A 115,343-nucleotide genomic window follows, 5' to 3' on the forward strand; every position below is an offset into this window, starting at 1 on the left:
TAGAGAATGAAAACGGGCAGATTTTGTTTGCCAATAAGATGATTGAAACGGCAAGCGGTCATTATTCCGTGGCACAATTAGCCCAGTCTTTTGCACCTTACCTGATAGCCAACCGCAATACCGAGAAACATACGCTTCATATTTCGCTCAATCCTGACCCGAACGACAAGGTAAGCGATGATAAGTTTAGGGAAATGGCAGAACAGTATATGCGGGAAATGGGTTACGGCGAACAGCCTTTTGTCGTGTTCAAACACACGGATATTGACCGCAGCCATATACACATTGTATCGGTTTGCGTGGACGAGCAGGGCAAAAAGATTTCGGACAAATTCGAGAAAATGCGGTCTATGAATGTATGCCGTGAACTGGAAAGAAAACACGGGTTGATACCCGCAACAGACAAAGAGCGCAATCAGAATGATAAGGTTTTCCGTCCGGTAGATTATCGGGCAGGCGATGTAAAAAGCCAAATTGCTTCGGTCGTTCGCCACCTCCCGAATTACTACCAGTACCAAACTTTGGGCGAATACAATGCCCTGCTTTCCCTGTTCAATATTACCGCCGAGAAAATCGAGGGCGAATTGCAGGGAGAGATGAAGCAGGGCTTAATATATATTCCGCTAAATGAAAAAGGCGAAAGAGCCGGGCATCCGTTCAAGGCTTCGCTGTTCGGAAAGAGCGCAGGGCTTCCGGCTTTGGAACTGCATTTTGCGAAATGCAAAACGGCTTTGAAAGATAGCCCCACCAAACAGACCCTAAAATCTGCCGTTACCATTGCCCTGAAAACCACGAGCGATGAACAGGCATTTAAAAAGCAGTTGGCGGAACAGGGTATTAACGTTGTGGTGCGCCGAAATGATACAGGGCGTATTTATGGCATCACATTTATAGACCACAATTCCAAAGCAGTTTGGAACGGTTCACGTTTGGCAACAGAACTTTCTGCCAACACCTTTAATGATTATTGGAACAATAACATCAAACCGAATATTAAAGAACCTGCCGTTTTACAACCCAAATTATCCACATCAAATGATGCGGATCTTCCTGCGGAAGAACCACACCATTTGTTCGACTTCTTACATACTGAAAAACACGAAGACGGTTTGATTGAAGCACTGGGCGGCTTGCTTCCCGAAGCCCAGGGCGAAGATTACGAAGAACAGGACTTTGCCAATAAAATGAAGAAGAAAAGAAAACGCCAAAGAGGTCAGAAGTAATATTCAGCCAAACACTGCCACAGAACGCCACTGGCTGCCACATTCTTAGAGCCACTCCATAGAGCCTTTAAATTCACGCCCGAACATTAAAACTTTAGATAATGCAGGGAGAAGACGATTTAAGAGGGCTTGCCAAGATAATGGCTTTTATGCGGGCAGTCAGTATTCTTTTGGTGCTGATGCACCTTTATTGGTTCTGCTACGGTTTCTTTTTAGAACGTGGTTGGACGTTGGAAGTAATCAACAAGATATTAGGCAATTTCGACCGAACGGCGGGTTTGTTTTCACACACTCTTTACACCAAAGTATTCGCTTTGGTCTTACTGGCTTTAAGCTGTTTAGGGACAAAGGGCGTAAAGAACGAAAAGATAACCTGGACTAAAATTTACGTGGCGTTGGGCGTTGGCTTTGTGCTGTTCTTCCTGAACACACCTTTGTTAAAGCTATCTCCGGCAACAGGCACATTCCTGTATATGCTTACTATCTCATTAGGTTATATCGCCTTGCTGATGGCGGGCGTATGGATGAGCCGCCTGCTTCGTACCAACCTGATGGACGACGTATTTAATAATGAGAATGAGAGCTTTCAGCAGGAAACCAAACTGATGGAAAACGAGTATTCCGTTAACCTGCCCACCAAATTTTACTACAAAGGCAAATGGAACAACGGTTGGATAAACATTGTAAATCCATTCAGGGCATCAATAGTGTTGGGTACTCCCGGTTCCGGTAAATCTTATGCCATCGTAAACAACTACATCAAGCAGCAGATTGAAAAAGGCTTTAGTATGTATATCTACGATTTCAAGTTTGACGACCTTTCTACTATTGCCTATAATCACTTACTGAAGCATCGGGATAAATACAAAGTTCAGCCGAAATTTTACGTGATAAATTTCGACGACCCACGCAAGAGCCACCGTTGCAACCCACTCAATCCCGATTTTATGACGGACATTTCTGATGCTTACGAAGCGGCATATACTATAATGCTAAACCTTAACAGGTCGTGGATACAGAAGCAAGGGGATTTTTTCGTGGAAAGCCCAATTATTCTTTTGGCTGCGATTATTTGGTATCTGAAAATCTACGAAGATGGTAAGTATTGTACGTTCCCTCACGCCATTGAATTACTGAATAAAAAGTATTCGGATGTATTCACGATTTTAACTTCATACCCGGATTTGGAAAATTATTTGTCGCCCTTTATGGATGCGTGGCAAGGTGGAGCGCAAGACCAGTTACAAGGACAAATCGCATCGGCAAAAATTCCGCTATCAAGGATGATTAGCCCACAACTTTACTGGGTAATGACGGGCGATGATTTTACGCTTGACATCAACAACCCGAAAGAACCTAAAATTTTGTGCGTGGGTAACAATCCCGACCGTCAAAATATTTATTCCGCAGCTTTGGGTTTATACAATTCGAGGATTGTAAAGCTGATAAACAAAAAGGGACAGCTAAAGAGTTCCGTTATCATAGATGAGTTGCCCACAATTTATTTCAGGGGACTGGACAATCTTATCGCAACGGCGAGAAGTAATAAGGTAGCGGTATGTTTGGGCTTTCAGGATTTTTCGCAATTAACAAGGGATTACGGCGACAAGGAAAGCAAGGTAATACAGAATACTGTCGGTAATATATTCAGTGGTCAGGTGGTTGGCGAAACAGCAAAAAGCCTTTCGGAACGTTTCGGTAAAGTATTACAGAAACGCCAAAGTATGACCATTAACCGCAATGATAAATCTACCTCTATTTCGACACAGTTAGACAGCCTTATTCCGGCTTCCAAAATCTCAACACTTACACAAGGTTTGTTTGTTGGTTCTGTATCAGATAACTTTGATGAACGTATCGAGCAGAAGATATTTCACGCCGAAATTGTAGTGGACAATGAAAAGGTAGCGGCAGAAAGCAAAGCCTATCAGCAAATACCGCAAATCTTATCTTTTGTAAATGAGCAGGGCGAGGATAAGATGAAGCAGGAAATAGAAAACAATTACAAGCAGATAAAATCAGACATTCTGAATATTGTTGTTAGTGAAATGGAGCGTATCAAGAATGACCCTAACTTACAGCATTTGGTGCAGAAAGAATGATTATACTAAATATTTTTGTGATTTTTCTATTAATATATTGTTAGAAGAATTAAAAGTAACAGCACCATTACGTCAACATATAAAATGCCAAATTTTAATACTCATAATTTAGCATTTGCTTAAATAAACAAATTAGTTACATTTGCATTATGGATAATACTTCTTGTACACGACAACAGGCAGACATTAAACAAATCAATCGCTGTAAAGAAAGAGTTTCGGAACTCCACAGTTCGTTTGACTATTTGTCGAACGCACTTGAATTGACTGGAAACAATGTAAGACTGAAAATTCTGTTTCTTCTTTATGAAGAAAAACGACTTTGTGTTTGTGATGTGAGTGAAATTCTTGGAATGACAATTTCAGCGATTTCTCAGCACTTGAGAAAACTTAAAGACCGAAAGCTTATTGAAACCGAAAGAGAGGCGCAAACCATTTTTTACTCATTGACAAAAGAGTATGAGAAAATGTTGGACCCATTTTTTAAAATACTTGACGATAAAAAAATTTAGAAACAATATGGTAACGGACGGAAAACTAATTGGGACTGGACTTTTGACAGCAATAGCAGCTTCATTATGTTGCATTACACCTGTTTTGGCTCTCATAGCAGGAACAAGTGGACTTGCTTCAACTTTCTCTTGGCTCGAACCTTTTCGTCCATATTTTATCGGGTTAACTATTTTAGTGCTTGCTTTTGCTTGGTATCAAAAATTGAAACCGCAAAAGAAAATTGACTGCAACTGTGAAACAACTGAAAAATCAAACTTTATGAAAACAAAATCATTTTTAGGAATTATTACCGTTATGGCGGCTTTACTTTTATCATTTCCGCTTTATGCTCACATCTTTTTTCCAAAGACCGAAAGTAAAGCAATTATTACCCAAACTTCCAAAATTCAGAAAGTTGAGTTTACAATCAAAGGGATGACTTGTTCAGGTTGTGAACACCACGTTAAAACGGAAGTTAGTAAACTAAAAGGAATTGTGGAAGTTGTGGTTTCTTATGAGAAAGGCAATGCCATTGTTAAGTTTGACAACAAACAAACAAGTATTATAGAAATTGAAAAAGCTATCAATTCGACAGGTTATAAATCACTAAAAAGTAAAATTATATCATAATGGAAATTAAATTACAATCAATTATAACTTGCCCAAATTGCGGATACAAAAAAGAGGAAACAATGCCAACAGATGCTTGCCAATATTTTTATGAATGTGAAAATTGCAAGACAAGATTAAAACCATTACAAGGCGATTGTTGTGTGTATTGTAGTTATGCCAGTGTTCCTTGTCCATCAATACAACAGGATAAAAAATGTTGCTATTAGAAACCAATTAAGAGAAAAAAATGTTCAGTTTTTTCAAAAAATATTTTCAAAAATTTAAGAAGAATACTTATGCTATCAACAGAAAAAACATTATCAGAAGTAATTGAAGTACTAAGACAAAGGGGTTATACGGAAGACTTTAATCTATTGGAAGAAAACATTTCGTACAAAATAGACGGAGAGAAAGTTAATTTAAGGGACATTGTTATTGATAAAATTTATCGTTTTACTGGGCTTAATGACTTGGAAGATGAGGCTATCTTATATGCGATGAGAAACCAAAAAGATGGAGCAAAAGGTGTTTTCGTAAATGGTTATGGTACATACTCTGACAGTGCAGCAAACAGCATCATTGAGCAAATATCAGTTGACGAGGACGATAATGATGATTGGACGATAGAAAATTAAATCACAATGACTGAATTAGAAAAAATTTTACAGCAAAAAGCTATAAAACCCACCGCTATGCGTTTGTTGGTGGTTGAAAAGTTATTGAAACAACAATATGCAGTAAGTCATAAAGAGCTGGCAGAACAGTTTGAAAAAGCAGATAATATTACTCTCTTCAGAACACTTAAAGTATTCCTGGAACACAAACTTGTCCATACCATTGATGATGGAAGCGGAGTGATTAAATACGCACTTTGCCAATCAGGATGCAATTGTAATTTATCAGAACTGCACACACATTTTTATTGTACCGACTGCAAACATACTTTTTGCCTTACTGAAACAGAAATTCCGAACATCGAAGTTCCTCAAAACTTTAAATTAGATGGAGCTAATTTAGTTCTTAAGGGGAAATGCGACAAATGTAACAAATAGATTTTTTCAACTTTGCAATTCTATTGCACAATCTATTTATTTATATTTGTAGCTGATGAAACTATTTATATTCATATTCAGTATATATTTTCTGGCATTATCCGTAATGCCGTGTACTGATGCGTGTGGTATGGATACCAGTAATACTTCAAAATCAGAGCTTTCTAATACAAGCAATGGTCAAACGAAAAACGGCGATTTATGCAGTCCTTTTTGTTCTTGTGCTACTTGTCATACCGTTGTGAATTTTACGTTTCAAACGTTCAAAATAAACGAGGCAAAGCCAAGTCTTAGCAAGATACAAAAATTCCCACTTCAAAATTTCAATTTCATTTCCAATTATCACGGAAACATTTGGCAGCCGCCAAAGATTAATACTTAATATTTTCAGCAAATGTATTTATTGGTAATGGATGATATATTCATTTACTATTAGATAGGTGTATTATCTAAATTGCACATTTAGCTGTCCTTTCTGTAACGGACAGAAAGTATTTATATCCATTATTATTAATTATTAATCAAATGAATTGTGTTAGACAGTATCATAAAATTTAGCATTAAGAACAAGCTCGTCATTGGAATAATGACATTGTTGCTCATTATTTGGGGAGTGTGGAGTGCCACAAAATTACCCATTGATGCCGTACCCGATATTACAAATAATCAGGTGCAAATAATTACGGTTTGCCCCACATTGGCGGCTCAGGAAGTAGAACAATTAGTAACTTTTCCGATAGAGCAAAGCATTGCTAATATTCCCGATTTAGAAGAAACCAGAAGTATTTCTAGGTTTGGTTTGTCCGTAATTACAGTTGTATTTAAGGAAAAAGTAGACATTTATTTTGCCCGACAGCTCATTAATGAAAAACTGAAAGAAGCAGAAGAAAAAATTCCGAACGGAATAGGAACACCTGAACTGGCTCCGGTCAGTACAGGGCTTGGTCAGATATACGAATATATAATACATCCCAAAAAGGGAAGTGAAAATAAATACAATGCCAAAGACCTTCGTACAATGCAGGACTGGATTGTTGCAAGGCAACTGTATGGTACACCCGGAATTGCAGAAGTAAATAGTTTTGGTGGCGAGCTAAAGCAATATGAAGTTGCTGTTAATCCTAATCGCTTAAAGGCTATGGATATAAGTATTACCGATATTTTCAACGCTCTTGAAAAAAATAACCAAAATACAGGGGGAGCATATATTGATAAGAAACCAAGTGCTTATTTTGTTAGAGGTATTGGTTTGGTTACATCATTAGAAGATATAAAAAACATCAGTGTAAAAAATAATCCTGGCAGTGTTCCAATTTTTATAAAAGATGTGGCAGATGTACGATTTGGTAATGCTGTAAGATATGGGGCTATGACATATAATGGAGAAGTTGATGCAGTAGGCGGTGTGGTAATGATGTTAAAAGGCGAAAATGCCAATAATGTAATTGAAAAAATAAAAGAAAAACTTCCTACTATACAAAAGTCATTACCTGATGATATTATTATTGAACCCTATATAGACCGTTCAGTTTTAGTTGACAAGGCAATGAGTACCGTAGAAAAAAACCTGATAGAAGGTGCGTTGATTGTTATCTTTGTATTAGTACTTTTTTTAGGAAATTTTAGAGCCGGATTAATAGTAGCTTCCGCTATTCCATTAGCAATGCTGTTTGCCTTAGCGATGATGAATGTGTTTGGTGTAAGCGCCAATTTAATGAGTTTGGGAGCCATAGATTTTGGGTTGATTGTAGATGGGGCAGTAATTGTTGTGGAAGCCACATTACATCACTTAGGCTTACGGAAATCTAAACAAAGGCTTACACAAACCGAAATGGATGAAGAGGTTTTCCTGTCTGCCTCCAAAATTCGTAGCAGTGCAGCATTTGGTGAAATCATTATACTAATTGTTTACATTCCTATTCTTACGTTAGTGGGTGTTGAAGGTAAAATGTTCCGTCCGATGGCACAGACTGTAGGTTTTGCCATTTTTGGAGCTTTGATTTTATCCTTAACATACATACCAATGATGTGTGCTTTGTTCTTATCCAAAAAACCTACGTATAAAGAAACCTTTTCTGACAGAATGATGAATTGGTTACAAAAAAAATATCAGCCTTTGCTTGAAAAAGCGATTAGCATAAAGTATTGGTTCGTGGGTATCGCCATTGCCATATTTGCGGTTAGTATTTTCTTGTTTAGCCGAATGGGAGGAGAATTTATACCCCAGCTACAAGAAGGAGAATATGCGTTTGAATTTAAAATGCCTATTGAAACCTCATTATCACAAAGTATAGAAACTTCGATGCTTGCTTCGAGAATTGCCAAACAATTTGATGAAGTAAAAATGGTGGTAGGTAGAACTGGAGCTGGTGAAGTACCTACTGACCCAATGCCTCCGAGTGCAACAGATTTAATAATTATTCTTAAGCCTGAAAGTGAATGGAAATCCGGAAGGACATACGATGAATTAGGCGATGCAATAGAAGAAAAAATAGCCGTAATACCTGGCATAATTGTCGAAAAAAGCCAACCCATTCAAATGCGTTTTAACGAACTTATGACAGGGATAAAACAAGATGTTGCAATTAAGATTTTCGGAGAAAATTTAGATACACTAGCGTTAAATGCCGATAAGGTTAGCAAAGTTATACAAACAGTAAAGGGAGTTACAGTACCTCAAGTAGAACTGGTAAGTGGGCTACCTCAAATTAATATTGAATACGACCGAACTCGTTTAGCCAATTATGGAGTAAATGTAGAAGATGTAAATAATGTTGTGAGTACTGCCTTTGCAGGAAAAAGTGCAGGTGTGGTTTTTGAGAATGAAAGGAGATTTGATTTAGTTGTGCGTTTAGATAGTACTTACCGGGGTAGTATTGAAGATGTAAACAATATGATGATACCCACCAACATAGGTAGTCAAATTCCTCTATCACAAGTGGCTACAATTGATTATAAATTAGGACCGGCGCAGATAAGCCGTGAAGCGGGAAAGCGAAGAATTGTAATTGGTTTTAATGTAGCAGACAGAGACGTTCAAAGTGTAGTAGAAGAAATTCAAAAAAAATTGAATAACCAAGTAAAATTACCATCAGGATATTATTTCACTTATGGTGGGCAGTTTGAAAATTTACAGGAAGCCAGCAATAGATTACTGATAGCTGTTCCAGTTTCTTTAATATTGATATTTGTACTGCTTTACTTTACTTTCAGTTCTTTTAAACAGGCAGGATTAATTTTTACGGCTATCCCAATGAGTGCAATTGGAGGAATACTAGCTTTATTACTTCGGGGAATGCCTTTTAGCATCAGCGCAGGTATTGGATTTATTGCATTGTTTGGTGTTGCAGTCCTCAACGGAATTGTATTGATAGGTATTTTCAATCAATTAGAAAAAGAAGGAGAAAAAGATGTATTGAAACGGGTAATCGAAGGAACTAAAATCCGTTTGAGACCGGTTTTAATGACTGCAACAGTTGCCAGTTTAGGATTTCTGCCAATGGCTTTGAGCAGTAGCGCAGGTGCAGAGGTACAAAAACCATTGGCTACAGTTGTTATCGGTGGTTTGGTAACTGCCACATTCCTTACCCTATTCGTACTGCCTTTATTGTACATCATCTTCAATTCAAAAATTAATTTAAAAAGAAAACTTAAAGTGAAACCCATTGCGACTATCGTTGTGTTACTGCTATCATTGGTAGGTTTTACAGCAAACGCACAGACGAAAGATTTATCCAGTGTTGATGAAGCAATAAACATTGCGCTGAAAAATAATCAAATCATAAAGGCTTCAGATTTAGAAATTGATGCAAGTAAAGCCTTGAAAAAAACTGCCGGAGAATTACCAAAATTAGGTTTTAATGCACAATTAGGGCAGTACAACAGTACAAAATTCGACCAGTCATTTGAAGTGGCGCAAACTATTCCTTTTCCTACTTTATTCGGAGCAAAAAAGCAATTGATTAATGCAGAAATAAAAGCGAAAGAATTACAGAAAAACCTTACGGTAATAGAGCTAAAAACGCAGGTCAGAACTTACTATTATCAAATCCTGTATTTGCAACATAACCAAAAACAATTACAACAGTTAGATAGTCTGTACAGCGATTTTATAAAAATAGCACAGCTTCGTTATAAAACTGGTGATACAAAAAAAGTGGACATCAGTACGGCAGAAGCTAAGAAAGGGGAAATTAATTTATTGTTAAAACAGAATAAAGTGTTTTTAAACAATGCTGTTGCCAGTCTGAAAACTTTGATGAATACAAGAGAGGATTTTCTCATTGTAGAAAATGGAATTTTTCAACCATTACAAATCAGTAATTTATTGGATAATGATGTAGTTGCAAGTCATCCCGCCATTCAATCCTTATATCAGGATGCTGTTATTGCAGAACAGACCAAAAAGGTAGAACGTTCGCAAGGTTTACCTGATTTTACAATTGGTTTTACAAATCAATCTTTAATAGGTTTTCATACTGTAAATGGCGCAGAAAAATATTTTAATTCTGGTAAACGTTTCAATTCTGTAAATATTGGCATTGCAATTCCTATCACTTATGGTGCTACCAAAGCAAGGATAAAATCTTTGGACTTCAGAAAACAGGCTTCCGAAGCCAATGCTCAGCAGCTGCAAAAAGCATTAACAACACAATTACAAAATGCTTTGCAACAATACCAACAAGATATGCAACAGTTTAATTATTTTCAGCAAGAAGCATTGCCTAATGCCAAAGAAATAGTATCAGCAGCACAATTAGGTTATAAAACTGGAGAAATCAGCTATGTAGAATATCTTTTTGCATTGCAAACCACAACCGATATTCAATTAAATTATCTGAAAAGTATTCAGCAGGTAAACCAGTCTGTAATCAGTATTTATTCTCTCATTAATCAATAAATAAAAAATGAAATTCAATATAAATAAAATCACGTTTGTAACAGTGATAACTGTTGTAATACTTGCTTTTTCCGCTTGCAATAATCATAAAGATGGGGATGGGCAAAACCAGAAGGCAAAAGAAATTCAAAAAGAAGAAGCCCACGAAGAAGTACCAACCATTGCCACACTTTCAGAGGAACAGATAAAGATAGTTGGAATAAAAATAGGCACAATAGAACAAAGGGAGCTGTCTGCAACCATCAAAGCAAATGGAAATCTGAATGTTCCCAATAACAATAAAGCCAATGCTACAACTTTATATGGTGGGGTGATAAGAACATTGAAAGTTCAACTTGGGGATTATGTTAGAAAGGGTGAAATAATAGCAACGATTGGCAATCCGCAGTTTATACAATTACAGGAAGAATATTTGAGTATAGTAAGTAGAATAACTTTTGCAGAGCAAGAGCTATCAAGACAAAAAGAGTTAAACGAAGGAAATGCTGGCGCAAAGAAAAATTTACAAAGTGCAACAGCCGAATTGAACAGCCTTCGTACTCGAAAAGCATCTTTACATCAACAATTACAATTAATGGGCATCAATCCCAGCACCCTATCAAACAGTAATTTGAAATCTGCGCTAACGGTAATTAGTCCTTTGAATGGTACAGTGAGTAATGTTTTCGCTAAAATTGGAAGTTATGTAGATGTTTCTTCTCCAGTAAAGCTGTTTTTGCCGATGTTGGGGTTGCCTTATTAGCTATACTAAACGCAGTAAGGATACAGCGGATGAAATTTTAAGATTAGAACATCCTAATGATGAATAAAACAGACAATTCGTAAGAAAGGCAAAAGTTATCAAATGTCAATTTGTCGAAGGAGAAGAAGAAAAGACCTTCGCTCTTTATGATACTTTTTGGGATATTTTTTAGCTCTGTGTCTTATTGCTTTGATATACATAAAATTAGACACTATTATATCTATCCCTATCACTAAAAATGGACTTATTAGTTCTGTATCGAGCAAAAACCAAAGTTCCAAAAGAGAAACCCGAAAATGCAAATTTCTTTCAAATATGACAGTATTTGGGCTTCTCTATTATTGTTTAAAAAATAGATTTAGGATAACGGATGGATAAATTTTATAACGAAACGCTGGCTAAGCTGGAAAACGAAATCAAAGAATTTGAGATTGAAGCAGACTGTTCGATAGAACGCATTGAAGCAGTTATACAACTTATTATCAAATGTTTATTCGACGTAAAAAAATATATTTTAAAAAGAGGATTTAAGAATGTTGATGAAGAAATTCGCTTTTTTAAATATCAAAAGCCAATTATCGTTTCAAAGCTCATCTATTATAATGCCATCTATAAAATCGAAACGAGAAGACCGTATGGAAATAAGCGTACCAAGAAATATTTTGTCAAAGAACTGAAAAAGCTAAAAAGGTTCTTTGAAAATAACCTTGATTTTTATAAGTATTACCGTAGCAATAATTCTTTCTTTGACGAACAATTTTTTGTACGTGGCAAGCACGATATAAGACTATGGTTAGACACTTTTTATTTTGAGGCAGACCATCGCTTTTCTACTTCGCACGATTATAAGGTTGCCAAGATAATTGCTAATGACCTGATACAGGTATATTTGGAAGACAGGTTAAATAACATCAACGTTAAAAAGGTTTCAGATAATTCGTTGATATGGACAGCAAGCAAAACTGCACTCACGGAACTCATTTATGCACTGTACTCCCACGGTGCATTTAACAATGGGAATACAGAAATAAAATTGATAGCCAAAACGTTTGAAGATGCCTTCAATATTGAGTTAGGCGACTTTTACCATACGTTTATGGAACTTAAAGCCCGCAAAATAAACCGAACGAAATTCCTCGACAGGCTGTGTGAAGCACTGATAAAGAAAATGGACGAACAAGATGAAAAACAGTAAGTATATATGTACACAGGCTTTATTCCTCTTGGCAAGAAGTCAGAGTAATTAAACTTAAATTGTAAATTTGTTTATTGCTTATGTATTAAATACTAAACGTAGTCAGTAAATAAATATGAATACAATCTTTATTAAAAATATGGTTTGCGACCGTTGCATTATGGTGGTACAAAACGAATTGGAAAAACTGGGATTAGATGCTAAAAATATAAAACTGGGCGAAGTTATTCTTTCCAAAGAAATAACATCTCTGGAAAAAGAGAATTTGTCCAAAACTTTAGAGCCATTAGGATTTGAAGTAATTGACGATAAAAAAGGCAGGATAATAGAAAAGATAAAGAACATTATCATTGACCTGGTACACCATCAGGATAGTGATGTAAAAACCAACCTTTCCGATGTATTGAGTGACAAATTGCATCACGATTACAATTACCTGTCCAATCTGTTTTCAGAGGTAGAGGGTACAACCATTGAAAAATACTTTATCGCCCAAAAGGTGGAGAAAGTCAAAGAATTGTTGGTGTATGATGAGTTGTCATTAAGTGAGATTGCGAACCGCCTAAATTATTCGAGCGTGGCATATTTGAGTAACCAGTTTAAAAAAGTTACCGGGCTAACACCAAGCCATTTCAAACAGATTAAAGAGGATAAAAGAAAACCGTTGGATAAAGTGTAAGTAAATCTTACAAATCAAATCCAAAATTTCACAACAGTACCCATAAATATAATAGCCAATTTTGTATTGTAAATTAAAGCAGGCAAATATGGCGACAAACAGAGAAAATATATACATTCCATTGGAGGATGTAGAAAGCGAACACTGTGCATTAATCGTTGAAAAGGGATTGGCACAGGTAAAAGGCGTAGAAACCCATAAAGTAGAGCTGAACAACCGAAGGGCAGCGATTACAGTAGATAGCAATGAAACCGTAGGCGAGGCTGTTAAGGCAATTAAAGATTTAGGTTACGGAGTTCCTACGGTTAAAAGTGCTTTTCCGGTATTGGGCATGACCTGTGCATCCTGTGCGGGCAGTGCCGAAAGCATTGTGAAATACCAACCGGGAGTAGTTAATGCTTCCGTGAACTTTGCAACGGGCAATCTTACCGTGGAATATCTGCCCAATATGACCGATGCCTCCACCCTGCAAAAAGCGGTTCAGGGAGTAGGTTACGACCTATTGATTGAAGACGAAACCAAGCAGCAGGAAACGCTCGAAGCCATCCACGAAAAGAAATTCCGAACCTTGAAAAACAAGACCATTTGGGCAATTATCCTTTCCCTGCCCGTGGTAATCATAGGAATGTTCTTTATGGATATGCCCTATGCAGACCCGATAATGTGGCTCTTTTCCACGCCCGTTGTAATATGGTTGGGCAGGGATTTTTTTGTAAACGCTTGGAAGCAGGCAAAGCACCGTTCCGCCAATATGGATACGCTGGTGGCATTGAGTACAGGTATTGCCTACCTGTTCAGTGTTTTCAATATGCTGTTTGCCGACTTTTGGCATCAACGGGGACTGCATGCTCACGTATATTTTGAAGCGGCTGCCGTTATTATCGCATTCATCCTCTTGGGAAAACTGCTGGAAGAAAGAGCCAAAGGCAACACCTCTTCAGCCATTAAGAAGCTGATGGGCTTGCAGCCAAAAACGGTCATCGTGGTACAGGCGGACGGAACGGAAAAGCAGACCGCTATCGAAGACGTAAGCGCAGGCGATGTGATACTCGTAAAGCCCGGTGAAAAGATTGCGGTAGACGGCATGGTCATATCGGGCAATTCGTATGTGGACGAAAGCATGTTAAGCGGTGAGCCTGTACCTGTATTGAAAAAAGAAAAAGAAAAAGTATTTGCAGGAACGATTAACCAAAAAGGCAGCTTCCGGTTCAGGGCGGTAAAAGTGGGCAAAGAAACCATGCTTGCCCACATCATCAAAAGGGTGCAGGATGCACAGGGAAGCAAAGCACCCGTACAGAAACTGGTCGATAGGATTGCGGGCATCTTTGTTCCCACGGTGATAGGTATTGCCATCCTGACATTTACGCTATGGTTGATTTTGGGAGGCGAAAACGGGGTTGTTCAAGGTCTGTTGGCAGCCGTTACGGTATTGGTCATTGCCTGCCCCTGTGCTTTAGGCTTAGCGACACCCACCGCTATTATGGTAGGCGTTGGTAAAGGTGCTGAAAATGGCATTTTGATAAAGGATGCCGAAAGTTTGGAACTGGCCAAAAAAGTAAATGCCATCGTTTTGGACAAAACCGGAACCATCACCGAGGGAAGACCACAGGTAACGGGCATTAAATGGCTGAACAATGAGGACACTGCAAAAGAAATCCTTTTGAGCATCGAAAAGCAATCCGAGCATCCATTGGCAGAAGCCGTAGTGAAGCATCTTGGCGATGTAGCGACCACCTCTTTATCCATGTTCGACAGCATTACGGGCAAAGGCGCAAAAGCAGACCATGACAACGAAACCTATTATGTAGGCAACAAAAAGCTATTGGCAGAAAACAACATTGCCATTGCCGGAGAATTACAAGACCAGGCCGAAGAATGGGGCAAACAGTCTAAAACCGTTATCTGGTTTGCAAACAGCAAAAAGGCTCTTGCTGTAATCGCTATCGCCGATAAGATTAAGGAAACATCGGTGCAGGCTATCCGGGAAATGCAGGAAATGGGCATTGACCTGTATATGCTGACCGGAGATAATGAAGCTACCGCTAAAGCCATTGCGGAGCAGACAGGCATCAAGCATTACAAAGCCGAAGTTTTGCCACAGCATAAAGCCGACTTTGTGAAAGAACTGCAAAGTAAAGGAAAGGTAGTGGCAATGGTGGGCGATGGTATCAACGACAGCACCGCATTGGCAACAGCCGATGTAAGTATCGCAATGGGCAAAGGCAGCGACATCGCAATGGACGTAGCCAAGATGACCATCATTTCGTCCGACCTGACCAAGATACCGCAGGCAATACGCTTGTCCAAACAGACCGTAGCCACCATCAAGCAAAACCTGTTCTGGGCGTTTATCTACAACGTAATCGGCATTCCGGTAGCGGCAGGCATCCTTTACCCTGTTAACGGCTTCCTGCTCAACCCGATGATTGCGGGTGCGGCAATGGCATTGAGCAGCGTGAGCGTGGTCAGTAACAGCCTGCGGTTGAAGTGGAAGAAATAAAACAGTAAATCTCACAAATCAAACAAGAAATTACACAACAATAACTAACTGAATAGTACGGAAATTTGCATTATCAGATAACTCTAAAATTTGTAAACAATGGAAAATAAACAATTTCAATTCAAGACGAACATCAATTGCGGCGGCTGTATCGCATCTGTAAAGCCGCACTTGGACAAGGCAGAGGGCATCTGCCATTGGGAAGTGGACACGGCCAACAAGGACAAGGTACTTACCGTGAAGTCCGAGGGCATTACCGAGCAGGAAGTAATATCGACCGTGCAAAAGGCAGGCTTCAAAATAGAACCTTTGGATGCCTAAGCCAGCAACTTTTTGAAATGCCCTTTTTCCGACCGAATTTCCATGAGGTTGGGTTGATGAAAAAGGGCATTTTATCAATTCTGAAAAAAGACGATAGGTTATTGCGTATATGGCATTATTTTTCCATATAGCAAAAAAAACGTAAAACGATATAAAAAACCAATTTAATTTGTAACTTTGTTGCGTTGAAAAATTATAGAATACATATAGGCATTTTGACATTGTTCTGTTTGGTTTTCTTTATGATGCCAAGTCAGAGCTATGCCTGTTCCAAAAATTCAACAAAGACCGAGCAGTCTTTCTGCTCAAAGGAGAAATCCAAAAAATCAGAACATAAAAAAGGTTGCAAGAGCAAATCCTGTAAAAAATGCAAAAGTGACAAATGCGGGGGCGGTTGTTCCCACAGCTCTTGCAGGTGCGGTGCTTCAACCACTTCCCTAAATGTCCCAACCGTAATCGAATTAAAGGCAAAAAATCACTTAGCAGCAGCTAAAAAGCAAAAATTCGGTTTCAAAGAAGCCTACTATTCTTCGGGCTTTTTCTCCATTTGGCTACCGCCTAAAATAAGCTAAAACTATGGCCTGATAGCCATAGGTATGTCCTGTCAGAAGCTGTTCCGGCTTTTGCAAATCCCCTATTTGTATCATTTATTTAAAATTTAAAACAGAAATGGGTTTATCAATCCCCCGTTTCTCAAAATGTAATTATTATGAAATCATTATCAAAAATAGTGATGGTAATCGCCGTATTACTATCATCAATAAACGGCTTCGCACAAATCAAGAATGCGAAAACTGAAACCGTAAAGATTTACGGCAATTGTGGTATATGCAAAACCACCATCGAAAAGGCAGGTAACGTAAAAAAGGTAGCCAGTGTGGACTGGAACAAAGATACCAAGATGGCTACGCTCACCTATGACGGCGACAAAACAAATCAGGATGAAATCCTGAAACGTATCGCTTTGGCTGGTTATGACAGTGAGAAGTTCCGTGCGCCGGATGACGTATATGCTAAACTGGCTGGTTGCTGCCAGTATGATAGACCAGTGAAGACGGTTGCCAAAAACAAGGAGGCGGGAATGGACATGAATGCCGGACATGGCAATCACGACCATAGTCAAATGGCAGCTAACAAAGATGCAGCCCAAAACCAATCACAGCTAAAGGCTGTATTTGACAACTACTTTTCAGTGAAAGATGCTTTGATAAAAACCGATGCGGCGACCGCATCTGCCAAAGCCGCTGAATTGGCTGCATCCCTTAAAGCAGTCGATATGAATAAGCTATCGGCAGAGGAACATACGGCTTGGATGAAAGTGATGCAGGACTTGACCGCCAATGCGGAAAGCATTTCAAAATCAAAAGATGTTGCAAAACAAAGAAGTGCTTTTGCGGCACTTTCGGGAAGCATCTACACACTGGCCAAAGTGTCTAAACAGGATACTCCCGTTTATTACCAGCACTGCCCTATGTACAATGGAGGTAAGGGAGCCAATTGGCTAAGTAAAGAGAATGCTGTTAAAAACCCATATTACGGCTCACAGATGCTTACCTGCGGCAGTACGGTCGAAACCATTAAATAACAGGTCTGAAAGCTATGGTACAGTACAATGACATGGTGCAGGCGCTTAAAGACCTAAGACAGCGTGGATACAGTATGGACTTTAGTCTGTTGCCGGACTGCCTGTACTGTGCGTCAAGGAGCCTGAAACTAAAACCGGAGGATTTTACGGTTACGGAAACCCATAGGTTTGAAAGCCTCGACAGCAGTCCTGATAACAATGCCGTGATTTATGCCATATCGTCCAATGATGGTAAGAATAAAGGCGTACTTGTGGATGCCTATGGTGCTTATGCCGAAGAAATGACCCATGAGATGGCAAAAAAATTAAGTGCAACATAACTTTTAAAACCCCTTATTATGAAAAAATACACGTGTCCCATGCACCCGCAGGTGCTAAAAGACGAACCAGGCAAATGCCCGCTTTGTGGCATGGCACTGGTTCCAGTTGGCGGTAGCTCAGTTTCTCATGTACAAAAATCAGGACATGGGCATTCCGGGCATTCTCATCATAACCAAGCCAGAGATAGCTTTAACAAACATGAGGGGCATCATACAGGCGATTTTCTCGCTCGTTTTTGGATAAGCCTCGTCATTACAATCCCTATCCTGCTCCTGTCACACATGATACAGCAATGGTTGGGTTTCAGCCTTGCTTTCAATGGAGATAAATATGTGCTGCTGGCATTGGGTACAGTGATTTATAGCTATGGAGGCTTGCCGTTCCTAAAGGGAATGATTGGCGAGGTGAACGCCAAAGCCATAGGGATGATGACACTTGTTGCTATCGCTATATCCGTAGCCTATGTCTATTCCGTAGCCGTTGTATTTGGCTTGCAGGGCATGGACTTCTTTTGGGAACTGGCTACGCTTATCGACATCATGCTGTTAGGGCATTGGCTGGAAATGCGTTCCCAAATGGCTGCTTCACGGGCTTTGCAATCATTGGTTGCTTTGCTGCCTAACGATGTCACGGTGGAGCGAAACGGAGAAGTGGTAAAAATAAAGCTTGAAGACCTGCAAAGCGGTGAAACGGCTATCATAAAACCGGGTGAAAAAATTCCAGCCGATGGATTGGTACTGGAGGGGCTTTCGTATATCAACGAGAGCATGCTTACCGGAGAAAGTATTCCCGTGAAAAAGGAAAAGGACGGAAAGGTCATCGCAGGCTCTATCAATGGCGATGGTGCGCTGAAAGTTAAGGTAACAGCCGTTGGAAAAGACAGCTACCTGAACAGGGTTATCAATCTTGTGCAGGAGGCACAAGCTACTAAGAGCAATACGCAAAACCTTGCGGACAAAGTTGCCAAATGGCTCACCTTTATTGCCATTGCCGTTGGCATAGGCACATTTGCCTATTGGTATGCAAGCAGTGGAGATATTGCCTTTGCGCTTGAAAGAATGGTGACGGTAATGGTAACGGCCTGCCCGCACGCATTGGGCGTGGCTATCCCGTTGGTGGTCGCCATTTCCACAACGCTATCGGCGACCAATGGTCTGCTCATCCGCAACCGCACAGCATTTGAAACCACCCGAAAACTTTCCACTGTCATTTTTGATAAGACCGGAACGCTCACCAAAGGTTCCCATGCCGTAGAAAAGGTTATACCGTTAACAGACGAATATAATGCCGATGAGGTTATCCAGTATGCTGCCGCAGTACAGCAAAATTCGGAACACCATATCGCCAAAGGCATTATGGCTACATTGAAAGAAAAGAGCCTTGCCTTATGGAAGTCTGAAAACTTCAGCTATATGCAGGGCATAGGTGTTAAAGGTGTTGTGAACGGGAAAAATGTCGTAGCTGGCGGCCCGAATTATTTCACCGAAAACCACCTTTCCCTGCCTGAAATTCCAAACGAAATCAATCAAGAGGCCGAAACGGTCAACTTTGTCCTCATTGATGACCGGGTAATCGGCATCATTACTTTGGCAGACAGCATCCGGGAGGGTTCGGCACAGGCGATTGAGGAACTCAAAAAAATGGGCATCAAGTCCTTTCTGCTCACCGGGGACAACGACAGGATTGCTGCTGCCGTAGCCGGAAAATTGGGTATGGACGGGTATTTGGCTAATGTGCTTCCGCACAACAAGCAGGAGAAAGTAAAGGAGTTTCAGGCAAAAGGCGAAATCGTAGCAATGACTGGTGATGGTGTAAATGATGCACCTGCACTGGCACAGGCAGATGTGGGCATTGCCGTGGGTTCCGGTACGGACGTGGCTGCCGAAACAGCGGATATCATATTGGTAGACAGCGACCCGAGGGATGTGGTCAAACTGATTGACTTCGGCAAACTTACCTACAAAAAGATGGTACAGAACCTGATATGGGCGGTTGGCTACAACGTGGTGGCAATACCGCTTGCGGCAGGCGTACTCTATCCGAATTTTGTTTTAAGTCCCGCTATGGGTGCTGTGCTGATGAGTGTAAGCACCATTGTAGTGGCTATTAACGCAAGTTTTTTAAAAATCAAAAAATAAATAAAAATGAAAAATCTAACATTATCAATCATTGCTGTTATCATGGCATTTGTAACAGTATCATGCAATCAGGCATCCAACAAAAACGAGCAGTCTTCAAGTGATACTGCTGTTGTATCACAAGAACAGTCAGCTTCCCAACCAAAAGAGGATGATACGGTAGCTGCGCCCGTTGTGAGTGAAACTCCGAGCGGTCAGGAAGCAAAAGCAACAGGAAAAGAAGAAGCAAAAAACTTTTCTATTGCGCCCATAGTTACCGATTATCTATCATTAAAGAACGCACTTGCTTCAGATAATGACAAAGCTGCCGCCAATGCAGGAAAAAAGCTGTTGGGTACTTTGAATAAGGTGGATATGAAAACTATTCCAGCCGATAAGCATAAAGAGTTTATGGAAATTTTTGAAAGTGCAAAAGAAAATGCCGAGCACATTGGCGAAAATGCTGGGAAGATAGACCACCAAAGAGAACATTTAGCGTCGCTTAGCGAAGATTTGAAAGACCTGGTTAGTTTGTTCGGCACATCACAAACATTGTATCAAGACCATTGCCCGATGTTCAATGACGGGAAAGGAGCTGTTTGGTTCAGCGAAAACAAAGAAATCAAAAATCCTTACTACGGTTCAAAAATGATTAGCTGCGGTAAGGTACAGCAAACAATTAACGGTAAATAAATTTAGGGTTATGGAAAATATGCAGAACAACCACCATACAGGTCATGCTTCAGGGCATGGTGCGCACAATTCAAGCCATGCTTCAGCCATGTACAAACGCTTTGCGATTATGGCTGTCGTAATGTTCGGTGCAATGTATTTTATTATGTACGCTATGATAGACGGGTTGCGCAACCTTATACCCAATATCAACAATTTGTATATGACCCTGCTGATGACTTCGGCAATGTTGCTTATCGAATTAGTGGTAATGAAAGTGATGTACGCTAACAGGAAAATGAACTGGATGATAGCCATATTTTCAGTCGCCGTTGGCATCTTTTCATGGTTTGGTATAAGGGAGCAAATCAATGTGGGGGACAAACAATTTGTAAAAGGTATGATACCCCATCACGCAGCAGCAATATTGATGTCCGAAAAGGCAAAGCTGACCGACCCGGAACTGATACAGTTGCAAAAAAACATACTTGAAACCCAAGCGGAAGAAATTGAATTGATGAAGCGCAAGCTGAAAGAGTTTGAAGAAAGTAAATAATAAAATTTCAAAAAATAGTTTTAACATGAGCAAAATAATAATTTGCTTTATTTCCTCTTTAACTCTGCTATTCACCGCTTGCGGGCAGACAGGGTCAAATAAGGATGAAGCGGCACAGCATCATTCGCAGGCAACTCCGGCAAGCCACGAACATGATGTCCAAATAGGCGAATTGGTGCCATTGGATGAAGTCTGCATGGTAAATGATGCCTATATGGGCAAAAAGCAGTTTGAAGTAAAATTTGATGGTAAAACCTATTACGGATGTTGCGAAATGTGTAAGGAACGTATTCCAAAAGATGCGACCGTGCGGATGGCGATAGACCCCTATTCCCATAAGCAGGTAGACAAAGCTAATGCGGTGATTGCTGTGACAGGAAATAACGGTGAAGTTTCTTATTTTGAAAACAAGGAGAATTATGCCAAGTATGTGAAAAAACAGTAGACACAAAAAGATGAAGCCACAATAAAATAATTATGACCATAAAGAAGAAAATCATATTGGGGCTGGCTGTCGTCCTGATTGCCATACAGTTCTTTCAGCCCTTACGGAACCAGGCGGTTGAAGTGCCAGCCACCCATATCGAAAGAGTGTACGCCGTACCCCAAAATGTAAAGGCTATCCTTGTTCAGTCCTGTTATGACTGCCATAGCAACAATACCCATTATCCGTGGTACAGCCGTATCCAGCCCGGCGCATGGTACATGGCAGAGCATATAAAAAAGGGGAAAGAGGAACTCAACTTTAGCGAATTTGGCGACTATTCTGTCCGCAGGCAGCGAAACAAGTTCAGGGCTATGGCCGGGCAGGTTAAGGACGGGGAAATGCCGTTGTCATCATACACACTAATTCATCGCAATGCAGTATTGTCACCGGAGGATAAGCAGGTTTTGATAGCGTGGTTTAGGACAATGGAAGACAGCATTAAATAAAATTTTTCAAATCATGAACAGATATAATAAAATACCTATAAGAATTTTGCAAACAGTGCTGATACTGCTTTGCACGCAAACGCTGTTTGCACAGAGAGTGGTGCATTACGAGCTGTATGTAAAAGATACGCTTGTCAACTATGCAGGTAAGCAAAAAAGGGCAATTGCCGTAAACGGGCAAATCCCCATGCCCACCCTTACCTTTACCGAGGGCGACACTGCCGAAATAGTGGTGCACAACCAATTGAAAGAAAGCACATCACTTCACTGGCATGGTGTGTTCCTGCCCAATAAAGAAGACGGTGTGCCCTGGCTTACACAAAAACCCATCGCACCGGGCACAACCTACACCTACCGTTTTCCGATTATCCAGCATGGTACGCACTGGTACCATTCCCACTCAGGATTGCAGGAGCAGATTGGCATGTACGGAAGTTTTATCATGAAGAAAAGAAGCGATGATAAGACATTCAGAAAAGGAATTGACGATTTGCCGACCGTTCCAATTATATTAAGTGAGTGGACAAATCTTAACCCCGATAATATCAACCGTATGCTACACAATGCAAATGATTGGGCGGCCATTAAGAAAGGCGCAACACAATCATATGTTGAAGCTATTAAGGAGGGAAAATTAGGGGTAAAGGTAAAAAACGAGTGGAAGCGGATGCTGGCGATGGATGTCAGTGACGTTTACTATGATAAAATCCTAATAAATGGTAGCCATAGCACCGATTTGAAAACAATTGATGGTAAAAAGCTAAAAGCAGGCGACAAAGTCAGATTGCGTGTTTCCAATGGAGGGGCGTCTTCATATTTCTGGCTACGGTATGCTGGAGGAAAAATTACAGTAGTAGCGAATGATGGGAATGATGTTGAGCCTGTAGAGGTGGACAGGTTAATCATTGCCGTATCGGAAACCTATGATGTGGTCGTTACCATCCCCGAAGACGGATTGGCGTATGAGTTTTTAGCGACTACCGAGGACAGGACACAATCGGCAAGCTACTTTATTGGTAACGGTGTCAAACAGCTTATTTCTCCGCTGCCACGACTGAAGTATTTCGAGGGGATGAAGATGATGAACGACATGATGAAGATGAACGGCGATTTGGACGATATGGGCATGAAGATGAGCCTGAACCAAATGGATATGAACGTGGTCATGTACCCCGAAATAACAGGGGAAGCGGGAAAGAAAGCAGACCACAGCAAGCACGGGGGTATGAATATGGACAACGACCCCAACCGTTATAATGCAAATGCTTTGGGAGATATTGTTACCTTAAACTATGCCATGCTCAAATCTCCCTACAATACCACGCTTCCCAAAGATGCGCCCGTAAAGGACATAAAATTTACCCTTACCGGGAATATGAACCGCTACGTTTGGAGCATGGACAACAGGGTACTTTCTGAAACGGACAAAATACCCGTTAAGAAAGGCGAAGTACTGCGCATCACCATTTATAACAACTCCATGATGCGCCACCCGATGCACCTGCATGGATTTGATTTCCGGGTACTGAACGGCAAAGGTGAAAATGCACCTATGAAAAATATCATTGATATTATGCCGATGGAAACGGACACCATCGAGTTTGCCGCCAATGAGGAGGGCGATTGGTTCTTTCACTGCCACATCCTGTACCACATGATGTCGGGGATGAACAGAGTGTTTGCCGTAGGCGATTACCAAAATCCCTACCTGCCTGATAAGGCTAAATCATATAAGGCATTACAGCGGGAAAGCAATATGCCCCATTTCATGGCACAGAATGATTTCGCCACTAATGGTAATGACGGTATGGCAATGCTGCAAAACACAAGATGGAACTTGAGTTCGGAATGGCGTTTAGGTTACAATGATATGCACGGCTATGAAGTAGAAACCCATTTGGGCAGATACTTGGGGAAAATGCAATGGTTTATGCCCTTTGTGGGATTTGACTGGCGTTACCGTAAAATGGGAATAGACGAACACGAAACAAACTTATTCGGACAAAAGAATGAAAAGGATACACGCCGGGCTGTGAGCTTAGGTTTTGTGTACACCTTACCTATGCTCGTTAATTTTCAGGCAGAGGTTTATCACGATGGTATTGTAAGGCTGGCGCTGATGCGTGAGGATATTCCCATCACCAAAAGGTTAAGGGGCGGCTTTATGGTCAACACAGACTTTGAATATATGGGAGAACTTAGCTACATCCTCAACAAAAACATAGGCATACGCACCCACTATGATAGTGATATGGGATGGGGTGTAGGGCTTGCCTTGACTTATTAAAATTGAATAACTAAGGTTGTAAACTGCGAACCGTAAAATATCGGTCAAAAAACAGTTGGTGATGCGGGTATAATTCGTAATGATTAACCTGCATCATACTACAACCCATAAAATTATGCAGCAAAATCTAAGCGCCTCCATCATCAACACAATAGGGGTATAAAATACTATAAGCAGTAGTTGCATAATAAGCTAATATGAACAGTATAAGCTTTTCTATATTAACGAACAATGTGTATATCAAAATAATCGGATGAATAAATTCTATAATGAAACACTACATAAACTTGAAACATCAATCAGCGAATTGGAAATTGAAACTGATTGCTCCATACAGCGTATAGAAGCCGTTATACACCTGATTGTAGAATGCCTGTCCGATGTAAAAGAGTATGTCTTGAAAAAAGGGTTTAGAAATGTTGATGAAGAAATCCGTTTTTTCAAATATCAAAAACCAACTATTGTTGCAAAACTCATCTACTATAATGCCATTTATAAAATTGAAACAAGAAAGCCCTATGGAGCAAAACGCATCAGGAAATATTTTACCAAAGAGCTAAAAAAGCTAAAAAGGTTCTTTGACAACAACCTTGATTTTTACAAGTATTACCGAAGTAATAATTCTTTTGTTGACGAGAAGTTTTTTGTACGTGATAAGCACGATATAAGACTATGGTTGGACACATTTTATTTTGAGGCAGACCATCGCTTTTCTACTTCGCACGATTATAAGGTTGCCAAGATAATTGCCAATGACCTGATACAAGTTTATTTGGAAGACAGGTTAAATAATATCAATCAGAAAAAGGTTTCAGACAATTCGTTGAAATGGACAGCAAGTAAAACTGCACTCACGGAACTCATTTATGCACTGTACTCCCACGGTGTATTTAACAATGGGAATACAGACATAAAATTGATTGCCAAAACTTTTGAAGATGCCTTTAATATTGAATTAGGCGACTTTTACCACACGTTTATGGAACTGAAAGCCCGCAAAATAAACCGTACAAAATTCCTTGACAATCTGTGTGAAGCACTGATAAAGAAAATGGACGAGCAGGACGAAAAGTAAACAACCCTTACAATACGCCCCGTGGCAAATGAACGCCTTTTGTCCGTATAATGCTTTCCTGAACCGTTGGAGTTTCTTTCTGCTTTTCTGCCTGCTCCGGAGCATCTTGTTTGGTTTCCGGTGTAATAGATAGCTGTATCTTTCTTTCTACGGCAGCCAGTTCCGTTTTAAGCTCACTCAATCGGCTTTCCTTAGACCAAGTACCGTTAACCACTTCTTGAAGTATAGGCAGGTCTTTTTGTATTTCAGCAATCTTCTCTTGTTCCTGCTTCACAAAGCCCGGCAATTTTTCCAAAGCCCTCAAAAAATTCATTGTGGCAGTTTCGGGGTCTTTTGCCATTATACCATTGTTGTATGTGTACTTGATATTGCCATCGCCCTGAATAAAGAAACGGTTGTACTTTTCAACAAGACTGCTGCTGTCTTTCTGCGTCATTTCTGTTTTTACCAATAAGGTAAAACCATACAGTGTACCGATTTCATCATATTGCCCCCCGGTGAGTGCTTTGTCCGCAATCTCGTTCAGCTTTGCACCGATTTGTTTCGGATTTGCATTAGGTGGCAAGCCATCCAACAGCACAGGGTTTTCGATTGTACCGTCCGAACGCTTTTGTAGGCGTTGCTGTAAGTTTTCCCAGTCGGTACTCATCCGGTTCAAACGGGATTGAGTGCTTTGCAACATTTCCGTATAATCCTGTACCTTAAATTTGGCACTGGATTTAGAACGGTTGAACGCCTGCTTTTCGCTTTCCAATCCGGCAATCTGTTTTTCCAGTTTGGCTTTATCCAAAAGGTCTGTATTTCCTGACAGGATTGCCACATATTCCGAAAAGTTCATTCCTGATTTTTCATCCATACTTCCCTCGTCAATCGTTCTTTTGGTCAGGTTGTTGGTCTTTAACTGGTCTATGAAAAGCTGCTTATTGTACAACAGGTTAAACTTGTAGCTATCCAAAGATTTCTCAACGGCATAGATGATAACAGCCACTTTATTATCGGCAAAGAATTTGGCAATCTCATTGCCTTTTCTTACAGCCCTGCCATCACGTTGGGCAAGGTCAGACGGTCGCCACGGCGTATCTAAGTGATGAACGGCAACGGCTCTTTTCTGTGCGTTTACGCCAGTTCCAAGCATACTTGTAGAACCGAACAGCACACGGATTTTGCCCTCATTCATCCCGTTGATAAGTTCCCTACGTTGCTTGTCATTTTTCGCCTCCTGAATAAACCTTACTTCATTCGCAGGTATGCCGTGGTCTTCCACGAGCTTGCGTTTGATTTCAGAGTACACATTCCATTCGCCTGGCTTGTAGGTTCCCAAATCCGAGAAAACGAACTGCGTTCCTTTCTGTGCGTTGAACTGGTTATAATACTTGGCAATATTTGCCGCACAATGCGAAGCCTTGTTGTCGGGATGGTCGTCGTAGATACCGCTTACCATACGCATATCGAGCGACATCTTACGGGCGTAGTCCGTAGCAATGAGCATCTTTGCTTTTTCTTCCCTTTGCGATAATGGTTCTCTACCGAGCAAAGTTGCATTGCCCGTTTTGGCAAAAGCCATCAGGCTTTGTATAAAGGCTTCTTGGTCGGGCGTTGGTGGTATGTTGTACAATACCTCGTTCTTATTGGGGCGGTCAATACCAATATCCTTTGCCGTCCTGTAATCCGTGATTTCAGAATAGAACTGCGCCAGTTCCGGCACTTTGATAAAGTAGCGGAAACGCTCTTTAGCGACAATATTGTTAGCTACCGAAAATTCATAATCGGTCGTTTTCCTTGCATAGATAGCTGCCCACGCATCAAAAGAATGAATGCCTTGCTTTTCCAATGCACGGGGGCGCAGGTATTTGAACAGCAGGTACAGCTCCGTTAATGAATTGCTGATAGTTGTACCCGAAAGAAAGGTTGCGCCCATATCTGCATTGGTACGCTCCTGAATGGTGCGGATGGCAAAAAGCAGGTTCAGTGCCTTTTGGCTGCCGTCCACCTTACCCAGTCCGGCAACCCGTGTATGACGGGTGTTGAACATCAGGTTTTTGAACTGGTGGCTTTCGTCCACAAACAAATGGTCTATGCCCATCATCTTAAAGTCCACAATATCATCTTTGCGGTTTTCAATATCGTGTTGCAGCGTTTTCAGCTTTACTTCAAGATTTTCTTTCCGCTTGATTACTCCGGCGAGCATTCCCCTTGTAACTTCCTTGCCTTGCGATTTCAGCGCATCGAGATTACGTTCTACGCTGTCTAATTCTATTTCGAGAATTTCCTTTTGTATTTCGGGCGACTGCGGTATCATTCCGAACTGGTCGTGTGTGAGTATCACACAATCCCAATCATTATTTTTAATATCCCCGAAAATGCGCAGGCGTTTCTTTGGCGTAAAATCATCTATACCTGGATAAAGGATTTTAGCGTGTGGATAGGCTTTGCGGTAGTCTTCAGCAATGGCGGGTATATTCGCTTTCAGCCCGATAATCATCGGCTTGTGGGCTAATCCCAAACGCTTCATTTCCTGCGCTGCGGTACACATTATCAGCGTTTTTCCTGCGCCCACTTCGTGGTCGCAGATAGCACCGTTGTTCAGCTTTATCATCCAAACGGTGTCCTTTTGGCTTGAATACAGGTCTTCAATGCCTGCTCCCTTACGGTCTAATCCCGGAAATTCCTGATGGCTTCCGTCATAGTTCGGGCGAACGAAACAATTAAAAGTATCGTTGTACTGGTCGGTCAGGCGATTTTTAAATTCATCATTCTGTGCGTGTAGCCAGTCGGTAAAGGCGGTACGGATTTCATCAATCTTGGTGTTCGCCATTTGTATGGCTTCCATATCCCGTACTTTAATTTCTTGGTCGCCAACCATTACTTTTTTGGTAATATCAGGCGTGGTATTAACAAGGGCGTGTTTGAGCAGGGCAATACCGTCAAATGTGCGGCTTTCCGCTTTGACGGCATATTTTTCCCAAATGTGCATATTGCTCTGATGACACTTTACGGAAAAGTCGTCGGAGCTTTCGGAATAATGAACCAGTACATCCGCATCAAACAGGTGCGAGGCGAAACGGGCATAAATCCCGGTAGGTATCCACCGTTCGCCGAGGTTAAAATCCAGTTCCTCAAATTCAATCCGTTTTGGTCGGGCTTCCTCTAAAGCGGTAAGGCTTTCTTTGGCTTCGGTATCATCGGGATTGTTTTCAAGATAGGCTCTTACTTCATCGGCTTTCTCAACTACGTTGCCTGCAATCCACCGTTCGGCTATCTCGTATTCTTGTTGTAGCGGATTGTAGAACAACCGCCCGTGTAAGGCTTCTTTCAGGGTATCGGCAGGCAGGCTGCTGATTTCGGACATAAAGTCCAAATCCACGTTTCCGTACTTGTTTAGCGAGGCGGCTAAAGCCTCTTCGGGATTATCGGTTGCTAATGTGGTGGTAGAAAAGCTAACGGGACGACTGAAAATATCCGCTTTGTGGATTACGCCGCCAATGATACGCTCCAGATAAGGAATTTCTTTGCCTGCGCTGTCCGTCTTTATCAGCTTGGCATTGTCGGCAGCATTTAGATTGCCATATTTTTTGACAAAGCCATCGTACAGGAGGTTCAGGGCTTCCCGTTCTTCCTTGTGTTCGGTCTGCTTTTCAGCTTCTTTTTGGTACAGATTGATATAACTGTCCCTTACGGCTATGTAGGCTTCGGCTCTTGCTTTCTGTGAGGTCGGCAATTGCAATGGATGAAAGATTGCTTTTTTGTCTTCCTTTTCCACCTCTTGCAGATAACCTACCCAACCATTATCCACCACAAGACAATCGTTACGGTGGAATGATTGCAGTTCACCTCTATACGGGGCAGGTTCAGGAATAGCATTAATATTGATAGCGGTAATGGCTGTCTTATCAGACTGGCCATTACCGTTTATTTGTGAAAACAGGTCGCCGATAGCTTCCTGTTTTTTGCCGTTAACCTGATTGGTTCCATTAGCAGCACCATTGGATTTTAGCGGCGTATAAGGTTGCTGCCTTGCACTGCTGAACAGGTCGGGCTGACGACCTATTGTGCCTCTTCTTTTTTTATTGCTTTGCCTTTTGGTTTGGGTAGTTCTTTTAGGCGGAGCAAGAACCATTACAGGTTCGCCCACACTTTCAAACAGGTCAAAAATGCTTAGTTGCTTTAATTCCTGCGGGCTTTCCTGATGGACTACCGGAGTTGTTACAAATTGCGGCTTTTGCTGAATGATTACAGGGTCGATAACCGGAGGTGTAACCTTTGGTTCAATCGGAATTTGTATAACAGGCTCATCGTTGCGTTCGCCTCTGTATAAATTCAAATTCAAATGGTTCCCAAAATCTTCGGAAAGCATTTGTTTCAAATCTTTGGCAATGCCCTCAACGCCGTCTTTATGCGTATAAATTAAGGCGGGTTGCCCGTATGGGTCGGTATCTAATTTTTGGTCGGTATGGATAATTCTTGCACTATCCTGAAAGAGCGCATTGCCCGGCGTATTGTATTCGGTTGGCTTGCTTTGGCAAAACAGATCTTCCCTGTCGGTCAGATTTTCTTTTGCCGTATTTTTTTGCAGGATAATAAGGTCGCTGCCGACTTCCGTACCTGCATATTCGGTAAACAGGTTGTTAGGCAATCTTACAACCGAAACCAAATTATTATCCTGCATTAACGCCCTGCGTATGGGTTCGTTCTTAGGGCTGTTCAGAATGCCCTGTGAAGTAATGTAAACCAACAAACCGCCCTCACGGAGCATATCAGCACCTTTCAGAAAAAAGTAATTGTGTATGCTTCGGGCAGCCTGTACTTTGGCATCGTCCCTGCTTCGGGAAAAGGACAAATCAAATACGGAAGTATCGCCGAACGGGATGTTACTGGCGATTACATCATAGCTGTTTTGTTCCCTTTCGGGGATTTCCTCAAAACCGTTTATACGGATATTACTTTCGGGGTAAAGCTGCTTTAAAATCTTGCCTGTAAGCAAGTCCTTTTCATAAGCGGTAACACTGGCTTTCTGATTTTCCGAAAAGGATTGTATGAATGAACCTATACCTGCGGAGGGTTCGAGGAATTTATCAATGTGCAGACCATTATCCCGCAAGGCAGATGAAATGGCATCTATAACCTTTGGCGGTGTATAAAAAGCCGTCAGTACGGAACTTTTCATACTGTCCACATACCTGCGGTATTGCTTATCGTCTTGGGAATTTTCTTTGAGTAGTTGGTGGAGTTCCTGCGTGAGTGGAAAGAGGTCGTGTTCTGTTTTTCTCCAATGATTGATGTCTATTTCGCTTTCTACGGGGTTCAGAACGAATTTAAGACCGCCAAATCCGCTGTATCGCATCATTAGCAGTCTTTCGCCTACGGTGGCTTGCCGTTTCTCCTTTTCCAGTTTAAAAACAATTCGCAGGGCATCAATATTCTGTTGGAGATGGAACCGCTTACTGAAGCCCATTTTCCTCAATCCATATTGAGATGGTTCCGGTCAGTTCGGTATAGAGTACATCAAACTCATATCCGTAGGCGAAATCATCGGTTAATTCATATCCTGCGAAAACAGGCTCACAAACGGGAAACATTTTAAGGGCGAACGGTCGCAGTTCCTCGTCTGCCATTATGGTATCAAATTCATTGCATACCACTTTGAAAACCGTGTCGAACTTGGAGAAGTGCAAGCCCTCAAAAAGTATGTAGTTGGCTATTTCGTTGCATTGCTCAATGGCGTTTCCCGAACGGAAAGCACCCTCATAAGCATTGGCAGCCCACGAAGACCGTTGGTCAATAAATTTTTGGTCGTGTGCCTTTTCGGGAAAGCTGCTGTTTAATAATTCTTGCAGTCGTAATCTGAAATACGACAGGTCTTTTTGCTGTACATCCATACTTATTTTGTTTAGAATTTTACTTAAATCCTAAAATTATAAGCAGGAGCAAATGCCTCTGATAATGTTGTAGGGTTTGGCTTTGAAAGGCAGGATTTGGCGTAATATGGCAACAAAAAACCTCCGATAATTCAGAGGTTCATTTTTTATGGCTTGTTCAAGATATGAAGCATCCTGCCGACTTCTATATCCATTCTCGAAAAGGCAAACCATTTTTTGCCCAGGTCTTTGAGCGATGCCCCAATGTGGTAGAGTTCTGTATAATCAATAATCAAAAAACGGTCGTGGGCATCGGAAAACAATTCAATGTCTATTGGAGGATATTGGCTATTGTAGCGTTGCAAATCTAACCGTAGCTGATTGCTGATACTTTTGGTAAGGATTGTAGCGGTTACATTAACCTTACGCTTACCCAACAAAGTAAGCACCGTATCATCCACATAATTATCAAGCAGGATAATAGAGATTTTGGCACTTCGGATAATATCGGAAACAAAGGCATAGGCATCAAAAACCTGCCCGTTGTAAAAGATACCTTTTTCGCTGTGGAGCTTGTCGCTTTCCAAAGCCTTAAAAATCTCTTCAAATTTTTGGTCGGCTTCTAATTGTTTCAGCTCTATATTATCCAAACGATGAAACAAAGAAGCGTTGCTGATAAGCATACGCCTCATTTCTACAAAGGCTTCCATTATTTCCACACTCATTTTAACGGCTATATCAGACCGGAGAATGGCAGATGCCATTGCAACGCCCTGTTCGGTAAAAACATAGGGCAAATAACGCCTGCCACCGTAATTTAAACTTGAGGTTCCAATTTGGAACCTCAAGTTTTCAACTTCCTCTTCGGTCAGTTGAAAGCAGAATGATACAGGAAAACGCTCAATATTCCGTTTAACGGCTTTGTTCAGGTTCTTTGTTTCTACCTGATATAAGGCAGCGAGGTCGCTATCCAACATTACCTGTTTGCCCCGGATAGTATAAATCAGGTTCCTGATTTCTTTGGGTACGATTGACGGTTTATTTTCCATTGCGTTTACTGCTTTTGTTTTTCTCAAACTCAAAGGAACTTTCAGCGTTTTCTTTCAGAATGATGTAAGCATCGAATTTCTTTCCCGCTTTGCTTGTCATTCCTTTAATAAGAGAGGTTTTGCCTTTATTGACAAGGCTGGTTACATTTTCGATACTGATTTGTACACCGCAGACGGTGCGGAACTGTACCCAGTTACAAGCCTCATCAGGGCATTTCACAATCTTGTCACGGATAATAAGCTGCTGACTTTTGCATTTCGGGCAGGTCAGTTTCGGCTGATTGGTACTTGCAATAGAAGTTTGCAGCAATTCATCAGTAATAGATTTGGCATAGGTTTCCATTTCCTTTTGGAACGTTCCGGCATCCGCTTCGTTATTTTCGATTTTCTGCAATGCCAGTTCCCATTCGGCGGTCATTGCCACATCCGCAATTTTCCGGTCTTTAACAAGCCCATACACCTGTAATCCTTTTTCTGTAGGGATTAAAGAACGTTTATCCCGTTGGATATAATTACGGGTAAACAGGGTTTCGATAATGGCGGCTCTTGTTGCAGGCGTACCGATACCCATATTTTTGAGGGCTTTGCGCTCTTCCTCGTTCTCGATTTCTTTACCTGCGGTTTCCATAGCTGACAAAAGCCCGGCTTCGGTGTAAAGCACTGGCGGTTTGGTCTGCTTTTCCAAAACGGCGGCTTCCTTTATGGCAAGTTCGTCACCTTTATGCAGTTCAGGTAATTCCTGCACTGGCTCTTCGCCATCGTCTGTAAAACTCCCTTTTATGGAACGCCAACCTGCTTCCTGAATTTTACAGCCTTTTGCCGTAAAGTCGTAATGCAATACCTGTAATGATACATCGGTTATTTCTTTAACACAGGATTGCGATATGGCTTCGAGCAATCGAAGTGCAATCATATTGTAAATCTTGTTTTCGTCTGCATTGAGTACCGACGGAACTTTGTCCGTAATCAACAAACCGTGATGGTCTGTTACACGGAGGTCATTCACGATACGTTTGTTGAACCGTCCCCATTTGATTTTGGTTAGAGCTTGCTTGCAATCTTCCCGGTTCTGCAAAGCCCGCACAAGGTTTGGAATTTCTGCCCACATATCTTCAGGTATGTATTTGCTTCCGGTACGTGGGTACGTGATAAACTTCTTTTCGTACAGACTTTGTGCAATATTGAGCGTTGCTTCAGCAGATAATTTCAGCCTTTTATTGGCTTCCTTTTGTAAGCCAGTCAGGTCAAAAAGCAAGGGTGGTTGTTCTGTAACACTTTTGGTTTCTACCGAAGTAACGGTTGCCGTTGCGCCACGCTGAATAGCTTTAAAGGTATCATCGGCAAGCTGCTTTTCTTCCCATTTGGTAGCGGAAATACTTTTGAAATCAACCTGCGCTTTATGGTGGGTTAATTGTATCTGCCAGTATTTCTTTACCGTGAAATTCTTATTGTCGAGGTAGCGTTTACATATCAAAGCCAGTGTGGGCGTTTGCACTCTTCCGAGCGAATAGATACCGTTATTTGCGGCAATGCTCAATGCCTGCGTAGCATTAATGCCCACAAGCCAGTCGGCACGGCTTCTGCCTTGTGCTGCCTGGTACAGTCCGTCAAATGCTGCCCCGTCTTTTAGGTTGTTGAAGCCTTGCTTTATTGCCTTTTCGGTAAGCGAACTTATCCAAAGGCGTTCAAAAGGCTTATTGCATTTCAGATATTCATAAATGTACCTGAAAATCAGTTCGCCCTCACGACCTGCATCGGTAGCAACGATGATGCTGTTGCTCTTCGTAAAAAGCTGCTCAATGACTTTCAGTTGCTTTAATGCGCCAGTATCGGCAGTATAGCCTTTATCTTTTTTGACCTTGCGGACGGTCAATAAAAACGGGTTAGGCAATATCGGCAGGGATGCTTTATCAAATCCCGAAATGCCGTAGTCTTCGGGCATTCCCAGTCCTATTAAATGACCGAATGCCCACGTAACAAAATAGCCGTTACCTGTCAGGTAGCCGTCCTTTTTATCAGATGCTCCCAACAAGCCGGCTATCTCCCTTGCTACACTTGGTTTTTCTGCAATAATTGTTTTCATACTGTATTACATTTTTCTGCCTTTGGATTTTGCAGGCTTGTTGTCCTGTTGTTCCTGCTGCTTTTCGTTTTTCGGTCTTTGCTGCCCGGACTTCAAAGGCTCTTGGACGTTCTTAGTCGCTTCGTTGGTTTTGCCCTCCGAATTGACAGCAGTTTGCGTTTTATGGGTTTCGGCAGGTTCTACCCGTGCTTTATACTGACCGGGGAACTCAAAATTGGTCTTTCCAGTGTCTTTGTCAAAAGTGATATAACCCTTATACGGTTGGTCTTTTTTGTCTTTCAGTTCAACGTATATGGTTTGTCCGGCTTTGAACTTGTTGTACTGCTCATCATCCAGTTCTTTGCCCCTGAAAGTTCTTGGGGCTTCCTGCGGTTGGCTTTGCTGATTGCTTTGCCCAGTGTTCTGTTTGTTCGTTTGCGCTTGCTGATTGTTGTTGCTTCTGTCAAACAGGAACTCAACATATCGTTTATCGGCATTGAATTGTACCGTTGCCGAAAACTCCGTTCCTTTCGTGGAAATCATACCCTCTAAATAGAGTGGTTTGCCCTCCATCAGCGTTTGCTTTTGCTCCTCATTCAGTTTTACGCCCTTAATTTCATCGGGAATTTTGATAAACTCCGTGCGCAGTGCAACTACATCATTGGTCAGCCTGTCAATACTGATAATGGACGGCATCAGGTCGCCTGTTTTAGAATTTACGAGATTGACCACACGTCCCATATTACCCGTTTCGAGCAGGTTTTTCTTGTCTTCGTCCGTAAACTTGTGTCCGAAAAACTCAAAATGCAGGTTAGGTTCTCTTTTGATACCGTGGATTGCTACGATAACATTGCCGTCTTCGGCTTGCTGTAGAGACAGGCGAGCATCCGTGCGGAGGATAGAACCACCGAGGTTAATACCTATCGGTAAAAGTTCATTGGTTTTATAACCTCGTAACAAAGGGTCGAGCAGGTTTCTTTTTTCAAGAAACTCTTTGCTTAATCCGAGGTTTTTCATTGTGTCCCAATCAATCTGCTCCGGTTTGTAGCGGTATTCGCTTGCTTCCGTTGTTGTTTGTGCTTTTGCCATATTATTTTGATTTTCTTGTTTTTTATCCGGTTGGGGTTCTGCTTTCACTTCGTGTTCTTTCAGCACTTTTTCACCTTGTGGGGTGGGCTTATCTACGTGCTTTTGCAGTTCCTCTGCTTTTTCAGCAGCAACCGGGGCAGGCACTTTGAAGAAAGTAAAGTTTGTAGGGTTCTTTAACTGACTGAAAAAATTGGAAAAGAAGTTGGAAAAGAAATCGCCGCTTTTGTCCACACGCATAAACTGGTTTTGGTTCTTCTTGGTGGGGTCAACGGTTTCCATTTTCCCGTTTTCGTCTATACTCTTTACCGCCTGGATTTTCATTTTCTCTTTATCCAGTACGAGTAATATGTCAGAAAGCTGTTCGGGCATTTCCTTTTTATTTGTTGTTTCTTCGCTCATAGTCTGAAAATTTTAAAATTTTACGGTCGAATGTAAAGGAAGCCTTCACTGATTTGCGTTATGTGGCATTCAAAGGCAGCGTTTGTCATTTATTGGCATCCAGTTTGGGCAAGGGAGGGTTAAAACTTTCCCTGATGAACTGATGCACATCAGACAGTTTGTAATACAGTTTTCCGCTAATGGTATAATAAGGGAGCTTGCCTATGGAGCGATACCGTTGCAGGGAACGGTTACTGATTTTCAGCATTTGCAATAAATCCTGATTGTCCAGTAATTCTTCGCCGTCTATGCTGTTGCGCTTCTTTTGTAAATCGTCTATGTGATTGCCAAGAATGTCCAGCCTATCCATTATGCGTTCCATCCACGCCACAAATTCCATTTTGTCGATATTCATACGGGTACGCTTTTAATTATTACCTGATTTCAGCTTTCTGCCTTTTTCGATATAGCTTTTGCCTTTCGCCATAAGCTGCTCTACATATTCATCGGTGGTCTGCACAGCGTTAGCGTTGAGCATTTCCTTGATAGCACCAATCGTATAGTAATACTGCCCGTACATTTTTGAAAAGGCTATCTGCCCATTGGTGCGCATACGCCACAATGTTTTTTCGCTGATGTGGAGATACTGGCAGACTTCGTGATTGTTGAGCCACAAACTATCGTAGCTTGTATCTTCCAGTTTGAGGATATATTCGCTAATGGCTTTCAACCGCTCATTGAGGTGCTTCCACACTTCTTCGTCAACTGTTATAATATTCATTGCACTGCTGTTTAATGTTCACAGGGCAAAATTCAGAAGTGTGGCAGTGTTTGTCTGCCAATGCTTACCCATTGGTTTGGCACTTTTTTGATTTTTTTTTGCAATGAGGAAAATCCTTGTTTAATAAGGGTTTTAGCGTGTTTCGGTTATTTTGTAGTAGCCTTTTGCCCATATATGCCAATTGGCATATATGGGCAAAGAAAAAGCAGTACATTTTGTGTACTGCTTTCAAACACCCGTGCTGATGTTGCTAAAGGTCTTTATCCATATACTCTTCGAGGGAAATTTTGAGCTGGTCTAAAAACACCGTTCGGGAGCCTGCCCTTGTTTTCATTCGGTGGAAAGAATGATGTATATCGTTCAAGGGCGTTCGGAAGAGGATTTGGAAAATCAATGCTAATTTCCTGATGCCTATTTTCCCGTATGCAATAGATTTGGAAACATACAGGGCGTAAATCAATTCTATCAGTGCATTTTGCGAGTTCGTCCACGAAATGTCTTTGTTTCCATCACCGTTTATTGAAATGGTATCGGGATTTTTTTCAGGGTTTATTTTGGTAAGCAAGAAAGTATAAAGTAATTCATTGGCTATAATATGGGCAACTTTGTTATCGTAATAAGTAGAAAAGCTAAGGTCAATTTCAAATACACTACTTTTTAGACCATCGTGGTAATTGATTTTTCCGAGCCTGAAATAACTGTGGTCACGGTCAGTTCTGCCTGCACGATAGTACCTGTAAAAATCCTCATTGGATATGCTTTCCTTGTATTCGGATTTCAGAATTTTCAGTTGGTTTTCAAAATAACTTTGGTGTATTCTCCCTGCACTTACGGGGCAGGTAGTTTCAATGCGGAATACCTTATTGTAATAAATAAGTTTTCCTAAAATCTGCGGTTTGATATTCTTGAAAAAATTGATTTCCTGCCGTTCGTCCTTAAATCCGGTCTGCAAGACCTTCATCTTTATAGTAAACAGCATTTCCTTTAAGAATAAGGTCATTTGGTAAGCCTCATCCGCAGTTTGCATCATTTGAGAAGATAGCATATCTTCCTGACGCTGAATTTCCGATAATATTTTGTTCAACACGATTTCCATAGCTTAGTCTGTTAAAAGTTATCACTACTTGTTTCGGAACCACATTTTAATTGATATACCAAAACTTGGAAATAATATGTAAACCATTATCACATTGTGTCCCCATATTGGGAAAGATTTATTTCCAATTACGCTTTTTGATGTATATTGGAAAAGCAGAAAAAGGGTTAAGTACACTACGACTTAACCCTTTTTTTATTAAATTTGCAATAATGATTTACAAGGTAATCAGATGAAAGCGAGTGCAGTAAGCACCATTACTAAATCGTTACCGATAGCACTTTCGGTTCTTGTAAACTACTCTTTATTAGCCACTTTGGGCTATATTAATCTTTTTCACAAAAAAGTAATTCTAGAAAAACGAGCAGAAACATGCTTAATTTTAACCGATTAAAAGGCGATGATGACAAGTCCGTGTCTCCCATAGGTTTAATATCCAAATAGACCACTGAATAAAAAAAGGCAGTAGATATAGCCAACAAGTAATAGGTTAACACCTATTTGCGGATATTTCTTTTGGGTAAATAACCATAGTATCTCAATAAAGGCATAAATGGACAACGGTGCTGCAAGACTGACGGTCATAAAATAGAGTAAATATCCAGCCCCCAAAGCATCATTTTGTTGTTTAAGAATCAAATATGGGACAAGAAGTAGCAGAAAGGCGATACAGACTACAGAAAATCGAATAAAAAAATGTCGTTTTAGTTTTCGATCCCCTTTAAGAGGTTTATACATAAACAGTGTTGAGCCCGAATATAGAGTGATAACAACAAATAACCGATATAGTGATGCGCGCTCTCCAAACCATTCCAATCTTGATTAGCGTAGGCAAGACCAACAATTAGAAATAAAACAATAAATAAAACTACTTTAATATAATTCATCTCACATCTGTCCTAAATAAATTTTAGGATTCGATTTCTGTGGTACAAGCATAGCTTTTTTCATCATTTCGATATTGACCCCTATTTTTCAATCTGCGAAGATCTTTAGCTGTCCCTTTTTTCCTTTTATAGGCGGCCTGAGAAAGGGATCATCTATCCATTGCCAGATGTTTATTTTCACGAAGATATTCATTCTGATGAATGCGACCAGATTGGACAGGTTCCAGTCATATTTGGCCTTTTTTTGTAAGTATTTTAACAGTAATATGCCAATGAGTGAAGTCCAGATCTGGATCATCACTGCATTTTCAGAAGTCCCTATGAATGTCGATACTTTTAAGCGCTGCTTTAGATGCTTGAAGAAGACTTCGATATGCCAGCGTTGTTTATAGATGTTTGCCACCAAAGAAGCCTTCCACTTCGTATTATTGGTCAAAAAGTGGTACTCATTGCCAGTGGTGCTGTCCCAAAAGTGGATCAGGCGTAACGGTGTGGAATTGTATTTATTGCGGGCAGCGCCGGAAAGCTCAATGAGCTCATCCTTAAGGATGCCCTTTTCCTTAAGGGCATCGCTCTGGTAGGACTTGATAACGTTGTACTTCATGTTCACTTTACTCCTGGTAACAAAATAACAACCCCTGCTGTCCAAATCCCCAAGCCAGCTGTAATCCACGTAGCCACGGTCCACTACCACCACGCTTCCCTTGGAAAAACTGTAACTACCGGCTCGCTGGCTCTCATGTACTTTTCCATCGGTAATCTGCATAAAAACAGGTAGGCAGCCATCATAATCCAAGACAGTGTGCAGCTTTACGGCACCTTTGGTGCTGCGAAACTTTGCCCAGTCAAATACAGATAGACATAAGGGGATGATGCTTGCATCCATCAGATATACTTTACGCTTTAGCTGACCAAGATCTTTGCGAAAATGGGTGTCCTTTTGCCAAAGCCTATCCAAAACAGAATAGTAAAGATCTTTGAAAAGTTCATGGGTACGGTGTGTGTTGATATAGGATATATTAGACTTACTTGGAGCTCTTACTACACCTAAGTGGTTCAGATTACCAGTGGTACTGCGTAGACCGTTACTAATATCACGAACCGAATCTGCCGAGGAAAAATGACAGAAAAGCATACTGACTAGATGCGTCCAGCTGTTGATCCCTTTCTGATGTTTGTCACTTTTGTGCTTTGAAACCAAATCTTTGAATAATTCGCGGTCGATAAGAGATAAAATCTGACTAAAAACATTTAAATTTATCATGGCGGTGTGTTATAATTTTGTGATTTAAATATAGCGATCTCGCTATATCAAAACACCGCCATTTTTTAAACGTTTAGGACGCAAGTGAATTCATCTAAAAACATGAGGGGATTATCCCTACTAGAGTAATTGAACGCTATAAATTTTAATATCGTATGGAATACAAGTGAATTTCAAGATTTCTCTCCAATACGACATCTTGCCAATCGAACTTTGACCACAATAGTCCAAATCAACTAAATAAAATCAACTTCCGAGCGGGTAGCTAAAAGCAATTTTCAGCAAAGAGAAGCACCCTATTAACCTAATATTTATGTAAATTGCTAAAGCATATAGAACAAAACAGCTATGAATTCTTCACTATTGGATGGAAACTATTGGGATGAACGTTATAAGAACAAAGCAACAGGCTGGGATATTGGTTATGCCTCTCCTGCTATTATCAACTATGCAGCGGAGTCTATTGCGAAAGATGCCTCTATTCTAATTCCCGGTTGTGGAAATGCTTATGAAGCAAAGGCTCTACTTGACATGGGGTTCCATCAAATTACCTTACTTGATATCGCTCCGACCCTTGTTGCGAAGGTAAGAAAGGAGTTTGCCAATAGCCCTCAGATCCAAATTTTATGTCAAGATTTTTTCCAGCACCTGGGTCAGTACGACTATATAATTGAGCAAACATTTTTTTGTGCACTGGATCCTTCATTACGCCCCAGCTACGTACAACAAATGCATACTTTGCTCAAGCAGCAGGGTATTCTGACGGGTTTATTGTTCAAACGGGATTTTGCGCAACAAGGACCACCTTTCGGTGGAGATCAAACGGAATATCAACAATTATTCGCATCGCAATTTGACATTTTACAGCTAACAGATTCAACCAACAGTATTCCCCAAAGACAGGGAAATGAACTTTTTTTTGAGCTGCGCAAAAAAGAGTCTACTTGCCCGGCATGACCCGATAGGTTGGATCTTCCATGATATTGACCTTCACAATGCCCGCAGCATTTTTTAACAAAGAGCGACAATCTTCACTGAGGTGCCACAATTCGATTTTTTTCCCTTGTGCAGCGTAGCGTTCGGTAATTTTGTTGAGTGCATCCACGGCGGACATATCCACCACACGACTTTCCTTAAAATCTAAAATCACGCGCTCGGGATCTTCCAAAACATCAAATTTATCCAAAAAATTAGCTGTCGAACCAAAGAAAAGAGGGCCATAGATTTCATAATGCTTGATGCCCTCGGCATCCAAATATTTTCTTGCCCGAATGCGCTTCGCATTATCCCAGGCAAATACAAGTGCGGATACCACTACACCAATAAGCACCGCAAGTGCCAAATTATGTAAAACCACGGTAATTCCGGCGACAATAATCCCAACGAAAATATCTGATTTGGGAAATTTATTCACAATCCGTAGGCTCACCCATTGGAAGGTTCCAATGGCTACCATCATCATCACACCGACCAACGCGGCCATGGGTATCTGCTCAATAAAAGGAGCACCTACCAAAATAATCACTAAGATGGTCATCGCTCCAATAAAAGAAGAAAGCCGCGTGCGTGCACCAGCATTTAAATTGACCAGTGTTTGAGCAACCATGGCACATCCACCCATTCCCCCAAAAAATCCATTGATTGTATTGGCTATCCCCTGTGCCATGGATTCGCGGTTTGCATTTCCTTTACTCGCCGTTATTTCGTCCACCATGTTCAGTGTCAAAAGCGACTCCACCAACCCTACTCCAGCCATCACCAAAGAATACGGAAAAATCAGTTGCAATGTTTCCCAGCTCAGGGGTACATTAGGTAAATGTAGATGTGGCAATGTCCCACTAACAGAGGCAATATCTACTACTTTTTTGGTATCAATACCTAAAAGAGAAACCAGGCCAAATACAACCAAAATAGCGATTAAAGAGGCTGGAACAGCCTTCGTTATCCGCGGAAATCCAATCACAATCAACATCGTCAGCAGAGTCAATCCCCCCATGATGTATAAGGTACTTCCCGACATCCACTCCGCCCCCTGCCCGGTATTCACCTTAAATTGGACTACTTGAGCCATAAAAATGATAATGGCCAGTCCGTTTAAAAAACCGTACATAACAGGCTGTGGAATCAAGCGCACAAATTTCCCCCATTTAAAAAGCCCGACTAAAAATTGCAGGAGCCCCGCCAAGACGACCGCAGCAAACAGGTAATCAATACCGTGACTTGCCGCCAGGGCCATCAATACAACCACTGTTGCGCCAGCACCTCCAGATACCATCCCTGGCCTACCTCCCAAAACGGAAGTGATCAAACCCATTAAAAATGCTGCGTAAAGTCCGGTCAAGGGTGGTAGCCCGGCTAAAATTGCAAATGAGAGTGATTCCGGAATCATTGTCATTGCGACCGTTAATCCTGCAAACAACTCATTCTTAAGATTAATCGATTTTATATTGAATATTTCAAAGGTATTGTTCATTTTTGAATTACTAGAACAGGATAATTGCCGCAAAGGTACTAATCACACAAACACTTTTCCCCTATATTTGTTATTCTTTACAAATTTTATCGCAAAACAGTATGTTCATTTCGATCAAACAACGCATTAACCAACGTCATTATAGTCTCTTAATATGTATCTTTTTGTTGCTTGTCCAGCTCGGGAGTATAGGGCCTAGTAAGGCTGCATTCCTACCAGCTAGAGAATCCTTAATGACTTCAGATAGCCTATTTCGAGCGAAACCTGTCGAAAAATATCCCATGTACCACGATGGGCAACCACGACATTGGAACAATCATCTTATCAACGTAAAACAAACAGACAGTCTATTCGATTACCAAAAGAAGAACTTCTTAAGGGCGGGAATTGAGTGGTTTTCCATCCAAGCTATTCCTGCTTCGGTTAATTACTTCATTCGAAAAGATCCTGTTTCGCATATTTCCTTTAAAAACTTCTTTAGCCATTTAAAACTGTCTGCCTGGACCTGGGACGACAATCTCTTTGCAACAAATCAAATAGCGCATCCTTATCACGGTCAGTTTTATTTTAATTCGTTCCGATCCAACAACTACAGTTTTCTACAATCGACAGCAGCAACCGTAGCTGGTAGCTATATCTGGGAAACTGCAGGTGAAACAGAACCACCATCCATCAATGATATCATCAACACAAGTTTTGGTGGTACTATTTTAGGTGAAATGACCCATAGACTATCGCATCATATTCTTTCGCGCCCGAGTCTGACCAAAGGACAACGTAATAAAAAAGAACTATTGGCCATGCTGATCAATCCGATAAACGGGCTCAACCGTCTGCTCGACGGGCGCTGGGGAGATAAGGTAAAAGGTGCGGTGGTCGACAGTTCTTTAGTACACACCGAAGTTGAATTGGGGCTAAGACGGTTTGATGCCAAGGAACATGATATCTTGAATAAAGGAAAGAATGATATCTATGCGCGTATCAAACTGATTTACACCAACGATGATCTAGACAAAAAGAAACCCTTTGATGACTTCTTTCTCAATTTGGAACTTGGATCAGATGATAGTTCCATCGTCAATGCGGTCAATGTGTATGCCTCGTTATACGGTAACCGTATTTTATCCAATTTAACGGGACGTCACCGTGGTATTGTGTCTGCGCATTTCGACTTTCTACGCAATGAAGCTTTTTATTACGGATCACAGAGCATCAATTACAATGTTTTTTCAAACTTCAATATTGGTAGCCGTACCAAGCTGACAACCATCCTTGGTGGTGGTCCAGTGGTATTGGCCGCTGTACCCGATCCTTATCTCCATTTTGGTGAAAGCCGTACATACGATTATGGCCCCGGGGCCGATGTTAGGGCTTCAGCCACATTGAGCACATTAAACCGCTTTAAATTTGGTGTAGATTATCGTGGCGGATATTTTGTCACAATCAGTGGCAACAAATCCCACCATTTTCTACACGCGGTATCCACGAGTGCTTCAATGCGTATCTGGAAAAATTTTGGTGTCAACCTTTACTCCGGTTACTTTAGATTGGAAGGTCATTATCAAGACCATAACAATGTCAACAAAGACTATCCTTTTGTCCGGATAGCACTAGCCTACAACTCTGAATACTAGCTATAAAAAAAGGCTTAACTAAATGAGTTAAGCCTTTTTGATTAATTTGCCCAATATTTCTTTAACGCTTCCTTCAAACGCGGATCATAACCATATATATCCGGATACGTAACAAGTTTCCCTTCGTCATCCAACCAGGTTGTATAATAGGTGATATAAACTGGCATCTGCCGTTTAAGTGTTACCCAACGTGATTTTGAGATCGAATCTGTCGTAATTTCTTTTGCAATTTTTTCGGCCTGTTTTTCATTATTGACAAGGTAAGACGCCAAATCAACGGGTTTTTCAACACGCACACAACCATGGCTCACTGCGCGATTGCTCTGCCCAAACATTTGTTTTGCAGGCGTATCGTGCAGATAAATGGAATAGGGGTTCTCAAACAAAAACTTCACATTCCCCAATGAATTATCCGAACCAGGATTTTGTTTAAAACGAAAATTCTCCACAGAATCCGAATTCCAGTTGACCGTTGCAGGGTCCACTTGTTTACCTTTGTAGTAGGCTACCATATTACGCGAAGCCAGATAGTTTGGATTATTTCGAACGCTTGACAATAACTCTTTCTTGACAATACTGCTTGGAATATTCCATACAGGATTTACTTGCATGGCATCCAACACCCCTTGCATGACAGGCGTCTCGTGATTCTCACCTTTCCGCGTATAGGCGGGATTATCAGTTTCACCTACACACACATTCATCAGTTGACTTGTCTTCCCTTCTTCCATAATATGTAACCGTTGTTCAGGTATGTTCACAAATACATATTTCTCCGGAAAAGCATCTCCCATCCAGCGCAATTTTTCCAATACCATTAACACCTGGCTTCGTTGTGCACTGTTTAGGTTCCCGTTTTCCAATAGATCCTGAAACCTGGTGTAATACTGATTTTTAGGTTGGATATCGGTCAACACAGTTCCAATTTTTACACTATCCAGCATTTGTACAACTTTGCCATAGCTCATACGCTTTTGAGGAACGAAATATCGTCCATAAAGGCGTTTGGGGTTGACCACACCATATTTTATGCTGCTAATATAAGCCACCAGCCCATCAGTACTCAATAAGTCAAGTTTGGCCAATAAGGGATAAACTTCAGCAACATCTTTGGTTTTCAGTTTTCGAAGCGAAGATAATGTTTCCTTAATCGCAGCCGTATGGAAATAACTAGTTCGAATACCATGCGCATCGCTTCGTTCAAAGTACGTTAACATGGTGTCGATACTACCGTCAAAAAGGTGTTCGGCAATTAAAGTCATCCCTTCAGTAGAATCCGATAATTCCTTCATCCAGCTCGGATTAACCAATTGAGGTTTTTCCTTGCCATACACTTCACGGAAGACTTTTACATAAGCTGCTGTGTCAAAATCCTTATAGGACTTATTTTCAAACTCTTTCGCCAACACATCGCCATAAGTCGGAGGATTATCTTTACAAGAAAAAAATACTACTGAAACAAATGAAATAAAAACTAAAAATCGTAACATATTACAAATCGTGAAAAAGAAATGGCTTCGCAATAATGAAGCCATTTTCTGAGGACAAAGATAAATAATTCTTATTGTCTAAAGAATCTTACCTGTCATTGAATCACTACAGAATCAATCACTGTATTTTTCCAGGAAATCTTCCAGCAATTCCACCATATCGGTATTACCCAAAAAAGCTGCTGATCGCTGGTGCAAAGTTTTTGGCTCAATATCTAGTATACGCTGAGATCCATTCGAAGCTTTACCCCCTGCCTGCTCAATGATGAAGGCAATTGGATTGCACTCATACATCAATCTTAGCTTACCATTAGGGTGCGCAGAAGTCGTTGGATAAAGAAAGATGCCCCCTTTGAGGAGATTGCGGTGTATATCGGCGACCATTGAGCCGATATACCGCGATGCATAGGGGCGTTGCGTTGCACTGTCCTCCATTTGGCAATATTTGATATATTGCTTAACGCCGTTTGGAAATTTGGAATAATTTCCTTCGTTAATCGAATAAATTTGACCCGAAGCCGGAATTTTCATATCAGGATGGGATAAACAAAACTCGCCGATCGAAGGATCCAATGTGAATCCGTTTACGCCCTTTCCCGTTGTGTACACCAACATGGTTGAACTACCATAGATTACATAACCTGCAGCGACCTGTTTCGTTCCATGCTGTAAAATATCATTGCTATTACAAGAAACACCCGTATCAGAAATTCGTCGATAAATGGAAAAAATCGTCCCCACAGATACGTTAACATCGATATTGCTTGAGCCATCCAGCGGGTCAATACACACAATATATTTCGCATTTTTGGAAACCCCTGATTGGATATACACTGGATTTTCATGTTCCTCTGAGGCAACTACACAGCATTCTCCCCCACTTTGAAGCGCTTTGATAAACTGCTCATCGGCATAAACATCCAGTTTCTTTTGTCCCTCGCCCTGCACATTGACCTGGCCTGCATCGCCTAAAATATCAACCAATCCCGCTTTATTAACCTCTCTATTTACAATTTTTGCTGCGATTCCAATATCGCGCAGTAGTCTAGAAAGCTCCCCTTTAGCATACGGAAAATCGGCCTGTTTTTCAATGATAAATTGACCTAGTGTAGTTATACCACTCATAATGTTGTTTTATTGGATATTTGTTGCACAAAGCTAAAAAAGTTAAACAAACTTTAGCAAATACATCCTTCTCATATTTAGCATTTTAGCAGACTAAATACGCAATCGATTGCGCTATGTTTTGAAAACTCTTCTTTGCTAAAACGATTATTAGCTATTAAAAAAATAATAAAAGGTTGAAAGCAGTGGATAAATTTCAAATAGCAACGATTAGAAAAAAAACAATAAATGCTAAGTATTTGGTAATTTTGGCTAAATATTCTGATACAATGCAACAAATAATACAACTCATCGAAAAGGAAAAATTAGGCAATCAGCCGGCAACACAGCACACGTTGATCATCGACGATAAGCAAGTGATTCACGGTGCTCTTTTCCTAGTAAAAACCGCCCGAAAAACATTTAAATTGATGGTCCCGGCGCCTTTTCACGAAGCAGTTCTGAAAGAACAAGTAACCATCAATACATTGATAAAACATCCCCAAGTAATGCTACTGGCTTAATCAAAGGGAAATTCCCCTATCCCATACCTATCCCCAGAGCAAACAAAACATAGTTCGGTTGTGTTTAACATAGCGTAGTTTCGCTGTTTTTTTTACACCATATTTCGTCTCCGGAAGACTATAACGCTGGTTCGACCTAGAAAATGAGAGCAAACCGGAAGCACATATTATCAACGGGAAATTTTACAAGAAAACCCGGTAAAAGTGTAAAAATCACCTCGATATAACGTTTAACTTTAGGCAACAAAGACAACGCTATGCAACACCACTATACACTTTCGGGAATGTCCTGTGATGGATGTAGAACCACAATCGAACATGCATTGAATGAGCTTCCTGGGGTTCATGCCGAGGTAACTTTAAACCCGCCAAGCATGACAGTAACATCCCAGAAACATATTCCGTTACAGCAATTACAGGAAATAATATCAAAATTAGGTCCTTATCAACTCAGCGAAATACATAAGCATCAGGGTGATCTACAGTCCGATCAACACATTGTAGCACAAGCTTCGGAGAGATATGGCTGCCCCATGCATTGCGAAGGTGAAAAAACGTACAGCCAGCCAGGAAATTGTCCGATTTGTGGTATGCATTTGGTGAAGCTCGATGCAGAAACAGCAATTAAAAATAAGCTGCATACTGAGCATGCAGCGACCTTGCATATCCAACACGAACAGCAACACAATCATTCCGCTCAGTCAAATGCCACGGTACATCAATCACAGACAATATCTACACCTGACAAAGCACATGGTCATACGTCTGCTGATCAATACTATTGTCCGATGCATTGTGAGGGAGACAAACGCTATAATGAACCCGGAAACTGTCCGGTATGCGGCATGAATCTGGAAAAGGTACCCATGTTAAAGACAGATCTTCAATATACCTGTCCTATGCATCCTGAGATTGTACAAGATCATCCTGGAAATTGCCCTATATGCGGTATGGACCTTGTGCCTATTGCCAATGGGAATGATGAGGCCGACGATCACACATATCGTGATCTACGCATGAAATTATGGGTCTCTATCCTATTTACGGTCCCGATCTTTATACTTTCCATGGGTGAAATGCTTCCCGGTAATCCAATAGGTAAAATCATTTCGCCGAGTTGGTCTGGTTGGGTTCAGCTGGCTTTATCCCTGCCGGTTGTTTTTTATACCTGTTGGTCTTTTTTTCAACGGGGCTGGGTATCTTTCAAAACCTGGCGCCTTAATATGTTTAGCCTGATTGCACTTGGTGCTGGAGCTGCGTTTGTCTATAGTTTGGTTGGCCTATTTTTTCCGCAGGTATTCCCTGCTGAATTAAAAAATCACCATGGCTACATTGCACTTTACTTCGAATCCGTTACCGTCATATTGACTTTGGTATTATTAGGCCAGGTGATGGAGGCCAAAGCACATTCCAAAACCAATTCGGCAATCAAAGAGCTGATCAAGCTGAGCCCTTCCGAAGCTACGCGCGTGGAAAATGGAATAGATAAAAAGATCGGCATAGATCAAATTCAACTCGGAGATATACTCAAAGTAAAACCCGGGGACAAAATCCCCGTTGACGGACAGATTACGGATGGCAACAGTAACATTGATGAATCCATGCTGACGGGTGAACCTATTCCCGTAGAAAAGCAAACAGGAGATCATGTCAGTTCAGGAACAATCAATGGCGACCGCAGTTTCCTCATGAAAGCAGAGCGTATCGGTTCGGACACACTACTGGCTCAGATCATTCAACTCGTCAATGATGCGAGCAGAAGCAAGGCACCCATTCAACGATTAACGGATAAAGTATCCGAGATATTTGTCCCGATTGTCATCATTATTGCAATTTTGACATTTCTTACCTGGTGGCTTTGGGTTCCTTCCGCTTCCTTAGCATTCGGCTTTGCCAATGCACTTGCCGTACTTATTGTCGCCTGCCCCTGTGCCTTGGGACTCGCTACACCGATGTCTGTCATGGTGGGTGTCGGCAAAGGGGCCAAACATGGGATCCTGATCAAAGATGCAAGTGCGCTGGAAAAAATGAACCAAGTGGATGTGGTTCTAACAGACAAAACAGGTACCATCACCGAAGGAAAACCCACCGTTGATGATATTCAGCCAAACTCTTCCAGCAGCAAAGACGAGATATTATCTTTGGCTGCCGCTTTAAACGCCAATAGCACACATCCATTAGGTCATGCTATTATTGAAAGGGCAAAAAAGGAAAATAGTAAAACGGACCTTGCAGTTTCCGATTTTGAAAATGTTGCCGGGCAAGGAATCAAGGGAAATATAGCTGGACATAGCATAGCACTGGGCAATCAATTGTTGATGGAGTCTATCGGCATAACAATTCCTCATGATATGAAGCAGATGGCCGAAACTGCTCAATCCCATGGAAAGACGGTATCCTTCCTTGCAAAAGACAGTAGCTTATTGGGGTATTTTAGTATTTCAGATCAAATAAAAGCCTCTTCGAAGCGTGCAATCCAATATCTTATACAGCATAAAGTCGATGTCGTTATGCTGACGGGAGATAATATCCATACGGCAAGGGCTGTGGCGGATCAAGTTGGCATCAAGCATTTCAAAGCCAATGCCTTGCCCAAAGATAAATTGCAGGAAATTCATGCGTTACAGCAAAAAGGACATGTGGTGGCTATGGCTGGTGATGGTATCAATGATGCCCCTGCCCTTGCTCAAGCCGATATCGGCATTGCCATGGGCACAGGGACCGATGTTGCCATACAAAGCGCTTCACTCACTTTGCTGAAAGGAGACCTTATCGGAATAGCCAAAGCAAAGGTACTGAGCCAAAAACTACTCCGTAATATTAAGGAGAACCTGGGTTTTGCTTTCGTCTATAATATACTCGGGATTCCATTGGCTGCCGGACTTCTATATCCTTCTTTCGGAATTCTCCTGTCCCCGATGATTGCTGCCGCTGCAATGAGTTTCAGCTCCGTTTCGGTTATCTTGAATTCTTTACGCTTAAATCGTGCAAAGATCGATATCGATTAAAAACAGATATTCCCTATATTCGCTGTTAGAATAACGACATATAGTTTACAGTAACATGCGTAATATCTTTTTAATCTTGATAACGGTTATCATCACAGTTGTGTGTGTCAAAAATCCGCAATCGGTGCAGCTCAATTTTCTCGGGGAATCACAAGTGGCACTATGGAAGCTATTATTGGTCTTTTTTATTGCAGGAATTGTATTTGTATCCCTATTGAAAATCGGAAAAAAGAAACAGCGGGCGTATGAAGAGGAAGAAATAGACGAATCGGAAGAAGAAAACAGCGACAGAAAGTCCCAATTATCGGATGAAGACCGGGAATTTCTATCCTAAACAAAAAAAATAAATCACTAAAAATGAAGCCCTAAACGGCCTTAGCGCATTTTTATCGCACAAATACTTGCGTGGAATAGGGATTAACCCTATCTTTGCATCACTTCAAACAAGGAACGGTAGTTCAAAAACAAAGAAGTAAGATTCCGTAGCTCAGCTGGTAGAGCAATACACTTTTAATGTATGGGTCCTGGGTTCGAATCCCAGCGGGATCACAAAAGAAAAGCTAATCTTTCGATTAGCTTTTCTTTTGTGATCCCGCTGGGATTCGAAAGAAGGGTCGGCCGGGTTGGATCCTTTCCAGGCTCAGCAATATTAAAAATCACTATTTCCATTGATTTTTTTACAGAGCTAATTTAATAGCTTTGTTAGGCACATTAAATAGCACAACGGATGAAAAATTTTGTTTTACTTCTTCTAACCTTTTTATGTATTCCTGCTCATGCCCAAGATAAATTAGCCTCAACAGATTTGGCGTATCCTGATTTAATTCCGACACTCATGGGATCATGTACAAAAGTTGTGGAGGGGATAAAAAATAATTAGATATTTGTGCTTTGATATTTATACAGATGCACGAATCTTTTAACGCGTTAATGCCCTTAATTATTCCCGAAGGAGTTTCCGATTATTTTGAGATGACCCACTATTCCAAAGAAGAAAAAAGACTGGATATCTTTCTGGAGGAACTCAATAATACACCTGAAGAATATCAAGGCCAGAAGTTGATTTCCAAGGGGTTTTTCGAACCCGTTACCCTTCAAGATTTTCCTATCCGTGGCATGCAGGTCTATCTTCATGTCAAGCGCCGCAGGTGGCTCAACCAGGATACCGATAAAGTAGTCTACAGAAATTGGGAACTAGTAGCCAAAGGGACGCGCATCACACAGGATTTCGCAGCTTTTTTAAAAGGTATCAGCGGACAACCAGGCTCATAGCATTCAGACCATCAGTTCATTCTATGGGATATCAGCCAGTAAACTAAGGAGATACTACCGCAATAAACTGAGCGGTTTCCAGGATTGGGAGCATCGCGAAAATGCGCGAGATGGATTGACCTTCCCACAGAATGTCAGCGGCCATCTTTCTATTGACGAGACCTGCCTATCCCATGGCGAGCTCTATACCGTTGTCACCAATAAAGAAGCACGGGGCAAAAAAGGGACCATTGTAGCCATACTGAACGGGACAAAATCAGAGAACATTATCCCGATCCTTCAAAAGATCCCACAGAGATTACGAAATAAAGTTCAAGAGATAACGCTTGATTTAGCCGGTAATATGGGATTGATAGCCAAAAGATGCTTTCCCAATGCTGTTCAGGTAATAGACCGTTTCCATGTTCAGCAACTTGCTAACGAAGCGCTTCAGGAAATAAGGATAAAGCACCGCTGGCAGGCCATTGACGATGAAAATCAAGCAATTGACCAAGCACGAAAGAATAAGGAAACCTATTTTCCGGAAGTCCTATCCAACAGTGAAACCATCAAACAGTTACTTGCAAGAAGCCGATACCTGCTTTATAAAAGTGAACATAAATGGACTTACGAGCAAAGAGAAAGGGCTGCTGTACTCTTTGAGCGATATCCCGATATTGAAAAGGCGTACAGGCTATCCCAAGAACTCTCTTGGATATTCAACACCACCATAGATAAGATCTACGCCTTTACAAGGTTGGCAAAATGGGCGGATAAAGTGGAACAGGCCGGCTTCAAGTCATTCAACACCGTCTCCAGAACCATAAATATCCATCACAAAAAAATATTGAACTACTTCGACAACAAGAGTACAAATGCTTCAGCAGAATCTTTCAATGCAAAGATAAAAGCTTTCAGAAGTCAGTTTAGAGGTGTAGGTGACATCAATTTCTTCCTGTTCAGATTGACCAAATTATTTGCGTAGTCCACAGGTTTTGAAACTGATCCAATAATTCTGCCTTTTCAAAAAGCGCTTTTATCTTAATGTTTAGCGATTTGTCAGAGTAGCCATATAAGCTGTTCTGCATGAGTGGGATCAGTTTCAAAACCTGTGGACTACGCAAATAATTTGGTCAATCTGAACAGGAAGAAATTGATGTCACCTACACCTCTAAACTGACTTCTGAAAGCTTTTATCTTTGCATTGAAAGATTCTGCTGAAGCATTTGTACTCTTGTTGTCGAAGTAGTTCAATATTTTTTTGTGATGGATATTTATGGTTCTGGAGACGGTGTTGAATGACTTGAAGCCGGCCTGTTCCACTTTATCCGCCCATTTTGCCAACCTTGTAAAGGCGTAGATCTTATCTATGGTGGTGTTGAATATCCAAGAGAGTTCTTGGGATAGCCTGTACGCCTTTTCAATATCGGGATATCGCTCAAAGAGTACAGCAGCCCTTTCTCTTTGCTCGTAAGTCCATTTATGTTCACTTTTATAAAGCAGGTATCGGCTTCTTGCAAGTAACTGTTTGATGGTTTCACTGTTGGATAGGACTTCCGGAAAATAGGTTTCCTTATTCTTTCGTGCTTGGTCAATTGCTTGATTTTCATCGTCAATGGCCTGCCAGCGGTGCTTTATCCTTATTTCCTGAAGCGCTTCGTTAGCAAGTTGCTGAACATGGAAACGGTCTATTACCTGAACAGCATTGGGAAAGCATCTTTTGGCTATCAATCCCATATTACCGGCTAAATCAAGCGTTATCTCTTGAACTTTATTTCGTAATCTCTGTGGGATCTTTTGAAGGATCGGGATAATGTTCTCTGATTTTGTCCCGTTCAGTATGGCTACAATGGTCCCTTTTTTGCCCCGTGCTTCTTTATTGGTGACAACGGTATAGAGCTCGCCATGGGATAGGCAGGTCTCGTCAATAGAAAGATGGCCGCTGACATTCTGTGGGAAGGTCAATCCATCTCGCGCATTTTCGCGATGCTCCCAATCCTGGAAACCGCTCAGTTTATTGCGGTAGTATCTCCTTAGTTTACTGGCTGATATCCCATAGAATGAACTGATGGTCTGAATGCTATGAGCCTGGTTGTCCGCTGATACCTTTTAAAAAAGCTGCGAAATCCTGTGTGATGCGCGTCCCTTTGGCTACTAGTTCCCAATTTCTGTAGACTACTTTATCGGTATCCTGGTTGAGCCACCTGCGGCGCTTGACATGAAGATAGACCTGCATGCCACGGATAGGAAAATCTTGAAGGGTAACGGGTTCGAAAAACCCCTTGGAAATCAACTTCTGGCCTTGATATTCTTCAGGTGTATTATTGAGTTCCTCCAGAAAGATATCCAGTCTTTTTTCTTCTTTGGAATAGTGGGTCATCTCAAAATAATCGGAAACTCCTTCGGGAATAATTAAGGGCATTAACGCGTTAAAAGATTCGTGCATCTGTATAAATATCAAAGCACAAATATCTAATTATTTTTTATCCCCTCCACAACTTTTGTACATGATCCGAATTATTCGAGGCTGATTACAATTTCCAACTTTTCCATGTGAATAATGCCGAGATCATTAAATATGGAACAGCAGACTATGCCTGGGTTCTATTCAATGGTGAGCGATACCGCATCGATAAAAAGGGTACACGAGTATATAAATACAATCCAACCGATTTTAAAACAGGTGAAACAACCATTTATCTGTACAAAAATTCAACTGTTTATTATAGCGACAACATAGATCAAAACACACTCTTTCAACACATCAGAGACAACCGGAACGGAAAACAACTATTTCCGGACGAGCAATCCATTCAGGAATTTCGAACAAAAAACAAGGAGTTGATTGAAGAAGGTGTTAAATTGGTTTTTCAGCCCAAACGAAAAGAAATACCCTACATAGATTTTACCAGTGAACACACTTTACTGAAGGGAATAAAAAATAGCGAAACCAATCAGATCGTTGTTAAAGCAAAGTATGCGAATATCGAGGAACTTTATAATAATCCACTACGTGAACAGCAGTATCCGCTATTTATTGGCTATCGCGGTGACCTAGATAAGGAAATCTATGTCGGCTTAAATGGAACAGAGTATTACATCAAAGACTAGTGTAAAAATCATTAATTTCCAAGTTACAGTCCGTAAAGACACTATTGCAGCTGTCATTTCACTAACTTTGTTAATAAGACAGACCAGCATGTACAAAAACAATTGCCCCAGATGATAGAAAAACTACTCTTCGAAATGAATACTTATGCTGCGCTCAGTGCAGAAACAACAGACATTTTGAAAACTATCTTTCAGGTGAAGCAGTTCAAAAAAAATGAACATATTCTACGTGCTGGAGAATATGCCAAGTACTATTATTTTATCTGCAAAGGATTATTAGGCTATTATAAATTAGACGCTGATGGTAATACCATCTATAAAATGTTTTTTGAAGAAAATAGCTTTTGTGCTTCCACCGCCGCCATCATCACAGAAACACCGAGCGCGTTCAACATCGTTGCACTCGAAGATGTTGAGTTGATTCAGTATTCTGCCAAGGCTTTCCGTGAGCTTGTCCGGACAAAGCATGATTTAGCACTCTTTCAGATAGCCTACCTGGAAAAGAATTGGGTGGTCAAAAAAGAACCACTTGAAATCGAGCTGAAATGGGAATCTGCGAAGGAACGTTACCTTGAACTTCATCAGAATCAAGTGCTTTTCAAACGCCTCAAACAGCATCATATCGCCTCCTATCTTGGTGTAACTCCCACGCAATTAAGCCGCATCCGTAAGGAATTAAAAGAATAATTCCATCAACATCTGTATACGTTTTTAAAGATTATACTCTTGAATTTTGCCTTATAAAGATAAAATTTTAAGCTATGAAAACAGTATACACCCTCCTATTTTCTGCCCTTAGCCTACCACTGGCGGCACAAAAAGTCGTTAAGACAAAAATCCATAGTGCCAAAATGGACAAAAACATTGAAACCATTATAATTACGCCCGACATGAAAGACGGGATCAATTATAAAACAGTTTATATTCTCCATGGTTATAGCGGCACCCCCACCCGTACAGTGCAAGAAGACATTCCCGACTTAATCCAAAAAGCAAAAACTTTTCAGACTATTTACGTGCTACCAGATGGAAATTTCAATTCTTGGTACGTAGATAGCCCCATCGATCCACATTCACAGTACAGCACCTTTATCGGAAATGAGCTAGTCAATTACATCGATCATCACTACCCGACGCAACAAAACCGAAATGCGCGCGGAATACTGGGCTGGAGCATGGGTGGCTACGGAGCATTGCACATCGGCATAGCCTACCCACAAACATTTTCGATCGTCGGAAGTTCATGCGGCGCACTTGATTTTGACCGCTTCGGACAGGCCTACCAGCAATATCAGGTAGACAAGGTATTGGGCGATTTCAAAAATCTGAACGATGTAGACCGCATCTACAGCAACGAAGATAAAATGAAGCACAATAAACAACGCTATATCCTCGATTGTGGAACTGAAGACCTGCAAATGCTGGAAATGAACCGTACATTCCACAAGCATCTGACCAACAAAAACATCGAGCATCTTTACATCGAATCAAAAGGCGGACACGATACTGTTTATTGGAGCAAATCACTATCACAACAGTTGGCTTTATTTCAAAACTACTTTCAACATGAAGGATTATAGATCGACACTCTATGTTGCTGCAGGCGCTTGCAGCTATGGACTACTCGCAACAATTGTGAAATATGCAAACCACTTAGGGATACACACAAGTTTGTTGACTTTTCTGCAGTTTATGTTTGGTTTTCTCTTTTTGCTGGCCTTTAATCTGTTGTCAAAACGTCACACAAAAGAACATAACATCATCAAATTTTCATCAAAAATTAAACTGATGGTCTGGGGCATTTCCCTTGGTCTAACAACAACACTTTACTATCTCTCCATCCAATATATTCCCGTATCCGTTGGGATTATCCTGCTGATGCAGTCTATTTGGATAAGTTTAGTGGCAGAAGCAGTGCTACTGAAAAAGCTCCCATCAAAAGGTAAACTAGCAGGAGTGATTATTGTTTTGCTCGGCACGACCTTAGCAACCAATTTATTCCAAAACAATAATGCGCTTGATTACAGAGGAATAATACTGGGTTTCGGAGCGGGAATAAGTTATACGCTGGCAATTTATGCTTCAAGCACAGTGGAGAAAGAGTTACCGAGTTCGGTACGAAGCCAATTCTTGGTTTTAGGCGGACTGCTGCTCATCGTAGCATTTTGGAACATGGATATTATTCGGTATATACAACCTAACGCATTACCCTGGGGATTATTGATTGCCATTTTTGGAACGATTCTTCCACCCTTACTATTTACAAAGGGAATCCCGAAAACTGGAATAGCGATGGGAAATATTATTTCAAGTCTGGAAATCCCCGTTTCAACCTTATCTGCCATGTTGGTTCTGCAGGAAGTTGTTTCAGGGTTCCAATGGTTTGGCATACTCCTGATTTTAATGGCTGTCATCATAATTAATGTTGGTAAGTCGTAATAGCCAGCCAACGACTAAATCTATTATATTGCCATAAGATCAGCCCCCAAACCGGAACTATGGTTGCAGCCATGTGGAGCATTTCAAATATATTGGATGCTCCACCAGTTTGGATCAGAAAGGACGAAAACAATAGGCTAATAGCAGCGGGCAATAAAACAAAGGAAAGTGCCCGTGCAAGCCTACTGCTTCTGAATTGCTTATTTAAATTTAGAAAAATAGATATCGTACCAATCGCAATACAGAGTGCTACGAATGAAAGCAACGATTCTGTAAAAAAGGGCATGTAGCAACGTGCTCTTTTTGCAGCCTCATTATTTGCCTGAAGTATGGCTGTAAGGACAAAGGTCGTCGATACACTAAACCCTATAATTCGCAGAAAAATAAAACTTAGCTTTCTTTTCATCGGCACAATATTTTAAAATAAACAAAACCGCGAAGAGGCCTGAACTTCTCGTCCCCTCCTATTTTCCCTTAATAAATTTCGACCAGGCCCCTTCCGAGCGCCTCAATTCCAAAACCGAATTCAAGGCTGACTTCTCACATAGCATAACTGCTAAACCCGCGTAACCTTTAAACGACAAGAATCTTTTTAAAGATGCAAATTAATCCTTGAAAGATAAATGCCAAAGCACTATTGGACGTGGTCCTGACGATATTGGACGGATGGAGCTTAATGTTTATCGGCATGCTACACCTGAATATTTTTTCATTTTTTTACTTAGGTTTATCCTTCCTGTTACGTATCTATCTAAAATTATACACCATGAGATTGACTGATGATATCAAACAACTAATCATAAAGTACATCGGCGACAACTTAACGTCGGATGAAAAGACCGATTTAAAGCTATGGTTGGACGAATCAGCAGAACACCGTATTTTTTTTGAAGACCTTTTAGATCGCGATGATTTTATCAATGATTTAAATCAATGGAGCCTACTCCAGGCCTCAGATACGATGGATTGGAACGAAAGGTTAAAGACAAAAACCCTAGAAACCATTCGAACCTCCGCCATTAAACCATCTCCTATAAGAAACCTAAAGCGTTTGCTACCCTACGCTGCAGCTTTAATAAGCCTAACTTTAGGTGGTCTGATGTATTTCATAGTGGTAAAAAAACAGGTTACACCGATCAGCGATCGAATGGTCTTAAATGATGTAGAAGCACAGAACAACAACGCTGAAATACGACTTTCGAATGGCAAAGTACTCCAGGTATCGAGTCAGAAAGGAGCCTTGGTTTCAGGAGATAAATTGACCTACGAAGACGGTACTGTTCTACAAAACGAATCTTTAAAAGAAGATCTGATGGCCACAGTCAATACCCCCGCCGGCACAATGTTGAAACTGCAATTGGAAGATGGCTCAGAAATTACACTTAATGCGAAAACAACACTCAAATACCGGCTTCATTTTGCAAAAAACAAACGTGTTGTTGAAGTTGACGGTGAAGCCTATTTCAAAATTGCGAAAAATAAAAAGGTTCCATTTCAGGTCGTTTCCAATGGACAGCTCATCGAAGTCACCGGTACCGAATTCAACGTAAACACCTATTCGAAATCCCAAAGTAGTACAACGCTTGTGGAGGGAAGCATCAATCTATCCGCGCAAGGGCAAACGTTACAGCTCAGACCCAATCAGCAAGCGCTCTTTGCTTCGGGTCAACTATCCAAAAAAGTGGTCGATCCCGCTAACTACATCGCATGGCTCGACAATAAATTCTATTTTAATGAAACGGACCTTCATACTGCCCTACAACTGATCGGTCAATGGTATGACCTGCAAATCATCTACACGCAACCGATAAAAGAAACACTATTATATGGCGAAATTCAACGAACGAAAAGTCTATCGGCAGTCCTAAAAATTTTGGAACGTAGCCATATTAAATTTGAATTGATCCAAGAAAATGGCATCCGTAAACTCTTTGTTTCAAACTAACCAATTATCCATGAAATAACCCAAAAACAACAATTATGATAAAACCAACTTGACGAAACAAGATGAGATACTAAAAAGCCGATCAATGCTACGAACATTAACCGGCCATAATAGCGATCTCCATTTTTGACCGATTTACCCAATCAGTTTAATAATAGATTATATCCCTAATTCAACAAATTTATGAATTTTAAATTTCTTGTTCATAGAAATCGAATTGCTGTGAACATTCCCAAGCAATGGAAGACCAAAATGAAGCTGAGCGCATTTTTTACTCTTGCATGTGTTGTTAAGCTGTCTGCAGCCAGCTACGCACAATCAATCACAATTAACGCCAAAAAAATGTCTTTGGTGCAAGTACTTCGTACCATCCAAAAACAGAGTGGTGTCCCCTTTCTATTGAATGGTAAAGAACTTGCTGAACTAAAAATTGAGGCGCAGGTTCGTAATATGCCTTTAGAAAAAGCTGTACCGATCCTCTTAAAAGGCCAACCTGTGGATTGGAGTTTTCAGGATAATATGCTTGTCGTAACGAAGTTAAAAACAAACCACCTATCGTATGACCTTCCAAGCAATTACGTCTTAGTGCAACAAAACCGCACCATCAAGGGAAATGTTCACGATAGCAAAGGAACCACGCTCCAAGGTGCAACAATTATGATAAAAGGTTCGACAAAGGCAACTACTACAGATGCAAGTGGTAACTTTCAGATTGAAGCAAATAATAACGCCGTACTTGTCATTAAAATGATCGGCTACCAAACCAAGGAAATCCCGTTGGCCAACCAGCTCTACCTCAATATTGAACTTAGCCAGCATATCGACGCATTGGAGGAAGTCGTCGTCGTAGGCTACGGTACGACAAAAAAGAAAGAACTAATCGGTTCGGTTTCCCAAGTTGATGGGAAACAACTCGCCAAACGCTCCGTTCCCCAGCTTGCTCAGGCCCTTACAGGTCAAATGCCGGGCGTGACCGTCATACAACGATCTGGCCAACCTGGGGCAGCAAACAATACCATACAGATCCGTGGTGTGGGATCATTTGGTGCAAGTACCGACGCACTTATTTTAGTTGACGGTATACCCACCAATTCCTTCAATGATATCGATCCAAATGATGTCGCTTCGATCTCGGTACTGAAAGACGCCTCTTCGGCAGCCATATACGGAGCTAGAGCTGCAAATGGTGTCATTTTGGTTACAACAAAAACCGGGGCAACAGGTGGAAAATTAGCCGTCAATTACAATGGTTATTATGGGATCCAAAAACCAACAGCCTTCCCCGAATTTGTCAACTCTTGGGAGTACGCTTCTTTACTCAACGAAACCACGAGTGGTGGCGGTGGCTATACGGCCGAAGAAATCCAAAAATTTAAGGATGGCTCAGATCCTGACAATTATCCAAATGCCAATTATATGGCAAGCTCATTTAAGTCACAAGCAGCACAAACAGGCCACAACTTAAATATATCCAATACCACAGATAAAATACAATACACCTTATCTGCTGGCTTTCTCAACCAAAAAGGTATTGTCATCAAAAACAATTTTGACAAATACAATATTCGCCTCAATCTCATATCAAACCTCAATGACAAGCTCAAGTTAACCACTAGAGTCGCAGCGATTCAAACGGACACAGATGAACCCGCAGCTCCGGCAACGCTTGACTTCTCCCGCATGACGGATATCATTTCTCAGGTGATTCGCTATCCCGCCATATACCCTATTGGGTTGAGCAACGGTGACTGGGGTGCAGGAAATAACCTGAAAGGGACACCCGTATCTTTCCTGGAGAGCGAATCCTTCTATAAAGAAAAAGTATCCAACATCGCAGGAAATGCAAGACTGGACTGGAAACCGATTGCAGATCTGACCTTGTCCGCTATAGGAGGGTATACGCAAACAAATGGCCGTACAAAGCTTTTCAGAGCTTCGCAACGGATCAACAATTCCATTACGCTGGGACCTTCTAACCTCAATCAAACTGCGCCTTATGATACGTATAAAACTTTTCAGGCATTAGCAGACTATAACAAAACAATCGGGGACCATTCCTTGAAAATATTAGGCGGTTATTCCTTCGAGAAAGGCTACAGTGAAGGTTTAAGCGCTTACAGGCAGAATTTCCCCAGTAATGATCTTACCGAGTTAAATGTAGGTTCACCAGATGGGCAACAAAACTCGGGTACTGCTACTGAATGGGCATTGGAATCGTTGTTTGCACGCGTACAATATAACTATGCCAAGAAATACCTTGTCGAAGGTGTTGTTCGATACGATGGGTCTTCCCGTTTTCCTACGAATAAAAAATATGCTACCTTCCCTTCGATTGCAGTAGGTTGGCTACTGAGTGAAGAATCGTTCATCAAAGATCACTATAGTTGGATAGACGAATTGAAAATCAAAGGATCTTATGGGGTACTTGGAAACCAAAATATTGTCGGTAATATACAACAGCGTGTTGTCTCTAACTACCCATACCAGGATGTTTTAAATCCGGGTTATAATTACCCTTTTGGAAACACCATTTCTCCAGGGGTCGCTAGAACCACCATTGTTGACCCTACGCTACGCTGGGAATCAACCAGAACGGCAGATGCGGGCATGGAAGTGGCTTTATTTAAAAATTTATTGACATTCAGTAGTACCTATTATAACCGTTATACTTACGATATTTTGGTGAGCCCAGGTTCTAGTGTTTCCAAAGTTTTGGGGTTTGAAGTAGGCGTACAGAATTCTGGAAAACTTCGAAATAGTGGCTGGGAATTCACCTTAGGACATCAAAAGAAGTTGAACGAATTTTCGTATAATGTGAATCTAAACTTCTCTACCGTCAAAAATAGAGTCGTCGATTTGGGTGTCGGCAATATCAACCAGCCAAATGGCTTAGTTGGAAATGGTTCAACCCTATTTATCGGTTACCCCATACAGGCTTACTATGGCTACCAAGCCGATGGCCTATTTATCGATGCTGCTGATATTGCAAGCTGGGCCAATCAAACCAGCATCAACCCAAAGCCACAGCCAGGCGATATCCGATACAAAGACATTAGTGGCCCCGACGGCATACCTGATGGAAAAGTAGATGCCACATATGACCGAACTGTGATCGGATCACGTATCCCCAAATACACCTACGGGATGAATATCGGGATGAGCTATAAAGGTTTTGACTTAGGAATACTTCTTCAAGGTGTAAGTGGTGTTAAAGGCTTATTGGACAATTATGCTGGATTTGCATTGACACAAAACGGCAATATCCAACGCTGGCAAGCTGATGGAAGATGGACAGCAGCAAATCCCGACCGCAATGCGGTTTACCCAAGAATTGAACAATTGCCAAGCACAGGTACTCCCAATACACTGCTGTCAGACTACTGGCTTTTGGATGCGAGCTACTTACGCCTCAAAAATATGCAATTAGGCTATACCATTCCCAAGAACACCCTTGCAAAATGGAAATTGTCAGGCCTGCGGATCTATGCAAACGCCGAAAACCTATTTACCAAAAGCAATTATAGAAAAGGCTGGGATCCGGAAATCAATTCAAGCGGCGCCTACTACCCTATTATGCGCAATTTTACATTTGGGGTTAACCTTAGTTTTTAACCGATCGATAAAAAACCATGATACATAGCACACACAGACATATAAAATTGGCCCTATGCATTCTTCTTGCATCAAGCCTGAGCATCAGCTGCAAAAAACAGCTGGAAACCAATCCGCTTGATAAATTTGCAAACGAGACTTTTTGGACCAGTGAAACGAATGCGCAATCAGCGCTGACAGGATTATACAAAGCAGAAATCCAAATGAACTCCCTCGCCGAATTCAGCCCCACAGACTGGTGGTCCTATAACGGGCTACTTTATCTGGAGTTTGCTTCGGACAATGCCTACGATAGACGTGGTGATAATTCGGTTTTCAACAAGCTATCCGATGGAACATTAACGAGCAATAACGGCAACTTAGACAATTATTGGCAGTATACCTATAAGAAAATCGCCCGTGCAAATTATTTCCTTGAAAATATTGATAAGACGCCGATTTCAGCTGAACTACTCGCTCGTTTCAAGGCAGAAGCGCGCTTTATACGTGCCTGTCAATATTTCTACCTCTCTCAATACTGGGGTGACGCTCCCTTGGTGACCAAAACCTTAACACCCAATGAGGCAAACCAGGTATCCAAAGCAAAAAAACAGGAATTGGTTACTTTTGTTGAACGTGAATTACAGGAAGCGGCAAACGACTTACCGAGTTATGGCAAATTGACTGCCGCAGAACGGGGCCGCGCAAGCAAACAGGCAGCCCTCGCTTTCCTGGGACGCATCCAACTGGCCGAAAAATCTTACGCCGACGCGATCAAAAGCTATGAGCAGATCATCAATGCCAATGAAAATAGCATTGATCCCAACTATTCAGGCTTATTTAATGGAACCAACGAAACGAGCAAAGAGATTATTTTTGCCACGCAGTATCTTGTTGATCTCGCTGGAAACGGGATGTTCCAACACAATTTTCCCGCAGTCGCTGGGGGTTGGCATCTCCATTGCCCGCTTGGTAGCCTTGTAGAGAGCTATGGTTTCACCGATGGAACGGCATTTTCGTACGATGATGCGCGCTATAATGCACAAGACATCAGCAAAAACCGGGATCCGCGTTTAGCCTTCACGGTGATAACAAATGGAGACCGCTTTAAAAATTTAAAATACACCTCACATCCAGATTCCACATTGTCTATTGATCAATTGACAACAACAAAACAGGCAACACGCACGGGCTACGGATTGCGCAAGTTCAACGACGAAGGCTTTAGTGGAAACTTACAAAACTCTGGAGCCGATGTTCCTATTATACGCTACGCCGAAGTCCTCCTGAGTTACCTTGAAGCCAAACTCGAAAATGGTGATCCTATTACCAGCGACCTACTGGACAAAACTATCAACGCTGTCAGAAAAAGAAGCAGTGTTAATATGCCAGCCATCACCGTCCAAAGCAGTAGCGCACTGCGTTCGACCTTACGTAACGAAAGACGTGTCGAACTGGCACTGGAAGGACTCCGTTATTGGGATTTATTACGTTGGGGTATCGCAAAAGATGTACTAAAGGGCGATTTCTATGGGGCACCATTCCCAGCTGCGAAAAATCTCCGCATAAAAGCAGGTGGAAACAAAGATCCTTATAGCCGATGGTACGTAACCAGTAAGGCCTTCCGAGCTGGCCAAGATGAACATTGGCCAATTCCACAGAATGAAATTAATATCAATCCAAATTTAAAATAGTACCTTGGGTATCGTCAATTGTCAAACGATACCCTTTAAACAAAATTCAACGTATATGAAGAAGCCACTATCTCTAGCGTTATTACTCTCCGCGAGCCTTTTTGTTACGCTACCCACCGTTAGTTTTGCCCAAAAGGCAAGTAAACCGAATGTCATCTATATTTATGCGGATGATCTTGGTTTCGGTGATTTAAGTAGCTATGGTGCCAAACAAATCGAGACACCCAACCTGGATAAGCTCGCCCGGAACGGCGTCCGATTTACCAATGCACATAGTACATCGGCAACTTGCACCCCTTCCCGTTTTGCATTGATGACCGGGACGTATCCATGGCGCCAGGAAGGGACAGGCATTCTGCCCGGCGATGCCAAACTAATCGTTCCTACGGATAAAATTACATTACCCAAGGTATTTAAACATGCCGGCTATGCTACTGCCATTGTTGGAAAATGGCATATGGGACTCGGAAATCAGGTCCAAAAAGACTGGAATGCCCCCATTAAACCCGGGCCTAATGATGTAGGCTTTGACTATTCATTCATTTTTCCTGCAACAGCAGATCGCGTCCCAACAGTGTTTCTTGAAAATGATCAAGTTGTGGCCGCTGAAGCCAATGATCCAATTCTGGTGGACTATGAAAAGAAAATTGGGAACGACCCTACGGGCAAAGAACACCCCGAACTGCTCAAAATGCATTCTTCACCGGGTCAGGGCCACAATCAGACTATCGTCAACGGTATCGGAAGAATCGGCTACATGAGCGGCGGAACACGTGCCAGGTGGGTGGATGAAGAAGTTTCCACAACATTTCTCCACAAAGCCCAGGAATTTATTTCCCAACATCAAAACAAACCGTTCTTTCTCTATTTCTGCTTGACAGAACCACATGTCCCACGTATGCCCGCAACACAATTTAAAGGGAAAAGCAAACTCGGCTACCGCGGCGATGCTATTCTGCAATTGGATTGGACCGTCGGACAAATTCAACAGCAGTTGCAGCTCTTGGGACTTGACAAAAACACGATTATAATTTTCAGTAGCGACAACGGGCCCGTTCTCGACGACGGCTATATGGATGGAGCTGTGGCCCAACAAAATGGCCATCTACCCGCAGGCCCACTACGCGGTGGCAAATATAGCATCTTCGAAGGCGGAACGCGCGTGCCCTTTATCGTGAGCGGCAAAGGTGTTGCACAGGGGAAAGTTTCCAATGCTTTGATCAGCCAAATAGATCTGTTGGCAACAAGTGCCCAATTATTGGATGTTCCACTAAAAGCAGATGAAGCAAAAGACAGCGCCCCACTCTTGAAAACCTTAACCGGTCAAGATAATAAGGGACGTAGCAGTATGGTACAGCATGCGCAGACACTGGCTATCGTAAAGGACGAATGGAAATATATTGCACCCAGCAAAGGTGCCCCCTACATGAAACTAACCGATACTGAAACAGGAAGTCTTCCGGAAGATCAGTTATACGATCTCAAAAATGATATCGGCGAAAAGAATAATGTGGCTTCAAAATATCCAGAAAAGGTCGCTGAACTCAAGCAGTTATTGGAAGGAGAACGTAAAAAATGAAAATAAAAGCTGGACTCGCCCTCATCCTCCTTGGATGGGGGACTCTTTTTGCACAACAAAAGAAAAAGCAACAAAAATTGCCCAATATTATATTTTTTTATGCGGACGATTTAGGTTATGCCGAAACGGAGCCCTATGGACAGCGATTGATCAAAACACCACATATCCAACAGCTGGCACGTGAAGGTCTACGTTTTATAAACCACTATACAAGTACGCCTGTCTGTGCCCCCGCCCGCTGCATGTTATTGACGGGCAAGCATGGTGGCCAATCCTATATTCGCGGAAATTATGAATTGGGCGGTTTTGCAGATAGTCTCGAAGCTGGCCAGATGCCACTTCCTGAAGGAACGTATACCATGGCTCACCTATTTAAAAAAGCCGGCTATCAGACCGCAGCCATTGGAAAGTGGGGACTTGGGATGAATAATTCCACCGGAAGCCCCAACAAACAGGGATTTGATTATTTTTTTGGCTACCTGGACCAAAAACAGGCCCACAATTACTACCCAACTCATCTTTGGGAAAATGAAACAAAATATCCCCTTCAAAACAAGGAAAAATTTGTACATACTCCTTTAGATTCCAGTAAGGCCACGGCAGAGGACTTCAAGCAGTTTGACGGTAAGGAATATGCACCTGAACTAATGACAGCGAAAGCGCTGGCTTTTATCGACAAAAACCGAAGTAAACCTTTTTTCTTATACCTTCCTTATACTTTGCCGCACTTATCACTACAAGTTCCCCAGGAATATGTGGATAAATATAAGGACCTCTTCCAGGACAAACCGTATTACGGACAGGACAGCTATACCGCTACCCCCTATCCAAGAGCAACCTATGCGGGTATGATCACCTATCTGGATGACCAAGTCGGTACGATTATGAAACATATCAAATCATTGGGAATAGATGACAATACCATTATTCTGTTTTCCAGTGACAACGGAACTGGTTTTAATGGGGGCATAGATTATCGCTTTTTCCGCAGTGTCGATTCGCTTAGGGGATTAAAAATGGATGTTTTTGAAGGTGGTATCAAAGTTTCGTTAATTGTCAGGTGGCCAAACCATATCAAAGCCAATGCTGAAACGGACCTTATCTCGGCCCAATATGACCTCATGGCAACCTTCGCACAGCTGGTTCAACAAAGCCCCGGAAACAGCAATGGGCTCTCCCTCCTTCCAACCTGGCTGGGTCAGAAGAATCAACAGAAACATCAATACCTCTATTTCGAATATCCAGAAAAGGGCGGCCAGCTCGCCATACGCGAAGGACGTTGGAAGGCCGTCAAACTCGATCTGAAGAAAAACCCCAAAGCAAAATGGCAATTGTTTGATTTAACGACAGACCCTTGGGAAGAAAATGATTTAGCTGCACAATACCCACAAATGCTGCGACATTTTGATGAAATTGTTCAGCATGAACACCGACCTGCCCATATTCAGGAATGGGAAATTGTAGCGAATAAGATGATTAAAAAATAAATCGATTTCTTTCTTCATTTTTTTATCTTAAAAAACTTGGGTTGTCCGGATTGAATCATGACAACCCAAGTTTTTTATGTAATTTAGCACAGCAATCCACAGCTGGAGTCTAATGTGAATGTACCTATTGAATGACGTATCGACCATAGAGGAGTACAACATATTCCGAAGGCCAACGTAAAAGGATCAATAACCAAGTATGCGGCAAATAGAATCATACATCAATACACTAAAAGAAGGTGATGAAATGGCTTTATGCTTTTTTATGGATCATTTTGGTCATTCGTTACGCTATTTTGCCTTTTCCTACCTCCGCAACAAAACCGACGCCGAAGAAATTGTCTCCGATGTTTTTGTTAAGTTATGGAATAATCGACAAAAGGTAGAGAATTATGAAAGCCTGAAAGCCTTTCTTTTTATCGCTACTAAAAATGCCTGTATCGATATGCAAAGAACGACGCAATTCAAAATACGGAAAGAGGAGCTCGATATTCTTCAGCATATGTCGGTTCCGGAAGACGATGTACTCAAGAAAATATTCCGGACAGAACTCACCGAATTGCTGCTTGCTGAAATAAATTTGCTCCCCAGACAGCAGGCTCAGATCTTCAAGCTCAGCTTTTTGGACGGCTTGAATACCGAAGAAATTTGTGAAACATTAAACACAACCGCATCGACCGTCTATTATGCAAGGTCTAAGGCATTATACGCATTAAAAGAAAGGTTCAAATCTAAAAAATTTGAATACCTCAGTGTTCTTATGCTATCTGTATGGTATGCCTTCAAAGGATAATTAACTCCCTTCAATTTCCCGCATCCGACCCCTAGATAGACCAATAGGCTATTCACACAGCATCCCCCCTAAGGTTAACCACCTTCAGGCAATACTTCCCGTCCAACGTTGGAACGGTTTAAAAAATACAAACAACGGATCAAGCAGACTTCTTGGGGGAATATTAAAAATTTCCTAGTTTAGCATCTTTAATACAGATATCCCTTGCAAGACGCCGAACGTAAATTACTATCGCTATTGATGCCCGAAGGGCTTTTAGAATACTTTCAGATTTTAGAAGTCGATCAGGTTGACAATCAACTCCACATTTATTTAGATGAGCTTAATATTTCTCCAACAGGCTATGAGAACAGCAAACTGGAGTCAAAGGGCTTTATGCCTTCTACAGAGATTTCCGACTTTCCCATTAGAGGTCAGAAAGTTACATTACATATCCGCCGCCGTCGCTGGACAGTCTTAGATACGGGACAGATTATCACAAGAGATTGGAACCTGGTCCGTGAAGGTACCCGAATGACAACTGAATTCGGGCTTTTTTTAAAGAAGATATTTGGATAACTATCCTGTAAGTGCCCAATTGGTAGGATTATTCTTCCAGATGGACGGCAAGCAACTTCAGGATCAATACAAGAACCATCTCAGTGACTTCCATGATTGGGGCCAAAAGCCACATGCAGAGCGATGGACTCTTTTCCCCGGGAATATCTCCGAACGCTTGAGCATCGATGAGACCAGTTTTAGCAACGGTGAATTATATACCATTGTTAGTAGTAAATCGGCAAAAGGGCGTAAAGGGACGATTTTGGCAACTATCAGGGGCACAAAGGCTGAGGATATCATGACTGTTCTTGAGCGAATACCTTTACGTACAAGGAATAAGGTAAAGGAGGTGACCATGGATATGGCACCGAACATGGCTAAGGCAATCCGTAGATGTTTCAGGAATGCCAGGCGTGTGGTCGATCGGTTCCATGTCCAAAAGTTAGCTTACGATGCAGTGCAGGAACTCCGTATCAGGTATCGTTGGGAAGTATTGGATGCAGAAAGCAAGAAGATGGCCTATTCTAGAAAGCAGGGAACCCCATATGAACCCGAGTTGTTGCCTAATGGAGACACGCTCAAACAGTTATTGGCTAGATCCAGACACCTCTTGTTCAAGCATCCAGGCCGATGGTCCGAAAACCAGAAATACCGAGCTGAACAGTTGTTCATGCGGTTTCCCAAACTAAAGCTCGCTTATGACCTTGGAATTGCCCTGGGTGACATATTCAATAAATGCAGGGACAAAAAGATAGCATTTACCAAGCTGGGACTGTGGCATAATCAGGTTGAGAATGCGGGCATCGCCTCTTTTGAGAGCGTAGCAAGATCCATTGCGGCACATCATCAATATATCCTACACTACTTCGACAACAGAAGCACCAATGCTTCAGCAGAATCTTTCAATGCAAAGCTCAAAGCTTTCAGGAGTGTCTTTCGTGGCGTAAGAGACACCACATTCTTCTTATATAGAGTAATGAAACTGTATGCTTAAAAACTTTACCCCCCAAACTTTCGGTATGATCCCAAACAACTGTTTATCAGTAAACTAAGAAAGCAATAATGGATCAAGCTGAATTCTTGGGGGGAATGTCAAAAATTTCTTAGTTTAGCATCCTTAATACAGATATCCCTTGCAAGAAGCCGAACGTAAATTACTGTCCCTATTGATGCCCGAAGGGCTATTGGAATACTTTCAGATTTTAGAAGTCGATCAGGTTGACAATCAGCTCCACATTTATTTAGATGAGCTTAATATTGCTCCGACAGGCTATCAGAACAGCAAGTTGGAGTCAAAGGGCTTCATGCCTTCCACTGAGATTTCAGACTTTCCCATTCGAGGCCAGAAAGTTACGCTACATATCCGCCGTCGTCGCTGGACGGTCCTGGATACCGGAGAGATCATCACAAGAGATTGGAATCTGGTGCGTGAGGGTGCTCGAATGACTACGGAATTCGGGCTTTTTTTAAAGAAGATATTTGGATAATCATCCTGTAAGCGCCCAATTGGTAGGTCTGTTCTTCCAAATGGACGGTAAGCAACTACAGGATCAATACAAGAACCATCTCAGTGACTTCCAGGACTGGGACCAAAAGCCACACGCAGAGCAATGGACCCTTTTTCCTGATAACATATCGGAACACCTGAGCATCGATGAGACCAGCTTTAGCAACGGTGAACTTTACACGATCGTAAGCAGTAAATCAGCAAAGGGCAGGAAGGGAACCATATTGGCTACCATAAGAGGGACAAAGGCGGAAGATATTATTGCTGTATTAGAGCGCATTCCACTTAAACTAAGGAACAAAGTTAGGGAAGTAACGATGGATATGGCCCCCAATATGGCAAAGGCTATCCGTAGGTGTTTCAGAAATGCCAGAAGGGTTATCGATCGGTTTCATGTACAAAAACTTGCTTATGATGCTGTTCAGGAACTCCGTATCAAATACCGATGGGAAGTCTTAGATGCAGAAAGCAAAAAAATAATGGAATCGCGAAAACGGGGTATCCCATATGACCCCGAGTTGTTGCCTAATGGTGATACGCTCAAACAGCTATTAGCTAGGTCGAGACACCTCCTGTTCAAGCATCCAAGTCGATGGTCGGAAAGCCAAAAACGCCGTGCAGAACTGCTGTTCATCAGGTTTCCCAAGCTAAAACAGGCTTATGATCTTGGAGTTGCCTTAGGTGACATCTTCAATAAATGCAGGGATAAAAAAGTTGCTTTCACAAAGTTAGGACTGTGGCACAACCAGGTTGAGAACGCGGGTATTGCTTCATTCGAGAGTGTCGCAAGATCCATTGCAGCACATCATCAATACATTCTCCACTACTTCGACAATAGAAGCACCAATGCATCCGCAGAGTCCTTCAATGCAAAACTCAAAGCTTTCAGGAGCGTCTTCCGTGGAGTAAGGGATACAACATTCTTCCTGTACAGAGTGATGAAATTGTATGCTTAAAAATGATTACCCCCCAAACTTTCGGTATGATCCGCAATAATTTTAAAAAACTAGAAACAAAAAAAAGCTTAGCATTCGGTCGGGCGACCTGCTAAGCTTTTATAAATACCTCTTTGTAAGAGGCAATCAACCTAAACCTAGGACAAAGATAGTGCTTCAAATGATATAAACAAAAATTTTGTTATATTTTTTTTCAACTCCCATAAATTTGTTTTAGCATAGCAATCACAAAAGGAATAGTAAGTGTACAATGTACACTACAATCTTTTTGCATTTTTCAACAAGCTTTTTTTTTGGTAGCTTCGCTCAGCGCCTCCCAACCACAGTATTTAACTCGTGCATTATTTAAATTTACTATGTAATAAGGGAGCACTCCTTTGCTTCGTTTTATCAAGCACTCTTATTCTTTACAGGTTCAATTGGATGCATAAACAGGGTCCGAAATGATGGATTGCCCTTTTTAAAGATCCTTTTAACAATCGCTATAACGATCCTGCTAGTTTGAACATCAAGTCCAGTTTCAACTAGCATACGCCTGACTTATCGCGACAGTATTTGTGCGACCTTAACAATCATATTTCATTTTTTTATTTAGTAACTTTGGAAACAATCAAAAATAAAATAACATGTTTACTGGAATCATAGAAACCTTAGGAAAAATAGAAAATATCGAACAGGAGAAAAGTAATATCCATTTTTACGTCAGTTCTGCTATTTCCAATGAACTTAAAATAGACCAAAGCGTTAGTCATAATGGCGTTTGTCTTACTGTAGTAGGATTAAACAATGATCTCCATAAAGTGACAGCAATTGACGAAACCCTACAGAAGACAAATCTGGCTCAGTTAAAGGTGGGCGATCTGATCAATCTGGAACGCTGTACTTTGGCAGGCGGAAGATTTGATGGACATATCGTTCAGGGACATGTAGATCAGACTGCGCGTTGTATCCAAAAGAAAGATGAAAATGGTAGTTTTATTTTCACCTTTCAATATGATGTTTCCAAACAAAATATCACCGTAGAAAAAGGATCCATTACCGTAAATGGTATTAGCTTGACAGTAGTCGATTCTAAAGACGATCAGTTCTCCGTTGCCATCATTCCATATACGTTAGAGCATACCAACTTGCAGCAGGTTGAAGTGGGGAGCACAGTCAACTTGGAGTTTGATATCATCGGGAAATATGTCACGAAGATAATGGCTTTGCGCGCTTAAAAAATTCACTGTTCTTCCTTGGGTTTAAAGGTAATCCAAGGAAGTTCATCCTTACACGCTTTATTTCGGGTCCTAACTGTCTACTTGATTTATTCCAAATAGTGCCCCTGACGGATCAGTAATGCGCGATATTTATTGAATACACTCGATTTGGAAACAAAGCCCATATATTTATTTTCGTCCCCTAAAACCGGAAGTATCCACGTATCGTCCTTATTCATTTTAGCCATCACGATTTCCATGTTTTCGTTGATCCCAACGGTATCATTTGGCTTCTGCGCTAATTTCTCAAAGGTGGTATCTCCCCCATCCACTTCGCCCAATAAGACTGAAAATAGAAACTCACTATAAAGAAGTCCCATAAATTTGCCCTCATAATCAACCACGGGAAAGATATTGCGTTTACTATGGATGATGTCTGTTTGTCGACCTTTTGGTGTTTCGTCAGGGCGTAAGATCACAAAATTAGTTTCCAATACATATTTAATCCGCATCATACTTAACACGGATCGATCCTTATCTTCATAAGAAATCAGATCGCCGGACTCGGCCAATACCTTGGTGTAAATGGAATGCTTTAGCACGGCTCGATTAATCAAATAAGAAATGGAACAAACCAACATCAATGGAACCATTAACGTATAACCTCCGGTCACTTCAGCAATCAAAAATATGCCCGTCAACGGCGCATGCATAATGCCGCTCAACGCACCGGCCATCCCCGCTACCACAAAATTTGGCACATTTAACTCGGCTATTCCGGTTAAGTTTACACCATACGAAAATGCAAATCCTAATAATCCGCCCATGACTAAACTTGGTCCAAATACACCACCATTTCCACCGCCATTTAAAGTAAATAATGCGGCAAGGGACTTTCCAAATAAAGTCAATATCGTATAACCCAGGACGACTAATCCCATATCTTTATAGTCTGAAAACAAACTGTTCTTAACAATCGAGTTAAACTGACCATTCAGAATCTGCTGAATGGTAATATAGCCCTCGCCATACAGTGCCGGGAATACAAAAATCATCAGACCTAAAGCAATTCCACTGACCCAGACTTTATTATAGGGATTCTTAATCTTAGAAAACCATTTACCCACACTTCTGGAAACACGTGCAAAGTAAATCGTATAAAGCCCAATCAACACGGCCAACAAGAGGTAAAATACCAAGGCCGAAACCTGCCAGTCGGAATTGAATGTACTGAATAAGGGTTCATTATAAAGCACACGAGAGACAACAGAAGCCAATGCTGATGAGATCAGCAAAGGAATGAACACGGGAATTGAAAATTCTGGAAGCAAAATCTCGATGGCAAAGATCATTCCGGCCAAAGGGCTGTTGAATGCACCTGAAATTCCTGCTGCTGCACCGCAAGCCAATAACATGGTAACTTCCTTATACTGCAGTCCAAAAAAACGGGCGATATTAGAACCGATAGAAGACCCGCCCAAAGCAACTGGTGCTTCCAAACCACAGGAACCGCCAAAGCCAACGGTTATAGCTGAGGTCACTACCTGAGAATAAATATTACTGGGATCCAATCGGCTGCCTTTCCGACTGATGGCATAGATAATGGGTGTAATCCCATGTTCCATCTTCTTCCCTTTTAGAAATTTGCGAACAAAAAACACGCTGAGCAATATTCCGATCAATGGAAAAATTAAGTAAACTGAGTATTTTACTTTCCAGTCGATATCATCTTGTATAGTCGTTGCAATAAAATGGGTTAATCTTTTCAGTACAGATGCCATAATACCACCGACAATTCCAACCAAAAATGCGAGTATAATGATAAAGTTCCGATTCGAAACTTTCTTCATCCGCCATTGATTGATCTGGTCTATTTTTTTAAAAAAACGTCTTTTGAGGTTTCCCATATCGTTCTATTGAAAGCTCAACACTTCCTTCTTCTTTTTTGTTTTGAATTTATCGGGTACTACGGCCAATATTTCTCTTTCCAGCGCCTGGATGGCCTGTCTCTTCACATAGTTCTGTGTGGTCACCAATGATATCTCGCGTACCGGTTCTGGTGATTTGAAATAACGGATACGATCCAATTGTTCGTCGGAATAATCCCAAATCGACAATTCAGGCAATATGGTGATGCCATCGTTGATATCGACCATACGTTTTAAGGTCTCTACGCTACCGGTGTTATATTCAAATCTTCCTGTAAGATCTTGATTGTGTTTGTGGTGACAAATATTAAGTACCTGCCCACGCATACAATGCCCCTCATTGAGCAACCAAAGTTTATCATCGGCAATATCATCGCCACTCAGTATTTTTTTCGGAAACAGGGGGCTATTGACGGATATATAGGCGACAAAATTTTCGTAAAATAAAGGCGACTCCAAAATCCCAGGGTCATTTAAAGGAGTAGATAGCACACCACAGTCCAAAAGTCCGACCTTCAATTCATGCACAATCCGTTCTGTCGTGTATTCCCATATCTGCAATTGTAGCTTTGGATATTTTTCCATAAATGTGGTCAGCACATTCGGAAGTAAATATGGTGCGATTGTCGGGATAACACCGACCCTTAGCGTGCCCTCAATTTCCCCTTTTTTATCCTGTACAATCTCATTGATTTTTCGGCTTTCCGTCAATACCATTCGAGCTTGAAGAATAATTTTCTCGCCGATTTCTGTAGGAACAACAGGCTGACGGCTCCGGTCAAAGATTTTTGCCCCTAAAGACTCTTCAAGTTTTTGTATTTGCATGCTCAACGTAGGTTGCGTGACAAAACATTTTTCTGCAGCTGCAACAAAACTTCGGTAGGTATCAACAGCTATAATATATTCCAATTGGATTAAGGTCATCTTACTATCTTTAAAGCACAAAATTACGATTCCTGTCGTAAACCAATGTCAAATCCTTTACAATTAAAGTCAACAGGGGTATTTGGCCTGCTGATTATACAATAAATACCTTGCCAAAAAGATCCAGTATATCCACTATTGTTACATTAGTTCACATAAAAAATCGATTTCATCGAAATGCTTTTCTTAAATTTGGAGATTTACAACAGTTGATAGTTAAAATCCTATGAAGTTTATAAATCGTACGACAATTGCACTAGCTTTATTCTTAACCATGGCAAACAGTCCTTATAGCAAGGCAAATCCTGATGAGGGAATGTTTCCATTGAGCGAATTAAATAGAGCTGGATTGAAGAAAGCTGGATTAAAGATCAGTGAGAGAGACATCTACAATCCTGGTCAGGTCGGACTGGTAGATGCTCTGGTTCAAGTCAGTGGATGTACCGGATCGTTTGTCTCAAACCGTGGTCTGATTATTACCAATCATCATTGTGCTTTTTCTGCCGTTCAACTTGCGAGTACAGCAATCAACAATTACCTAAAAAACGGTTTTGTCGCACAAAATCAAGAGCAGGAAATTGAGGCAAAAGGATTAAAAATAAGAATTACCGATTCTTATGAGGATGTTTCCGCTAAAATATTAAATGCTGTCGCTAACATCAGCGATCCAGTGGAGCGTATCAATACGATCAAACGTAAACAACAAGAACTGGTTAAACAAGCTGAAAAGGAAGATCCGACGATTAAAGCTGAAGTATCGGAAATGTTTATCGGCAAAAGTTATGTCCTATTCCGTTATAAAACAATTGAAGACGTTCGTTTGGTTTATATTCCGCGTCAAAACATCGGTGAATTTGGTGGAGAGACCGATAACTGGGTATGGCCACGCCACACGGGAGATTATTCCTTTCTGAGAGCTTATATCGGCAAAAACGGAAAATCTGCACCTTATTCTAAAGATAACGTTCCTTACCAGCCCAAAAAACACCTTAAAGTCAATCCAAATGGGGTACGGGAAAATGATTTCACCTTTATCCTTGGTTATCCCGGAAAAACATTCCGACACAGACCAGCACAATATATTCAATATCAACAGGAATATCTTTTGCCTTACGTATCCAACCTGTATGATTTCCAAAATAAACAGATGGAGGAAGCAGGAAAAGACAATACCGATATCGCCCTGTCCTTGGCAACACGCATAAAACGTAATGCGAATGTATTGAAAAACTATCGTGGTAAACTCAAGGGCTTACGAGGAATCGACTTGCTATCGACAAAAAAACAAGAAGACGAAGCACTGGCAGCGTTTATCTTAAGTAAACCCGAATTGAAAAACAAATATGGAAGTCTACTCGCTGATATTGATGCCTATTATCAGCTCAGTGATCAAGATGCCCTGAAAGAACTTTGGATCAACAATATTTACAACAGCACAAGCTTATTGAAAGTAGCTCGCGACCTAAACGTTCTGAAAACCAACTTAGCCAAGGAAAAATCATCCCAGATGGCCAAACAGCTTTTCGATTTAAATATTGAAAAGTTAAAAACAGCACTTAAAGAAACTTACGAAAGCTACAATAAGCAAGCTGATCAGCGTATTTTCTCCCGAATGTTGGAAGATGCCATTGCATTCCAAGGTAAAAATCAATTGGCCTCCATTCAGAAATTGCAATTTAATACGGCTACTGCACAAGAATTTGCAACAGAGATTATTCAGAACAGTAAACTTGGCGATCAAAATTACATGCTAAATACCGTATTGGCCAATGCCGATGCACTGCAAAAATTTGACGACAAATTATTGGATTTCCAGAGTAAGCTGAACAATGACATTGTCGATTTCGCCGCAGAGCAAAAAAGACGTGAAGGGGTACTGAACAAATTAATGGGCGATTATGTCGCCGTTAAGGAAATTTTTCAGGCCAAGAACTTTATTCCTGATGCAAATTCAACCTTACGTCTGACTTACGGGCACATCAAAGGCTACTCGCCTGCTGACGCAACCTATATGAAACCGTTTACAACAATCGAAGGGATTATTCAAAAAGGAAATCTTGGTTTAGCAGAATTTGACTATCCACAAGAAATCAAAACAGCTTACCTCAACAAAAATTTTGGTCCGTATCTTCAAAAAGACCTGGGATCCGTGCCGGTTAATATCTTATATGATATGGATACTACAGGTGGAAATTCAGGATCTCCAATAATGAATGCCAATGGTGAATTAATCGGTGTAAATTTTGACCGTGCTTACGACGCAACAATTAATGATTTCGCTTGGAACGAGAGTTACAGCAGATCCATCGGAGTCGACATTCGTTATGTCCTCTGGGTTGCCGATAAAATTGACAACGCGCATTTTATCCTGAAAGAAATGGGTATCTAATCTGGTCTAAAACAAGGCGCAAGAAAGCCGCTGCATCGAGAGATGCAGCGGCTTTTTTTTGTTCACCACGCTATTTCCGATTCGCCCGGCGGCATGCCACTATGAACGGAGAATCACCGTAAATCAGAACCTATTCATCTAACTCAGAATAGCTTCGCTTACTATTTTGCCCCTTGGAGCAAAGAAGAGAAAACAGTCTTCAAACGCAACAAACCTGTTGTCAATACCTCCCTCGAACAAGCAATGTTGAGGCGAATAAAGTCATCACTCCCCTTCCCGTACATCGCACCTACATTCACCTGCACATGCGCTTCATCCAATAAGAGCTTTCCCAATTTTCGACTTGAAATCCCCAAAGCGGCGCAATCTACCCATACCAGATAAGTACCCTCCAAAGGAAGCACATGCAAAGCAGGCAGATGTTCGTTCATAAAGCCTTTCAAATACAGATAATTTGCATGGATGTAGCTTAAAGCCTGATCCAACCATTCCCAGCCCCACTCATACGCAGCGATCAAGCCCGTAATGGCAAAGGGGCTTATGCTACTGATCTCATTAGCTAAGAAAGCCTGTTGCACCTTCCTCTTGAGTTCAGGATCGGCCACGAGAACTGTAGCGACCTGCAATCCCGCCAAATTAAAGGTTTTACTCGGTGCTACACAGGTAATCGAATTCGCCAAAAAGGCTGCACTGATACTTCCAAAAGGAATATGTGTATAGCCTTCAAATACCAGATCGCAGTGAATTTCATCCGAAATGACTAAAACTTGGTGTCGCAAACAGATTTCACCAAGACGTTCAAGCTCAGCTCGGGTCCAAACTCGCCCAGCCGGGTTATGTGGGCTACATAAAATAAATAACTTGACTTTCGGATCACTTGCTTTATGCTCAAAATCCTCAAAATCGATCGTATACTCGCCATTACGATAAATCAGGTCATTGGAAACCACCTGGGCTTGATTGCGTTCTATGGAAGAAAAAAAACAATGATATACAGGCTCTTGCACCAAAACCTTATCTCCGGGTGATGTCAATGCGCTTACCAAAGCCGAAAGCGCCGGTACCACACCGATAACTGGAAGTATCCATTCCGGTTGAAGTACAAATTTATGCCGCTGTGAGGACCAGCTCATCACTGCGCTGTAAAAAGCAGCTGGAATCGTAGCATAACCATATACCGCATGTTGAACCCGTTGCGCAAGTGCATCCACGACTGGTTGTGCTGCTGGAAAGTCCATATCCGCAACCCAGAGTGGAATCAAATCGGCATAATCGTGTTGATTCCATTTGACCGAATCGGTACCACGACGAACAATCGTTTTGTCAAAATTATAGATCATACAGCAATTTAATTAAAATTAGGAGGCATTTGCAAAAAAAATATGATAAAGTAAAAGGGGGTTCAGATCGCACGATAAATTACCTAGTGAAGGCTAATATACATAACAAAACTCGACGGACATCATAGACAACATGCAATAAAAAAATCCAGTATACCTGGATAAGCAGAAAGCGCTATCTTTACAGAAAATAGCATGACAACTATGGCCAAAAACAACTTTTCATTCCGTGCCAGATTAAAGAGTTTTCACTATGCTTTCAGTGGGTTGAAAACAGCCTGGCAGGAAGAACATAATTTCAGGGTGCATTGTATAGCGGCCATTATGGCCATACTGCTATCCGTTGTGCTTCACATCAGTACCCACGAATGGATTGCTGTACTCTTTGCCATTGGTTTTGTATTCGTCTGTGAGTTGTTAAATACTGCATTGGAAAATATGGCTGACTTTATCTGTCCAGAACATAACCCAAACATCAAAAAGATGAAAGATGTCGCCGCAACGGCAGTGATGATAAGCAGCATCACCGCGCTATTGATCGGCCTATTAATTTTTACCCCCAAGCTGATCTCATTGGCCCTTCGTTACATTTTCTAACGCGAATTTCTCATCAAATGCAATCTTCTTCGGATCAACAAAAGACATTTTTCCAGCTTTCTCCTCCATCGCACCATAACCTTCCATTGCACGAGCTTTAGATAATTTAAATATCACCTGACGGACCGATTCTTGTCCTTCAGAAGAAAAAGTATAATCGGCCGTTAAAATCCCCGCCTTCAATAGCCCATCAATGTGTCCGCTATTACGATCTTTTTCCTTCCAGGCATAGCTAAGATCACCATGCACCTTTTCTCCATCAACAGTGATTGACAGTGAAATGGTATCGCCATTTTTAAGGTACTGATATGTACTCTTTCCACTAAGAAACCCCGCGGTATCCAACGGTTGAGTAGTTTGAACAGTATCATTGCGTTTCGATGAAGTAACTTGTTTTTTTTGTTCCTGATGGCAGCCCGCACAACACAGCAACGCTATAAATCCGAAATTGATTATTCTCATCGTCTATTTTTTGTTTGATCGTATAGATAGCAATTCAAAAGAATTTTTGTTTTAAATAACTACCATTTAAAATTTTCAAATTCAAAAAACAAAAAGCAAGCGAATATTGTTTATAAGTTAGATAGCAGTCTACTATTTTAGCACGATATAAGCTATTAAAAATAAACAATTTAGTAACAATAAAATTATCGTAGGCTTATTGTAAAGCTAATTTTTATTAGTAAATTGTACATTATAAAATTCAGGAATTCTTAACCAATATTAGTATGAAAGATGTAAGCTTTAAGAAATTTGATAGTGGATGTACATCACTCACAAAATTGTCCATTGAAACAGACTTGGCTATTATTGTTAAAGAGCAAGTTACGATTCCTTCCGAATCCAAAATTGAAAAACTCAGACGCTGTAAAGAAGAATTACTTAAAAGCCTTTGGTTTGTTCAACGTCAATGTTGAGATAACATTTTCCTTCAAATTTCGACTATCCGCCGATCAGCCTCTTATGGTCTGACCGCCACACATTCAAGTCACTTTTAACACAAAATAAGCCCCTCTGCTTTATGCTTCTAGGGGCTTTAAATATATTCAATAATTCGCCGTCACAAGGGATCAAAGCGATTTCAAATGTTTATAGTTCGACTTAATGGTATCCCACACCTCTTCGAAATTACCCGACAACATTAATTTTGCCATACTTTCTGTCATCCCTTTCATTTGACTGAAGGATATCTTGGGTGGCATAGCCAATGCATTGGGATTGGTATATAGATCAATTAGGACAGGCTCATCGACAATCCCAAAAGCCTCATGGATAACACCATCCACCTCCTGGGGTTGAGTCACCGTAAATGCACGTATGCCCATCGCCTGGGCGATCATCGCAAAATCTGGATTGACCATATTAGTTTCCTGATCTTTAAGACCTGATACCTGCATCTCCAATTTAACCATACCAAGTGCACGATTGTTGAAGACGATGATTTTGATCGGTAAGTTATATTGTTTTATTGTTGCCAGATCCCCCAACAACATGGATAGGCCTCCATCGCCACAAAAAGCAATAACCTGGCGCTCAGGATGTGTCAATGCAGCTCCAATAGCCATTGGCATGGCATTAGCCATAGACCCATGATTGAAAGACCCCAGCATGATTCGATCCTTTCGCTGATTAATATAACGTGCTCCCCAAACACAGCACATCCCGGTATCAAGCAAGAAAATCGCATCATCATTGGCTTTCTGATCAATGGTATGAGCGACAAATTCTGGCTGTATTGCGCATTCGCTGCCTGAATCCTCCACATACGTCATGAGATCTTCCTTGACCTTTTCATAAGAAGCAAGCTGCTTCTCCAGAAATTTCGTATCCGAACGCGCTTCTACAAAGGGCAATACCGCTTTTAAGGTATGTTCAATATCGCCAACAAGCCCATAGTCTACGATGGATCTGCGCCCTAGCTTTTCACCTTCAATATCAATCTGGATAATAGTTTTGTTGGTCGGTATAAAATCCTTATAAGGAAAATCAGTCCCTAAAAGTAAAATAAGATCGGAATGATGCATACTTTGAAAAGCCGAAGCCATTCCTAGAAGTCCTGTCATCCCGATTTCATTGGGATTGTCGCGTTGAATATCCAACTTTGCTTTAAATGAATAACCAACTGGCGCATGGATCTTTTGTGATAACGCTACGATTTGCTGCTGTGCTTTCTTGGCGCCCACACCACAGAACAAGGTTATCTTTTCTGCCTGATTGATATATTGTGCCAATCGCCCAATTTCCATCTCCGAAGGTCTAATTTGCGGCTCAGTAAAAAACACCTTCGTTGAAGTATTCATTTGAACCGCTTCCATTTCTGATACGTCACCAGGTAGGCCGATAACTGCAACATCCCGTTTAGAGATAGCCTGTTGTAATGCATTTTGCACCATACGTTGCACCTGCTCCGGCCGAGTGATCATTTGGTTGTAGCAAGAACAATCATCAAACAGTTTGATTGGATTGGTTTCTTGAAAATAATCGGTTCCAAATTCGTAGGTAGCACATGTTGATGCGATCACAAGCATGGGTACACGTGTCTTGTGTGCTTCATAAACACCATTGATCAGATGCACATGCCCTGGCCCACTGCTTCCCGCACAACAGGCGATCCCGTGCAAATCAGCTTCTGCCGTTGCAGCAAATGCCCCCACTTCCTCATGCCTGACATGTATCCATTGCATCGTTCCATCTGCATGAACAGCTTCGTTGAAAAAATTTAAACTATCGCCCGTTACGGCATAAATACGCTGAATTCCCGCATCCTTTAAAAGACCCACAATCTGGTGTGCTACATTTTTCATACTTATACTATAATTTAAGATTTTGTGATAGCGGCATCGTGCAAATTATATTGCCGCTATTTAATAACAACAATAATGTAGCGTAATGGTTTGGGACATTAGCTGAACAGGTCTGTCGTTTCCCAAGCGTATAATCTGGTCGAATGTGCAATAACAGCCTCAATTGGGAGCAGGTATACACTGAGCTCAAATTAAAGCCAACAATTCGCTATACTTGAAATAAAAAGAAATTGTATTCAACAAAAAAAGCTGTTTCAAATTCATTGAAACAGCTTTTTTAAAATGATAGCTTGGATAAATCCTTAGTTGATTTGTCGCGACAATTCATCGACAAAACGCTTTGCATCATTGAGATCTTTATTCCAGTCCGCATAGCGTTTTGCGGTATTTAATTTTGCAATTTTTGCATTTAGCTTCGCTAGGTTGGCTTGATCTTTTGACTTCTCCAACTTGGCTTTCAGAATGCCGACTTTGGTATAATCCTGAATACCTTCCAACATACGCTCGTAACGGATAGAGCTTCTTCCTTGCGGATAAACGATATAGGTGTCTCCTGCCGGCCACGTACGGAACCTTGAATCATGCAGTGGATCCTTCACCCAGGAGTTGAATGCCCAACGCAGTGCCCCATCGAAACCTGCCGCCAGCGCATACCAAGCCATATAGGTGGATTCTGCTGGATCCGAGAACGTAAATTGATTTGGAAATTCGTCCGAACAGCACACATAAAATGTCGTGATATATCCTTTTTTACGTCGCTCAATAAGATCGTTCTGATCAAAAGGATCGCCAGCGGCGACGCTGATATCTGTACTCTTATGATAGCGTTGGTAGCTTTTGTGATTATCAGCAAATGCAACACCAAATTCGGGCGCTACTTTTTCCAATAAGGCGATCGCTGGATCCATTTCTTCCCGGCCTCTTTCATCCATCGCAATATTGGTAATCTTTAACCAGCCCTTTGCGGTAATATGCTTACTAAAATCCTTTAAGAAAGGCGTCCATAGCTCCTCAAATATTGCTGTACCGGGTTTTGCAATCACATTGACCAGTTCATTTTTGCTCTCATCGAAATAATGTACCTCGTTGTTCCATGGTAAAAGCGAATAGCAATTGATCTGTTTGTTGACCCCTAGATCCATCATAAAGTTTACCCATCGATCAAAAACAGAATAATCATAAGCCCAGGAACCGTCTTTTGCTTTCTTCCAGGTGATCATATCCGCATAGGGATCATAGGTCTGTACGTTCCACGCATCCTTATTTAAAGTCGCTGTAATCACTTTTTGCCCAGCAGCTGCAAGCTGTTTCATGGTCGGCTTCAACGCTTCAAAATGTTCATCGCTCCACATCTTCACATTATTGACCCGAGCCACAGCAGAAGGATGCTGCCATTGGTCCAAATGATAAGTCCACTGCGACGATGGCGGCAGCACATGATTTTGAACATTGACGATAAGCTGTAATTGCTCTTTCACCTTGCCATTTTGCTGAACCGAAATTGTCGTTTTATATTGTCCAGCTGCAGCTTCCTTGGGAACCTTTACGGTAATCCATACAGGACGGACTTTCTTCGCTTCAAGTTCATAGCTTTTGAGATCATCCAACATATCTGCCGAAAGAGAAGCTTTAAAATCTTCTGGCTTACGATGGCCACAGCCACTTGCAAATTCATCAGTCATGACATAACGAACAAAACGCGCTTGTACCGCATCGCTGCCAATCACCTTGCCTGTTGTAGATTTTAATTCACTTGCTGATACAGCGACATGCGCTGTGGCAGCACTGGTCCATAACAATACTTGCGCCGATACTTGTTCACCTTTCCAGGCATCTACAGTCGCCGTACGTTGTGTTGTCAGATTTGGATTGACAGATTTGGGATAACGTTTGTCTATCGATACAAACGAAGCATGTAGGCCGGCTTTAACATTCGACCAGTTGGATAAAGTATCCTTTGTCGGATCGGCCATTTCAGTAAATGTTGTCCCTGTAGCAAAACGCTGCTGGGAAAATCCCGGATTACTGCCGCAAAATAGCATACAAGCCAGGGCAATAGAAGAATAAATTGTAGTTTTAGGCATAACAGTTATAATTAACAAAACTTTAGCGAAGCGATGATCTTCTTTCCAGCCCAGGAGCAGGGTGCTCGCAGAAAAAAGGCAAACAACTTCTGTTTGCCTTAAAAATAGTAAAATTTTATTTATCTATAACTAACTTTGTTCAAAAATTTCAGAAAGTGCTTTATACAGTTCAGGATGATGGGTCTTGAATTTCGCTGGGTCCTCAAAGAAATATTCAGACGCAACTGCAAAAAACTCGGCTGGATTGGTCATGCCATAGACATCAATATCAGATTTATTCGCCTTTATTTTGGCAATCTCTTCCCGTATCAGATTCATAAAAGGAATGACTGAAGCTTTATCCATCAGATGTGTTGGAATGCCATCCACAGTACCATCGGTTTTATCGATCAAGTGTACAAATTCATGTATCGCTGTATTCTGTCCATCTTTTGGGTTCCTAAAACCATACTCCAATGCCGATTTGGACAATATCATTTGTCCGTTCATGGCTCCCTCACCTACCATTCCCATTATATTTCGGTCAGCATGGCCTTCAAATTCATACGCTGTATTGAACTGGGAAGGATAAACCATAATATTGGTCAAATTGGGATAAGTCCATTTCTTAAAGGCAAATATTGGGATAATTGCACTGGCGGCAATCATCATATAATCTTTCAGCTCAACCGCTACGCCCACACCTTCAATTTTGACTGTATCCAAAAATTTTAAACAGCGGGTTTCAAATTCCATTTTATCCGCATCGGACAGATTGCGGTAATAGGCAACTTCTTTTTCCAGAATTTCCTTTCCTTCATCGCTTAATACACGTTTAATGGCTTTGCTGTTTTTGGCCGTACGATTTAACAGGTAATAAACAACATAAATGGTTACTGGTATAAGCAGTATAATAAATAGTTTTCCTAACATATTAGTTGATCTGTATCCATTTGGGATCCCGAGCCTGCAAATTACGCAAAAAGCCTTTAAAATGTGAGGTTCCGAATAAGATTAAAATCTTTTGCTGTGGGGCGTCAGCAACTAATGATGCCAGGTTTTCTTCCCTTTTTTTCATGACAAACTCTTTATCAAATTTGTTCTTTAAGGCTGCTTTGATCGGTTTACAGGAATAAGGTTCTTGGAGCGGTGTTTTGTAATCACAATCATCCAGTTTGATCGTACCATACAGGTATTCAAACTCGTCAAGCAATTTATTTTTGGGAATATCCGCATTCACCGCCGTTTCATAATTCACCAGGAAAAAGGAATAATCGGGCTGACTGATGATTCGTTGCCCCAGTTTACGGTACATGGGCGCCCGAAGAACCCGGGAGGTATCGCCCGGTATTTCAATACATTGCTGCAGCCCGAGCCGATTGCCTGTAAGTTTTCTAAATTTGCGGTCATACAGATCACGTTGTGCCGCACTATCCACCTGATAGGCGATACTTTCATAAAAAACAACATAGCCCGAACGTTGGAGGGAATCTACAGCGCGCTGAATTTGATCATAGTACACCCGCGTACCCAGATGCCGCATTGGAATATAAACGACTGATCGATCGCCATGGCGAAGCTCGAATTTTCGTGAGGCATCACGCAAGACACCTGTACCTTGAACCATCAATGACGTTTGGCAGCCCAAAAGAACAAACAACACAAAACAAAGGGAGATAATCTGTCTCAATCGCATACTATTCATTATAATATCTATTCTTTGCTAGCAAAGACAATACCATCTGACGTTAATTTGCCTGTATAAGGCAAAATTTGACTTCAGGTAATTACTTTTCAAGATACTTTTATATGAATAACATGAAATGATAACAATATATTATCTCCCTTGTTCTATAAATTTTATAAGCTTGTCAATCCTATTGTTGTTCCATTTGGAATTACAGCATTTTTTTTGATAACAACAATGCCGTCACAAATGGTATAGGTGGGGTGATTGGCGTTCAGCAAATGAGGTCCACCATTGATCCGGACATCGTTGCCGATACGACAATTTTTATCCAAAATAGCATTCTCAATATAACACCGTTCTCCAACACCGACCACAGGTATATTTTTACGCTTTGCTTCCTCCATATCGACGAGATCCTCGTAATAATCTGATCCCATCATATAAGTACCGCGCACAACAGATCCTGTACCAATCCGTGAACGAACGCCCACGACGGAACGGTCTATTTTATCAGCTTGGATAATACAGCCATCCGAAATGACCGAATTGATTAATGTTGTACCCGAAATCTTAGAAGGCGGCAACATCCTTGGACGGGTGAAAACCGTATTTTTATCAAACAGATTGAAGGCCGGAATATTATCGGTCAAACCAATGTTGGCTTCATAGAAAGACCCTATGGTACCGATGTCTGTCCAATAGCCCTCAAATTGATAGCTAAGCACCCGACTTGTATCAATGGCATCGGGAATAATTTCTTTACCAAAATCCATTCCGCGATTCTCTTCAAGCATACGTTTCAGGACGCCTTTTGAAAAAACATAAATACCCATAGAGGCCAGGAATTCTCTGCCCTCACCCTTTAAATGATCGCTCACTTCTGAACTCCAGTCTACCAGCTGCTCGCTATTCGGTTTCTCGATAAAAGAGGTGATATGATTCTTTTCATCCGATTTCAGTATACCAAAACCGGTGGCATCTTTGGCGTTTACTGGTATAGTCGCAATGGTCAGGTCGCCTTCGTTTTCGACGTGGAAGTCAACCAGTGCATCAAAATCCATTTGATATAGCTGATCCCCTGATAAAATCAGTACATAGTCATAATCAATACTCGCCAGCTTCCGAAACGATCGTCGCACGGCATCGGCCGTACCCTCGAACCATTTGTCGCCATCGTTGGTCTGTTCAGCAGCCAGAATATCGACAAAGCCCTTGCTAAAAATACTAAAGTTGTAGGTATTCTTAATGTGGGAGTTGAGCGACGAAGAATTGAATTGTGTCAACACAAAAATCTTGTTAAAACCCGAATTAAGACAATTCGAGATGGGAATGTCCACCAAGCGATATTTCCCGGCAATGGGAACTGCTGGCTTAGACCGTTGATCGGTCAATGGATACAGACGTGAGCCCCTTCCTCCGCCCAAGACGATAGCTACTACATTATGACGTGACATATCAAATTACATTAATTGGTTATATAGACTTATATACTTCGCTGCAGATTTATCCCAAGAAAAATCCAACTGCATCATTTTACGTTGATTCTCCTCAAACTGCTTTTTACTATCGTAAAAATTTATAGCCCGAACAATCGCTGCACTAATTTCAGTGATTGTCAGACTATCAAAACCTATACCGTAGCCATCATTTTTCAGATCGATTACCGTATCTTTTAATCCCCCCACCTGATGCACGATCGGCAATGTACCGTACTTCATAGCATAGAGCTGATTAAGTCCACAGGGCTCAACACGGGAAGGCATTAAAAGAAAATCCGCACTGGCATAAAGCCAATGGGCCAGATTTTCATCATAACCAAAGAACACATCAAAATTATCAATTCCATCATCGACGAGTGATTTCACACGTGACTGGATCGCTGGGTCTCCGGCACCCAGTATAAATATACTTAATCTATCGTGATATTTCTCCGTCAAATCCAAAATTATCTCCGGAAGTAAATCCGCTCCTTTTTCTGTTGCCAATCGGCCGATAAAAACAAGTAACGGTCGATCTGGATTGATTTTATACTGCTTCGCCAAAGCCTCCTTATTTTTCAACTTTCCGGAAAAAGCTTGTACAGCATCGTAGTTTTCTAGCAAGGTATAATCAATTTTAGGATCCCAGATTTCCCAGTCAATTCCATTGACAATACCGACAGATTTATTTCGCTCATCATAAAACAGCTGCTGCAAACCATTTGCTTCCACATAAAGCTCTTCCAGATAACCTTCGGAGACCGTTGTGTACGCATCGCAACATTTAATGAGGGCTGCAAGCGGATTAATTAAACCATCCCAGTCCAATAATCCCCATTTCCAACTATCGAAAGCGGGCAACAGAATAGCTTTGCTCCAATGTGTCCAGCCCTGATACTGCCCATTGTGGACGGTGCCCACCGTTTTAACGTCGGCAAGAAAGTTATAGTCATTGCTATACCTCATCAAAAAAGGCATCAAACCGACATGATGATCATGGCAATGCACGATATCAGGTACTATATTTTTATCCTTAAACCACGCCAACACAGCATGTTGAAAGGCGATAAACTGCTCGCCTTCATCCGGATAACAATATACCTCCTGCCGATCGAGTTTACCTGGAATCTTAATCAGGTAGAGCTCAAATCCAAGTACCTGATGATCTTCCTTATAAACACTGTAGCGCAGCAATTCAGATCCTTGATAAAAAGTACCTTCATGAACTAGGCTAAAAGCATGATCCCTAACAAAAGGACGATCATACCAAGGCATGACAACCGCCGCCTCCCATCCCAGTTTGGTTTGGTATTTGGGCAGCGCGCCCACGACATCCGCGAGACCACCTACTTTGGCCACGGGATAACATTCTACACTCAAGTGAAATACGTTCATTCTTCTTTTACAGCATGAGATTTAATAACAAGATTTTATACAGGGATACGCTCGCCTTGTTTAATGGGATTGACTTCCTTTACCGCTCTCTTCCTTTTCAAAATATATCCGCCAAGCGGAGGTAAATGAACTTGAGCAGACTGTACCTGGTTCATCCAATGCAGGTGTTCACTATGAATGAGCAGCTGATGTATTCCAGAACCGAAATAGGTCAAATCATCCGAATTCAACAGCACTTCCCATTCACCAGCGTAAGGTAAACCAATACGGAAATGTTCCCGAACAACAGGCGTTAAGTTAAGTACAACAACCGTATCATCCCAGGCGTCAAATCCCTTTCGCCAATAGACCACAACCGAATTTTCACGATCACCAGCATCTATCCATTCAAAGCCCGAAGCGTCAAAAGCCTTCTGGTAAAGACTTGGTTGGCTCCTATAAATCGTATTCAGGTCGGCTACAAATTGCTTCATACCCTGGTGTGGCGCAAATTCCAAAAGATGCCAATCAAGCGATTGGTTTACATTCCACTCCGAAGTCTGCCCAAATTCTCCGCCCATAAACAGCAATTTTGTTCCCGAAAAAGTATACATAAAGAGATACAATGCCCGCAGGTTGGCAAACTTTTGCCATTCATCGCCCGGCATCTTATAAATTAATGAATGCTTTCCGTAGACAACCTCATCATGTGACAGCGGTAGCATAAAATTTTCATGGAAAGCATATACTGTCGCAAAGGTCAGTCGATCATGATGATAGCTGCGATTAATCGGATCCTCTTTAAAATAATCCAATGTGTCATGCATCCAGCCCATCATCCATTTCATTCCAAACCCCAATCCACCAGCATAGGTTGGGCGACTGACACCCGGCCAGGAAGTCGATTCTTCCGCGATGGTCTGCACATGTGGGAAATGTCCGTAAACGGCCTCATTCAGTTCTTTTAAAAATTGTACCGCTTCAAGATTCTCATTTCCACCAAACTCATTGGCAATCCACTCGCCTGCGTTTCGACTATAATCCAAATAGAGCATAGAAGCAACCGCATCGACCCGAAGTCCATCGATATGAAAACGATCCAACCAATAAAATGCATTACTGATCAAAAAAGAACGCACTTCATTACGTCCGTAGTTGAAAATATAGGATTGCCAATCGGGATGAAACCCTTTACGGGGATCTTCATGCTCGTATAAGCTCGTACCGTCAAAACGATAAAGACCATGTGCGTCACCTGGAAAATGCGAAGGAACCCAATCCAACAATACACCTATCCCGGCGGCATGCAGCTCCTCAATCAGATACATGAGATCTTGTGCCGATCCGTAGCGTGAACTCGCAGCAAAATAGCCCGTTATCTGGTATCCCCAAGAAGGGTAATAGGGATGTTCCATCAGGGGCATAAATTCTACATGGGTAAAATTCATTTCCTTCACATAGGATACGAGCGCCACAGCGATTTCGCGGTAGTTGAGCAAAGTATCCGGACTTTCGGGATCCCGCGACCAAGATCCTAAATGCACTTCATAGACAGACCATGGTTGATCCAGCCTGTTTTTAACAGCCCTTTCCTGCATCCATTGCTTATCCTGCCACTCGAACCAGGTCGAATGAACAATGGAAGCAGTCTTTGGCGCGATCTCCCACTGAAAAGCAAAGGGGTCTCCTTTTTCAAGTTGTTCGCCAGTATAAGTCTCAATAACATACTTATACGCCTCCCCATTGCCAAGCCCCGGAATAAATCCCTCCCAGATTCCGCTACCATCCCAGCGCACATAGAGCGCGTGACGCGCTTTATCCCAAAAATTGAAGTTGCCGGTTACAAAGACCGATTTTGCATTTGGAGCCCAAACCGCAAAATAAACGCCTTTTTCACCATTGACTTCCAGCTCGTGTGAACCGAACTTTTCGTATAATTTGAAGTGCTTACCCGACTGGAATAAGGCGACATCAAATTCAGAAAATAGACTATGCGGAATTACTTCATTGGTCATGTTTTAACCTTCTATCAATATGTTATCAAATTCTCGTGCGACATTAATCCAATACCGCCCCTTATCATCTACTTGTACTTTTGTCTCAATACCATCAGTCTTCACCTTCTTAACCTGAAAAGGCAAGCCGATTAACTGTAATTTATATTCCTCATACCGCTCCGTAAAAAGCCCATCTTGCGTCTGTTTAATCGACAGGGATTCTTTGAGCCCCGATACGGTAAAGCATTTTTCAAGATAAATATCCTGCTCATAGGCAAAGGTGTCGCCATGATCCGAATACACATACGAACGGGTTACACCTTCAGCGAAGTAAACATTGAGCTGCAGCTCCTCAATTTTCTTTTCACCAGTATATTGCATCACTGGATATTCGGGGATAACAGATCCCCCACGAATGAAAATCGGCATCTCATCAATCGGCGTAGGAACAGTATGTTCTTTACCGCCCACGTAGGTTTCATTATTGAAATAATAAAACCAAGTACCTTCAGGCAGATAGACAATCTTGCTTTTTTGTCCCGGCTGCAATACTGGGGATACCAATATTTTATCCCCAAAACAGAATTCCTCCTCACGTTGCCAATTGGTCGGTATATGCTGTTCGACCATGGAAATCGGACGTAATATGGGAAAACCATACTTCGTTTGCTCCCAAAAACAGGTATAGATATACGGCAACAACTTATAACGGAGTTCGATAAATTTCCGATTGATCTTTTCCCAATCCTCCCCAAAACTCCAGGGCTCCCGGTCGCGGGTATCGCCAGCGGAATGCACACGCATAAAAGGCGAGAAAACGCCAAATTGCATCCATCGCGTAAATAACTCACCGTCGGGTTCACCCGTAAACCCACCAATATCCGTTCCACAAAAGGACATGCCCGAAGTCGACAAACGCTGTAACTGCAAGGTTCCCAACTTGAGATGTTCCCAACTCGCCAAATTATCGCCGGTCCAGACCGAAGAATAGCGTTGTGTTCCCGCATAAGCCGCTCGGGTGATGGTAAATGGCCGTTTATTTTTATACAATTTCTTTAAACCATCATAGGTTGCCCGGACCATCTGCATGCCGTAGATATTATGTGCCTTACGATGCGAACCCCGATGCCCGTCATATTGGTGACGTACATCGTCGGGGAATGTTCCGCGGCCAAATACGGCCGGTTCATTCATATCGTTCCAGAAGCCAGCCACGCCATCTTCCACAAGGCCCTGATATAAGGTGCCCCACCATTGACGAACCTCCGGATTGGTAAAATCAGGAAATTGACAACGTCCCGGCCACACAAATCCTTCCATAAAATAATCATCCCCGCGGCGACAGAAATACCTATTTTCCTTTCCTTCCCTGAACACCCAGTAGTTCTCATCAACCTTGATGCCCGGGTCGATCATCACCACCGTTTTAAAGCCATCATTGGCCAAATCGCTGATCATATTCTTAGGATTGGGAAAATACTGCTTGTTCCAGGTAAAACAGCGGTATCCTTCCATGTAATCGATATCAAGATAAATCGCATCACAGGGGATCTGTCGCTTCCGAAACTCCTCAGCAACCTTCCGGACATTCGCTTCGGGATAATAACTCCAGCGACACTGATGGTAACCAATTGCCCACAGCGGTGGCAGGTAATGTGTACCTGTCAGCGTATGATAGCGACGGATGACGTCGATAATATGTGGACCATGGATGTAGTAGTACTGCAGTTCCCCTCCTTCGGACCAAAAGCTTGTTTTTCCCGGATCTTCCGCGGCGAAATCAAAATACGTTTTAAAGGTATTGTCAAAGAATATACCGTAGGCTTCACCATCTTTTAAACCAATATAAAACGGAATAGTTTTATAAAGTGGATCCTGATCGTAAGCAAAAGCATAAGTGTCTGAATTCCAGTTTTTAAGTCTTTTACCTCTCAGGTTCAATTTAGTGGCCTTGTCCCCCAGTCCATAAAAAGCTTCATTTTCAAAGGCCACTTTTGTGCTATATACATAATAGCCTCCAAAATCAGGGTTTTCCTCCCAGTGCATCGGAGCCAAATCTGCATTGAACAGTTTACCCGAGCGATCAGAAAAAGAAATCAAAAAATCATTCTTATTGATCTTACAGGAAATAGTATTCGTATGCACCAGATAATGATCTGCCTCTTCCTTGCATTGATGTATACTGACGCGGTGATCTTTCTTGGCCAAGGCATACGAAAAATCCTCCAAAAAAGTCCCTTGTGGAGCCAGCCGTACTCGCACGATCTCATCCGTGACGATCTTAATTTCTACCTTGGCTTTGCCGTCAGAAAAATAATAAGACTTATCGTTTTGATTGTGGGCTACTATCGTTTCAAGGTATTTCTTTTCAATTTTCGGTAAATCCAATACCGGATTATTCACATGATGCATACTCTCCAAAGTACCATCATTTTCCTCCTCATGTAGTGTGGTTTGATTTAGGTTGTCGTCTTCAAGCATAATTGTAATATGTTAAAAAGTTTCTGAAGGCTTAATTCCTCTTTAAGATAGAAAATTAATCCTGCGCTGACAACAAAACACAAAAAAAAATCCCGCCTATTGGGATAGACGGGATTTTTTTCAATACCTGTGGATAAACTTCTACAGCTTACTTAACAAAATGCGCACGAAGCATCCAGGCCATCTTTTCATGCTTTTCCAATAGTCCAACCAAAAAGTCCTCCGTACCATTATCCGAAGTGCCTTCAACCACAGAAATGTCGGCACGAATTGACATCGCTATAGCTTCATGGTCAGCCAACAATTCTTTGTAATAGGACTGACTGTCGGTTTTTTCTGAAGTAGACTCCGTTAAACGAGTCAATTTCAAATATTTATCAAAGGTACCTACCGCATAATGCCCTAAAGTACGTACACGTTCTGCTACTTCATCGATCACTTCAGCTAGTTCATCGTATTGTGATTCCAAAAATAAGTGAGCAGCATGAAAATCCGCACCTTCCACATTCCAATGCGCGTTACGCGTCTTCATGTAGACAATGTGTTCATCTGCCAACAGCACATTTAGCAACTTTGCAACTTTTTTCAAGTCCGCATCTTTAATTCCAATTGAAGTTTTCATATTATAATCTTTTGTTAACTATATGTTTTAAATGCTTAGTTAAATTTACCCAAAAATGCGGTAAAAACCAAATAAAAGCCAGTCAAATTCACAACAATTACCTCACCCCACTATACCAAACCAGACTTACATTTCGTATTACTGCAAAGCGTTTGCTAGACTGAAAAATGAAAAGCGAAGGCTGCACCGACAGTGTTCTTTGTAGAAACAGATAAGACCTAGATTGTACCTTATGAACGAAACATTTTAAACAAAAATCGATCAAGCTATTATTTAAAGCACATAATGTTGTATTTTTGCAGACATCTTTATTTTGAGGGAAAGCTGCGGACAACATGGACAACAATACCTATTTTCACAAATTCAAACAGGATATTTCAGCGATTGAACTTCCAACACGATTTACCTTCCCATTTTGCTATGAACCGCACCCCCTTGCCGTAACCGCCGCAAAAGAACTTCAATATTACATCGAAACACAAGAGGACTGGACCCACAATTTTGGCCTGGACAGCGCCATGGAGGGCCTCGCTATTGGAAAAATGTTCGGTGTGCTGGTTGTCAGAAACCAACACAATGAGCTTGGCTACCTTGCCGCTGTTTCGGGAAAACTGGCCGGAAGCAACAAACACCGCTATTTTGTACCGCCAATATTCGATATGTTGGAAGAAAACAGTTTTTTTCTAAACGAAGAGGTGCATCTCAATGCACTGAACCGCAAAATAGAAAGGCTTGAAAATAGTGAAGAGCTAGCAGACACGCAGCGTAATCTTGACCGGTTAAAAAATGAATGGGATAAGTCGCTCGATGAGCTAAAATCGAAATTAAGAATCCAAAAGAAGGAACGAAAAGAAACCCGTACAAAACTGAAGGTCAGTTTATCCGATGCGGAATATGAATTATTGATGGAAGACATGCGGAGCCAGAGTTTAAAAGACAAACAACAGCTTCAGCGCTTTCAATATGACATGCATTTGGCTCTGGAAACAGAGAGTAACCATTTACAACAATTGCTATCTACGATTACCGCGCTAAAAGAGGAACGCAAAACACGCTCAGGCAATCTGCAAAAACAGCTTTTCGAACAATATAATTTTCGCAATGCAAAAGGGCAACGCAAGAATGTCGTCGACATATTCCATGAATTTGACACGATAACTCCGCCTGCGGGATCGGGGGAATGCGCTGCGCCAAAACTGCTGCAATATGCATATGAAAACCAGTTAACACCCCTAGCTTTGGCCGAATTTTGGTGGGGCTGCTCCCCTGCATCTGAAATACGCAGGCACAAAAACTACTATCCGGCATGCCGCAAAAAATGTGAACCGATTTTAGGGTATATGCTCCAAGGCTTGGTCGTAGATCCGAATCCCATGCAGCAGGAAACGACCTTGGATATCGCACTTCCTCAAATTTATGAGGATGAAGATATTATCATCATCAACAAACCAGCAGAATTTCTTTCTGTACCAGGAATATATGTCAAGGATTCGGTCTACAACCGTATTCTTCAACGTTATCCAAAAGCAGGCCCGATTATTATCCACCGCCTGGATATGTCGACATCCGGCCTATTGGTTGTTGCCAAAAACAAAGAAGCGCATAAATTTATTCAGGATCAATTTATTCAGCATACCATCAAAAAAACATACATTGCCTTACTTGATGGTATTATCGAAGCTCCATCCGGCTTGATCGACCTCCCTCTTCGCGTCGATCTGGATGATAGACCCCGACAAATGGTCTGCTACACCTATGGCAAGCCAGCGCAGACAAAATGGGAAAAAATTGCGATAGAGAATAATCAAACGAGGGTCAGGTTTTATCCCTTGACTGGCCGAACCCACCAGCTTCGCATGCATGCGGTGCACCCCAATGGGCTAAATACACCTATTGTTGGTGACGATCTCTATGGCAAAAAAGCTAATAGATTACACCTTCATGCCGCTTCAATTACCTTTATACACCCTCGTTTCAAAAAAGAAATGACCTTCGAAATCGAGCCAGATTTTTAATAGCGCTGACTATATCGTTACAAAAGTCAGTAAATAAAGTAGCGGAAAATCATCGCCAAGTCAAAATGTAATGTGAAAATTATTGACCCAAATCAATAATTTAACATAAACAACTCACAAACAAAGACTTACAAACAAATGTAATTCAACTACTTTCCTTTATTACATTACAATAAAATTTTAATTATTCTTAATTTTTTGTTTCCTTTGTTCACTGATTTTTTGATTTTAATACCTATAAAGTCAAAAATAAAGTAGAAACAGGAAAACAATTTTGAATTTTCAAGATTATAGCAATATAATGAGAGCTAAAATAGACGCAACAACCTTCATAACTAAACTCTTTCTTTCGATAACGCTCGTACTAACGGTGTCCATGGCTTTTGCCCAAAACAAGACCGTAACCGGTACAGTTAAAGATGCAAAGACCAAGAATCCTATACCCTATGCTACCGTAGCCGTCGTTGGCGCTCCGGCTTCTGCTGGAACCACGACGTCGACCAATGCAAATGGTGAATTTAAACTTGTCTTTCCAACATCGTATGTAAAAATCAGAGCAAGTTACATTGGGTATGACAGCAAAGACGCTTTTGTTACGAATGATGCAACGCAAACAAAAGAAATTCTGATGGATCAACAGGACAACATGCTGGAAGAAGTTGTTGTCAAGGCCACAAAGAAAAAATACAGCAACAAAGATAATCCTGCTGTCGCACTGATCCGAAAAGTCATCGAGAATAAGGAGAAAAATAGACTTTCAGGACAACAATATGCTGAATTTGACCAGTATGAGAAGATGTCTTTAGGACTGAGCAATCTTTCGGAGAAATTCGTCAATAAAAAAATATTCAAAAACTATCAATTTCTTTTTGAAACGGACGACTCCGCTAAAACAGCCAACAAATATGTTTTGCCTGCCTTTATTGAAGAAAAAATGTCCAAGGTATATTACCGTAAAGATCCAAGCAAAACCAAACAGTATATCCTTGGTGACCAACGGGCACAATTTGACCCTAGATTTATTGATAATGATGGTCTGACAGCCTACTTCAATAAACTGTACGAACAAGTTGATATTTACGACAACAACATTTCATTGGTTACCAATCAGTTTTTAAGTCCAATTGCTAATTCCGCTCCTACTTTTTATAAGTTTTTTATAACGGATACCATTAAGACTGTTCAACCCTGGTTGGTCGAATTAAGCTTCTTTCCACGCAACAAGGCCGACATGTTATTTAAAGGTCAACTGTATGTGACGCTAGACGGCAATTATGCAGTGCAGGGCGCCAATATGACTGTGGCCGATGATATCAATCTAAACTTTGTACGTGACCTTCAGATACAGCTTAAATTTGAGAAAGACAGCAAAAGTCGCTTCTACCTAAAAACAAGTACCCTGGGTATCGATTTTTCTTTAACGGAAAAAGGCATGGGGATCCGCGGAAGTCGTACAGTTGATTACAACAATTACAAAGTCGGCATTCAGCGTCCTGATAGTACCTATGATGGTCCATCTACGGTCATTGCCTATAATGTAGAAAATAAGAAAGCGATTAAAACATTGTTTGAAACACAACGTCCGCTTGTCCTTGCGCAAAACGAACTGAATATTTATCATAATATTGATACCTTACAAAAGATCCCTTCATTCCGTTCGTTCATGGATATCGCTGCCTTATTGCTGTCAGGATACAAACAGGCCGGCCCAGTTGAGATCGGTCCAGTCAATACATTCTATAGCTTTAATCCCGTAGAAGGTTTCCGTTTACGTGTCGGCGGACGTACAACAGAAGCGCTAAGCAAGCGTTTCTATGCTGAATCGTATGCGGCCTATGGTTTTAAAGATCAGAAATGGAAATACTTTTTCAGCGGTACCTACGCATTTAACAACAAATCGGTCTACTCCTTCCCAATGCACTACATCAGGGCCTCTTATAAAAAGGATACGAAGATTCCAGGACAAAAACTGGAATTTATTCAGGAAGACAACTTCTTGCTGTCTTTCAAACGCGGTGATAATGACCGTTACATCTATGAGACAAATTACGGCTTAGAGTATAAAAAAGAATTTTTAAACCACTTGGCTATTGGCGCGGCATTCAATATCAACAGACAAACACCTGCTGGAAGCCTTACCTACCAGATGGTAGATGCCAACAATGAAAGTAGACTGTTTAATGAATTGAACTCGACAGAAGTATCCGTAAATTTCAGATATGCTCCACATGAAGAGTTCTATCAAGGCAAGATTTACCGGACACCTATATTCAATCAATATCCGATCTTCACGTTCAATTATACTGCTGGAATCAAAGGATTGGCTAAAGGTGAATACAATTATCACAACTTTAATGTTGGTGCATTCAAACGCTTTTATTTTAGTCAATTTGGATTTGCTGACGTAACAGCTGAAGGCAACTATATTGCAGGTAAAGAGATCCCATTCCCTTTCTTGACAATCCATCGTGCCAATCAGACCTATGCTTATCAATTGAACTCGTATAACTTAATGAACTTCCTGGAGTTTGTTAGTGACCACAATGCCTCATTGAACGTGCAGTATTACATGAACGGTTTTCTGTTGAATAAAATTCCATTGATCAAAAAGCTTAAATTACGTGAAGTATTTAGCTTCAAAGGTGTATATGGCGGACTGCGCAAGGAAAACAATCCTGACGATCCTAACTATGGCTCAAAGGTATTCACTTGGCAGCACAATGCAGAAGGTGTACAGAGTTCTTATACCTTCGGTTCAGAACCTTATATGGAAGCCAGTATCGGTCTATCCAACATTTTTAAAATATTACGCGTGGACTACGTAAAACGTCTAAATTATCTTGATCACGTCGATGCACCAGCTTGGGGTATTCGTGCGCGGGTCAGATTTGACTTCTAATAGTTTCCATAAATTTATAGTATAATTTGAAGCCCTGTTCATATAAATGACGGGGCTTCTTTTTTTGCTCTAGGCTTCCGCAACATCGGCTCCCCCGCCAACAATTTCTGGACGAAATAGCGGGGAAAGCTTCATACCTGCTTCGTACCTTATTCGGAGATACAACAGATGTTGTACAGATGTTGATCAGATTCCGACCAGCCCCTGACCAAGAATTACCTGGTCAGGGGCTGGTCAATATTTATTGCAAGATTGTCGCCTTCCGAAGCTGGTACGAAGCAGGTACGAACACGATACGAGGAAAGCCCCACTGCATCAGGCCTGCAGACACAAAAACCGATGGCTTATGAACAAAAAAATCCCCCTTGCATAGTACAAGGAGGATAAAATTAGCATATGACGATGGTTAGTTTTTATGTTTAAATGCATCCACGCCACTTTGTAGGAATGCCTTGTACTCTTCTACATTGTAGTTGGCACCACTCTGGGGCACCAGTTTTTTGCCCGTCGGATCGACAATAACGTACAGCGGCTGCGAATTGCTATCGAATGTAGCCGCTTGAAAATCGCTGTTTTTCTTGCCGATGGTATTGATCTTTTTGCCACTATACTTTGAAACAAATTGTTCGTTTGCAGCCAGCTCGGTCTTATCGTCCACAAAAAGTTCAGCCATAACAAACTCTTCTTTTAATAATTTGGCCACAGCTTGGTCTGTCCAAACATTCGCTTCCATTTTACGACAATTGACACAATTCCAACCCGTAAAATCGATTAATACGGGCTTGTTTAATTCTTTAGCAGTAGCTAATGCCTGGTCGTAATCATAATAAGGATCAAATCCTTTTGGCGTGCCTCTTTCATGAAAAATTTCAGCATATTTTTTCACCTTCCCGTCTGAATGTGCAGCAGCACCAGCACTTACACCCGAAGAAAGATCAAAGTCTTGTGTTGCCGATGGTGGTAAAAAAGCAGAAATCGATTTTAAAGGTGCACCCCATAAACCGGGCACCATATAGACTACAAAAGAAAAAACAACAATTGCCAAGATCGTTCTAGGAACAGATAGGAATTTCAGCTCACTGTCATGGGAGAACTTTATCTTGCCGATCAAGTATAGACCCATCAAAGCAAAAATAGCAATCCATAGCGACAGGAACACCTCTCTATCCAACCAGTTCCAGTGGTAAGCTAAATCGACATTGGATAAAAATTTCAATGCTAAAGCGAGTTCCAAAAATCCCAAGACTACTTTCACACTATTCAGCCAACCACCGGATTTCGGTAAGGATTTAAGCATGGAAGGAAACATAGCGAACAAACCAAAAGGAATGGCCAGGGCAATGGAGAATCCCAACATCCCAATTGCTGGACCTAATTTTTCCCCTTTCGAAGCTGCCTCAACCAACAGCGTCCCAATAATCGGTCCTGTACAAGAAAATGAAACCAATGACAAGCTAAAGGCCATAAAGAACAAGCCGACTAAGCCACCTTTATCTGATTTGGCATCCATTTTATTGACAAAGGAGCTTGGTAAAGTAATTTCAAATGCACCAAAAAAAGAAGCCGCAAATCCAACCAACAACAAAAAGAAAATGAAGTTAAAGATGCCGTTAGTCGAAAGCGCATTGAGTGCATCAGATCCGAATGCAATCGTGATAATCATCCCCAAGGCTACATAAATCACAATAATAAATAATCCATACAACAGGGCTTTACTGATACCACTTGCACGACTTCCTGCCTGTTTGGTAAAATAACTCACCGTCAGGGGTAACATCGGAAAAATACAAGGCATCAATAATGCTGCAAAACCACCTATAAGGCCTGCAATAAAGATACTCCACAATGATTTCTTTTCTGCCCCAGCAGCTTTTTCACCTGTTGCTACTGCCGCTACTGTGGTCTTGTTCGAGTCGGCCTTTACGGTAGCGGTATCCGGAGATTCCTCAAAAGATAGTGAATCGGGACTTATCGTACCATCCGTAAACTCAAGCCCCTCCAACTTGTTTGTTGTTGTATCCGCTTGGGCAAACATGGCCACAGGCGCTATCAGCAACATGAGAAGGATAAATAATTTGAAATTGACTTTCATTTTGTGTTATTCTTAGGTATATATTGGTTTTTGAATAAATGAAACCCGAGGAGCTAGAGACTCCCCGAGTTAACTATAAACATATGAAACTAAATCTTTTTAGGCTCCAAATACTGGATTTGCCAATCTGCAAATAGGTTGAAAACCCGAAAAATCAACGTCTGTAGAAAGATATCCTTCTTTTACTGGTTCCTCTTTCACCAAATCAGTACTTAGGTATTTTTTGTTATCATCGCAAAGTAGCGTCACCACGACAGCTTCATCACCTAATTCCTGTTGTAATTTAATCGCTCCGATTACATTTGCTCCGGAAGAGATACCAACAGCCAATCCCAATTGACGTGACAGCTTTTGCGCCATGATAATGGAGTCGCCATCATTCGCACAAACGACAGTGTCGAGTTCATCTAAATCCACAATAGCAGGAATAAATTCATCAGATATTCCCTGAATACGGTGTGAACCTACTTTATGTCCTGTAGTCAAGGTTGGACTTTCTGCCGGTTCCAGTGGATGTACACGGACATTTGGGTTTACCTTTCTTAAGCTCCTCCCCACACCCATTACTGTACCACCAGTTCCCACACCAGCAACAAAAGCATCAGCTACTAAGCCCTGTTCTTCCAGTTGCTTTACAATCTCGTAACCTGTGGTTTTCTCATGCGCTTCGGCATTATATTGATTCTCAAATTGCCGTGGAAGAAAAACACCGCCTTTCGCAGCAAGCTCTTCACTTAAACGAATACTTCCTAAAAAACCACCTTCTTCTTTGCTTATCAACTGAATATCCGCTCCCATACTTCGAATAATATCGGTACGCTCCTTACTCAGCCAGTTAGGCATAATAATCTTTACTTGATGACCAAGCGCTTTGCCGATTGCTGAAAAAGCAATCCCTGTATTTCCACTTGTGGCTTCAATAACAACATCAGTCGGGCGAATCTGACAATTCATATACGCTTTATATAAAATATAAAGAGCCATCCTATCTTTAATGCTACCGGTCAGATTGTAGTTCTCACATTTCACGAAAATTCGTCCGGGTTTACCTTTGTAAGTATACTGTAGTTCCAACATTGGCGTATTTCCAACTAATCGCCAGAGATGTTTAAATCTCTTGTCCAATGCAGGTGACAAACACGCACTTAATAATTCTTGTTCAGCCATTTCTTATAAATGATTATTCTGTCGCAAAATTGACCATTGACAAGATAATATTCAATACATCATTATAATTTCAATAAAAATTAAATTAAAAGACATAAAAACCAATAAATAATTCAGAACAATAGCGTATTTTTACAGCCGTACCGAAAATATTCAGATTATGGAATTGGATGAAATCGATGTAAAATTATTGCGCCTCCTTCAGCAAGATGCCTCAATGAGTAACAAAGCGCTATCCTTTGAACTCAACAAATCTATTGCCGCTGTTCATGAACGTGTTAGAAAGCTAAAGCGGTTAGGCTACATCAAAAAAACGGTGGCAATTTTGGACCGCCACAAAGTAGGCATTGGGTTAATTTCATTTTCCCAGGTTTTTCTCAAGGCGCACACGTTTGAGGTGTTGAATGAATTCGAAAAAGAGGTGGCTAAATTTCCCGAGGTTATGGAATGCTACCAAATGGCAGGCTCTTACGACTTTATGTTACGTATAGCAACCAAAGATATGGATGCTTATCATATTTTTCTGCGGCATCGACTGGCTGTATTACCTCAAGTAAACACCGTACAGACCTACTTTGTATTATCGGAGACAAAAAGCGAGACGGCTTATCCCCTTTAATTTTTGTCTTAAAAACGAAGGAATATTGCTGTTATGTGCAATAGCCTTATTGCACATAACAGCAATGAAAAAATAATTAATCGAATAACAAGGTACCCGTCACATTCCAGCTACTGAAACTTGTTCCTTCAGGCGCTCCCTGTGGGATCTGTACCTGCATCGTATGGTCTCCGGCTTTTAAATCCCCCAGATCAATATAGATCGGTGGTGTTACTGTACCTGGACACCAATTGGAGCGACTCAGATCGGATGAAGACAACCCTGTAGCAAAATTGCCTGAAGCGGGGTTCGACAAACGATACGAACCGCAATCATTGCGCCAAGGGGTGTTTTTAAAGAGCAATGAATCGTTTAGGAAAATGCGGTTTTCTTTAGGCACAAACTCATCACCATTTCCCCAGCCTCCATGCCCTGTTGTAATGTAGCGTAATTGCACGTTTTTAGCATCCTGGTCCAAATGAAATGAAACAGTAAGACCTTTCTCCTTGTCAAACATAGATCCGTACTCCTGACCGCCCATTTCCATGACATTGGTCGTCGTAAATAAAGACATCGTCTTTTTCAGACTGCCTTTTGACTCGGCATCGAAGCCCGGATGTATCGTCAGCTCAACACTCACCTCATGTCCATTTTTATCATAGTTGCCAATGAAGGCACCCACATAGACCTCCTGCTCGCTCAACATACCTGCCAATTCGGTTACGTCCTGACGGTACAGCACTGAGTCTTGCCAAACCTTATCCTTTAACTGAAGATAGTTAAACTGCTTAACACCAAATGGTGTAAAGAAACGCATCAATTCAACAATAGGCTCAAAGGATGCTGTTTTTACAACCCCTTGATAGGCTTTACCATTGCCATTTTCATACTTAGGAAGGGTACCCATACCATTTTTCATGCCATCCAAAAAGCTCTGTGCCTTGTTCGTCGGGATGATAAAAACTGATCCAGTGCGATCATAGGCATCACCTTTCGATTGTTCGACCAACTGCACAAATACATTGTCGCTTGTCTTTATTTTTGGGATTTTCACCTTTTTTACCAAAACCGTCCCATTCGCAAAACGTAAAATAGAATCCGATTTTACATCATCTGCAAAACGTAAAATAGAATCCGATTTTACATCATCTGCAAAACGTATTCTTTCCTTCCGAAAAACAGGTATTTGGATAAAACGGTTCTTCCAGATGAGATCTTTGTAAGAAAGTTCGTCGTAAGGTTTTTCATTTCCTTTCAGCCTCAGTTGATCCGGTATAGTCTTTACCTTTTCTACTTTAGTGGCAAAAGTCCGTGTATTCCCATTGCGGATTACCTCGAGTACCAGACCAAGGTCCTGACCAAGTTCCGTGGGTGCACCTTTGACCCCTAATTTATCGGTATACCAAACTTCTATTTTATTGGAATTGATGCTCGTCTCCACTTTTTTACAGGGATAGCCCAATATTGTTTTAGTCTCGTTTGTGGCGTTAAATTTTTGCTTCGAAAGCGCGAGCGAATCTTTGGTTAGAATGATTGATCCGTCTTTGAGTTTAGCAATTTTAAGTAAAGCATTGCCTCCAGCACGCTCCACCACAACCCGTTCGTATGGCGGCGCCAACTGTCCATTCATTTCTTTTGCCGAACTAACAAAAGTCTCCTTTTCATTGGCATAGACTAGAATGGCATTTTGATTGGCAGCTGTATTCCCATTGAAACTTTGATTATATTGAATGACATAATTCGACAGCTTTTGCGCCTGCGAAGACAATGACAAACATAAAATAGACGTGAAAAGAATACTTTTCTTCATAGCATGTGTATTGGTTTAGATGCAAAAATAAGAAAGGCTTTAGGAATTCCTAAAGCCTTTCTTATTTTATGCTAAAACGTTTATTTGATCAACCAGATATCCAAGAGGTAAAATACTGCAAAAATCACCGAGGCATAACCATTGGTGGTCATAAAGTCGCGATTGACCCGACTTAAATTGGTCGATGAAAACAGGGTATGCTGGTAAATCAGCAACGCCCCATAAAAGACCACACCTAAATAATAAATCCAACCTACAGGCATCAAAAATGCTGGTATTAAAATAAATATAAAAGAAAGCACATGCAGACATTCCGAAACGCGCATAGCTCCTTTCGTTCCTAACCACACGGGTATAGAATTCAGCTGATTTGCCCGATCAAAGTCTTCGTCCTGCAAAGCGTAAATAATATCGAAGCCACTCACCCAAGTCAACACAGCGAAACCATAAAGTACCGGAACGGTCGCAAATTGTCCTGTAATAACCATATATGCGCCTATTGGAGCCAATCCCAGCCCTGCACCCAATACAAGATGGCATAAGGGCGTTATGCGCTTTGTATAGGAGTAAAAAAGCACAACAAAAAGTGCAATGGGCGACAACATAAAGCAAAGAGAATTGATAAAATACGTCGCTGCAATAAAAATCAGGCAATTTACCAGCGTAAAAACCAATGCATTTTTAGCGGAAATTTTTCCAGCAGGAATATCACGCATGGCCGTTCTTGGATTAATGGCATCAATATCTCTATCCAGATAACGATTGAATGCCATGGCAGCATTACGGGCCGTCACCATACAAACGAGCATCAAAACCAATAATTTCCACGAAAAGGCATAGTCTGTTGTGTGCAATGCCAAAAAGAAGCCAATAAAGGCAAATGGCAATGCAAATACACTATGAGCAAATAAAACTAAGGACAAGTATTTTTTCATCTGAACTTAAAATGTAGCTAAAACTGTTCGTTTCCGTCGAGTTCAGGTCGAACAAATCGGCCATTAACTTCATCGATAGCTTCTAAAATAGGCTCATGCCCCATTTTCTTCTCCGCAGACGTTAGGAAAATCGGCGGCACCTCCTCAAACCATTGGAGCAATGATTTTTTAAATTTCGCAATATTCGCATCGGATTTAACAGTCGATTGCTTATCGGCCTTGGTGAAAACCAACATAAATGGCAAACCGCATTCGCCCAACCAATAGCAAAAATCAAGGTCAATCTTTTGTGGTTCATGACGGCTATCCACCAACACAAAAACACATTGCAAATTGTCCCGATGGGTAAGATATCTCCGGATGAATTTTTCCCATTCATTACGACTTGTTTTAGAGGCCTTAGCAAAACCATAACCTGGCAAATCCACCAAATACCAAGTATCGTCGATGATAAAATGATTGATCAACTGCGTCTTACCAGGTTTTTGGGAGGTTTTGGCAAGTCCTTTCTTGTTGGTCATTGCATTGATCAACGATGATTTACCGACATTTGAACGTCCGATAAACGCATATTCCGGCAAATTGGGTGCAGGTAATTTGTCAACTCTCGTGTTACTGCACACGAATTCGGCTTTTTTCACTTCCATGGAACAAAGGTACGTTAAATGAATCCCTTTGACAAGATTTGTACCGCTTCTATTCCATAAAAAAGCTTGACTTCCGATTTTATGGGCAGGATAATAAAATGTCCCTAATTATTTTTAACTTTCACTACAAACGAATAGTCAAACGAATAAGCGTATTCCGAAGTGGCGTTATGCATAAAATTTTTCAGGGATGCTGTAACAATTCAGCTGTACAAGATACTAACTACAAAAATAAACGTCAGTCTTTGGAAAAAAAGCAATGTTCTTAAAAACCCAAAGAACGAATAAATTAAACCTTAAAATAGATGTTACTCGAAATCAATCATGTCACCAAAGATTACGCCAATCACCGAGCATTGGACGATGTATCCATTCAAATCCCAAAGGGTAAGATTTTTGGGCTATTGGGGCCAAACGGGGCGGGAAAAACATCCCTGATCCGTATTATTAACCAAATTACCGCCCCCGATTCCGGCGAAATTCTGTTTAGTGGCGAACCCTTGGGCCCACAGCATATTGCACAAATCGGTTATTTACCCGAAGAGCGGGGTTTGTACAAAAAAATGAAAATCGGTGATCAAATGTTGTATTTGGCACAGCTTAAGGGGCTTTCCAAGCGAGAAGCCTTAACACGCATCCGAGATTGGTGCCAACGCCTGGACATCACATCCTGGTTAGACAAAAAAATAGAAGATCTCAGTAAAGGGATGCAGCAAAAAGTACAATTTGTCGCTACAGTCATCCACCAACCACAATTGATTATCTTAGATGAGCCCTTTTCGGGATTTGATCCCGTAAATGCCAATATCATAAAAGAACAGATTCTCCGCTTAAATCAAGAGGGTGCGACCATTATATTTTCCACACACCGCATGGAGACTGTGGAAGAGCTTTGCGATAATATTGCCCTCATCAACCGATCAAAAAAAATACTGGATGGTTCTGTACAAGCGATTAAAAAAGAATACCGAAATCAAACCTATCGATTGGAATACACAGCAAGCGAAGATAATTTTCTTCTGTTCGACGACGCCTTATTTGAGGTCGTCACATCAACAAAGCATGAAAAAACATACATCACTACAATTCAGCTAAATAACAATAGCCATATCAATGATGTATTAATGCGTTTCATACCCCAAATACAGCTCAATCAACTCATTGAAATCGTTCCCTCCATGGCGGATATTTTCATCCAAAAAGTCACACAAGTCTCACCTACAGCTAACGATCATGCATAAAATATTACTTATCATCCAACGGGAATACCTATCACGTGTCAAGAAAAAATCTTTTATTGTCATGACTTTTGCCGTACCCCTGTTCTTTTTCGCACTGTATGCAGGCATGTTTTATCTGACAAAAAAGAGCTTCAAAGATTCGCACACCGAAGTCTTTATTTTAGATGAGCAAGGCGACTTTGCCAGCAAACTCCAAAGCAATAAAAATGTAAGTTATACCATATCCAAATTGGACCTCCAGGCCCAAAAAGCGCAGCTTACCCAAAGCGAAGGAAAACAGTCGATCCTTTATATTCCAAAAGATATTTTAACAAGCGAAAGAGCCGAACTGATTACCGGCGGCAAGACAAGTTTTGTCACACAGGAGATCATTAGCGGCCAGTTGGAAGAAATCATCCGTGAAAAGGAATATAAAGCCAAGGGAATCGACCTGCAGATTATCCAGTCCATTAAACCCAAAGTCACCATCGATGCAAAAGAAATAACAGCAGACGGTGAAGAAAAGAACAGCAATACAGCCATTGCAATGGGTCTTGGTGTCGCTTTGGCTATCTTAGTATACCTATCGCTGTTTCTCTATGGTGCCCAGGTAATGCGTGGTATTATCGAAGAAAAGAGCAACCGTATCATCGAAGTCATTATTTCCTCGGTCAAACCTTTTCAGCTCATGATGGGTAAAATTGTTGGGATCGGTATGGTTGGACTGACGCAATTTGTCATGTGGCTCGTGCTTACAGGAGGCTTATTTATCACAGCAACGCTCCTATTTGTCAATCCTCAGGATATGCAGGAGGTTGCGGCAAGCCAACCTGGAGCGGGTAATATGAGTACCGTATCAAAAGCAATGGCCCAGAATGATTCTGCTTCTATCCTTACTTCGATCCAAAGCTTTAACTTCACGGAAGTCATCATTTTCTTCTTTCTGTTTTTTATTGCGGGTTACCTCTTATATAGCGCTATTTTCGCTGCTGCTGGTTCAGCTGTCGACAATGAAACAGAGGCCAATCAGTTTTCAATGCCCATTACCATGCCTTTGCTATTGACCTACATTCTTTCTTTTGGCGTCATTATCAATGATCCCAATGGACCGATTGCAACATGGTTAAGCTTTATTCCATTCACCTCTCCCATCGCTATGCTCGTTCGCATACCTTTTGGTGTACCCCTGTGGCAGATTCTGACCTCACTGACCTTGCTCATACTGACCTTCTTATTTGTGACCTGGGTTGCTGCCCGCATCTATCGTGTCGGTATTTTGATCTATGGTAAAAAAGCAAGTCTCAAAGAAATCATCAAATGGTTCAATTACAAAAGCTAGCCGTATTCTGAACCAGCTGTGCATAACTACAGCAACATAAAAAGGGCCAAATTGCTTGCAATTTGGCCCTTTTCTTTTATATAAAAGCATCCCGATTAGGCTACGATCATAAATAGTACGATCGGCACATAAAAACAGCTCAATTAATATCTTATATTCAATTTTTTAAAGACAAAATGCCACAACCATATCGGTCCCACAAGTAAAAACTGTAGAAACTGCTGTCCTGTGATTTTCGTCTTTTCCTTTCCCTTACCGATAAAAAGCGCCACAATAGCTAGCAATGCGATCCCCAAACACACCCAGATGACAGCCGGGCCACCATTCTTTTGTGCGTATTCCAGTTGCACAATAAAGAAACTCATGCCCCCGATAGAGAATAATATCGCATAAGACAACGTTGCGGACAGCTTTAAATAATAATAAATGACAACAGCGATGAAGAAAGACCCCCAATTCAAAAAAGTATGCCAATTGAGTTTGACCAAGAACTCGAACTGTGGAAATGGGATCATCCAGATGCAGCCCATGATACCAAAAAACAATAATGGTAAAAAGATGGCTTGAATCAGACGATTGGTCGGATCCTGAAAATTAGCATCCAGCTCCGCAAAATACTTATCTACGGGACGTAAAGGTTCGACTTCTTGAACTTTCTTCTTTTGTTTCATTCGGCAAATTTAACAAATATTGGGCATGCCTTAGGCCTTAAAGATGATAATATTCCTTATTTTTTGGTCTGCTGCACGTCATTATACGCTTTCAGGAGACACAAACTCGCTTACTCCTATTCTATTCCGTAATATTGCAGCATGAACTCTTACAAACATATCTTATTTGATCTGGACGGAACCCTGACCGACCCCGCGGAAGGAATTACGAAATGTATTGCCTATGCCTTGGAATCAAAAGGCATCCATACAGCAGATCTGAATAGCCTCAAACCCTTGATCGGCCCGCCCCTTAAAGATTCTTTCATACACGCCTTTGGATTTGAGGAAAGCGAAGCAATTGCCTGTGTAGAAAAATATCGGGAACGCTTTTCAACCATAGGGCTGTATGAGAATATCCTGTTTGATCGCATACCTGAACTTTTAGCATTGCTGAAAACAAAAGGGTACAGCATCTACCTTGCGACCTCCAAACCCGAAATTTTCGCCCACAAAATATTACAGCACTTTGCAATAAATACCTATTTTGATTTTGCGGGCGGAAGCGCTTTGGACGATTCCAGACCGACCAAAACCAGTGTCATCCAATATGTCATGGAACAGGCCATGCTAACAAGTCCACAAGACTGCCTCATGATCGGAGATCGCAAACATGATCTGATTGGTGCACGAGAAACAGGCATGGATGCTGTTGGTGTATTGTATGGCTATGGTAGCCAAGCCGAACTCGAACAGGAAGATCCGACCTATCTATTGGCTACAGTGACAGATCTGATGGAATTTTTCCAATAATTACCGATAATAAAAAGGGTATCCAAAAGATCCGACCTATTTATTGGCTACAATTTGCTTCAATTTAAGTCAAATCAAATTTAACTCAAGTCAAGCCGAGCAACTCAAGTCAAGCCAAGTAACTCAAGTCAAACCGATTCAATTCAAATCAAGTAATTTGAGTCGATTCAATTTAAGTCATTTGAGTCGATTCAATTTAAGTCCACCCCTTGAAGAATGGAATGGCTGAAATGATCAAGTTGGGGAAACGTGTAGCATTGCATAAAAAAAGCTCCAAACATTTCGTTTGGAGCTTTTTTATGCTGGATCCTTAGGATCTATTTTGCGTAAGACACTGATCTTGTCTCACGAATTACAGTTACTTTAATTTGCCCTGGATAAGTCATTTCCGTTTGAATACGGTTAGAGATATCAGCAGCTAGTATTTCCGACTGTGCATCAGACACCTTCTCACTCTCAACGATGACACGTAGCTCACGGCCAGCTTGTATCGCGAAGGTTTTCTCAACCCCAGGATACGATAAAGCCAAATCTTCCAACTCTTTTAGGCGCTTGATATAACTTTCCACAACCTCACGACGTGCGCCTGGGCGTGCACCAGAGATCGCGTCACAAGCCTGAACAACCGGAGATATTAAGGCAGTCATTTCGATCTCATCATGGTGAGCACCAATTGCATTACATACATCAGGGTGTTCCTTGTATTTCTCGGCAAGTTGCATACCTAAAATAGCGTGTGGCAACTCCGGATTATCATCAGGCACTTTACCTATATCGTGTAGTAATCCAGCACGTTTCGCATGTTTAACATTCAGACCTAGTTCTGCCGCCATTGTTGCTGCAAAATTAGCTACCTCACGCGAGTGTTGTAAAAGATTCTGTCCGTAAGACGAGCGGTAACGCATGCGCCCTACCATACGAATCAATTCAGGGTGCAAACCATGGATTCCCAAATCGATCGCGGTACGTTCACCAATTTCAACGATTTCATCCTCTATTTGCGTCCGCGTCTTAGCAACAACCTCTTCAATACGAGCCGGGTGAATACGACCATCTGTTACCAAACGGTGTAAAGCCAAACGCGCTATTTCGCGACGAACGGGATCGAAACCAGATAGGATAATTGCTTCGGGTGTATCGTCTACAATGATTTCTACGCCTGTTGCAGCTTCCAATGCACGAATATTACGACCTTCACGACCAATAATACGACCTTTGATTTCATCATTTTCGATATTGAAAATTGAAACGGTATTTTCGATTGCAGATTCCGTAGCAGTGCGTTGGATGGTCTGAATAACAACCTTTTTCGCCTCTTTAGTCGCCGTCAATTTGGCCTCATCCACAATATCTTTGATTTGAATCATCGCTTGTGAGCGGGCTTCTTCGCGCAACGAGTCCACCAATTGATTTTTTGCTTCGTCAGCAGTTACGCCAGCGATACTTTCCAATTGCTTAATCTGTTGTAATTTGAGCGTTTCTACTTCTTCAGATTTTTTTTCATTCAGTTCAACCAATTTATCCAATTGCTTTTTCTTGGTATCCAACTCTTGCTTATCGCGATTGATGTTTTCCAGCTTTTGGTTAATTGACTGTTCTTTTTGTCTTAACGTATTTTCCTTTTGGTTGATGGTATTGTTACGTTGATTGACTTCCTTTTCGTGTTCAGATTTTAATTGAAGGAACTTTTCTTTGGCCTCTAACAGGCGTTTCTTTTTAATGTGTTCCCCTTCCTGCTCTGCATCTTTCAGTATGCTATTTACCTTATCCTTGGCTTCCTGCTCTTGTTTTTTAAATAACAGAACCAATAGATAACGACCTATAACAACACCAACAATCAGAGAAATTATGCTATAAATTGCGATGTCCATGTATGTATAATTGTATTATTTATGTTTGTTTTTATTAATTATGTTCAAATTCCAGTAAAATCATCAATCAGCCTGTTCCCTTACCTTTGGTATGCGCCAACTCAGTAGCGAGCCCGATAAGTGCATCAGGACTTCATGACAAAAAAAAACCGCAATTAAATTTAAACAGGTCTCATGTATTATTAAACTTCGTGATTACATAATTAGGCTTAGATTATGACCCAGATGGCTTTCGCAAAATGGCCTATATCTTTTTGCGCCTGTAATATTGAAGCGTTAAGTTTAAAATAGTGACAACCCGAATTTAATTGCGGCAAATTCGTCGTTTAAGCTCTAAATATAAAGAACGTAAATTTATTTTTTAAAGAAATCCGTCAACAACTGATCAAGTTCCTGTACTGAATTTTCCAAACCCACTTCGTGGTTTTGAGACTGCCGCTCTGCATTAAGCATACGCGTCGCAAATTGCAATACACACATGGATAACAAATCCTGCTTATCTCTCACAGTATAGTTTTCCTGCAATTCCTTTACTTTTTCATTTATCAATTTCGCAGCGTGTCGAATTACTTCTTCTTCCGCGCTTTCCACCCGAAGGGGATAAACACGATCTGCGATATTTATTTTTATGGAAATCTCTCCCATTTCTTTGAGCTTTTTAACGTTGTATTAGTTTGAATCCGATAACACTTCTCCCAACTATTTCAACAAACTAATACACTTGTCTATTTCCCGCACAAAATCGTTAATTTTTTGTTTTGTGTCAAGTATTTTTTCATTAATTGCTTCCTTATCCGTTTCAGAATCTAACGTACGGGCAACTGCCAACGCTTTGACCCTCTCTTCCAATTGCTTGCTCTTATCGTTGCTCGCATCGAAAGCCACTTTTAAGGATTGTACCTCTAATTTAAGCAAATCATTTTCTTCTTGCAAGACTTCGCACAATTGAATTAAATTTTTCGTTTTCTCAACGATCAGATTCATTTGTGAAGACAATGTTGCCATAATAAAAATTGAATATTACCAATTAATGTTGTATCTCTAATTAACCACGCACTTCCGCGCCTAGTTCCTTCTCAAAATTAACAATTAATTTTTGAACTATCGCATCAATTTGCTTATCAGTAAGTGTTTTTTCTTCATCCTGCAAGATAAAGCTCAGAGCATAAGACTTTTTCCCTTCCGGAATTTTATCACCTTTATACACGTCAAACACATTTACCTCCTTTAAAAGCTTGCGTTCGGTCTTCTGAGCGACAAATTGTAGCTTATCGAAGCTTACATTTTCGTCGATCAAGAGCGATAAATCTCTGCGTACAGCCGGGAATTTGGAAACTTCTTTATACTGAATGCTATTCTTACGAATGATTTTCATCAAAACATCCCAGTCAAAATCAGCAAAGAAAACCTGACCTTCAACATCTGCTTTTTTCAAATCCGCGTTTGCAATTGCACCAAATGAAACCAAACATTTCTGCCCTTTCATATAGTTCAAACCATAGGCAAAATGTGAACTTGTAGCATCTTGTATCTGAATTCCTTCAATTTTCAGCCTTTTGATAACAGTATCTACGGCTGCTTTTAGGTTATAGAAATTAACCGCATCTTTTTTGCTATTCCATTGCTCAGCTTCATTTTTACCCGCCATGGCAAAGACAAGGTGTTGCGTTTCTTTATAGCCTTCACCATCCAGCGCATAAGTCTTACCGAATTCAAAGAATTTCAGATCGAAGTTTCTTCGTTTTTGGTTATATTCAATCGCACTCAAAACAGAAAACACCATATTTTGACGCATCGTATCCAAATCCGAACTCAATGGATTATACAATTTAACCGCCGTTTCGCTATCATCCGCATAGTCCAGCTTTGTAAGCGAGTTGGACAGAATCTCACGAAATCCATTTGCGATCAATAGATCTGCCAATTGATTTAAGACAACTTCCTTATCTGGCTTTTCAACCGTATTTAAAGATGCCTTAATTTGTGACTTCAACTCAATGTTGTTATAACCGTAAATACGCAACACCTCCTCCACAACGTCTACCTCACGTGTGACATCGACGCGATATGCCGGCACCAATACATCAAGGCCTGTTTCAGTTTCTGAAGTGACTTCAATGCCAAGAGCGACAATAATGGATTTAATTTCTTCATTTGGAATCGCCTGACCGATCAAACGAACCACATTCGCATAGCTTACGTGAAATGAAAACGGTTTAATCACGACAGGATACTCATCCTTTAGGGTAGATGAAATCGTTCCACCTGCAATTTCTTGGATCAATAAAGCAGCGCGCTTCAATGCTTCAACCGTAATATTAGGATCGGTACCTCGTTCGAAACGGAAAGAAGCATCTGTTTTTAAACCATGTCGTTTGGAAGTCTTCCGTACAGAAACAGCATTGAAATAAGCCGACTCCAAAAATACGTTGGTCGTTTCGGCTGATACACCAGAATGTGCTCCACCAAAAACCCCTGCAATACACATCGGTTTTTCAGCATCGGCAATCACCAAGTCCTCTGCAGACAAGGTACGCTCCACACCATCTAGGGTAACAAATTTCTCGCCCTCAGTCGCAAGACGAACAAGGACTTTATTTCCCGCAATTTTATCAGCATCAAAAGCATGCAATGGCTGACCTAAATCGTGTAATATATAATTTGTGACGTCGACAATATTATTGATCGGACGAACACCGATAACATTTAATTTCTCTTTTAACCAATCTGGAGATTCACCAACACGAACACCAGTAATATTGATACCACTATAACGTGGGCTCGCCTGTGCGTCCGCAACGACCACTGTCGTTCCCTCAGCCTCAGCAGCCTTGAATGCAGAAACATCTGCTTTTAACAATTGTGTACGAAAATGTGCCGCAATATCTCTTGCAACGCCTAAATGCGAAGCTGCATCTGCACGATTGGGCGTCAAACCAATTTCATAACGGTAATCATCCTGAATATTGAAATGATCTTTCACTAAGGTCCCCACGGCAACATCAGCTGGTAATTCAACGATACCGGCATGGGATGTACCTAAACCGACTTCATCTTCTCCACACAACATACCTTCGGAAACTTCACCACGAATTTTAGATTTGGTAATTTTAAAAGGCTCTCCTGTAAGCGGATGGCATGTAGTACCCACTGTAGCAACAATGACTTTCAATCCTGTCCGACAGTTCGGTGCGCCACATACAATGTGCAATAACTCCGGTCCACCGACATCAACGGTGGTTACTCTTAATTTATCGGCATTAGGATGCTGTTCACAAGTTTTCACTTCACCAACAACCAAACCATCCAATCCACCTGGGATACTCTGCACGACGTCCAAAGCTTCTACTTCCAATCCTGTATTTGTCAAGATAAGCGATAGTTCCTCCGGTGTCGAATCTATATTAACGTGTTGTTTTAACCAATTATATGAAATATTCATCTCGAATT

Annotated in this window: 91 protein-coding genes, 1 tRNA gene and 1 pseudogene (1 of these 93 cut by a window edge); 55 read left to right on the forward strand and 38 right to left on the reverse strand. The window is 41.3% G+C overall.

All coding sequences use genetic code 11. The features are described 5' to 3' along the window. The 23 genes and pseudogenes from mobB to AACH28_RS06570 all read left to right on the forward strand — a co-directional run. Positions 1 to 1,223 carry the 3' portion of a conjugal transfer protein MobB gene (mobB, locus tag AACH28_RS06465; protein WP_281046992.1) on the forward strand. 64 nt of this gene lie to the left of the window's left edge, so only the last 1,223 of its 1,287 coding nucleotides appear in the window; its start codon lies beyond the left edge, outside the window; its stop codon occupies positions 1,221 to 1,223. 98 nt (positions 1,224 to 1,321) lie between these two features. Further along, entirely contained in the window at positions 1,322 to 3,325 is a 2,004-nt protein-coding gene (mobC, locus tag AACH28_RS06470) for a conjugal transfer protein MobC (protein ID WP_281047789.1), read from the forward strand. A 149-nt stretch (positions 3,326 to 3,474) separates the two neighbouring features. Further along, positions 3,475 to 3,837: a metalloregulator ArsR/SmtB family transcription factor gene (locus AACH28_RS06475; RefSeq protein ID WP_341832553.1), complete on the forward strand. Its 363-nt coding sequence runs from the start codon at positions 3,475 to 3,477 to the stop codon at positions 3,835 to 3,837. Between the two features lie 7 nt (positions 3,838 to 3,844). Then, positions 3,845 to 4,447, forward strand: coding sequence for a mercuric transport protein MerTP (gene merTP, locus AACH28_RS06480; RefSeq protein WP_024566614.1), 603 nt, complete (start codon positions 3,845 to 3,847; stop codon positions 4,445 to 4,447). Continuing rightward, positions 4,447 to 4,656 carry a GDCCVxC domain-containing (seleno)protein gene (locus AACH28_RS06485; RefSeq protein ID WP_078679374.1) on the forward strand — a complete coding sequence of 70 codons (210 nt, stop codon included), beginning with the start codon at positions 4,447 to 4,449 and terminating at the stop codon, positions 4,654 to 4,656. Before merTP ends, AACH28_RS06485 begins: the two co-directional genes overlap by 1 nt. A 69-nt stretch (positions 4,657 to 4,725) precedes the next feature. After that, a complete protein-coding gene (locus AACH28_RS06490; protein WP_024566615.1) occupies positions 4,726 to 5,064 on the forward strand; it encodes a hypothetical protein in 339 nt (112 codons plus the stop codon). A 6-nt stretch (positions 5,065 to 5,070) separates the two neighbouring features. Then, positions 5,071 to 5,481 (forward strand): Fur family transcriptional regulator, encoded by a 411-nt coding sequence (locus AACH28_RS06495; protein ID WP_048499044.1) that lies wholly within the window; start codon positions 5,071 to 5,073, stop codon positions 5,479 to 5,481. 55 nt (positions 5,482 to 5,536) lie between these two features. Next, positions 5,537 to 5,863: a DUF6660 family protein gene (locus tag AACH28_RS25500; protein ID WP_031504363.1), complete on the forward strand. Its 327-nt coding sequence runs from the start codon at positions 5,537 to 5,539 to the stop codon at positions 5,861 to 5,863. A gap of 150 nt (positions 5,864 to 6,013) precedes the next feature. After that, positions 6,014 to 10,381: a CusA/CzcA family heavy metal efflux RND transporter gene (locus AACH28_RS06500; protein ID WP_341832554.1), complete on the forward strand. Its 4,368-nt coding sequence runs from the start codon at positions 6,014 to 6,016 to the stop codon at positions 10,379 to 10,381. A 7-nt stretch (positions 10,382 to 10,388) separates the two neighbouring features. Continuing rightward, a pseudogene (locus AACH28_RS06505) lies at positions 10,389 to 11,069 on the forward strand (efflux RND transporter periplasmic adaptor subunit); the annotation flags it as partial. 424 nt (positions 11,070 to 11,493) lie between these two features. Next, positions 11,494 to 12,318, forward strand: a complete 825-nt coding sequence (locus tag AACH28_RS06510; RefSeq protein WP_002981101.1) for an RteC domain-containing protein — start codon at positions 11,494 to 11,496, stop codon at positions 12,316 to 12,318. Positions 12,319 to 12,433: 115 nt separating this feature from the next. After that, positions 12,434 to 12,997, forward strand: a complete 564-nt coding sequence (locus AACH28_RS06515) for an AraC family transcriptional regulator (protein ID WP_024566623.1) — start codon at positions 12,434 to 12,436, stop codon at positions 12,995 to 12,997. Between the two features lie 88 nt (positions 12,998 to 13,085). After that, positions 13,086 to 15,497: a heavy metal translocating P-type ATPase gene (locus AACH28_RS06520; protein WP_027374962.1), complete on the forward strand. Its 2,412-nt coding sequence runs from the start codon at positions 13,086 to 13,088 to the stop codon at positions 15,495 to 15,497. 99 nt (positions 15,498 to 15,596) lie between these two features. Continuing rightward, the gene (locus AACH28_RS06525) at positions 15,597 to 15,818 is read left to right on the forward strand and encodes a heavy-metal-associated domain-containing protein (RefSeq protein WP_002981097.1); all 222 of its coding nucleotides are present in this window, start codon (positions 15,597 to 15,599) and stop codon (positions 15,816 to 15,818) included. Between the two features lie 709 nt (positions 15,819 to 16,527). Then, positions 16,528 to 17,403: a DUF3347 domain-containing protein gene (locus tag AACH28_RS06530; protein WP_034735069.1), complete on the forward strand. Its 876-nt coding sequence runs from the start codon at positions 16,528 to 16,530 to the stop codon at positions 17,401 to 17,403. 14 nt (positions 17,404 to 17,417) lie between these two features. Continuing rightward, positions 17,418 to 17,723 (forward strand): hypothetical protein, encoded by a 306-nt coding sequence (locus AACH28_RS06535; RefSeq protein WP_002981094.1) that lies wholly within the window; start codon positions 17,418 to 17,420, stop codon positions 17,721 to 17,723. A gap of 18 nt (positions 17,724 to 17,741) precedes the next feature. After that, on the forward strand, positions 17,742 to 19,862 hold the full coding sequence (locus tag AACH28_RS06540; RefSeq protein ID WP_070566705.1) for a heavy metal translocating P-type ATPase: 2,121 nt from the start codon (positions 17,742 to 17,744) through the stop codon (positions 19,860 to 19,862). Positions 19,863 to 19,868: 6 nt separating this feature from the next. After that, on the forward strand, positions 19,869 to 20,534 hold the full coding sequence (locus tag AACH28_RS06545; RefSeq protein ID WP_031502089.1) for a DUF3347 domain-containing protein: 666 nt from the start codon (positions 19,869 to 19,871) through the stop codon (positions 20,532 to 20,534). Between the two features lie 10 nt (positions 20,535 to 20,544). Next, positions 20,545 to 21,069: a DUF305 domain-containing protein gene (locus AACH28_RS06550; RefSeq protein ID WP_034735067.1), complete on the forward strand. Its 525-nt coding sequence runs from the start codon at positions 20,545 to 20,547 to the stop codon at positions 21,067 to 21,069. 25 nt (positions 21,070 to 21,094) lie between these two features. After that, the gene (locus tag AACH28_RS06555) at positions 21,095 to 21,514 is read left to right on the forward strand and encodes a hypothetical protein (RefSeq protein ID WP_034735335.1); all 420 of its coding nucleotides are present in this window, start codon (positions 21,095 to 21,097) and stop codon (positions 21,512 to 21,514) included. 32 nt (positions 21,515 to 21,546) lie between these two features. Further along, entirely contained in the window at positions 21,547 to 22,002 is a 456-nt protein-coding gene (locus tag AACH28_RS06560) for a heme-binding domain-containing protein (RefSeq protein ID WP_031502091.1), read from the forward strand. A 13-nt stretch (positions 22,003 to 22,015) separates the two neighbouring features. Further along, positions 22,016 to 24,289: a multicopper oxidase family protein gene (locus AACH28_RS06565; RefSeq protein ID WP_034735066.1), complete on the forward strand. Its 2,274-nt coding sequence runs from the start codon at positions 22,016 to 22,018 to the stop codon at positions 24,287 to 24,289. A 253-nt stretch (positions 24,290 to 24,542) separates the two neighbouring features. Continuing rightward, a complete protein-coding gene (locus AACH28_RS06570) occupies positions 24,543 to 25,364 on the forward strand; it encodes an RteC domain-containing protein (protein WP_034735064.1) in 822 nt (273 codons plus the stop codon). A 7-nt stretch (positions 25,365 to 25,371) separates the two neighbouring features. Here the strand turns inward: AACH28_RS06570 and AACH28_RS06575 are convergent, their stop codons facing one another. The 9 genes from AACH28_RS06575 to AACH28_RS06615 all read right to left on the reverse strand — a co-directional run bounded on the left by AACH28_RS06575 (position 25,372) and on the right by AACH28_RS06615 (position 39,825). After that, entirely contained in the window at positions 25,372 to 30,816 is a 5,445-nt protein-coding gene (locus AACH28_RS06575; RefSeq protein WP_281046997.1) for an N-6 DNA methylase, read from the reverse strand. After that, entirely contained in the window at positions 30,803 to 31,240 is a 438-nt protein-coding gene (locus tag AACH28_RS06580) for a DUF1896 domain-containing protein (protein WP_024566636.1), read from the reverse strand. Before AACH28_RS06580 ends, AACH28_RS06575 begins: the two co-directional genes overlap by 14 nt. A 146-nt stretch (positions 31,241 to 31,386) precedes the next feature. Continuing rightward, the gene (locus AACH28_RS06585) at positions 31,387 to 32,268 is read right to left on the reverse strand and encodes an ORF6N domain-containing protein (RefSeq protein WP_341832556.1); all 882 of its coding nucleotides are present in this window, start codon (positions 32,266 to 32,268) and stop codon (positions 31,387 to 31,389) included. Then, positions 32,258 to 34,351, reverse strand: coding sequence for a DNA topoisomerase 3 (locus AACH28_RS06590; protein WP_341832557.1), 2,094 nt, complete (start codon positions 34,349 to 34,351; stop codon positions 32,258 to 32,260). The genes AACH28_RS06585 and AACH28_RS06590 overlap by 11 nt, the downstream gene beginning before the upstream one ends. 6 nt (positions 34,352 to 34,357) lie before the next feature. Next, positions 34,358 to 35,818, reverse strand: a complete 1,461-nt coding sequence (locus tag AACH28_RS06595) for a DUF3945 domain-containing protein (protein WP_341832558.1) — start codon at positions 35,816 to 35,818, stop codon at positions 34,358 to 34,360. An 85-nt stretch (positions 35,819 to 35,903) separates the two neighbouring features. Continuing rightward, the gene (locus tag AACH28_RS06600; RefSeq protein ID WP_002978404.1) at positions 35,904 to 36,212 is read right to left on the reverse strand and encodes a helix-turn-helix domain-containing protein; all 309 of its coding nucleotides are present in this window, start codon (positions 36,210 to 36,212) and stop codon (positions 35,904 to 35,906) included. 12 nt (positions 36,213 to 36,224) lie between these two features. Beyond that, a complete protein-coding gene (locus AACH28_RS06605; RefSeq protein WP_024566644.1) occupies positions 36,225 to 36,578 on the reverse strand; it encodes a helix-turn-helix domain-containing protein in 354 nt (117 codons plus the stop codon). Between the two features lie 250 nt (positions 36,579 to 36,828). Further along, on the reverse strand, positions 36,829 to 37,674 hold the full coding sequence (locus AACH28_RS06610; RefSeq protein ID WP_034735056.1) for an RteC domain-containing protein: 846 nt from the start codon (positions 37,672 to 37,674) through the stop codon (positions 36,829 to 36,831). Positions 37,675 to 38,649: 975 nt separating this feature from the next. After that, positions 38,650 to 39,825: an IS4 family transposase gene (locus tag AACH28_RS06615; RefSeq protein ID WP_115046003.1), complete on the reverse strand. Its 1,176-nt coding sequence runs from the start codon at positions 39,823 to 39,825 to the stop codon at positions 38,650 to 38,652. Between the two features lie 348 nt (positions 39,826 to 40,173). Here AACH28_RS06615 and AACH28_RS06620 point away from each other — a divergent pair, with 348 nt between their 5' ends. Next, positions 40,174 to 40,782, forward strand: a complete 609-nt coding sequence (locus tag AACH28_RS06620; RefSeq protein WP_286766851.1) for a methyltransferase domain-containing protein — start codon at positions 40,174 to 40,176, stop codon at positions 40,780 to 40,782. Here AACH28_RS06620 and AACH28_RS06625 read toward each other — a convergent pair. After that, the gene (locus AACH28_RS06625; RefSeq protein ID WP_182332664.1) at positions 40,766 to 42,298 is read right to left on the reverse strand and encodes a SulP family inorganic anion transporter; all 1,533 of its coding nucleotides are present in this window, start codon (positions 42,296 to 42,298) and stop codon (positions 40,766 to 40,768) included. The genes AACH28_RS06620 and AACH28_RS06625 overlap by 17 nt on opposite strands. A 101-nt stretch (positions 42,299 to 42,399) precedes the next feature. On the opposite strand from AACH28_RS06625, the gene AACH28_RS06630 reads away from it, so the two are divergent. Next, positions 42,400 to 43,932, forward strand: coding sequence for a DUF3943 domain-containing protein (locus tag AACH28_RS06630; RefSeq protein WP_286766850.1), 1,533 nt, complete (start codon positions 42,400 to 42,402; stop codon positions 43,930 to 43,932). A 41-nt stretch (positions 43,933 to 43,973) separates the two neighbouring features. On the opposite strand, the gene AACH28_RS06635 is transcribed toward AACH28_RS06630, so the two are convergent. Both AACH28_RS06635 and fbp read right to left on the reverse strand, forming a co-directional pair. Then, positions 43,974 to 45,422, reverse strand: a complete 1,449-nt coding sequence (locus AACH28_RS06635; RefSeq protein WP_286766849.1) for a L,D-transpeptidase family protein — start codon at positions 45,420 to 45,422, stop codon at positions 43,974 to 43,976. A gap of 114 nt (positions 45,423 to 45,536) precedes the next feature. Next, the gene (fbp, locus tag AACH28_RS06640) at positions 45,537 to 46,547 is read right to left on the reverse strand and encodes a class 1 fructose-bisphosphatase (RefSeq protein ID WP_075992033.1); all 1,011 of its coding nucleotides are present in this window, start codon (positions 46,545 to 46,547) and stop codon (positions 45,537 to 45,539) included. Between the two features lie 176 nt (positions 46,548 to 46,723). On the opposite strand from fbp, the gene AACH28_RS06645 reads away from it, so the two are divergent. The 6 genes from AACH28_RS06645 to AACH28_RS06670 all read left to right on the forward strand — a co-directional run bounded on the left by AACH28_RS06645 (position 46,724) and on the right by AACH28_RS06670 (position 52,294). Then, a complete protein-coding gene (locus AACH28_RS06645; RefSeq protein ID WP_341832559.1) occupies positions 46,724 to 47,050 on the forward strand; it encodes a hypothetical protein in 327 nt (108 codons plus the stop codon). Between the two features lie 257 nt (positions 47,051 to 47,307). After that, positions 47,308 to 50,058, forward strand: a complete 2,751-nt coding sequence (locus AACH28_RS06650) for a heavy metal translocating P-type ATPase (protein ID WP_341832560.1) — start codon at positions 47,308 to 47,310, stop codon at positions 50,056 to 50,058. A gap of 55 nt (positions 50,059 to 50,113) precedes the next feature. Then, entirely contained in the window at positions 50,114 to 50,392 is a 279-nt protein-coding gene (locus AACH28_RS06655) for a lipopolysaccharide assembly protein LapA domain-containing protein (protein ID WP_286766846.1), read from the forward strand. A gap of 142 nt (positions 50,393 to 50,534) precedes the next feature. Then, positions 50,535 to 50,607, forward strand: a tRNA-Lys gene (locus AACH28_RS06660). A 357-nt stretch (positions 50,608 to 50,964) separates the two neighbouring features. Continuing rightward, positions 50,965 to 51,330 (forward strand): transposase, encoded by a 366-nt coding sequence (locus AACH28_RS06665; RefSeq protein WP_149525777.1) that lies wholly within the window; start codon positions 50,965 to 50,967, stop codon positions 51,328 to 51,330. A 115-nt stretch (positions 51,331 to 51,445) separates the two neighbouring features. Next, positions 51,446 to 52,294, forward strand: coding sequence for a transposase (locus AACH28_RS06670; protein WP_341831486.1), 849 nt, complete (start codon positions 51,446 to 51,448; stop codon positions 52,292 to 52,294). A gap of 131 nt (positions 52,295 to 52,425) precedes the next feature. On the opposite strand, the gene AACH28_RS06675 is transcribed toward AACH28_RS06670, so the two are convergent. After that, a complete protein-coding gene (locus tag AACH28_RS06675) occupies positions 52,426 to 53,274 on the reverse strand; it encodes a transposase (protein ID WP_341831486.1) in 849 nt (282 codons plus the stop codon). Positions 53,275 to 53,389: 115 nt separating this feature from the next. Further along, a complete protein-coding gene (locus AACH28_RS06680) occupies positions 53,390 to 53,755 on the reverse strand; it encodes a transposase (protein ID WP_149525777.1) in 366 nt (121 codons plus the stop codon). 107 nt (positions 53,756 to 53,862) lie between these two features. On the opposite strand from AACH28_RS06680, the gene AACH28_RS06685 reads away from it, so the two are divergent. The 4 genes from AACH28_RS06685 to AACH28_RS06700 all read left to right on the forward strand — a co-directional run bounded on the left by AACH28_RS06685 (position 53,863) and on the right by AACH28_RS06700 (position 56,859). Continuing rightward, positions 53,863 to 54,420 carry a hypothetical protein gene (locus AACH28_RS06685; protein WP_341832561.1) on the forward strand — a complete coding sequence of 186 codons (558 nt, stop codon included), beginning with the start codon at positions 53,863 to 53,865 and terminating at the stop codon, positions 54,418 to 54,420. Positions 54,421 to 54,531: 111 nt separating this feature from the next. Continuing rightward, positions 54,532 to 55,107, forward strand: a complete 576-nt coding sequence (locus AACH28_RS06690; protein ID WP_201639388.1) for a Crp/Fnr family transcriptional regulator — start codon at positions 54,532 to 54,534, stop codon at positions 55,105 to 55,107. 74 nt (positions 55,108 to 55,181) lie between these two features. Next, on the forward strand, positions 55,182 to 56,000 hold the full coding sequence (locus AACH28_RS06695; RefSeq protein WP_341832562.1) for an alpha/beta hydrolase-fold protein: 819 nt from the start codon (positions 55,182 to 55,184) through the stop codon (positions 55,998 to 56,000). Then, positions 55,987 to 56,859 carry a DMT family transporter gene (locus tag AACH28_RS06700; RefSeq protein ID WP_341832563.1) on the forward strand — a complete coding sequence of 291 codons (873 nt, stop codon included), beginning with the start codon at positions 55,987 to 55,989 and terminating at the stop codon, positions 56,857 to 56,859. Before AACH28_RS06695 ends, AACH28_RS06700 begins: the two co-directional genes overlap by 14 nt. On the opposite strand, the gene AACH28_RS06705 is transcribed toward AACH28_RS06700, so the two are convergent. Then, a complete protein-coding gene (locus AACH28_RS06705) occupies positions 56,840 to 57,265 on the reverse strand; it encodes a hypothetical protein (RefSeq protein WP_070569779.1) in 426 nt (141 codons plus the stop codon). The two genes, AACH28_RS06700 and AACH28_RS06705, sit on opposite strands and share 20 nt — an antisense overlap. A gap of 360 nt (positions 57,266 to 57,625) precedes the next feature. On the opposite strand from AACH28_RS06705, the gene AACH28_RS06710 reads away from it, so the two are divergent. From AACH28_RS06710 to AACH28_RS06760, 11 genes are all read left to right on the forward strand, one after another. Next, a complete protein-coding gene (locus tag AACH28_RS06710) occupies positions 57,626 to 58,804 on the forward strand; it encodes a FecR family protein (RefSeq protein ID WP_341832564.1) in 1,179 nt (392 codons plus the stop codon). Between the two features lie 183 nt (positions 58,805 to 58,987). Further along, positions 58,988 to 62,416, forward strand: a complete 3,429-nt coding sequence (locus tag AACH28_RS06715; RefSeq protein ID WP_341832565.1) for a TonB-dependent receptor — start codon at positions 58,988 to 58,990, stop codon at positions 62,414 to 62,416. 17 nt (positions 62,417 to 62,433) lie between these two features. Then, a complete protein-coding gene (locus AACH28_RS06720) occupies positions 62,434 to 64,089 on the forward strand; it encodes a RagB/SusD family nutrient uptake outer membrane protein (protein WP_341832566.1) in 1,656 nt (551 codons plus the stop codon). A 55-nt stretch (positions 64,090 to 64,144) separates the two neighbouring features. Further along, positions 64,145 to 65,668, forward strand: a complete 1,524-nt coding sequence (locus tag AACH28_RS06725) for a sulfatase-like hydrolase/transferase (protein ID WP_341832567.1) — start codon at positions 64,145 to 64,147, stop codon at positions 65,666 to 65,668. Next, positions 65,665 to 67,155: an arylsulfatase gene (locus tag AACH28_RS06730; protein ID WP_341832568.1), complete on the forward strand. Its 1,491-nt coding sequence runs from the start codon at positions 65,665 to 65,667 to the stop codon at positions 67,153 to 67,155. The genes AACH28_RS06725 and AACH28_RS06730 overlap by 4 nt, the downstream gene beginning before the upstream one ends. Positions 67,156 to 67,354: 199 nt before the next feature. Continuing rightward, positions 67,355 to 67,948, forward strand: coding sequence for an RNA polymerase sigma factor (locus AACH28_RS06735; RefSeq protein WP_070569769.1), 594 nt, complete (start codon positions 67,355 to 67,357; stop codon positions 67,946 to 67,948). A 204-nt stretch (positions 67,949 to 68,152) separates the two neighbouring features. Continuing rightward, a complete protein-coding gene (locus tag AACH28_RS06740) occupies positions 68,153 to 68,506 on the forward strand; it encodes a transposase (protein ID WP_070569066.1) in 354 nt (117 codons plus the stop codon). Then, positions 68,499 to 69,482, forward strand: a complete 984-nt coding sequence (locus AACH28_RS06745) for a transposase (RefSeq protein ID WP_236560183.1) — start codon at positions 68,499 to 68,501, stop codon at positions 69,480 to 69,482. Before AACH28_RS06740 ends, AACH28_RS06745 begins: the two co-directional genes overlap by 8 nt. A gap of 139 nt (positions 69,483 to 69,621) precedes the next feature. Continuing rightward, positions 69,622 to 69,975 (forward strand): transposase, encoded by a 354-nt coding sequence (locus AACH28_RS06750; protein WP_286767917.1) that lies wholly within the window; start codon positions 69,622 to 69,624, stop codon positions 69,973 to 69,975. After that, positions 69,968 to 70,951: a transposase gene (locus tag AACH28_RS06755; RefSeq protein ID WP_286767918.1), complete on the forward strand. Its 984-nt coding sequence runs from the start codon at positions 69,968 to 69,970 to the stop codon at positions 70,949 to 70,951. Before AACH28_RS06750 ends, AACH28_RS06755 begins: the two co-directional genes overlap by 8 nt. 626 nt (positions 70,952 to 71,577) lie before the next feature. After that, positions 71,578 to 72,168 (forward strand): riboflavin synthase, encoded by a 591-nt coding sequence (locus AACH28_RS06760; RefSeq protein WP_046675860.1) that lies wholly within the window; start codon positions 71,578 to 71,580, stop codon positions 72,166 to 72,168. Between the two features lie 89 nt (positions 72,169 to 72,257). Here the strand turns inward: AACH28_RS06760 and AACH28_RS06765 are convergent, their stop codons facing one another. Further along, positions 72,258 to 74,057: a chloride channel protein gene (locus tag AACH28_RS06765; RefSeq protein ID WP_201639395.1), complete on the reverse strand. Its 1,800-nt coding sequence runs from the start codon at positions 74,055 to 74,057 to the stop codon at positions 72,258 to 72,260. Between the two features lie 6 nt (positions 74,058 to 74,063). After that, positions 74,064 to 75,002, reverse strand: a complete 939-nt coding sequence (locus AACH28_RS06770) for a hydrogen peroxide-inducible genes activator (protein ID WP_046675858.1) — start codon at positions 75,000 to 75,002, stop codon at positions 74,064 to 74,066. 226 nt (positions 75,003 to 75,228) lie between these two features. On the opposite strand from AACH28_RS06770, the gene AACH28_RS06775 reads away from it, so the two are divergent. Further along, positions 75,229 to 77,391, forward strand: coding sequence for a S46 family peptidase (locus AACH28_RS06775; protein ID WP_286768257.1), 2,163 nt, complete (start codon positions 75,229 to 75,231; stop codon positions 77,389 to 77,391). 161 nt (positions 77,392 to 77,552) lie between these two features. Here AACH28_RS06775 and AACH28_RS06780 read toward each other — a convergent pair whose 3' ends face one another. After that, entirely contained in the window at positions 77,553 to 78,731 is a 1,179-nt protein-coding gene (locus AACH28_RS06780; RefSeq protein WP_286768258.1) for a MalY/PatB family protein, read from the reverse strand. A 204-nt stretch (positions 78,732 to 78,935) separates the two neighbouring features. Here AACH28_RS06780 and AACH28_RS06785 point away from each other — a divergent pair, with 204 nt between their 5' ends. After that, positions 78,936 to 79,328 (forward strand): diacylglycerol kinase family protein, encoded by a 393-nt coding sequence (locus AACH28_RS06785; protein WP_286768259.1) that lies wholly within the window; start codon positions 78,936 to 78,938, stop codon positions 79,326 to 79,328. Here AACH28_RS06785 and AACH28_RS06790 read toward each other — a convergent pair. After that, positions 79,302 to 79,790 (reverse strand): hypothetical protein, encoded by a 489-nt coding sequence (locus AACH28_RS06790; RefSeq protein WP_286768260.1) that lies wholly within the window; start codon positions 79,788 to 79,790, stop codon positions 79,302 to 79,304. The genes AACH28_RS06785 and AACH28_RS06790 overlap by 27 nt on opposite strands. A gap of 266 nt (positions 79,791 to 80,056) precedes the next feature. Between AACH28_RS06790 and AACH28_RS06795 the strand changes: the two genes are divergently transcribed. Beyond that, entirely contained in the window at positions 80,057 to 80,245 is a 189-nt protein-coding gene (locus tag AACH28_RS06795; RefSeq protein WP_112374468.1) for a hypothetical protein, read from the forward strand. A gap of 153 nt (positions 80,246 to 80,398) precedes the next feature. Here AACH28_RS06795 and AACH28_RS06800 read toward each other — a convergent pair whose 3' ends face one another. The 9 genes from AACH28_RS06800 to AACH28_RS06840 all read right to left on the reverse strand — a co-directional run bounded on the left by AACH28_RS06800 (position 80,399) and on the right by AACH28_RS06840 (position 93,837). Beyond that, positions 80,399 to 82,132, reverse strand: a complete 1,734-nt coding sequence (locus AACH28_RS06800) for a thiamine pyrophosphate-dependent enzyme (protein ID WP_070569752.1) — start codon at positions 82,130 to 82,132, stop codon at positions 80,399 to 80,401. Between the two features lie 302 nt (positions 82,133 to 82,434). Beyond that, complete coding sequence (locus AACH28_RS06805; protein WP_341832569.1) at positions 82,435 to 84,216, reverse strand: glycoside hydrolase domain-containing protein; 1,782 nt, start codon at positions 84,214 to 84,216, stop codon at positions 82,435 to 82,437. A gap of 129 nt (positions 84,217 to 84,345) precedes the next feature. Then, positions 84,346 to 85,128, reverse strand: coding sequence for a zinc-dependent peptidase (locus tag AACH28_RS06810; RefSeq protein ID WP_070569750.1), 783 nt, complete (start codon positions 85,126 to 85,128; stop codon positions 84,346 to 84,348). Between the two features lies 1 nt (position 85,129). Further along, positions 85,130 to 85,891, reverse strand: coding sequence for a hypothetical protein (locus AACH28_RS06815; RefSeq protein WP_139145087.1), 762 nt, complete (start codon positions 85,889 to 85,891; stop codon positions 85,130 to 85,132). Positions 85,892 to 86,055: 164 nt separating this feature from the next. Continuing rightward, a complete protein-coding gene (locus AACH28_RS06820; RefSeq protein ID WP_070569746.1) occupies positions 86,056 to 87,339 on the reverse strand; it encodes a glucose-1-phosphate adenylyltransferase in 1,284 nt (427 codons plus the stop codon). Positions 87,340 to 87,345: 6 nt separating this feature from the next. Next, complete coding sequence (locus tag AACH28_RS06825) at positions 87,346 to 88,758, reverse strand: glycogen/starch synthase (RefSeq protein WP_341832570.1); 1,413 nt, start codon at positions 88,756 to 88,758, stop codon at positions 87,346 to 87,348. Between the two features lie 35 nt (positions 88,759 to 88,793). Next, the gene (gene glgB, locus AACH28_RS06830) at positions 88,794 to 90,752 is read right to left on the reverse strand and encodes a 1,4-alpha-glucan branching protein GlgB (RefSeq protein WP_286754421.1); all 1,959 of its coding nucleotides are present in this window, start codon (positions 90,750 to 90,752) and stop codon (positions 88,794 to 88,796) included. 3 nt (positions 90,753 to 90,755) lie between these two features. Then, on the reverse strand, positions 90,756 to 93,215 hold the full coding sequence (locus AACH28_RS06835; protein ID WP_286768265.1) for a glycoside hydrolase family 31 protein: 2,460 nt from the start codon (positions 93,213 to 93,215) through the stop codon (positions 90,756 to 90,758). A 148-nt stretch (positions 93,216 to 93,363) separates the two neighbouring features. Then, complete coding sequence (locus AACH28_RS06840; RefSeq protein WP_070569738.1) at positions 93,364 to 93,837, reverse strand: Dps family protein; 474 nt, start codon at positions 93,835 to 93,837, stop codon at positions 93,364 to 93,366. A gap of 335 nt (positions 93,838 to 94,172) precedes the next feature. On the opposite strand from AACH28_RS06840, the gene AACH28_RS06845 reads away from it, so the two are divergent. Together AACH28_RS06845 and AACH28_RS06850 are read left to right on the forward strand one after the other, a co-directional pair. Next, positions 94,173 to 95,852 (forward strand): RluA family pseudouridine synthase, encoded by a 1,680-nt coding sequence (locus tag AACH28_RS06845; RefSeq protein ID WP_286768266.1) that lies wholly within the window; start codon positions 94,173 to 94,175, stop codon positions 95,850 to 95,852. 301 nt (positions 95,853 to 96,153) lie between these two features. Next, complete coding sequence (locus AACH28_RS06850; protein ID WP_286754418.1) at positions 96,154 to 98,751, forward strand: DUF5686 and carboxypeptidase-like regulatory domain-containing protein; 2,598 nt, start codon at positions 96,154 to 96,156, stop codon at positions 98,749 to 98,751. Between the two features lie 406 nt (positions 98,752 to 99,157). Here the strand turns inward: AACH28_RS06850 and AACH28_RS06855 are convergent, their stop codons facing one another. Both AACH28_RS06855 and AACH28_RS06860 read right to left on the reverse strand, forming a co-directional pair. Then, positions 99,158 to 100,843: a thioredoxin family protein gene (locus AACH28_RS06855; protein WP_341832571.1), complete on the reverse strand. Its 1,686-nt coding sequence runs from the start codon at positions 100,841 to 100,843 to the stop codon at positions 99,158 to 99,160. A gap of 99 nt (positions 100,844 to 100,942) precedes the next feature. Then, a complete protein-coding gene (locus tag AACH28_RS06860) occupies positions 100,943 to 102,010 on the reverse strand; it encodes a PLP-dependent cysteine synthase family protein (RefSeq protein WP_120334692.1) in 1,068 nt (355 codons plus the stop codon). Between the two features lie 160 nt (positions 102,011 to 102,170). Between AACH28_RS06860 and AACH28_RS06865 the strand changes: the two genes are divergently transcribed. After that, positions 102,171 to 102,629, forward strand: coding sequence for an Lrp/AsnC family transcriptional regulator (locus AACH28_RS06865; RefSeq protein ID WP_407073634.1), 459 nt, complete (start codon positions 102,171 to 102,173; stop codon positions 102,627 to 102,629). Positions 102,630 to 102,705: 76 nt separating this feature from the next. Here AACH28_RS06865 and AACH28_RS06870 read toward each other — a convergent pair whose 3' ends face one another. From AACH28_RS06870 to yihA, 3 genes are all read right to left on the reverse strand, one after another. Further along, a complete protein-coding gene (locus AACH28_RS06870; protein ID WP_341832572.1) occupies positions 102,706 to 104,418 on the reverse strand; it encodes a PNGase F N-terminal domain-containing protein in 1,713 nt (570 codons plus the stop codon). An 80-nt stretch (positions 104,419 to 104,498) separates the two neighbouring features. Beyond that, positions 104,499 to 105,353, reverse strand: a complete 855-nt coding sequence (locus AACH28_RS06875) for a UbiA-like polyprenyltransferase (RefSeq protein WP_341832573.1) — start codon at positions 105,351 to 105,353, stop codon at positions 104,499 to 104,501. A 17-nt stretch (positions 105,354 to 105,370) separates the two neighbouring features. Continuing rightward, the gene (gene yihA / locus AACH28_RS06880) at positions 105,371 to 106,000 is read right to left on the reverse strand and encodes a ribosome biogenesis GTP-binding protein YihA/YsxC (protein ID WP_075991997.1); all 630 of its coding nucleotides are present in this window, start codon (positions 105,998 to 106,000) and stop codon (positions 105,371 to 105,373) included. A gap of 305 nt (positions 106,001 to 106,305) precedes the next feature. Between yihA and AACH28_RS06885 the strand changes: the two genes are divergently transcribed. Together AACH28_RS06885 and AACH28_RS06890 are read left to right on the forward strand one after the other, a co-directional pair. After that, entirely contained in the window at positions 106,306 to 107,241 is a 936-nt protein-coding gene (locus tag AACH28_RS06885) for an ABC transporter ATP-binding protein (RefSeq protein WP_341832574.1), read from the forward strand. Then, the gene (locus AACH28_RS06890; protein ID WP_145327466.1) at positions 107,234 to 108,559 is read left to right on the forward strand and encodes an ABC transporter permease; all 1,326 of its coding nucleotides are present in this window, start codon (positions 107,234 to 107,236) and stop codon (positions 108,557 to 108,559) included. Before AACH28_RS06885 ends, AACH28_RS06890 begins: the two co-directional genes overlap by 8 nt. A 143-nt stretch (positions 108,560 to 108,702) precedes the next feature. Here the strand turns inward: AACH28_RS06890 and AACH28_RS06895 are convergent, their stop codons facing one another. Next, positions 108,703 to 109,230 carry a hypothetical protein gene (locus AACH28_RS06895; RefSeq protein WP_333575487.1) on the reverse strand — a complete coding sequence of 176 codons (528 nt, stop codon included), beginning with the start codon at positions 109,228 to 109,230 and terminating at the stop codon, positions 108,703 to 108,705. A 141-nt stretch (positions 109,231 to 109,371) separates the two neighbouring features. Here AACH28_RS06895 and AACH28_RS06900 point away from each other — a divergent pair, with 141 nt between their 5' ends. Then, complete coding sequence (locus tag AACH28_RS06900; protein ID WP_341832575.1) at positions 109,372 to 110,022, forward strand: HAD-IA family hydrolase; 651 nt, start codon at positions 109,372 to 109,374, stop codon at positions 110,020 to 110,022. 317 nt (positions 110,023 to 110,339) lie between these two features. Here the strand turns inward: AACH28_RS06900 and rny are convergent, their stop codons facing one another. From rny to pheT, 4 genes are all read right to left on the reverse strand, one after another. Beyond that, entirely contained in the window at positions 110,340 to 111,893 is a 1,554-nt protein-coding gene (gene rny / locus AACH28_RS06905; protein WP_341832576.1) for a ribonuclease Y, read from the reverse strand. A gap of 354 nt (positions 111,894 to 112,247) precedes the next feature. Next, the gene (locus tag AACH28_RS06910; protein ID WP_046675831.1) at positions 112,248 to 112,538 is read right to left on the reverse strand and encodes a cell division protein ZapA; all 291 of its coding nucleotides are present in this window, start codon (positions 112,536 to 112,538) and stop codon (positions 112,248 to 112,250) included. Between the two features lie 54 nt (positions 112,539 to 112,592). Next, positions 112,593 to 112,898, reverse strand: coding sequence for a hypothetical protein (locus tag AACH28_RS06915; RefSeq protein ID WP_153846877.1), 306 nt, complete (start codon positions 112,896 to 112,898; stop codon positions 112,593 to 112,595). Between the two features lie 40 nt (positions 112,899 to 112,938). Continuing rightward, the gene (pheT, locus tag AACH28_RS06920; protein WP_341832577.1) at positions 112,939 to 115,335 is read right to left on the reverse strand and encodes a phenylalanine--tRNA ligase subunit beta; all 2,397 of its coding nucleotides are present in this window, start codon (positions 115,333 to 115,335) and stop codon (positions 112,939 to 112,941) included. Between the last annotated feature and the right edge of the window lie 8 nt (positions 115,336 to 115,343).

It is taken from the genome of Sphingobacterium thalpophilum (assembly GCF_038396785.1).
In the GTDB taxonomy this organism is placed as follows: Bacteria; Bacteroidota; Bacteroidia; order Sphingobacteriales; family Sphingobacteriaceae; genus Sphingobacterium; species Sphingobacterium thalpophilum_A.

Bases quoted from the DNA above. Each gene is read 5' to 3' on its own strand.
- AACH28_RS06475 (WP_341832553.1), top strand. From the start codon at position 3,475: ATGGATAATACTTCTTGTACACGACAACAGGCAGACATTAAACAAATC.
- merTP (WP_024566614.1), top strand. From the start codon at position 3,845: ATGGTAACGGACGGAAAACTAATTGGGACTGGACTTTTGACAGCAATA.
- AACH28_RS06485 (WP_078679374.1), top strand. From the start codon at position 4,447: ATGGAAATTAAATTACAATCAATTATAACTTGCCCAAATTGCGGATAC.
- AACH28_RS06490 (WP_024566615.1), top strand. From the start codon at position 4,726: ATGCTATCAACAGAAAAAACATTATCAGAAGTAATTGAAGTACTAAGA.
- AACH28_RS06495 (WP_048499044.1), top strand. From the start codon at position 5,071: ATGACTGAATTAGAAAAAATTTTACAGCAAAAAGCTATAAAACCCACC.
- AACH28_RS25500 (WP_031504363.1), top strand. From the start codon at position 5,537: ATGAAACTATTTATATTCATATTCAGTATATATTTTCTGGCATTATCC.
- AACH28_RS06510 (WP_002981101.1), top strand. From the start codon at position 11,494: ATGGATAAATTTTATAACGAAACGCTGGCTAAGCTGGAAAACGAAATC.
- AACH28_RS06515 (WP_024566623.1), top strand. From the start codon at position 12,434: ATGAATACAATCTTTATTAAAAATATGGTTTGCGACCGTTGCATTATG.
- AACH28_RS06520 (WP_027374962.1), top strand. From the start codon at position 13,086: ATGGCGACAAACAGAGAAAATATATACATTCCATTGGAGGATGTAGAA.
- AACH28_RS06525 (WP_002981097.1), top strand. From the start codon at position 15,597: ATGGAAAATAAACAATTTCAATTCAAGACGAACATCAATTGCGGCGGC.
- AACH28_RS06530 (WP_034735069.1), top strand. From the start codon at position 16,528: ATGAAATCATTATCAAAAATAGTGATGGTAATCGCCGTATTACTATCA.
- AACH28_RS06535 (WP_002981094.1), top strand. From the start codon at position 17,418: ATGGTACAGTACAATGACATGGTGCAGGCGCTTAAAGACCTAAGACAG.
- AACH28_RS06540 (WP_070566705.1), top strand. From the start codon at position 17,742: ATGAAAAAATACACGTGTCCCATGCACCCGCAGGTGCTAAAAGACGAA.
- AACH28_RS06545 (WP_031502089.1), top strand. From the start codon at position 19,869: ATGAAAAATCTAACATTATCAATCATTGCTGTTATCATGGCATTTGTA.
- AACH28_RS06550 (WP_034735067.1), top strand. From the start codon at position 20,545: ATGGAAAATATGCAGAACAACCACCATACAGGTCATGCTTCAGGGCAT.
- AACH28_RS06555 (WP_034735335.1), top strand. From the start codon at position 21,095: ATGAGCAAAATAATAATTTGCTTTATTTCCTCTTTAACTCTGCTATTC.
- AACH28_RS06560 (WP_031502091.1), top strand. From the start codon at position 21,547: ATGACCATAAAGAAGAAAATCATATTGGGGCTGGCTGTCGTCCTGATT.
- AACH28_RS06565 (WP_034735066.1), top strand. From the start codon at position 22,016: ATGAACAGATATAATAAAATACCTATAAGAATTTTGCAAACAGTGCTG.
- AACH28_RS06570 (WP_034735064.1), top strand. From the start codon at position 24,543: ATGAATAAATTCTATAATGAAACACTACATAAACTTGAAACATCAATC.
- AACH28_RS06575 (WP_281046997.1), bottom strand. From the start codon at position 30,816: ATGGGCTTCAGTAAGCGGTTCCATCTCCAACAGAATATTGATGCCCTG.
- AACH28_RS06580 (WP_024566636.1), bottom strand. From the start codon at position 31,240: ATGGATGTACAGCAAAAAGACCTGTCGTATTTCAGATTACGACTGCAA.
- AACH28_RS06585 (WP_341832556.1), bottom strand. From the start codon at position 32,268: ATGGAAAATAAACCGTCAATCGTACCCAAAGAAATCAGGAACCTGATT.
- AACH28_RS06590 (WP_341832557.1), bottom strand. From the start codon at position 34,351: ATGAAAACAATTATTGCAGAAAAACCAAGTGTAGCAAGGGAGATAGCC.
- AACH28_RS06595 (WP_341832558.1), bottom strand. From the start codon at position 35,818: ATGAGCGAAGAAACAACAAATAAAAAGGAAATGCCCGAACAGCTTTCT.
- AACH28_RS06600 (WP_002978404.1), bottom strand. From the start codon at position 36,212: ATGAATATCGACAAAATGGAATTTGTGGCGTGGATGGAACGCATAATG.
- AACH28_RS06605 (WP_024566644.1), bottom strand. From the start codon at position 36,578: ATGAATATTATAACAGTTGACGAAGAAGTGTGGAAGCACCTCAATGAG.
- AACH28_RS06610 (WP_034735056.1), bottom strand. From the start codon at position 37,674: ATGGAAATCGTGTTGAACAAAATATTATCGGAAATTCAGCGTCAGGAA.
- AACH28_RS06615 (WP_115046003.1), bottom strand. From the start codon at position 39,825: ATGATAAATTTAAATGTTTTTAGTCAGATTTTATCTCTTATCGACCGC.
- AACH28_RS06620 (WP_286766851.1), top strand. From the start codon at position 40,174: ATGAATTCTTCACTATTGGATGGAAACTATTGGGATGAACGTTATAAG.
- AACH28_RS06625 (WP_182332664.1), bottom strand. From the start codon at position 42,298: ATGAACAATACCTTTGAAATATTCAATATAAAATCGATTAATCTTAAG.
- AACH28_RS06630 (WP_286766850.1), top strand. From the start codon at position 42,400: ATGTTCATTTCGATCAAACAACGCATTAACCAACGTCATTATAGTCTC.
- AACH28_RS06635 (WP_286766849.1), bottom strand. From the start codon at position 45,422: ATGTTACGATTTTTAGTTTTTATTTCATTTGTTTCAGTAGTATTTTTT.
- fbp (WP_075992033.1), bottom strand. From the start codon at position 46,547: ATGAGTGGTATAACTACACTAGGTCAATTTATCATTGAAAAACAGGCC.
- AACH28_RS06650 (WP_341832560.1), top strand. From the start codon at position 47,308: ATGCAACACCACTATACACTTTCGGGAATGTCCTGTGATGGATGTAGA.
- AACH28_RS06655 (WP_286766846.1), top strand. From the start codon at position 50,114: ATGCGTAATATCTTTTTAATCTTGATAACGGTTATCATCACAGTTGTG.
- AACH28_RS06665 (WP_149525777.1), top strand. From the start codon at position 50,965: ATGCACGAATCTTTTAACGCGTTAATGCCCTTAATTATTCCCGAAGGA.
- AACH28_RS06680 (WP_149525777.1), bottom strand. From the start codon at position 53,755: ATGCACGAATCTTTTAACGCGTTAATGCCCTTAATTATTCCCGAAGGA.
- AACH28_RS06690 (WP_201639388.1), top strand. From the start codon at position 54,532: ATGATAGAAAAACTACTCTTCGAAATGAATACTTATGCTGCGCTCAGT.
- AACH28_RS06695 (WP_341832562.1), top strand. From the start codon at position 55,182: ATGAAAACAGTATACACCCTCCTATTTTCTGCCCTTAGCCTACCACTG.
- AACH28_RS06700 (WP_341832563.1), top strand. From the start codon at position 55,987: ATGAAGGATTATAGATCGACACTCTATGTTGCTGCAGGCGCTTGCAGC.
- AACH28_RS06705 (WP_070569779.1), bottom strand. From the start codon at position 57,265: ATGAAAAGAAAGCTAAGTTTTATTTTTCTGCGAATTATAGGGTTTAGT.
- AACH28_RS06710 (WP_341832564.1), top strand. From the start codon at position 57,626: ATGAGATTGACTGATGATATCAAACAACTAATCATAAAGTACATCGGC.
- AACH28_RS06715 (WP_341832565.1), top strand. From the start codon at position 58,988: ATGAATTTTAAATTTCTTGTTCATAGAAATCGAATTGCTGTGAACATT.
- AACH28_RS06720 (WP_341832566.1), top strand. From the start codon at position 62,434: ATGATACATAGCACACACAGACATATAAAATTGGCCCTATGCATTCTT.
- AACH28_RS06725 (WP_341832567.1), top strand. From the start codon at position 64,145: ATGAAGAAGCCACTATCTCTAGCGTTATTACTCTCCGCGAGCCTTTTT.
- AACH28_RS06730 (WP_341832568.1), top strand. From the start codon at position 65,665: ATGAAAATAAAAGCTGGACTCGCCCTCATCCTCCTTGGATGGGGGACT.
- AACH28_RS06735 (WP_070569769.1), top strand. From the start codon at position 67,355: ATGCGGCAAATAGAATCATACATCAATACACTAAAAGAAGGTGATGAA.
- AACH28_RS06760 (WP_046675860.1), top strand. From the start codon at position 71,578: ATGTTTACTGGAATCATAGAAACCTTAGGAAAAATAGAAAATATCGAA.
- AACH28_RS06765 (WP_201639395.1), bottom strand. From the start codon at position 74,057: ATGGGAAACCTCAAAAGACGTTTTTTTAAAAAAATAGACCAGATCAAT.
- AACH28_RS06770 (WP_046675858.1), bottom strand. From the start codon at position 75,002: ATGACCTTAATCCAATTGGAATATATTATAGCTGTTGATACCTACCGA.
- AACH28_RS06775 (WP_286768257.1), top strand. From the start codon at position 75,229: ATGAAGTTTATAAATCGTACGACAATTGCACTAGCTTTATTCTTAACC.
- AACH28_RS06780 (WP_286768258.1), bottom strand. From the start codon at position 78,731: ATGATCTATAATTTTGACAAAACGATTGTTCGTCGTGGTACCGATTCG.
- AACH28_RS06785 (WP_286768259.1), top strand. From the start codon at position 78,936: ATGGCCAAAAACAACTTTTCATTCCGTGCCAGATTAAAGAGTTTTCAC.
- AACH28_RS06790 (WP_286768260.1), bottom strand. From the start codon at position 79,790: ATGAGAATAATCAATTTCGGATTTATAGCGTTGCTGTGTTGTGCGGGC.
- AACH28_RS06795 (WP_112374468.1), top strand. From the start codon at position 80,057: ATGAAAGATGTAAGCTTTAAGAAATTTGATAGTGGATGTACATCACTC.
- AACH28_RS06800 (WP_070569752.1), bottom strand. From the start codon at position 82,132: ATGAAAAATGTAGCACACCAGATTGTGGGTCTTTTAAAGGATGCGGGA.
- AACH28_RS06805 (WP_341832569.1), bottom strand. From the start codon at position 84,216: ATGCCTAAAACTACAATTTATTCTTCTATTGCCCTGGCTTGTATGCTA.
- AACH28_RS06810 (WP_070569750.1), bottom strand. From the start codon at position 85,128: ATGTTAGGAAAACTATTTATTATACTGCTTATACCAGTAACCATTTAT.
- AACH28_RS06815 (WP_139145087.1), bottom strand. From the start codon at position 85,891: ATGCGATTGAGACAGATTATCTCCCTTTGTTTTGTGTTGTTTGTTCTT.
- AACH28_RS06820 (WP_070569746.1), bottom strand. From the start codon at position 87,339: ATGTCACGTCATAATGTAGTAGCTATCGTCTTGGGCGGAGGAAGGGGC.
- AACH28_RS06825 (WP_341832570.1), bottom strand. From the start codon at position 88,758: ATGAACGTATTTCACTTGAGTGTAGAATGTTATCCCGTGGCCAAAGTA.
- glgB (WP_286754421.1), bottom strand. From the start codon at position 90,752: ATGACCAATGAAGTAATTCCGCATAGTCTATTTTCTGAATTTGATGTC.
- AACH28_RS06835 (WP_286768265.1), bottom strand. From the start codon at position 93,215: ATGCTTGAAGACGACAACCTAAATCAAACCACACTACATGAGGAGGAA.
- AACH28_RS06840 (WP_070569738.1), bottom strand. From the start codon at position 93,837: ATGAAAACTTCAATTGGAATTAAAGATGCGGACTTGAAAAAAGTTGCA.
- AACH28_RS06845 (WP_286768266.1), top strand. From the start codon at position 94,173: ATGGACAACAATACCTATTTTCACAAATTCAAACAGGATATTTCAGCG.
- AACH28_RS06850 (WP_286754418.1), top strand. From the start codon at position 96,154: ATGAGAGCTAAAATAGACGCAACAACCTTCATAACTAAACTCTTTCTT.
- AACH28_RS06855 (WP_341832571.1), bottom strand. From the start codon at position 100,843: ATGAAAGTCAATTTCAAATTATTTATCCTTCTCATGTTGCTGATAGCG.
- AACH28_RS06860 (WP_120334692.1), bottom strand. From the start codon at position 102,010: ATGGCTGAACAAGAATTATTAAGTGCGTGTTTGTCACCTGCATTGGAC.
- AACH28_RS06865 (WP_407073634.1), top strand. From the start codon at position 102,171: ATGGAATTGGATGAAATCGATGTAAAATTATTGCGCCTCCTTCAGCAA.
- AACH28_RS06870 (WP_341832572.1), bottom strand. From the start codon at position 104,418: ATGAAGAAAAGTATTCTTTTCACGTCTATTTTATGTTTGTCATTGTCT.
- AACH28_RS06875 (WP_341832573.1), bottom strand. From the start codon at position 105,353: ATGAAAAAATACTTGTCCTTAGTTTTATTTGCTCATAGTGTATTTGCA.
- yihA (WP_075991997.1), bottom strand. From the start codon at position 106,000: ATGGAAGTGAAAAAAGCCGAATTCGTGTGCAGTAACACGAGAGTTGAC.
- AACH28_RS06885 (WP_341832574.1), top strand. From the start codon at position 106,306: ATGTTACTCGAAATCAATCATGTCACCAAAGATTACGCCAATCACCGA.
- AACH28_RS06890 (WP_145327466.1), top strand. From the start codon at position 107,234: ATGCATAAAATATTACTTATCATCCAACGGGAATACCTATCACGTGTC.
- AACH28_RS06895 (WP_333575487.1), bottom strand. From the start codon at position 109,230: ATGAAACAAAAGAAGAAAGTTCAAGAAGTCGAACCTTTACGTCCCGTA.
- AACH28_RS06900 (WP_341832575.1), top strand. From the start codon at position 109,372: ATGAACTCTTACAAACATATCTTATTTGATCTGGACGGAACCCTGACC.
- rny (WP_341832576.1), bottom strand. From the start codon at position 111,893: ATGGACATCGCAATTTATAGCATAATTTCTCTGATTGTTGGTGTTGTT.
- AACH28_RS06910 (WP_046675831.1), bottom strand. From the start codon at position 112,538: ATGGGAGAGATTTCCATAAAAATAAATATCGCAGATCGTGTTTATCCC.
- AACH28_RS06915 (WP_153846877.1), bottom strand. From the start codon at position 112,898: ATGGCAACATTGTCTTCACAAATGAATCTGATCGTTGAGAAAACGAAA.
- pheT (WP_341832577.1), bottom strand. From the start codon at position 115,335: ATGAATATTTCATATAATTGGTTAAAACAACACGTTAATATAGATTCG.